This is a genomic window from Roseobacter sp. YIN89 (genome assembly GCF_057219365.1).
Genome location: NZ_JBXVVD010000003.1, coordinates 1 through 115,343, shown reverse-complemented (window position 1 = coordinate 115,343; position 115,343 = coordinate 1). Strand labels below are relative to the sequence as shown.

97 protein-coding genes (1 of these 97 running past the window's edge) are annotated in these 115,343 nt (G+C 57.3%); 46 read left to right on the top strand and 51 right to left on the bottom strand.

Going from position 1 to position 115,343, the window contains the following annotated elements; all coding sequences use genetic code 11:
* The 9 genes from AC2D8V_RS13005 to glpD form a co-directional block, all read right to left on the bottom strand.
* Positions 1 to 162 carry the 5' end (the start) of an iron-containing alcohol dehydrogenase gene (locus AC2D8V_RS13005; protein WP_484734003.1) on the bottom strand. 984 nt of this gene lie to the left of the window's left edge, so 162 of the gene's 1,146 nt are visible here — the first part of the coding sequence; it begins with the start codon at positions 160 to 162; its stop codon lies beyond the left edge, outside the window.
* A gap of 16 nt (positions 163 to 178) precedes the next feature.
* Positions 179 to 1,666, bottom strand: a complete 1,488-nt coding sequence (glpK, locus tag AC2D8V_RS13000; RefSeq protein ID WP_484734002.1) for a glycerol kinase GlpK — start codon at positions 1,664 to 1,666, stop codon at positions 179 to 181.
* A 99-nt stretch (positions 1,667 to 1,765) separates the two neighbouring features.
* Positions 1,766 to 3,493: an ABC transporter substrate-binding protein gene (locus AC2D8V_RS12995; protein ID WP_484734001.1), complete on the bottom strand. Its 1,728-nt coding sequence runs from the start codon at positions 3,491 to 3,493 to the stop codon at positions 1,766 to 1,768.
* A 76-nt stretch (positions 3,494 to 3,569) separates the two neighbouring features.
* Positions 3,570 to 3,842: a DUF2160 domain-containing protein gene (locus AC2D8V_RS12990; RefSeq protein ID WP_484734000.1), complete on the bottom strand. Its 273-nt coding sequence runs from the start codon at positions 3,840 to 3,842 to the stop codon at positions 3,570 to 3,572.
* A gap of 13 nt (positions 3,843 to 3,855) precedes the next feature.
* The gene (locus tag AC2D8V_RS12985; RefSeq protein WP_484733999.1) at positions 3,856 to 4,749 is read right to left on the bottom strand and encodes a carbohydrate ABC transporter permease; all 894 of its coding nucleotides are present in this window, start codon (positions 4,747 to 4,749) and stop codon (positions 3,856 to 3,858) included.
* A complete protein-coding gene (locus AC2D8V_RS12980) occupies positions 4,750 to 5,622 on the bottom strand; it encodes a carbohydrate ABC transporter permease (RefSeq protein WP_484733998.1) in 873 nt (290 codons plus the stop codon).
* Positions 5,622 to 6,707, bottom strand: coding sequence for an ABC transporter ATP-binding protein (locus AC2D8V_RS12975; protein WP_484733997.1), 1,086 nt, complete (start codon positions 6,705 to 6,707; stop codon positions 5,622 to 5,624). The genes AC2D8V_RS12980 and AC2D8V_RS12975 overlap by 1 nt, the downstream gene beginning before the upstream one ends.
* Complete coding sequence (locus AC2D8V_RS12970) at positions 6,707 to 7,795, bottom strand: ABC transporter ATP-binding protein (protein ID WP_484733996.1); 1,089 nt, start codon at positions 7,793 to 7,795, stop codon at positions 6,707 to 6,709. The genes AC2D8V_RS12975 and AC2D8V_RS12970 overlap by 1 nt, the downstream gene beginning before the upstream one ends.
* Positions 7,796 to 7,816: 21 nt before the next feature.
* Positions 7,817 to 9,415, bottom strand: a complete 1,599-nt coding sequence (gene glpD / locus AC2D8V_RS12965) for a glycerol-3-phosphate dehydrogenase (protein ID WP_484733995.1) — start codon at positions 9,413 to 9,415, stop codon at positions 7,817 to 7,819.
* Positions 9,416 to 9,682: 267 nt separating this feature from the next.
* Between glpD and AC2D8V_RS12960 the strand changes: the two genes are divergently transcribed.
* Complete coding sequence (locus tag AC2D8V_RS12960; protein ID WP_484733994.1) at positions 9,683 to 10,447, top strand: DeoR/GlpR family DNA-binding transcription regulator; 765 nt, start codon at positions 9,683 to 9,685, stop codon at positions 10,445 to 10,447.
* Positions 10,448 to 10,465: 18 nt separating this feature from the next.
* Here AC2D8V_RS12960 and AC2D8V_RS12955 read toward each other — a convergent pair whose 3' ends face one another.
* The 12 genes from AC2D8V_RS12955 to bhcA all read right to left on the bottom strand — a co-directional run bounded on the left by AC2D8V_RS12955 (position 10,466) and on the right by bhcA (position 24,449).
* Complete coding sequence (locus AC2D8V_RS12955; RefSeq protein ID WP_484733993.1) at positions 10,466 to 11,242, bottom strand: hypothetical protein; 777 nt, start codon at positions 11,240 to 11,242, stop codon at positions 10,466 to 10,468.
* A 2-nt stretch (positions 11,243 to 11,244) separates the two neighbouring features.
* The gene (locus AC2D8V_RS12950) at positions 11,245 to 11,631 is read right to left on the bottom strand and encodes a hypothetical protein (RefSeq protein WP_484733992.1); all 387 of its coding nucleotides are present in this window, start codon (positions 11,629 to 11,631) and stop codon (positions 11,245 to 11,247) included.
* An 88-nt stretch (positions 11,632 to 11,719) separates the two neighbouring features.
* Positions 11,720 to 12,637, bottom strand: a complete 918-nt coding sequence (locus AC2D8V_RS12945; protein ID WP_484733991.1) for a dynamin family protein — start codon at positions 12,635 to 12,637, stop codon at positions 11,720 to 11,722.
* Positions 12,634 to 14,700: a dynamin family protein gene (locus AC2D8V_RS12940; RefSeq protein WP_484733990.1), complete on the bottom strand. Its 2,067-nt coding sequence runs from the start codon at positions 14,698 to 14,700 to the stop codon at positions 12,634 to 12,636. Before AC2D8V_RS12940 ends, AC2D8V_RS12945 begins: the two co-directional genes overlap by 4 nt.
* A 143-nt stretch (positions 14,701 to 14,843) precedes the next feature.
* Entirely contained in the window at positions 14,844 to 15,992 is a 1,149-nt protein-coding gene (locus AC2D8V_RS12935; protein WP_484733989.1) for a GTPase family protein, read from the bottom strand.
* The gene (locus AC2D8V_RS12930; RefSeq protein WP_484733988.1) at positions 15,982 to 16,824 is read right to left on the bottom strand and encodes a PP2C family protein-serine/threonine phosphatase; all 843 of its coding nucleotides are present in this window, start codon (positions 16,822 to 16,824) and stop codon (positions 15,982 to 15,984) included. Before AC2D8V_RS12930 ends, AC2D8V_RS12935 begins: the two co-directional genes overlap by 11 nt.
* On the bottom strand, positions 16,808 to 18,241 hold the full coding sequence (locus tag AC2D8V_RS12925) for an FHA domain-containing protein (protein ID WP_484733987.1): 1,434 nt from the start codon (positions 18,239 to 18,241) through the stop codon (positions 16,808 to 16,810). Before AC2D8V_RS12925 ends, AC2D8V_RS12930 begins: the two co-directional genes overlap by 17 nt.
* A gap of 51 nt (positions 18,242 to 18,292) precedes the next feature.
* Complete coding sequence (locus tag AC2D8V_RS12920) at positions 18,293 to 19,786, bottom strand: serine/threonine-protein kinase (RefSeq protein ID WP_484733986.1); 1,494 nt, start codon at positions 19,784 to 19,786, stop codon at positions 18,293 to 18,295.
* A gap of 243 nt (positions 19,787 to 20,029) precedes the next feature.
* The gene (gene bhcD / locus AC2D8V_RS12915; RefSeq protein WP_484734555.1) at positions 20,030 to 20,995 is read right to left on the bottom strand and encodes an iminosuccinate reductase BhcD; all 966 of its coding nucleotides are present in this window, start codon (positions 20,993 to 20,995) and stop codon (positions 20,030 to 20,032) included.
* 101 nt (positions 20,996 to 21,096) lie between these two features.
* Entirely contained in the window at positions 21,097 to 22,260 is a 1,164-nt protein-coding gene (gene bhcC, locus AC2D8V_RS12910; protein WP_484733985.1) for a 3-hydroxy-D-aspartate aldolase BhcC, read from the bottom strand.
* A 12-nt stretch (positions 22,261 to 22,272) separates the two neighbouring features.
* On the bottom strand, positions 22,273 to 23,244 hold the full coding sequence (gene bhcB / locus AC2D8V_RS12905; protein ID WP_484733984.1) for a beta-hydroxyaspartate dehydratase BhcB: 972 nt from the start codon (positions 23,242 to 23,244) through the stop codon (positions 22,273 to 22,275).
* An 11-nt stretch (positions 23,245 to 23,255) separates the two neighbouring features.
* A complete protein-coding gene (gene bhcA / locus AC2D8V_RS12900; RefSeq protein ID WP_484733983.1) occupies positions 23,256 to 24,449 on the bottom strand; it encodes an L-aspartate--glyoxylate aminotransferase BhcA in 1,194 nt (397 codons plus the stop codon).
* A gap of 192 nt (positions 24,450 to 24,641) precedes the next feature.
* On the opposite strand from bhcA, the gene bhcR reads away from it, so the two are divergent.
* Positions 24,642 to 25,472 (top strand): HTH-type transcriptional regulator BhcR, encoded by an 831-nt coding sequence (bhcR, locus tag AC2D8V_RS12895; RefSeq protein ID WP_484733982.1) that lies wholly within the window; start codon positions 24,642 to 24,644, stop codon positions 25,470 to 25,472.
* Between the two features lie 85 nt (positions 25,473 to 25,557).
* Entirely contained in the window at positions 25,558 to 26,241 is a 684-nt protein-coding gene (locus AC2D8V_RS12890) for a GntR family transcriptional regulator (RefSeq protein WP_484733981.1), read from the top strand.
* Here AC2D8V_RS12890 and AC2D8V_RS12885 read toward each other — a convergent pair.
* The 8 genes from AC2D8V_RS12885 to AC2D8V_RS12850 all read right to left on the bottom strand — a co-directional run bounded on the left by AC2D8V_RS12885 (position 26,238) and on the right by AC2D8V_RS12850 (position 33,255).
* The gene (locus AC2D8V_RS12885; protein WP_484733980.1) at positions 26,238 to 26,366 is read right to left on the bottom strand and encodes a hypothetical protein; all 129 of its coding nucleotides are present in this window, start codon (positions 26,364 to 26,366) and stop codon (positions 26,238 to 26,240) included. The genes AC2D8V_RS12890 and AC2D8V_RS12885 overlap by 4 nt on opposite strands.
* Entirely contained in the window at positions 26,363 to 27,556 is a 1,194-nt protein-coding gene (locus AC2D8V_RS12880) for a formate dehydrogenase subunit gamma (protein WP_484733979.1), read from the bottom strand. Before AC2D8V_RS12880 ends, AC2D8V_RS12885 begins: the two co-directional genes overlap by 4 nt.
* An 81-nt stretch (positions 27,557 to 27,637) precedes the next feature.
* A complete protein-coding gene (gene fdh3B, locus AC2D8V_RS12875; RefSeq protein WP_484733978.1) occupies positions 27,638 to 28,234 on the bottom strand; it encodes a formate dehydrogenase FDH3 subunit beta in 597 nt (198 codons plus the stop codon).
* 14 nt (positions 28,235 to 28,248) lie between these two features.
* Positions 28,249 to 31,137, bottom strand: a complete 2,889-nt coding sequence (locus tag AC2D8V_RS12870) for a formate dehydrogenase subunit alpha (protein WP_484733977.1) — start codon at positions 31,135 to 31,137, stop codon at positions 28,249 to 28,251.
* An 80-nt stretch (positions 31,138 to 31,217) separates the two neighbouring features.
* Positions 31,218 to 31,409, bottom strand: a complete 192-nt coding sequence (locus tag AC2D8V_RS12865) for a twin-arginine translocation signal domain-containing protein (RefSeq protein WP_484733976.1) — start codon at positions 31,407 to 31,409, stop codon at positions 31,218 to 31,220.
* A gap of 51 nt (positions 31,410 to 31,460) precedes the next feature.
* On the bottom strand, positions 31,461 to 32,072 hold the full coding sequence (locus AC2D8V_RS12860; protein ID WP_484733975.1) for a TorD/DmsD family molecular chaperone: 612 nt from the start codon (positions 32,070 to 32,072) through the stop codon (positions 31,461 to 31,463).
* Positions 32,069 to 32,671: a DUF3306 domain-containing protein gene (locus AC2D8V_RS12855; protein WP_484733974.1), complete on the bottom strand. Its 603-nt coding sequence runs from the start codon at positions 32,669 to 32,671 to the stop codon at positions 32,069 to 32,071. The genes AC2D8V_RS12860 and AC2D8V_RS12855 overlap by 4 nt, the downstream gene beginning before the upstream one ends.
* On the bottom strand, positions 32,668 to 33,255 hold the full coding sequence (locus tag AC2D8V_RS12850) for a DUF3305 domain-containing protein (RefSeq protein WP_484733973.1): 588 nt from the start codon (positions 33,253 to 33,255) through the stop codon (positions 32,668 to 32,670). Before AC2D8V_RS12850 ends, AC2D8V_RS12855 begins: the two co-directional genes overlap by 4 nt.
* 296 nt (positions 33,256 to 33,551) lie before the next feature.
* Between AC2D8V_RS12850 and AC2D8V_RS12845 the strand changes: the two genes are divergently transcribed.
* Entirely contained in the window at positions 33,552 to 35,507 is a 1,956-nt protein-coding gene (locus tag AC2D8V_RS12845; RefSeq protein WP_484733972.1) for a 4Fe-4S binding protein, read from the top strand.
* On the opposite strand, the gene AC2D8V_RS12840 is transcribed toward AC2D8V_RS12845, so the two are convergent.
* Entirely contained in the window at positions 35,501 to 36,241 is a 741-nt protein-coding gene (locus tag AC2D8V_RS12840; protein WP_484733971.1) for a hypothetical protein, read from the bottom strand. The two genes, AC2D8V_RS12845 and AC2D8V_RS12840, sit on opposite strands and share 7 nt — an antisense overlap.
* An 89-nt stretch (positions 36,242 to 36,330) precedes the next feature.
* On the opposite strand from AC2D8V_RS12840, the gene AC2D8V_RS12835 reads away from it, so the two are divergent.
* Genes AC2D8V_RS12835 through AC2D8V_RS12820 form a run of 4 tightly spaced genes read left to right on the top strand, consistent with a single transcriptional unit; the run spans position 36,331 to position 38,787 of the window.
* A complete protein-coding gene (locus AC2D8V_RS12835) occupies positions 36,331 to 36,531 on the top strand; it encodes a DUF6494 family protein (protein ID WP_484733970.1) in 201 nt (66 codons plus the stop codon).
* Positions 36,528 to 37,595, top strand: a complete 1,068-nt coding sequence (locus AC2D8V_RS12830; protein ID WP_484733969.1) for an Mrp/NBP35 family ATP-binding protein — start codon at positions 36,528 to 36,530, stop codon at positions 37,593 to 37,595. The genes AC2D8V_RS12835 and AC2D8V_RS12830 overlap by 4 nt, the downstream gene beginning before the upstream one ends.
* Complete coding sequence (locus AC2D8V_RS12825) at positions 37,592 to 38,296, top strand: biotin/lipoate--protein ligase family protein (protein ID WP_484733968.1); 705 nt, start codon at positions 37,592 to 37,594, stop codon at positions 38,294 to 38,296. Before AC2D8V_RS12830 ends, AC2D8V_RS12825 begins: the two co-directional genes overlap by 4 nt.
* The gene (locus AC2D8V_RS12820) at positions 38,293 to 38,787 is read left to right on the top strand and encodes a DUF6505 family protein (protein ID WP_484733967.1); all 495 of its coding nucleotides are present in this window, start codon (positions 38,293 to 38,295) and stop codon (positions 38,785 to 38,787) included. Before AC2D8V_RS12825 ends, AC2D8V_RS12820 begins: the two co-directional genes overlap by 4 nt.
* Positions 38,788 to 38,790: 3 nt before the next feature.
* On the opposite strand, the gene AC2D8V_RS12815 is transcribed toward AC2D8V_RS12820, so the two are convergent.
* From AC2D8V_RS12815 to AC2D8V_RS12805, 3 genes are read right to left on the bottom strand one after another with little or no spacing between them, the layout of a single operon-like run.
* The gene (locus AC2D8V_RS12815; RefSeq protein ID WP_484733966.1) at positions 38,791 to 39,597 is read right to left on the bottom strand and encodes an ABC transporter substrate-binding protein; all 807 of its coding nucleotides are present in this window, start codon (positions 39,595 to 39,597) and stop codon (positions 38,791 to 38,793) included.
* Complete coding sequence (locus AC2D8V_RS12810) at positions 39,594 to 40,310, bottom strand: ATP-binding cassette domain-containing protein (protein WP_484733965.1); 717 nt, start codon at positions 40,308 to 40,310, stop codon at positions 39,594 to 39,596. The genes AC2D8V_RS12815 and AC2D8V_RS12810 overlap by 4 nt, the downstream gene beginning before the upstream one ends.
* Positions 40,304 to 41,008: an ABC transporter permease gene (locus tag AC2D8V_RS12805; RefSeq protein WP_484733964.1), complete on the bottom strand. Its 705-nt coding sequence runs from the start codon at positions 41,006 to 41,008 to the stop codon at positions 40,304 to 40,306. Before AC2D8V_RS12805 ends, AC2D8V_RS12810 begins: the two co-directional genes overlap by 7 nt.
* Before the next feature lie 239 nt (positions 41,009 to 41,247).
* Between AC2D8V_RS12805 and modA the strand changes: the two genes are divergently transcribed.
* Genes modA through modC form a run of 3 tightly spaced genes read left to right on the top strand, consistent with a single transcriptional unit; the run spans position 41,248 to position 43,808 of the window.
* On the top strand, positions 41,248 to 42,012 hold the full coding sequence (gene modA / locus AC2D8V_RS12800; protein ID WP_484733963.1) for a molybdate ABC transporter substrate-binding protein: 765 nt from the start codon (positions 41,248 to 41,250) through the stop codon (positions 42,010 to 42,012).
* 12 nt (positions 42,013 to 42,024) lie between these two features.
* Positions 42,025 to 42,717 carry a molybdate ABC transporter permease subunit gene (gene modB, locus AC2D8V_RS12795; protein ID WP_484733962.1) on the top strand — a complete coding sequence of 231 codons (693 nt, stop codon included), beginning with the start codon at positions 42,025 to 42,027 and terminating at the stop codon, positions 42,715 to 42,717.
* Positions 42,714 to 43,808, top strand: coding sequence for a molybdenum ABC transporter ATP-binding protein (gene modC / locus AC2D8V_RS12790; protein ID WP_484733961.1), 1,095 nt, complete (start codon positions 42,714 to 42,716; stop codon positions 43,806 to 43,808). The genes modB and modC overlap by 4 nt, the downstream gene beginning before the upstream one ends.
* Positions 43,809 to 43,827: 19 nt before the next feature.
* Here modC and AC2D8V_RS12785 read toward each other — a convergent pair whose 3' ends face one another.
* Positions 43,828 to 44,859 (bottom strand): ACP S-malonyltransferase, encoded by a 1,032-nt coding sequence (locus AC2D8V_RS12785; protein ID WP_484733960.1) that lies wholly within the window; start codon positions 44,857 to 44,859, stop codon positions 43,828 to 43,830.
* Positions 44,852 to 47,041, bottom strand: coding sequence for a thiamine pyrophosphate-dependent enzyme (locus AC2D8V_RS12780; protein WP_484733959.1), 2,190 nt, complete (start codon positions 47,039 to 47,041; stop codon positions 44,852 to 44,854). Before AC2D8V_RS12780 ends, AC2D8V_RS12785 begins: the two co-directional genes overlap by 8 nt.
* A gap of 129 nt (positions 47,042 to 47,170) precedes the next feature.
* On the opposite strand from AC2D8V_RS12780, the gene AC2D8V_RS12775 reads away from it, so the two are divergent.
* The 4 genes from AC2D8V_RS12775 to AC2D8V_RS12760 all read left to right on the top strand — a co-directional run bounded on the left by AC2D8V_RS12775 (position 47,171) and on the right by AC2D8V_RS12760 (position 50,475).
* The gene (locus tag AC2D8V_RS12775; RefSeq protein ID WP_484733958.1) at positions 47,171 to 47,335 is read left to right on the top strand and encodes a hypothetical protein; all 165 of its coding nucleotides are present in this window, start codon (positions 47,171 to 47,173) and stop codon (positions 47,333 to 47,335) included.
* 16 nt (positions 47,336 to 47,351) lie between these two features.
* Complete coding sequence (locus AC2D8V_RS12770) at positions 47,352 to 48,320, top strand: glycine betaine ABC transporter substrate-binding protein (RefSeq protein WP_484733957.1); 969 nt, start codon at positions 47,352 to 47,354, stop codon at positions 48,318 to 48,320.
* Positions 48,321 to 48,390: 70 nt separating this feature from the next.
* Positions 48,391 to 49,425, top strand: coding sequence for an ABC transporter permease (locus AC2D8V_RS12765; RefSeq protein ID WP_484733956.1), 1,035 nt, complete (start codon positions 48,391 to 48,393; stop codon positions 49,423 to 49,425).
* Between the two features lie 9 nt (positions 49,426 to 49,434).
* On the top strand, positions 49,435 to 50,475 hold the full coding sequence (locus AC2D8V_RS12760) for a quaternary amine ABC transporter ATP-binding protein (protein ID WP_484733955.1): 1,041 nt from the start codon (positions 49,435 to 49,437) through the stop codon (positions 50,473 to 50,475).
* On the opposite strand, the gene AC2D8V_RS12755 is transcribed toward AC2D8V_RS12760, so the two are convergent.
* From AC2D8V_RS12755 to AC2D8V_RS12715, 9 genes are all read right to left on the bottom strand, one after another.
* On the bottom strand, positions 50,476 to 51,918 hold the full coding sequence (locus AC2D8V_RS12755) for a mannitol dehydrogenase family protein (RefSeq protein WP_484733954.1): 1,443 nt from the start codon (positions 51,916 to 51,918) through the stop codon (positions 50,476 to 50,478). It abuts the gene before it with no gap.
* On the bottom strand, positions 51,915 to 53,321 hold the full coding sequence (gene uxaC, locus AC2D8V_RS12750; protein WP_484733953.1) for a glucuronate isomerase: 1,407 nt from the start codon (positions 53,319 to 53,321) through the stop codon (positions 51,915 to 51,917). The genes AC2D8V_RS12755 and uxaC overlap by 4 nt, the downstream gene beginning before the upstream one ends.
* Positions 53,322 to 53,380: 59 nt before the next feature.
* Complete coding sequence (locus tag AC2D8V_RS12745; protein ID WP_484733952.1) at positions 53,381 to 53,590, bottom strand: hypothetical protein; 210 nt, start codon at positions 53,588 to 53,590, stop codon at positions 53,381 to 53,383.
* On the bottom strand, positions 53,587 to 54,222 hold the full coding sequence (locus AC2D8V_RS12740) for an ABC transporter permease (protein WP_484733951.1): 636 nt from the start codon (positions 54,220 to 54,222) through the stop codon (positions 53,587 to 53,589). Before AC2D8V_RS12740 ends, AC2D8V_RS12745 begins: the two co-directional genes overlap by 4 nt.
* A gap of 7 nt (positions 54,223 to 54,229) precedes the next feature.
* Entirely contained in the window at positions 54,230 to 55,306 is a 1,077-nt protein-coding gene (gene ugpC / locus AC2D8V_RS12735; protein WP_484733950.1) for a sn-glycerol-3-phosphate ABC transporter ATP-binding protein UgpC, read from the bottom strand.
* Positions 55,306 to 56,151, bottom strand: a complete 846-nt coding sequence (locus AC2D8V_RS12730) for an ABC transporter permease subunit (protein WP_484733949.1) — start codon at positions 56,149 to 56,151, stop codon at positions 55,306 to 55,308. The genes ugpC and AC2D8V_RS12730 overlap by 1 nt, the downstream gene beginning before the upstream one ends.
* Entirely contained in the window at positions 56,151 to 57,029 is an 879-nt protein-coding gene (locus AC2D8V_RS12725) for an ABC transporter permease subunit (RefSeq protein WP_484733948.1), read from the bottom strand. Before AC2D8V_RS12725 ends, AC2D8V_RS12730 begins: the two co-directional genes overlap by 1 nt.
* 82 nt (positions 57,030 to 57,111) lie before the next feature.
* On the bottom strand, positions 57,112 to 58,407 hold the full coding sequence (locus tag AC2D8V_RS12720) for an extracellular solute-binding protein (protein WP_484733947.1): 1,296 nt from the start codon (positions 58,405 to 58,407) through the stop codon (positions 57,112 to 57,114).
* A 141-nt stretch (positions 58,408 to 58,548) separates the two neighbouring features.
* Positions 58,549 to 59,037: a 2'-5' RNA ligase family protein gene (locus tag AC2D8V_RS12715; RefSeq protein ID WP_484733946.1), complete on the bottom strand. Its 489-nt coding sequence runs from the start codon at positions 59,035 to 59,037 to the stop codon at positions 58,549 to 58,551.
* A gap of 242 nt (positions 59,038 to 59,279) precedes the next feature.
* On the opposite strand from AC2D8V_RS12715, the gene cysK reads away from it, so the two are divergent.
* Entirely contained in the window at positions 59,280 to 60,359 is a 1,080-nt protein-coding gene (gene cysK, locus AC2D8V_RS12710) for a cysteine synthase A (protein WP_484733945.1), read from the top strand.
* Between the two features lie 14 nt (positions 60,360 to 60,373).
* Here cysK and AC2D8V_RS12705 read toward each other — a convergent pair whose 3' ends face one another.
* The 3 genes from AC2D8V_RS12705 to AC2D8V_RS12695 form a co-directional block, all read right to left on the bottom strand.
* Positions 60,374 to 60,754, bottom strand: coding sequence for a VOC family protein (locus AC2D8V_RS12705; protein WP_484733944.1), 381 nt, complete (start codon positions 60,752 to 60,754; stop codon positions 60,374 to 60,376).
* Positions 60,755 to 60,759: 5 nt separating this feature from the next.
* Positions 60,760 to 61,416: a glutathione S-transferase family protein gene (locus AC2D8V_RS12700; RefSeq protein ID WP_484733943.1), complete on the bottom strand. Its 657-nt coding sequence runs from the start codon at positions 61,414 to 61,416 to the stop codon at positions 60,760 to 60,762.
* A 73-nt stretch (positions 61,417 to 61,489) separates the two neighbouring features.
* Positions 61,490 to 62,269: a transporter substrate-binding domain-containing protein gene (locus AC2D8V_RS12695; RefSeq protein ID WP_484733942.1), complete on the bottom strand. Its 780-nt coding sequence runs from the start codon at positions 62,267 to 62,269 to the stop codon at positions 61,490 to 61,492.
* Positions 62,270 to 62,390: 121 nt separating this feature from the next.
* Here AC2D8V_RS12695 and AC2D8V_RS12690 point away from each other — a divergent pair, with 121 nt between their 5' ends.
* The 3 genes from AC2D8V_RS12690 to AC2D8V_RS12680 are packed head-to-tail and all read left to right on the top strand — an operon-like array spanning position 62,391 to position 65,275.
* On the top strand, positions 62,391 to 63,137 hold the full coding sequence (locus AC2D8V_RS12690; RefSeq protein ID WP_484733941.1) for an amino acid ABC transporter ATP-binding protein: 747 nt from the start codon (positions 62,391 to 62,393) through the stop codon (positions 63,135 to 63,137).
* Positions 63,138 to 63,146: 9 nt separating this feature from the next.
* Positions 63,147 to 63,884 carry an amino acid ABC transporter permease gene (locus AC2D8V_RS12685; RefSeq protein WP_484733940.1) on the top strand — a complete coding sequence of 246 codons (738 nt, stop codon included), beginning with the start codon at positions 63,147 to 63,149 and terminating at the stop codon, positions 63,882 to 63,884.
* Positions 63,881 to 65,275, top strand: a complete 1,395-nt coding sequence (locus AC2D8V_RS12680) for an MATE family efflux transporter (protein WP_484733939.1) — start codon at positions 63,881 to 63,883, stop codon at positions 65,273 to 65,275. The genes AC2D8V_RS12685 and AC2D8V_RS12680 overlap by 4 nt, the downstream gene beginning before the upstream one ends.
* 9 nt (positions 65,276 to 65,284) lie before the next feature.
* Here AC2D8V_RS12680 and AC2D8V_RS12675 read toward each other — a convergent pair whose 3' ends face one another.
* The 4 genes from AC2D8V_RS12675 to AC2D8V_RS12660 all read right to left on the bottom strand — a co-directional run bounded on the left by AC2D8V_RS12675 (position 65,285) and on the right by AC2D8V_RS12660 (position 86,010).
* Positions 65,285 to 80,860: an Ig-like domain-containing protein gene (locus AC2D8V_RS12675; protein ID WP_484733938.1), complete on the bottom strand. Its 15,576-nt coding sequence runs from the start codon at positions 80,858 to 80,860 to the stop codon at positions 65,285 to 65,287.
* A gap of 329 nt (positions 80,861 to 81,189) precedes the next feature.
* Positions 81,190 to 82,506, bottom strand: a complete 1,317-nt coding sequence (locus AC2D8V_RS12670) for an HlyD family type I secretion periplasmic adaptor subunit (protein ID WP_484733937.1) — start codon at positions 82,504 to 82,506, stop codon at positions 81,190 to 81,192.
* Positions 82,506 to 84,659 carry a type I secretion system permease/ATPase gene (locus AC2D8V_RS12665; protein WP_484733936.1) on the bottom strand — a complete coding sequence of 718 codons (2,154 nt, stop codon included), beginning with the start codon at positions 84,657 to 84,659 and terminating at the stop codon, positions 82,506 to 82,508. The genes AC2D8V_RS12670 and AC2D8V_RS12665 overlap by 1 nt, the downstream gene beginning before the upstream one ends.
* Before the next feature lie 4 nt (positions 84,660 to 84,663).
* Positions 84,664 to 86,010 carry a TolC family protein gene (locus AC2D8V_RS12660; protein WP_484733935.1) on the bottom strand — a complete coding sequence of 449 codons (1,347 nt, stop codon included), beginning with the start codon at positions 86,008 to 86,010 and terminating at the stop codon, positions 84,664 to 84,666.
* Positions 86,011 to 86,300: 290 nt separating this feature from the next.
* Here AC2D8V_RS12660 and AC2D8V_RS12655 point away from each other — a divergent pair, with 290 nt between their 5' ends.
* The 27 genes from AC2D8V_RS12655 (at position 86,301) to AC2D8V_RS12525 (ending at position 115,262) form a co-directional block, all read left to right on the top strand.
* A complete protein-coding gene (locus tag AC2D8V_RS12655) occupies positions 86,301 to 86,984 on the top strand; it encodes a fumarylacetoacetate hydrolase family protein (protein WP_484733934.1) in 684 nt (227 codons plus the stop codon).
* A 32-nt stretch (positions 86,985 to 87,016) separates the two neighbouring features.
* Positions 87,017 to 88,612: a gamma-glutamyltransferase family protein gene (locus tag AC2D8V_RS12650; protein WP_484733933.1), complete on the top strand. Its 1,596-nt coding sequence runs from the start codon at positions 87,017 to 87,019 to the stop codon at positions 88,610 to 88,612.
* A gap of 140 nt (positions 88,613 to 88,752) precedes the next feature.
* Positions 88,753 to 91,290 carry a CARDB domain-containing protein gene (locus AC2D8V_RS12645; protein WP_484733932.1) on the top strand — a complete coding sequence of 846 codons (2,538 nt, stop codon included), beginning with the start codon at positions 88,753 to 88,755 and terminating at the stop codon, positions 91,288 to 91,290.
* 517 nt (positions 91,291 to 91,807) lie between these two features.
* Entirely contained in the window at positions 91,808 to 92,035 is a 228-nt protein-coding gene (locus tag AC2D8V_RS12640; protein ID WP_484733931.1) for a Flp family type IVb pilin, read from the top strand.
* A 63-nt stretch (positions 92,036 to 92,098) separates the two neighbouring features.
* Positions 92,099 to 92,281: a Flp family type IVb pilin gene (locus tag AC2D8V_RS12635; RefSeq protein ID WP_484733930.1), complete on the top strand. Its 183-nt coding sequence runs from the start codon at positions 92,099 to 92,101 to the stop codon at positions 92,279 to 92,281.
* Positions 92,282 to 92,295: 14 nt separating this feature from the next.
* The gene (gene cpaB / locus AC2D8V_RS12630) at positions 92,296 to 93,099 is read left to right on the top strand and encodes a Flp pilus assembly protein CpaB (RefSeq protein ID WP_484733929.1); all 804 of its coding nucleotides are present in this window, start codon (positions 92,296 to 92,298) and stop codon (positions 93,097 to 93,099) included.
* Between the two features lie 11 nt (positions 93,100 to 93,110).
* Positions 93,111 to 94,643: a pilus assembly protein TadG-related protein gene (locus AC2D8V_RS12625; protein WP_484733928.1), complete on the top strand. Its 1,533-nt coding sequence runs from the start codon at positions 93,111 to 93,113 to the stop codon at positions 94,641 to 94,643.
* Entirely contained in the window at positions 94,640 to 95,164 is a 525-nt protein-coding gene (locus AC2D8V_RS12620) for a TadE/TadG family type IV pilus assembly protein (RefSeq protein WP_484733927.1), read from the top strand. Before AC2D8V_RS12625 ends, AC2D8V_RS12620 begins: the two co-directional genes overlap by 4 nt.
* Complete coding sequence (locus AC2D8V_RS12615; RefSeq protein ID WP_484733926.1) at positions 95,161 to 95,829, top strand: TadE/TadG family type IV pilus assembly protein; 669 nt, start codon at positions 95,161 to 95,163, stop codon at positions 95,827 to 95,829. The genes AC2D8V_RS12620 and AC2D8V_RS12615 overlap by 4 nt, the downstream gene beginning before the upstream one ends.
* A gap of 16 nt (positions 95,830 to 95,845) precedes the next feature.
* Entirely contained in the window at positions 95,846 to 97,066 is a 1,221-nt protein-coding gene (locus tag AC2D8V_RS12610) for a CpaE/TadZ family protein (RefSeq protein WP_484733925.1), read from the top strand.
* A 39-nt stretch (positions 97,067 to 97,105) separates the two neighbouring features.
* Positions 97,106 to 98,512: a TadA family conjugal transfer-associated ATPase gene (locus AC2D8V_RS12605; protein WP_484733924.1), complete on the top strand. Its 1,407-nt coding sequence runs from the start codon at positions 97,106 to 97,108 to the stop codon at positions 98,510 to 98,512.
* On the top strand, positions 98,512 to 99,543 hold the full coding sequence (locus AC2D8V_RS12600) for a type II secretion system F family protein (RefSeq protein ID WP_484733923.1): 1,032 nt from the start codon (positions 98,512 to 98,514) through the stop codon (positions 99,541 to 99,543). The genes AC2D8V_RS12605 and AC2D8V_RS12600 overlap by 1 nt, the downstream gene beginning before the upstream one ends.
* 12 nt (positions 99,544 to 99,555) lie before the next feature.
* Complete coding sequence (locus AC2D8V_RS12595; RefSeq protein ID WP_484733922.1) at positions 99,556 to 100,548, top strand: type II secretion system F family protein; 993 nt, start codon at positions 99,556 to 99,558, stop codon at positions 100,546 to 100,548.
* A gap of 162 nt (positions 100,549 to 100,710) precedes the next feature.
* The gene (locus AC2D8V_RS12590) at positions 100,711 to 101,571 is read left to right on the top strand and encodes a helix-turn-helix transcriptional regulator (protein WP_484733921.1); all 861 of its coding nucleotides are present in this window, start codon (positions 100,711 to 100,713) and stop codon (positions 101,569 to 101,571) included.
* Positions 101,568 to 102,059 (top strand): prepilin peptidase, encoded by a 492-nt coding sequence (locus AC2D8V_RS12585; protein WP_484733920.1) that lies wholly within the window; start codon positions 101,568 to 101,570, stop codon positions 102,057 to 102,059. Before AC2D8V_RS12590 ends, AC2D8V_RS12585 begins: the two co-directional genes overlap by 4 nt.
* 77 nt (positions 102,060 to 102,136) lie before the next feature.
* Entirely contained in the window at positions 102,137 to 103,261 is a 1,125-nt protein-coding gene (locus AC2D8V_RS12580) for an MlaE family lipid ABC transporter permease subunit (protein ID WP_484733919.1), read from the top strand.
* Positions 103,258 to 104,076 (top strand): ABC transporter ATP-binding protein, encoded by an 819-nt coding sequence (locus AC2D8V_RS12575; RefSeq protein ID WP_484733918.1) that lies wholly within the window; start codon positions 103,258 to 103,260, stop codon positions 104,074 to 104,076. Before AC2D8V_RS12580 ends, AC2D8V_RS12575 begins: the two co-directional genes overlap by 4 nt.
* Before the next feature lie 14 nt (positions 104,077 to 104,090).
* On the top strand, positions 104,091 to 105,419 hold the full coding sequence (locus tag AC2D8V_RS12570; RefSeq protein ID WP_484733917.1) for an MlaD family protein: 1,329 nt from the start codon (positions 104,091 to 104,093) through the stop codon (positions 105,417 to 105,419).
* Positions 105,416 to 106,075 (top strand): ABC-type transport auxiliary lipoprotein family protein, encoded by a 660-nt coding sequence (locus AC2D8V_RS12565; protein WP_484733916.1) that lies wholly within the window; start codon positions 105,416 to 105,418, stop codon positions 106,073 to 106,075. The genes AC2D8V_RS12570 and AC2D8V_RS12565 overlap by 4 nt, the downstream gene beginning before the upstream one ends.
* A 351-nt stretch (positions 106,076 to 106,426) precedes the next feature.
* Complete coding sequence (locus tag AC2D8V_RS12560) at positions 106,427 to 107,728, top strand: serine/threonine protein kinase (protein WP_484733915.1); 1,302 nt, start codon at positions 106,427 to 106,429, stop codon at positions 107,726 to 107,728.
* A 21-nt stretch (positions 107,729 to 107,749) separates the two neighbouring features.
* Positions 107,750 to 108,952 (top strand): FHA domain-containing protein, encoded by a 1,203-nt coding sequence (locus AC2D8V_RS12555; protein ID WP_484733914.1) that lies wholly within the window; start codon positions 107,750 to 107,752, stop codon positions 108,950 to 108,952.
* Positions 108,945 to 109,865 (top strand): PP2C family protein-serine/threonine phosphatase, encoded by a 921-nt coding sequence (locus AC2D8V_RS12550; protein WP_484733913.1) that lies wholly within the window; start codon positions 108,945 to 108,947, stop codon positions 109,863 to 109,865. Before AC2D8V_RS12555 ends, AC2D8V_RS12550 begins: the two co-directional genes overlap by 8 nt.
* 2 nt (positions 109,866 to 109,867) lie before the next feature.
* Positions 109,868 to 111,061, top strand: coding sequence for a hypothetical protein (locus AC2D8V_RS12545; RefSeq protein WP_484733912.1), 1,194 nt, complete (start codon positions 109,868 to 109,870; stop codon positions 111,059 to 111,061).
* Between the two features lie 54 nt (positions 111,062 to 111,115).
* Entirely contained in the window at positions 111,116 to 113,200 is a 2,085-nt protein-coding gene (locus AC2D8V_RS12540; RefSeq protein WP_484733911.1) for a dynamin family protein, read from the top strand.
* A gap of 2 nt (positions 113,201 to 113,202) precedes the next feature.
* Entirely contained in the window at positions 113,203 to 114,081 is an 879-nt protein-coding gene (locus AC2D8V_RS12535; protein ID WP_484733910.1) for a dynamin family protein, read from the top strand.
* Between the two features lie 30 nt (positions 114,082 to 114,111).
* Positions 114,112 to 114,477 carry a hypothetical protein gene (locus AC2D8V_RS12530; protein WP_484733909.1) on the top strand — a complete coding sequence of 122 codons (366 nt, stop codon included), beginning with the start codon at positions 114,112 to 114,114 and terminating at the stop codon, positions 114,475 to 114,477.
* The gene (locus AC2D8V_RS12525; protein WP_484733908.1) at positions 114,474 to 115,262 is read left to right on the top strand and encodes a hypothetical protein; all 789 of its coding nucleotides are present in this window, start codon (positions 114,474 to 114,476) and stop codon (positions 115,260 to 115,262) included. The genes AC2D8V_RS12530 and AC2D8V_RS12525 overlap by 4 nt, the downstream gene beginning before the upstream one ends.
* Positions 115,263 to 115,343 lie beyond the last annotated feature (81 nt).

The following is a 115,343-nucleotide window of genomic DNA, read 5'->3' as shown; positions in this document are numbered from 1 at the left end:
CGCGGCGCCCAGTTCGTTGGCAAAACGGCTGGCCCAGCCAACCGAGCGGCCACGCACCAAAAGCACGCGACGCCCCAACTGTGCCACCGCTGCCACTGCAGCGTCCGCCTGCCCGCGACCAAAGCGGATGTGGCCCGCTGTGAGAAAATCAAATTTTGTCATGGCCTGTGCCCGACTGTCAAAAACTCAGGGTCGCGCTAACGGCACGTTTCCACGCCGCATATTTTGCGTCTCGCGCATCCTCGCCCATCTGCGGATCAAACGTCTTTTCCAGCGCCCAGCTCTGAGAAAAACCAGCCTGATCGGGGTAGATGCCCGCGCGCTGGCCCGCCAGCCACGCCACACCCAAGGCGGTGGTTTCCAGAACTTCGGGACGGTCTACCGACGCGCCGATGATGTCTGACAGAAACTGCATCGCCCAGTCCGACGCAGACATGCCGCCGTCGACCCGCAGCGTGGCGCTGCCCGCGTCGCTCTGCCAGTCCGCCTGCATCGCTTCCAAAAGGTCACGTGTCTGATAGCCTACGCTTTCCAGTGCGGCCTTGGCGAACTCCTCGGGTCCGGAATTGCGCGTCAACCCGAAAACAGCGCCTCGGCACTCGGCATTCCAATATGGCGCCCCAAGACCGACAAATGCCGGCACCAGAACCACATTCTGGTTCGGGTCAGCTTTTTCAGCCATAGGCTGCGTCTCTGAGGCCTGACGGATGATTTTCAGCCCGTCGCGCAGCCACTGCACGACCGCGCCCGCAATAAAAATCGACCCTTCCAGCGCGTAGGTGGGCTTGCCGTCAAATTGATAGGCAATCGTTGTGAGCAAACGGTTTTGCGAAGACACGGCCGCGTCGCCAGTGTTTAAGAGCGCAAAACATCCCGTCCCATAGGTCGATTTCAGCATGCCGGGTTCAAAACAGGCCTGACCGATTGTGGCGGCTTGCTGATCGCCCGCGACACCAAGGATCGGTATGGGGCGACCAAACAGATCAGGTCGTGTCACGCCAAAGTCGGCGGCACAATCCTTGACCTCTGGGAGCATCTCGATGGGGATGTCGAACAATGCACAGATCGTTGTGCTCCACCGTCCTTTGTGAATGTCATACAGCGAAGTTCTTGCCGCATTCGTCGCATCCGTGACATGTTCCGCGCCGCCCGTCAGTTTCCAGATCAGGAAACAGTCTACGGTTCCAAAGAGCAATTCGCCTTTGGCCGCACGGTCGCGCGCACCGTCCACGTGGTCCAGAATCCATTTCAGCTTTGTCGCAGAAAAATACGGATCCGCCAGCAGCCCGGTCCGGGCCGTGATCATCTTGTCGTGGCCCGCGTCGCGCAGTTCGCGGCAGAAATCGGCGGTGCGTCGGTCTTGCCAGACAATCGCCTTATACACCGGCTGGCCGGTTTTCTTGTCCCAGACCACCACGGTTTCACGTTGGTTGGTAATGCCGATAGCGGCGATATCGTCCGGGCCCAGACCTGCTTTTTCAATCGCTGCGCGGCACGTGCCGGCTGTGGTCGACCACAGATCACCCGGATCATGCTCAACCCAGCCGCTGTCAGGAAAATGCTGCGGAAACTCTTCCTGTGCTGTCGCTTTGATCTTCATGTCAGCGTCAAAAACAATGGCGCGCGATGATGTGGTGCCCTGATCGATGGCGAGAATATGGGTCATGGTGCCCTCGCGGTTTAGTCTTGAATTTCGTGCGGCTTTCCAGACCGCAAAAGATCGGGGCGCTTTCGCTGCGCCCCGACCATTCTTGTCATCTAAGGATCAGTTTTCCCAGGATTTGATCAGCTCGTCATAGCTGACTGTCTTGGGCTCTTCGTCCTCGTTGTCCAGCTTGGCATAGGGCGCACCGGGCTGGTCGAACCAGTACTGCGCATCCTGCTCGTCGTTCATGACAGGGCCGAGATCGCCTTGGACACCGGCACGTTCCAGACGCTCAAGCACGCGTTCTTGGTCTGCGCAAAGCGCATCAAGTGCTTCCTGAGGTGTCTTCGCACCGGACATGGCGTCACCGATGTTCTGCCACCACAGCTGCGCGAGCTTTGGATAGTCAGGCACGTTCGTGCCAGTTGGCGACCAAGCCACACGCGCAGGCGAGCGGTAGAATTCGACCAGACCACCCAGCTTGTCTGCACGATCCGTGAAGTGCTGACTGTCAATGGTGGACTCGCGGATGAACGTCAGACCAACGTCAGACTTTTTCAGGTCGACCGTCTTGGACACGACGAACTGCGCATAAAGCCACGCCGCTTTCGCACGATCCACAGGCGTGGACTGCATCAGCGTCCACGAACCGGCGTCCTGATAGCCGATCTTCTGGCCTTCTTTCCAGTACACACCGTGCGGGGATGGTGCCATCCGCCATTTCGGTGTGCCGTCCTCGTTCATCACCGGCAGGTCAGGCTCGACCGTGGCGGCTGTAAACGCGGTGTACCAGAACATCTGCTGCGCCACGTTGCCCTGCGCCGGGATGGGACCCGCTTCAGAGAACGTCATACCGGCCGCCGCAGGGGGCGAGTACTTTTGCAGCCATTCAATCGCCTTGGTCACGGCATATACAGCCGCAGGCGAGTTGGTCGCACCACCGCGCGCCACGCAGGAACCGGTTGGTTGCGAGTTTTCGTTTACACGAATGCCCCACTCATCGACCGGCAGACCGTTTGGCTCGCCAACGTCGCCCATACCTGCCATGGACATCCACGCGTCAGTGTAGCGCCAGCCAAGCGACGGGTCTTTCTTGCCGTAATCCATGTTGCCAAAGATTTCGCCATCGACACCCATGTGGCTCAGATCGCGGCCTGTGAAGAACTCGGCGATGTCCTCATATGCCGTCCAGTTCACCGGAACGCCAAGGTCATAACCATAAGCCGCTTTGAAGTCGGCCTTGTTCTTTTCATCGTTGAACCAGTCATAACGGAACCAGTAAAGGTTCGCGAACTGCTGGCTTGGCAGCTGGTAGAGCTTGCCATCAGGACCCGTGGTGAAGGATGTCCCGATGAAGTCTTCCACGTCGAGCGTAGGCAACGTCACGTCAGAGCCCTCGCCCGCCATCCAATCGGTCAGGTTGCGCACCTGCTGGTAGCGCCAGTGCGTGCCGATAAGATCAGAGTCGTTGATGTAGGCGTCATAGATGTTTTCGCCCGACTGCATTTGCGTCTGCAGCTTCTCAACAACATCACCCTCACCGATCAGGTCATGCGTCACCTTAATGCCGGTGATCGCAGTAAACGCTGGTGCAAGTACCTGGCTTTCGTACTCGTGCGTCGTGATCGTTTCCGAGACAACCTTGATCTCCATGCCTTCAAAAGGCTGGGCCGCGTCAACGAAGAATTGCATCTCCGCTTCCTGCTCATCTCGGCTCAGAACGCTCAGGCCGTTGATCTCATTGTCAAGAAACTCCATCGCGGCGTCCATGTCCGCCCAGGCCGGCACCGCCAGAAGCGATGCGACCAAGGCGCCCATCGCCGTGGTTGATTTCAGTGAATAGTTCATTGATGTCCTCCCAGACTTTTATACGAACTGTTTGTTGCGGCCGCCCGAGTGATCCCGGGCGCACCCTTCTCTTCGCTCACACCCAGCGAAACACTGCTGCTGCGTAAACCAGACACGCAAGCAGCGCATAAGGCTGTGGTGCGACCTCCAGACCCAGCCAGATCAGGTTGATAAAGGCCGAGCCCAACAGCGTGATGAACAGACGGTCCCCACGCGTTGTTTCAATCCGCAAGATGCCGACGCGCGGCGTCTCGGGAAATTTTATTGCAAGAATTGTAAATGTGATCAGCAGCGCCGCGATGACCCCGAAAAAGGCAGCAGTCGGCCACGTCCATGCCATCCAAGCCATTGGAAATCCTCCCTTATACCCGCCCGAGGGCAAAGCCCTTGGCGATGTAGTTGCGCACGAAATAGATGACCAAGGCTCCTGGTACGATTGTCAGGACACCTGCCGCGGCCAAAACACCCCAGTCGATGCCCGCCGCGCCTTGGGTCCGCGTCATGATCGCCGCGATTGGCTTTGCATCCACCGTTGTGAGTGTACGGCTCAACAACAATTCAACCCATGAGAACATAAAGCAGAAGAAAGCCGCAACCCCAATTCCCGAGGCAATCAGCGGCGTAAAGATCTGCACAAAGAAACGAGGGAAGGAATACCCGTCGAGGTAAGCCGTCTCATCTATTTCCTTGGGCACGCCCCGCATGAAGCCTTCGAGGATCCAGACCGCCAGTGGCACGTTGAAAAGGCAATGCGCCAACGCCACGGCGATGTGTGTGTCAAACAAACCCACCGACGAATAAAGTTGGAAAAACGGCAGCGCAAATACCGCCGGCGGCGCCATCCGGTTGGTCAGCAGCCAGAAGAAAAGGTGCTTGTCGCCCATAAAGCTGTAGCGCGAAAACGCATAAGCGGCCGGCAACGCAACGGCGAGGCTGATAACCGTATTCATCACGACGTAGATCAGCGAGTTGACGTAACCGATGTACCAACTCTCGTCCGTCAGGATCTTGATATAATTCGCAAAAGTCAGATCCCGCGGAAACAGAGAGAACTCCCCCAGAATTTCCGTGTTCGTCTTGAGGCTCATGTTGACCAGCCAGTAGATGGGCAACAGCAGGAAAAGCAGGTAAAGCCCCATCACAATAGCCGAGCGGTTGATGCGCGGCTCCTTGCGGCGCGCAGCCTTCGGTGCGCTCTCAGTGATCTTGCCGGGAATACTGCCCGCGCCCGGCGCCTGAATGGTTGTGTCGCTCATTTATACACCATCCCTTTTGTCGAGATTTGTCATCACTGTGTAGAACACCCAAGAGATCAGCAGGATGACGAGGAAGTACATGATCGAGAAGGCCGCGGCCGGTCCCAGATCAAACTGCCCAAGCGCCATCTTCACAAGGTCAATGGACAGGAAGGTCGTGGCATTGCCCGGACCGCCGCCAGTGACCACAAACGGCTCGGTATAGATCATAAAGCTGTCCATGAACCGCAACAGGATCGCGATCATCAAAACACCGGCCATCTTGGGCAGTTCGATGTAACGGAACACGGCCCAGCGGCTGGCCTGATCGATCTTTGCGGCTTGGTAGTACGCATTCGGAATAGACTGCAGACCGGCGTAGGCCAGTAGCGCGACCAGAGAGGTCCAATGCCAGACATCCATGACGATAACCGTCACCCATGCGGCAAAGACATCCTGCGTGTAGTTGTAGGAAACCCCTATTTTATCAAGCGTATAGCCCAAAAGCCCGATGTCGACGCGGCCAAAAATCTGCCAGATCGTGCCAACCACGTTCCAAGGGATCAACAACGGCAATGACATCAGCACGAGGCAGAAAGACGCCCAGAAGCCTTTCTTTGGCATGTTCAGCGCCACGAAAATTCCCAAAGGGATTTCAATGGCAAGAATGATGGCCGAAAAGGTCATCTGCCGCCAAAGTGCGTCCCACATGCGGTCGTCCTGCAGCATCTCGCGGAACCATTCCAGACCTGCCCAGAAGAACTGGTTATTTCCGAACGTGTCCTGCACAGAATAGTTCACCACCGTCATCAGCGGGATCACAGCGGAAAACGCCACCAGCACAAGAACGGGCAAAACAAGGAACCACGCCTTTTGGTTGACTGTCTTGTTCATCAGGCGGCCTCCCCTGCCGGTGCGATACGCCAATCGTCGGCATACACATTGATGCCTTTGGGATCGAAAGTGATGCGCTGTGCGCCTTCGGATATCGTTGTCGTCTCGTCCGCGATCGCGTTGATCTGCCGACCTTCCACATCCAGCCGCACGATCTTGTGCCGCCCCACATCCTCGACCCGCGTGATCCGGGCCGGAACGCCGTTTTCGGATTGGCCAAGCTTGATGAATTCCGGGCGGATGCCGACCTGCAGTTTGCCGCCTGTCGGCGCATATCCCGCCCCAAGTGGCACCTTGGTGCCCGCGATCTGCGCGACAGCGCCATCGATTTTTGCATCAAAGAGGTTCATGCCGGGCGAGCCGATGAAATAACCGACAAATGTGTGCGCAGGCCGCTCAAAGAGTTCTTGCGGCGTGCCGATCTGCACCACGCGACCATCGTACATCACCACGACCTTATCCGCGAAGGTCAGCGCCTCGGTCTGGTCATGGGTCACGTAAATCATCGTGTGACCAAACTCGTGGTGCAAGGATTTCAACTGCGTGCGCAACTCCCATTTCATATGCGGGTCGATCACGGTTAACGGTTCGTCAAACAACAGTGCGTTGACATCCTCGCGCACCATACCACGGCCAAGCGAAATCTTCTGCTTGGCATCTGCCGTGAGACCCCGCGCCTTGCGGTCCAGTTCAGCCTCCATGCCGATCATCTTGCCAATTTGTTGAACGCGTTCAGCGATATAGGCCGTATCTGCGCCTCTGTTGCGCAGCGGGAAGGCAAGGTTGTCGCGCACTGTCATCGTGTCGTAGACCACTGGAAACTGGAACACCTGCGCGATGTTGCGGTCCGCAGTCGGGGCGTTTGTTACGTCCTCGTCGTCAAACAGGATGCGCCCCTGGCTCGGGTGCAACAGCCCCGAGATGATATTGAGCAACGTCGATTTTCCGCAGCCGGATGCGCCAAGCAAGGCATAGGCCTCGCCGTCGACCCAATCGTGGTTCAATTCCTTGAGCGCATAGTCATCCTCTGACGCGGGAGACGGCAGATAAGAATGCGCAAGGTTATCAAGCGTGATTTTAGCCATTATGCCGCCTCCGCATAGGGTGCTGCGGCCACAAGCTGACCGTCTTTTGCGAACAGGTAGACATGCGCCGGATCAAGATGGACGGTCAGAGATTGCCCCGGTGTCAGGTTTTGGACACCATGCACAAGACCGACCCACCGCTCGCCATGATGCTCAAGGTGGATAAAGGTCTCGGACCCGGTGATTTCAGTCACCGCCAGCGTGGTATTGAAACTCATGGTTCCCGCGACATGCGGCGTCAACTCAAGGTGGTTGGGCCTGAAGCCCGCGGTATATGCCCCGTCACTCAGCCCTTCTGTCCCCGCGGGGACAGGCGCACGCTGCCCGTCACCGAAGGAAAGCTCGTTTCCGCTCTTGGTGACTTGCAGGAAGTTCATCGGCGGATCAGAGAAAACGCGCGCCGTCGTTGCATTCACGGGCTTTCGATAGACTGAAGGGGTGCGGTCAAACTGGGTGACCCTGCCTTCCCACAGTGTCGCGGTGTTCCCTCCGAGCAGCAGCGCCTCTTCCGGCTCGGTCGTGGCGTAAACAAAGATCGACCCGGATGCTTCGAAGATCTTGGGGATTTCCGCGCGCAACTCCTCACGCAACTTGTAATCAAGGTTGGCGAGCGGCTCGTCAAGCAGCACAAGACCCGCATTTTTAACAAGCGCACGCGCAAGTGCGCAGCGCTGCTGCTGACCGCCCGACAACTCGAGCGGTTTGCGGTCCAGCATCGGCGACAACTGCATCAACTCGGCGGTTTCGCGCACGGCCTTGTCAATTTCGGCCCGCGATTTGCCCACAAGCTTCATAGGCGAGGCGATGTTGTCGTAAACGGTCATCGACGGGTAATTGATGAATTGCTGATACACCATTGCCACCTTGCGGTCCTGCACCCGCATACCGGTGACATCTTCCCCGTTCCAAATGACCCGCCCCTGTACTGGCACATCCAAGCCGGCCATCAGCCGCATCAAAGATGTCTTGCCCGACAACGTCGGACCAAGCAGTACGTTCATCGACCCCTTTTGTAGCTCAAGATCCGTCGGATAAATGTGGGTTTCCCCACCAACGGTTTTTGACACACCTTCCAGAACCAAGGTCATGCCACCCCCCCTTTTGTTTTTCTATTCCGCTGCGCGCGCCCTGCGCTCCGACATTCTGTCGGACATGTACGTTTGCAGCGCTGCGATCTCACTTTCAGTGAGCCGCAAGCCAAGTTTGTTTCTGCGCCAGACGACGTCTTCGGCTGTTTGCGCGTATTCTTTAGACATTAGCCAATCGATCTCGCGCGCGGTAAGTGTCGCGCCGAAATCCTGTCCCAGAGCGGCCACATCGGTAACCCCGGCGAGAATCTTCCAACTGTCCGTACCATAGGCACGCACCAGACGATGCGCCCAAAAGGGGGACAGAAAACTGTAGTCATCTTGCAAGCGGTTAACCAACGTCTCGAAAGCGTTGACGGCAAAGTCCCCGCCGGGAAGGGCAACACCTGCCGTCCAATGCCCTGATGTGCCGGGAAAAAACGGGACAATCTTGTCCATCGCGTCCTCGGCCAGTTTGCGATAGGTCGTGATCTTGCCGCCGAAGACATTCAGGATCGGCGCGCCGCCTGTGCTTTCAACTTTCAGCGTGTAGTCACGGGTGGCGGCTGTCGCACTGCTCTGACCGTCATCGTACAACGGGCGCACACCGGAATAGGACCAGACAACGTCTTTTGAAGTGATGTCTGCCTTGAGATATTGATTAATGAAATCAACAAGGTAATCGCGCTCTTCATCTGTACAGGTCGGCTTAACATCCGGATCGGAATGCTCGGCATCCGTTGTGCCGATCAGCGTAAAATCCGTCTCATAAGGAATGGCAAAAATGATACGCCCGTCGGTACCTTGGAAAAAGTAGCACTTGTCGTGATCGTAAAGCTTGCGCGTGACAATATGGCTGCCACGAACAAGACGCACCCCTTCCGTCGAGTTGATGCGTACCTTTTGCTGGATGATGTCGCCAACCCAAGGGCCGCCAGCGTTGACCAGCATGCGTGCGCGCACCGCATGCTTTTCGCCCGTGGCAGTGTTCTCCAAAGAAATGTCCCAATGGTCGCCGTCGCGCGCCGCAGAAACGACCTTGGTGCGCACCATGATGTCGGCACCCCGCATGTCAGCGTCGCGTGCGTTCAACACGACCAGCCGCGAATCCTCTATCCAGCAATCGGAATACTCGAACGCTTTCTCAAAACGATCCTCAAGGGGCTCGCCTTCTGGCGTATCCTGCAGAGAAAGGGTTTTGGTGGCAGGCAGGATCTTTCGACCGCCGAGGTTATCGTAGAGCATCAACCCAAACCGGATCAGCCACGCTGGGCGCCGCCCCTTCATCCAAGGCATCACTGTATTGAGGATGCGCGATGTGGGCGTCGCCCCCTCAAAGCGCATGTCAGGATGGTATGGCAGCACAAATCGCATGGGCCAGCTGATGTGTGGCATCGCGGTCAGCAGCGTCTCGCGTTCGGCCAGCGCGTGACGCACTAGATTGACCTCGAAATACTCCAGATAGCGAAGCCCGCCATGAAAAAGCTTGGTCGAAGCTGAGGAAGTCGCCGAGGCCAGATCGTTCATCTCTGCCAGACCGACGGACAGCCCTCGCCCGGCTGCGTCGCGCGCGATGCCACATCCATTGATGCCGCCACCTACGATAAAAATGTCGTACGTATCCGCGCGCTGCTCTGTCACATCCCCTCCTCGAACTGACAGGCAAGTGGTAGCTTAGCACCATGGCGCGTACAAGCGATTTTTTTCGTTAATGTTCGTTTTTACTTGGCAAACGAAAAGCCGAACGCCAGATTAAATGAAACTAACGCATGGAAAACCGGAGAAATTCTTGGGTTTGGAAACACTAACCACACGTCCGGCGCACGCATACAAGGGCTGCCCCATGCCCGGAGCCACGCGCGGCGAAATAATTGCAAATCACTGAAAATATTAAAATTTTGATACCTCATGTCTCAAACCTTTCGCCATCCTGATATTCTTGAAATCGCCAAACGCGAAGGCAAGGTAACCGTCGAACAACTGGCGGAACATTTCGGTGTGACCTTGCAAACGATTCGCCGCGACCTCACCGAACTGGCCGAAGCGAACAAACTGGAACGCGTACACGGCGGCGCCATTTTGCCTTCTGGCACAACCAACATCGAGTATGAGGAACGGCGCAACCTCAATGAAGCGGCCAAGCTTGCCATTGCGCGTGCTTGTGCAGAGCAGATACCGGATGGCAGTTCTGTTTTCCTCAACATCGGGACAAGCACAGAAGCGGTTGCGCGGCAATTACTGCACCACCGTGATCTGATGGTCGTCACCAACAATATGAATGTTGCCAGTATTCTTGCCGAAAACACTGAATGCGAAACCATTCTGACGGGTGGCAAGTTGCGTCGGGCCGATAACGGTCTGGTCGGCCACGTCGCGGTCGAGGCGATCCGGCAGTTCAAGTTCGACATCGCGGTAATCGGATGTTCGGCGCTAGATCAGGACGGCGACATGATGGACTTCGACATAGAAGAGGTCGGGGTAAGTCAGACCATCTTGGCGCGCGCGCGCAAGCCCTTTCTGGTGGCGGATGTGTCGAAATTCAACCGTTCTGCGCCAGCGCGCATCGCCTCGTTGCAGGTGCTTGATACGGTTTTTACCGATCAACCCTTTTCAAAAGACCTGTCCGCGAGATGCGCGGATTGGGACACGCGCGTGGTGGTCGTCGGGCGCTGAATTTCATCGGAGCGCGGATCAGTCGAGCAGTGCTGCTTTCCAGGCTTGGAATACATCCTCAAGCTGATCTGCCTGCCCCTTAACCCAGACATACATCGACGCCTTTTGCCCCATAATGATTGCGGCGTCACCAAGGTACCAAAGCCGAAGGGAATGCTCTTGCGCGGCGACAGTAGCAACGGACTGAATGCGCGTTAACGCTTGGCAAGCGGCCTCTTCACCCCAGCGGATGGCGACCTGACCACCGTTGGTCACGACAAGCGCCCGCGCATGTTTCTTGGAAGCCTCAATTGCCGAGATGATCCGTGGTTCGATCTTTGTTGCGGGCTGCGGATCTTGCACAAATTGCAACAAATCGTGGCATGACACACCGTCAAGCGCGCCGTCATGTGGATCATCCGGCAGGTGCGACACAACACGGATCTGCCGCGCCTTGTCACTGAACGCCTGTAGCAATGACATCACGGCTGGCGCGTCGTCAGATGTCAGCGTGCGATGGGTGATCGGTTCCCCCTCTGGCTGGGCGCATGCCCCATCGGGCAAAGTCAGGATCTGAATGATCCGCCGTTCTGCAACCTCTAGTGCCAGACTTTGGCCGTTGTCATCTTGGAAAACCAAGGTACGGCGCAACACAGTTTCGGTGATTTCAATGAGAATGAGATCCAAAACTGTCTGGCTGTTTGCCACCTCGGGCTTTAACAACCGCCCGCTGGCATCGATGTCTTCGGAAATGGAAGACAGCGCGCCGATCACCCGCATCAACCTTGTCGTATCGCTCAGGACGTCGCCGGCCATGTTCAGGTATCTGCCATGATCTGATCGAGCAGGCTGGCCCCGGCATCTATCACGCCCGCCAGATCGAACGGCGCGTCAAAGACAAGGCAGAGTGCCTCTTGCGCCGGTGCGGGCGCGCGAATGAAACATTGGGTCGCCTCTCTATGCGCGACCACACTCGTGTTCAGGCTCAATTGCCCATCTTGCGAGAATTCCTGCAAGATCGCGGTTGGCACACGGCCCGTTAGCCCCTGGAAAGCCGCCTCACACAGCGCATCGAGTTTTTCCTGGGTGACTTTAGAACGGGTTTCAGAGGCCAGAACCATACCGGTGGACAAATCGGCAAACGCCACGATGCCGCACGCCGGAAAGCGTTTTCGGAAGTCTGCAAGTTCTTTGCCTACGGACACTCGACCACCGTTCAGAAAGGTGCCGCGGGCCTGCACCCCGCAGCATTATCCAATTTTACCGTGACTTCATTTGGTTTTGGTTAACGTCTCACGAAAACTTTGGCGTGAATTTGGAAAGGTCTGGTGGGCTATTCTGATCGTCATTCGCAGCCTTGCGCTGCGATGTTTTTGCGACCGGGCGCCGCGGGACCACCTTGCTTTCGCCGGCGGCCTCGTCATCGGGTGATACAGCCCCCTTATCTGCGGCCGGCGCAAGGGGCGAATGAAAAGCATGATCCGCGCCATTGATCGCTTTCTGTAACCGGTCAAGCAGGTCCAAAAAGGTTTGTACAAACTCATCCGCACCGCTGCGATGGAGCACTTCCGCGTCGTCTTGAGCATCACGCGCCTGCAGCAGGGAGATCAATTGCACGTGCGAAAACAATCCCTCTGTTTCATTTCGAACCCGTTTGAGAACCTTTGCTTTGTCACGCTCCGTCAAGAGCATGTCTGAGCGGGTCAAAAGCAGCATGGAGTTGCCGTGTACGCGTGCGTCCATACCCTCCCAGACTGCAGCTTCGCTTTGCCGCCATGCCTGTGTTGACGGGCTGCACCAGATTACGGCATCGGCCGCCGGCATGATACGCTCCCAAACATCTGGCGACATATTGGGGTCAGAGATTCCGGGCATATCGATAATGTCGCACATCTGCAGAATTTCTTCGTCGCATTGGAACCGGATATACGCCACATCGTCTGGAACGAGATTTCGCACGGATTTCAGATCGCAGGGGGTTTCATTGCCCTCAAGATCGACAATGACGGTCTCTCCCTGCCCATGGCTGATCCAGACCGGCGGCAACTGCGTCGCCACGACCTGCATCGGCAGCGGATCGGTACCGATCATCAGGTTGGCCAGCGTGCTTTTCCCTGCGCTGAATTCGCCCATCAACGCGACGCGGGGGCGTCTGGGGGCCTCATCCGGCGGCAGGTATGCCGGGCGTTGGATTTCAGGTTCAAAACTCATGTCTGTTGAAAACCGCTGATGATCTTGCGAGCCTCGCGGATTTGTTCAAGGCGGTCATGGGAAGTCTTTGCGGCGACCTGTCTGAGCATCTCATCGGCACCGGCGCTTTTCGACTGCTCAAGCGTTTCAAAGACGGAAAACTGTTCGCTCAGGAACGCATCGAACACAGCGCAGGCTTCATCGCGCACACTGTTTGCCACATCATCACGCAGTTCGGAAATTACGGGGCTGGTTTCAGATTTGATGAGGTCATAGAAACTTGCCGCATAGGCCTCGTACCCGCGCCGTTGCAGCCACCATCTTTTCCACCAACTGCCATTGAGATCCAATGCGATGGTACGACCCAGCGTAACCGGTGCGGGTGTTTGCGGGGCGCGCGGCGGCGTGATGTCAATCTCCCGAGCACCAAGACCGAAGGCGCCGCAATAAATCGCGGCAATTTCTTCGCGTGCCGACAGGGTTGCTGCGTTAAAGGCCTGTCCGCTTTTTCGGGCCAGCACCTTGTGGGAGGCGCTGAGCAGAACCCGCAGACCTGCTGGATCGTAAGTCCAGGGTGTCAGTTCACCATTTTTCTCAAGATGCACAACAAGCGAAGCCGTCGCGCGGTCAAGAAAGCTGTCTTGAACCCGTTCCATCCTTGACGAAAACTCTGCAAGGATGTCATCAAACGTGGCCCGCAAAGCCGTTTTCTGTGTCACGACGAGGCGTTCCATCGCTTTTCGTGCCTCTTGTGCGTTCATGATCGGCCGCTGGTTTTCATCGCTGGCACTTGCACTGATGCGATCGGCAGCGGCCAAGCCATCCAAAAGGTTGCTCGCACTTTGCGCGACGCGCTCCAGAAACGCAGCACCAATCCCTTCCGCAACCCGTTTGCCAATCGCAGCCTGTAGTTTCGGCAAACCGGAGAGTGCCCATACTTCGGCGTGGCCTAAATGCGCTGGTGCCTCCCCTGACGCGTCAACCGCCCATTTTTCCAAGGAAGCACGGCTCGGAGCAGGCAAATCCTCTGTCCGCATTTGCAAGGCGAATGACGCCCAAAGCGCCGAGCCGAACAGGATTTCTGCGTTTTCAGGCCCCTTATGGACAAGCAGTGTTTCTTCAATGCTTTCGCGGATTTGCTCCACCTGTGTTGCGGGATCCGACAATTCGTCAATGCGGTTGACAAAGATGATCACGTCACGGGATTTGACGTGCGTAATCAAGCGAATGAGCGCCATATCGGTCGAAGTCAGCGCCTGATGCGCCGAGAGGACAACGACGCAAATGCGGCTGTCGCGAATGGCGCGGATCGTGATCTGTTCGCGCATCATGAATGTGTCATTTACGCCGGGCGTGTCGCGTATACACAACCTGATTGGCAGGGCTGGCCGCTCCATGTTGAGGTCTGCGGATTTTGTGATGTCGGCAAACCGGCCTTGCGCATCGGGCATCGGGGCGTCCTGCGCGTCCGGCTCTTCGCCAAGGCAAACGTAGCGTTCAATCAAAGCTTTATCGAAATAACCGTAGTCGCGTTTTTGCCCCAGCAGCATTTCAAATTTACGGCCCAAGCGCGCGCGGGATTTCTCACGCATGCGCGCCACTTGCTGCTTGATTTTTTCCAACTCGTCGTCGGCGCCGGCGCGGCTGGCGAGTTCACCGATACGTCCGCCGCCGGAAACGAGTTTGTCCCACTCATCCCGATCAAAGAAAGAAAACGAAGCGCTGTTTTCAAACCCTTCTTGTTCGGGGTGTAAGTGCAGTGAGGTAACCACAGACGTCCACGGGTTTACATCCGCAGGAAGCAAATCCGGCGTACCGACCAACATATTGACCAACGAGGTCTTGCCCGACTTGATCTGACCGATCATCGTCACCGACGGCTCAAAAACCTCAAATTGCCACCGCATCTTTTCAGCACGTCGGTCCATGTTTTCGTCGCCCAGAGATGTCATCATGTCGAGGGCCGAACGCAAGCGGGCCGCTTGCGTCGCGAAATGGCGCAAATCCTCCAATCCCTCACCCAGCATCTTTTCTTGTGTGGCAGCGAGGAACGAGCTGTCATCGGATGAATTCAGGACGTTCATGCCTCTGGTCTAACGGCAATTCGTTAACATTCTGCGCAACGCAGCCAGATATCTATCCCTATGGGAAATTGTTGAAAATCGCGGTTCGTTGGTGCCAACCGCGCTGGCCCCGAGAGCCCGCGACGCGCGGAAAAGAGCGAATCTCATGCCGCCTGCGTGGCAAGGAAATCAAGATCGCGCCGGAGTTGCAGCAGGATTGATACCGCGTCCGCCGCCGAACGCTGATCGTTTTCCATCGACATCAGAACAACTTTGTCAGAAGCCTCTTCAAAGGCTGATTGCCATTTCTGCTCTTCCCGCCCGTTGTGGGCCGTATCGGCAACGATTTCGACCAGTTCCTCGGAGATCGTGCCGCACAATTCCAACACGTCGGACAAATCAGACTGATCGGCGTCAAAGGTCAGTTCGGCCAGATCGAGCGCGCGCTCGGTGAGATGGGCGCGCGCGCATCCCAGAACAACCGGGAGGACAGATTTGTCCGTATTCTGCGCCGCGGATACCACTTGCTGATCTGATGCACCGACCATTGACGCGGAGAGGCCGTAACGCTCAATGAATAACAACGCGCTGTCGAGATCGGCGCGTTGTCCGGACGCCGCAATGGACATCACCGCCTCCGCCAGTGCCTTGACGCCGCTTGCGGCAAACTGCGCTTCGGAGACACTACCCGCTTGCGCCCGCGCCGCGCTGAGTTGCGCCGTGGACGTCGGAAAAAAGCCGTGGAATTCGTCTGACGCAATATCCTGAAGAGCAGCCATGCGGCTCGCCAATGTCCCACGTGCCGCCAGCTCATCGGCCTTGGTCAGAACAAGAAAGCTATGGTCTTTTAGGGCGTCGGGAACCGCCGCCCAGATGCCTGCTTCCTGTTGCGTGAACTCTTCCGTACACCACAGGACGATGTCGATATGTGCGAGCACCTGTTGCGTATGCTGCGGCCAATGCTCAGCGGGCGTTGAGGTGTCCAACAACTGGGCATGACCGAGACGATCCGACCGCATAACGTCAAAAGCAAATTGGTCAGGCAAAGCGTTCTGCGCAACCGGGGTAATGTCGCAGGCGTCGGGAACAAAGCATCGCGCTTTACCCGTCTGTTGCGCATCCACCCCCATGAGCGCATTGCACAACTGGGATTTGCCGACACCGGACGGCCCGAGCAGCGCAATGCGCACGCCGCCCGCCAGACGTTCAGCCAGCGTCCGGGCCTGCTTTTGCAGCGCATGCGGCACCGTATCGGCCGACATTGCGCGGCGCAATAGAGCAAGCGTGTCCACTGCCGAAGGGCTATCCAACACAGCGAATATCCTGCTTGGCTGGCGTGTCGCCCAGTCGCGCTCCCGTCTCGGTGCCACCCATCTTGATGATCGAAAATGACACGTTGTCGAGATCAGGGTCTCCCAGCGCGGATAACTCGGCGAGCAAAAGGTCGGCAATCTGGCCACTGGACCGATGCCGGTTTTGCAACAGCACGGCGGCGATCTGTTCATCGCTGAGAAATTGCAGCCCGTCGCTGGCAACGATCAGGATATCACCGTCGGCCAACTGAACCGGCTCAACCGGGCAGTCTATTTTAGGGATGGTTTCGCCGAACAGGACCGAGGTCAAAGTGTTTCGGTCAGGGTGCCGCGCGCCCTCTTCCTGATCCATCAGTCCGGATTTGACCATGAAATCAATCTGGGGTGCCATTGAGTGATCTTCGTTCAGTTGTGTGAGCACACCCTTGCGAAACAGGAACAAGGGTGAATCGCCAATTGAAATCCAGTAGAGATTGCGCCCGATAATGATCGGCGCGACGAGGGTGGCGCCCATCCCACGTGTATCGGGAAATGCATCGACGTGTTCACGAAGACAGGCGTTTGCCGATTTGGCTGCGTTGGTCAGGATCGCTGCGATGTTCTTTTCGAACTGTGCCGGATCGCCGCGCTGAAACACCAGTTCGCTAAAGACTTCCGTGACCACAATCTTGCTGGCCACGTCACCGGCTGCATGCCCGCCCATACCGTCAGCCAGTACCGCCAGCCCCGTTTCCGAGCCCCGCGCGAAATCCGCAATAATTGCGTCTTCCTGGTAACTGCGTTGTCCTTTGCTCAGGGCGCAGGACACGTCAAAGTCAAACCCCGGTTGCATCGCTGCCTCCGGTCCGGTTCCATTGGAAATCAGAGCCGCACAGCGCGACAAAGCGCAAAGTGGTCTCTCCGATCCGCAACAGGTCCGCATGGTGGAGTTCTTCCGTGCTCAGCACCGGACGGGCGTTTCGGCGAATGATGTTGGATTTGCCACCATGCCCCACGTAGAACTTGTTGGCCTCTTCGTCATAGGCAATGGCGGCGTGGTTATGGCGTGAAATACTGTTGTCGCCAAAATCGAGCCGGATCACCTGATCTTCGCCGCGGCCAATCATCGACGCGCCGGTGAAGATGCTGAACGCGTGGCCAACGCCCGGACCTTCGACGACGACCAGCCAACCAACCGGGAATTTTTCGCGCTGGGGGATCGCGGTGCTCTCGGCGACCTGCCCCAAGGGATCGGTTGCTTCTTCTTCGCGGTTAAAGCCAAGCAGCCGTGTCTTGACCCTTCCGGCGCGGCGCCCGGCGCGCCCGGCAGACGGTACCGGCGCAAGACCACCGGACAGGTCCAGTTCCGGCGCGGCGGCGCCCTCGTCGGAGGATGGCACCGCGTCGTCGTCGTGGGCATCAGGTGTATCTTCTGCGACCGGCGCGTCTGCGACATTGGTGGCCTGTGACGGCTGTGTCTCGGCAATGCCGACCATCTGTTGTCGTGCAAAACTGCTCACATCGGTCTCTGCCGCGGCGGCGACCGCCGGTTTCAGCGCTGCCTCCCGCAGCATGTCGCCAGAAAGGTCCGGTTCATCCGCAGTATCTTGCTGCGTGCCGGTAGCGTCTGATGGGGCGCCCGCGTGACGATCCACTGCTGGGTTGGACGGATGGGGGTCATTTGACAGCGCCGCATCAAGATCATCCAGAATGTCCTCTGCGGCATTATCGTGCCGGACGTCAGCCTGGTCGCTTTCTGTGGAGCCGCCCGCGGTACTGGGGAGCGAAAACTCCAGTTCGTCCGCAAGCCCACCATCCATCACAGCGTCAGAATCTTCATCAGTGGAGGCAGTTTCTGCCGCAATGGTACGATCCTTAAAGGCGGCAATTTCTTGGTCAGTCTGCGGCACGTTCGAGATGGGCGCGCTGGCCTGTGATGTGACCTCTCCTGCGACCTCGTCTGGCGGATTAAGAGTTTCCAAGAGCCCGGCCACTTCAGGTTTTTCGGGGTCTGTGGCGGTATCGTCGAGTTGCGCGTCTTCAAAATCGTCTGAACCGTCATCCGGCGCACCTGAGCCGTCGGATGGCCGGGTCAATTCCGCAGCATCTGTATTCCGTTCGGGGACTGCATGGGCGTCCTGTTCGAGAACGAACGGATCAGCCCCTTGCCGGACCGCATCAAAGGCTGACGCCATCGCGTCCTCGTCAATCGCTTTGGATTTGTCGATCGGGCGCGCCTGGTTCTGAAAAACTTTCCTGAAGAGCGTCATTGTTCTGCCTTTCCTCGTTATAGAGCTGCGGTTTATCGGACCGCTGCGGTATCAATTAATCAGACTTTTTACTGTTACTTTGCCGCCGTTCGCATCAGACCACCCCGCCAGCCCTTCGGTAAAAGCGCGCAAAGGCTCGACCGTGGCGGCCTGCACCTGATCAAATTGCAACGCTGTATGCGCGTAAAAGAAATACGCGCAGAACACGACAGGTACGGTGGCGAACCGGCTCATTCGGCGTGTGGTAGGGATACGAAGCCTGCGCCTGCTTTGCTCTTGCAGCTTTTTCTGCCGCTCAATGGCCTTGGACTTGACCCGTATATAAGGTGTCTCGGCAATCTGTTCGGCATCACCCGTTGCGTCAGATACGGCGCTCTCTTCATTATGCACGAAACTTTCGATCAAAATCGAATCGAGGTCTTCCAAGGTATCCTCGGTTGGTGCCGGTTTTTGCGGTTTGGCAATCTCAGTCGCAGGGGCGGCGACACTCGGGCCTGCCTTGTCCTGCTGTTGTTCGTCCTTGGGTAAGGCTGGTCCTTGCTGCTGCGCGGATTTGACAAGGTTCATCACCGTTTGGTCGATGGTCCGGTCTTTCTGCGCCTTGGCGCGCGCAATTTCCACCCGTTTGGTGTGGTCTATCATCAAGACCCATTCCTCAGCCGATTGCAGGCGGTCCGAGGGCACAATGTTCATCGCCTTGTCGATTGCTTCGAGAAATGCGGTGTCATACTCGGGATACCGCCCGACAAGCGGCACGTAGAGGTCAGGCTGGTTGCTGGCCAGCGCCGCCAGTCGTGCCTGACTGTTAGGGGGCGCTTTGCCGGTAATGAGATGCGACAGCGAGGCCGCCAAGGCATACAAGTCACTGCACGGCAGTTGCTGGCTGCCTGCAACGTAGAATTCCTGAGGCGAGTAGCCGTCCTTGACCACCAGAACTGCGGAAAGCACTCGGCTTTTGCGGCTGGCTTCTTCCCGCGCCGCGCCAAAGTCGATCAGAACAGGCCGGCCGGCGTGATCGACCAAGATATTGTCGGGTGAGATATCCCGGTGCAACAAATCCTGCGCATGCACGTGGCTGATCGCGTCCAGCAAATCCAGTGTCAGCTTGCGCACCTGATGCGGGGCCAGTTTTGGCTCTCCACTTTCAATGACATCGAGCAGGTCTTTGCCATCCACAAGGTCAAGCGCCATATAGGCCGTTTCGTTGTCTTCAAAGACCTGATGGACACCAACGACACTGGAGTGGCTGAGCCGAGAAAGCGCGTGCGCTTCGCGGATGAACAATTGCACGATTGACCTGAAATCATCGACGTAGTTCTGGGTGCGCGCACGCACCGTTTTGTTGACCCGGGCACAAAAGGCTTCTGGAAAACACTCCTTGATGACCACGGTGCGATTAAGGCTGTCGCGCGCCAGATAAGTGATGCCGAAACCACCGCTGCTGAGATACCGCAAAATCTCGTACTGGCCGCTCAGCAACTTGCTGCCCGGCGCCAACGCCTCGTTTGGCGCTGCCTGTTGGAGTTCTGCCGATTGGTTGCTCATCGATTCCTTGGCCATATGAGTTGCACACCACAACACGCGCCGGACTTTCCGGCCCGCCGCCACAACGCGGTACTACTGGATGACAAAGGCTAAAATGCTGTGACGAAAACATGGCCGGAGCGGGGAAGACCCGTGCCTTGATCGTCTGATTTATTTCAATTTTTCAGTAACTTGGCTTGAGCACACAAAAAACCCTCGCGCAGCTTTTGGCTACACGAGGGCAAAATCCCGTGATCTCGAAGATCAAAGCGAGACGCGCTGGACCCTACCTTCTGCTTCTGCCAGACGTGCTGCCACCGAAGCGACGGCCAAATCCTGTAGCCCTACACCAGTACCGTCAAAAAGCGTGATTTCGTCGTCTGAACGGCGGCCCGGGTGGTCGGCGTTGATGACATCACCGATTGGGGTGATGTCCGCTTCTGCAATCAGACCGGAGGCCACGGCATGTTGTGCCTCTCCAATGGTGATGGATTGCGCCACCTCGTCGGTAAACACCGATGCCTTGCCGACAAGGTCCGCGTCCACTTCCTGCTTGCCTTTTGTATCCGTACCCATGCAAGCGATGTGCGTGCCGGGCCGAACCCAAGAGGCCAGCAAAAGCGGCTCAAACGCGGACGTGATGGTGATGATGACATCCGCCTGTGCACAAAGCTCTTCTGCGCTGACAGCTTCGAAGGCCAGACCGAGATCTTCGGCCACAGCCGCCAGACGCGGCAACATCTCTGGGTGCGGGTTCCAGGCCACCACTTTTTCAAAGTCACGCTGTTCGGCGGCGGCCCTCAGTTGGAAAGTGGACTGGTGCCCTGCTCCGACCATACCCAACACTTTGGCGTCCTGTCGTGCCAGATGCGCGATGGATACCGAAGACGATGCGGCAGTGCGCACGGCGGTCAGGTAATTACCGCCCACCAAGGCATCGAGCATGCCAGTATCCGGATCAAACAAGAAAATGGTCGACTGGTGATTGGTCAGCCCTTTGTCGGCATTGCCCGGCCAGTAACCGCCGGATTTTACCCCGAGGCTTTTGCCGGAGCGGTCGAAACCTGATTTAAACCCGTAGAGCGCATCGGCATAACCGATTGCCTCGCGTACCACCGGAAAGTTATACGCATCACCGCGCGCCATTGCGCCAAACACCTGTTCAACGGCGCTGAATGCCTCTTTTCGCCCGACCAGATCAGCGCAGAGTTCTTCTCCGACGATCAACAGGCCTTTTGCCTCGGTGGCTGCATCCAACATGGTATGCTCCTTCATTGATGTAATGGGATTACCCCGCGCGCATCACAGCACAGCGCGCGAGGAGATCGGGATCAGTAAGCTTTGCCGCGCGCAGACACCGGCCACAGCGTTTCGACCTTGCCGTTGCGGACACCAACATACCAGTCGTGTACGTTGCACGTCGGATCACAGTGACCGGGCACCAGCTTGAGCTTGTCATTGACCTTCAGCTTGCCCTGCGGGTCTGCAACAACACCATGCTCGTCCGAGCATTTGACATACTCCACGTCATCGCGGCCAAAGATCGTCGGCAAGCCGCTGTCTACAGATTGCGCCTTGAGACCGGCATCCACGATGGCCTTTTCCGGCTTTGCGTGGCTCATGACGGAAGTCAGGATGAACAGGGCGTTTTCCCATTCGCCGTCATCGATACGGTTACCGTCCTTGTCCAGAATGCGCCCGTAGTCCGCGTCCATGAACGCGTAAGACCCGCACTGAAGTTCATTGTAAACGCCAGACGTGCCCTCGAAATAATAAGAGCCCGTGCCACCGCCACCAACGATATCACACTCCAGCCCTTCAGCTTTCAGACCGTCAACCGCATCGCGCACCTGCGCCACCGCTACTTCAATCTTGGCTTTGCGGTCGTCGTAGCTGTCCATGTGCTGCATCGCACCCTGATAGGCCTGAATCCCGGCAAACTTGAGCCCTGATGCAGCGTCGATCGCCTTGGCGATTTCGACGACTGCTTCGGTAGTTGTCACACCGCACCGCCCCGCACCGCAGTCGATCTCGACCAGACACTCGACCTGAGTGCCGTGGCGGGTCGCCGCTTCGGAAAGATCGGCCACGTTTTCCAGATCATCTACGCAGCAAATTGTCCGCGCGCCGAGCTTTGGCATCCGCGCCAACCGGTCAATCTTGGAAGGTTGGCGCACTTGATTGGACACCAGCACGTCCTTGATACCACCGCGGGCGAAGACCTCTGCCTCGGACACCTTCTGGCAGCACACACCACAAGACCCGCCGAGACTTTCCTGCAGCAAAGCCACATCAATCGACTTGTGCATCTTGCCGTGGACGCGGTGACGCATGCCGTTCGCTTTCGCCCAATCGCCCATCTTTTTGATGTTGCGTTCCAGTGCATCCAGATCGAGCACAAGGCAGGGCGTTTCAATTTCGCTTTCGTCCATGCCAATCGCAGCAGGGATGTCGTACCCTACTTCCAACGCGTCGAAGTTCACCTGTTTGTTCATCTTGCTTACTCCTTAACCCTGCATCCAGGGCAGTTTGTCCATGTCTACATTGCCGCCTGTGATCACCACACCTACACGCTTGCCCCGAAACACCTCGGGGTTGCGCAGGATGGTCGCCAGCGGGACGGCACAGCTTGGTTCCATGACGATTTTCATCCGCTGCCACGTGAGTTTCATCGCGTCGATGATCTCTTGTTCAGATGCGGTCAGAACGTCGGTGACGAAGTTCGATACGAAATGCCACGTGTTCTCTTTCAACGGCACCTTCAGACCATCCGCGATGGTGTTTGGCGCGTCATCGGCGATGATATGCCCTGCCCGAAATGACCGCGCGGCGTCATCTGCCTGATCAGGCTCGGCCGCGTATATCTTGAGTTGCGGCGCGAGATTGGAAAGCGTCAGGCATGTGCCCGAAATCATGCCACCGCCGCCGATGGGTGCAATGACCGCATCCATATCCTCAACCTGGCTCAGCATTTCCAGCGAACAGGTCGCCTGACCACAGATAACCCGCGGGTCGTTGTAGGGATGGACAAATTCCGCGCCTGTCTGTGCCTGTACATCGGCAAAGACCGCCTCGCGGCTGGTTGTGGACGGCTCACACTCTGTGATGATGCCGCCATAGCCACGAACAGCTGCTTTTTTCGCCTCTGGCGCCGTGCGCGGCATCACCACGTGGCACGGAATGCCACGTCTGCCTGCCGCATAGGACAACGACAGCGCGTGATTGCCCGACGAATGCGTTGCAACCCCCTGACGGGCCATCTCGTCATCAAGCCCGAACACGGCATTTGAGGCACCGCGCACCTTGAACGCGCCGGCCTTTTGAAAGTTTTCGCATTTGAAGAACAATTCTGCGCCGGTCAGTTCGTTCAAGAACCGCGAGGTCAGGATCGGCGTTTCATGGATGTACGGCTTTATCCGCGCGTGGGCCGCGCGAACATCGTCAATCGTCAGACCGGTAACCTGATTTCCATCGAGCATTTTGTGCCTCCTTATTCTGCCGCTGCCTGTAACGTCGCGTTTTCACCCGCGCGGTAGTGTTCTTGCGCGGCCGCAACGCCGCTGCCAAGCGTGATCGGGTAGCCCAAATCGACCATTGCCATTTCGATCGTTGCCAGACCGGACAAGACCATGACTTCGGTCAAGCTCCCCAGATGCCCAATGCGGAAAGCCTTGCCGTCAAGTGCGCCCAATCCGACGCCAAACGACACGCCATAGCGGTCGAACGCGTGGTTCGTCAGCGCGTTGCTGTCAAATCCCTGAGGCACGTAGATCGCGCTGACGGTATCCGAGTAGAGCTCAGGCCGCTCTGCAACGAGGTCAAACCCCCACGCGCCCGCTGCCTTGCGCACCCCTTCGGCGAGTCTAGTGTGTCGGGCATAAACGTTTTCCAAACCTTCCTCGAACAGCATGTTGAGGCTTTCGCGCATCCCGAAGATCAGTTGCAGCGGAGGTGTGTAGGGAAATCCGCCTGTTGCATTGGCGTTCATCATATCCCGGAAATCGAAAAATGTGCGTGGGAGCTTTGCTGTTTCCATGGCTGCAATCGCCTTTGGGCTGACCCCAAGGATTGCCATTCCCGTTGTCAGCATAAAGCCTTTCTGAGAGCCGGACACAGCGATGTCGACGCCCCATGCATCCATCTCGAACGGCATGGAGGCCAAAGAACTTACCGCATCGACAAACAGCAACGCGGGGTGGTCCGCTGCATCCATGGCAGCGCGCACCGCGGCCACGTCCGATTTAACCCCTGTCGCGGTCTCATTGTGCGTCACCAGAACGGCCTTGATCTGATGCTGGGAATCCTGAGACAAAATCTCTTCAAATTGGTCAGCAGGTGCGCCTGTTCCCCAAACGCAATCCACCACATGCACGTCCAGCCCGTGACGCTCGCAAAGATCAATCCACTTGTGGCTGAAAACGCCATAACGCGCGATCAGAACCTTGTCGCCGGGGCTGAGCGTGTTGCACACCGCAGCTTCCCAGCCACCGGTGCCGCTGGCTGGAAAGGTGATGATCGTGCCCTCGGATGTCCCGAAGACTTTTTTGGTGTCTTCAAGAACCGGCGCAAAGGTTTCCACAAAGTCGGGTGCGCGGTGATCGCGGGTCTGCACTTGCATCGCGCGGCGCAGCCTGTCGGGAATATTTGTCGGCCCGGGAATAAAGATTGGATTTTGATCTGACATGCGGAAACCTCCTCGATTTCCACATTTATATCGGCAGAGTTTCTATTTTTCAATTTTCTCGAAAACATTTTTCATTTTTATATTTTAATACCTATACTTCTGTAAAATATAGGTTTATCATTTTTCACAATGGAAATGAGTGTTTGTTTGAAAAACTTTTTTACAAACAACTATGAATGAGATTCTGTCATCATGACACCGCAGAAACGCCCAAGAGGTCGCCCAAAGTCGCAATTCAAGGAAAGCTCGGCTGGAACGCTGCAATCCCTTGATCGGGCTTTGAGCGTGCTAAAATCCGTATCCCGTAGCGGCCGTGCCACACTGACAGACCTGTCTTTGTCCATCGGTGTGCCAACGGCCACGACCCATCGCATCCTGACAACATTGCAAAAACACGGCTTCGTCGCCTTCAACGAAGACCGTCAGGACTGGAGCATCGGCATAGAAGCCTATCGCACCGGCGCTGCCTTTATGAACCGCACGAACCTAACCGAAGTCAGCAGACCGGTCATGCGCGCCCTGATGGAAAAAACCGGTGAAACAGCCAATCTGGCCATTCCGGATGGCCCCGAGGTCGTCTTTGTCGGACAGGTCGAAACCCGCCACCCGATCCGCGCTTTCTTTGCTCGCGGCACCCGAACATCAATGCATGCCTCGGGCACCGGTAAGGCGATCCTGTCGCGCTATAACGAAGAACATCTTCGAAAACTGCTGCTTTCCTCAGGATTGACCGCCTTTACAGACAATACGCTAACCTCGCCCAAAGCCTTGTTCGATGATCTGGAACAGACGCGTGCGCGCGGATATTCTTTCGACCGCGAGGAACGGTTCAGCGGTATGTCGTGTATTGGCAGCGTCATTTTTGACGAGCATGGCGAGCCCTGCGCGGGTGTGTCAATCTCTGGACCCAGTACGCGGTTTGATCCACGCCGTGTGCCAGAGCTTGGCGCAACGGTAATGGAAGCCGCGCGGGAGATCACCGCGCTCATCGGCGGCAAGCAGCCCGATCAGGCACAAGGCTGACCGGGTTTGGGTCACCGTCTTGCCTGCAACGCCCACGACCCTAATTCCTGACACACAACAATATCGTAGAAAAAAACAAACGCTTATGGATATCAGGCAAGCAGACCGAATTGCGGATTCATTGGAAGAGATGGTTTTCACGGGCCACTTCGAGCAGGGGCAGCGCCTAGATGAAACCAGCTTGGCGCAGTTGTTCGGAGTATCCCGCACCCCGGTGCGAGAGGCGTTGCAGCGGCTTGTTGGTGTCGACCTGGCAGAGCAGCGACCACGGCGCGGCGTCTTTGTAAAGCAACCCTTGTCGAGGCGCATTGAGGAAATGTTCGAAGCAATGGCAGAAATCGAAGCCGTGTGCGGCAGGCTTGCCGCCGAGCGCATGACCAAATCCGATCTGCGCGTGCTTTCCGACATTAACGAGGAGTGCAAAGCTGCCATCGATTCCGACGACCCTGATGCCTACTCACGCCACAACGAAGCATTTCACCTCGCCATTTATGCCATGGCGGGCAACGCTTTTCTGGCCGAAGAGGCAGGACGGCTCTACCGGAGGCTAAAACCGTTCCGGCGTGTTAAGTTCAGACTGACCGAGCGTATGCGCCAATCCGTGCGCGAACATGATGCCTTTCTAAACGCCATATCCAGCCGTGACCCAGAGACAGCCGCTTACGAATTGCGGCGCCATATCAGCACACAAGGGCCGCGATTTCCGCAGCAGATGGAGAAGCTGCGCGAAACAGCCGCAAAACCAAACGTCGAAAACAACGGCTTTTAGTCGCCCAGACGCACTGCGTCTCCTGCCGTGCGATCCGCGGCGGAAAAGCCAGCTTCGTTCAGCGCGAAATAAGATCCGACCGCAATAACAGCGATGGCGGCGAAGGCGAGCATCATGGCTTTCATGTCGCACCCCCTTTGGCTTGCGCCTCTTTGGCTTTGACCTCTTCAACCCAAAGGCTGTGGTGTTCGCGCGCCCACTGCTCTTCGACTTCGCCGTCGCCCATGGCAGCATAGGCGCCTTCCATACCAACCGATCCGATGTAGATGTGCGCGATGATAATCGCCATCAACACAAAGCTTACAATCGCGTGCCAAAGCTGTGCGTATTGCATTTCCTCGTGCGGAGCGAGATCGGTCGGCAGCGTACCGAGCCCGAACAATTCAGAGATACCAAAGGCATTCAGCTTTTCGAAGGTCGCGGCAAACATTGGCAGTTCAAACGGAAAGAGCAGCGACAGGCCAGAGGCAGAGATCGAACCGCCAAGGATTATCACCGACCAAAAGATCAGTTTCTGGCCTGCGTTAAACTTGCGCGCCGGCGGGTGACCACCGCCAAAGATGCCACCACCCTTCAGAATCCAGTTAATGTCCGTCCTGTGTGGCAGGTTGTGGACGACCCACAATACAAAGACAAAGACGAGCGCCAGCATAAACGCCCAAGAGACGTTGTTGTGTATCCACTTTGACCCAATCGCAATCGTCGAGAAAGCGTCGTGGCCAAATGCCGGGATCAGGTATTTGCGGCCGATCAGCGTGATGATTCCGGTAAGCCCCAGCAAGATGAAAGACCCCGCGAGAAGCCAATGGGAAAACCGTTCGAATGCTTTGAAACGCGTAATCGTGCGGCCGGTTTTTTCCCCGTCGATGCGAATGCGGCCACGGACCACATAAAACAGCACGAGCAATCCGATTGTGACGAGCAACAAGCCGGGCCCATAGGTCAACAACGGACCTTCGCGGAATTGCAGCCACCACATACCACGATCCTGTATCAGCACATTTGAAGCCGGACCGCGGGCCTGCGTGGTAATGTCCGCGCTGTCAAAGCGCAGCCCGCGCCACAGATCAGGGTCCGACGCGCCACCACGGGTGCCAAGCTGATCGCTGATCGCGGGAGCTCCCTCGGGGTTCCCGGTTACCGAACTGCGGAAGGAGTTATCAACATCGAGCCCTTCCTGCCGGCGCATGATGTCTTCCAGTGTTTGCGCACCACCCGTTGCCGAGCGGTCCGTTTGCGGAGCATCGGCCTCCTGCGCGGAGACAGGCAATGCACAACAGAAAACGAGCAGAAGTGTGTGTAGCAGACGCAGCATGAATTTGGCCTCAGTCTTGTAAATAAGGGGCGGCTCTTTGTCAGAGCCGCCCCGAAGTGCTTTTTAGTTCACCTTGGGGCGTTAGCCGCCCTTTTGGTCGTAGGCTGTGCCCCATCCCCATGCACCGGAACCGAAGCCACGTGCAACCACGCGTTCGCGGTAGATGCCCGAGACGACGTCCCCGTCACCAGCCAGCAGCGCCTTGGTTGCGCACATCTCGGCGCAGATTGGCAGCTTGCCTTCGGCGATACGGTTCCTGCCGTATTTGGCGAACTCGGCTGTGGAGTTGTTCTCTTCAGGACCACCGGCACAGAAGGTACATTTGTCCATCTTGCCGCGGCTGCCAAAGTTGCCGGCTTGCGGGAACTGTGGCGCACCGAACGGACACGCGTAGAAGCAGTATCCGCAACCGATGCACAAGTCCTTGGAGTGCAGGACCACGCCTTCTTCGTTCTGGTAGAAACAATCCACCGGACAGACGGCCATGCAGGGCGCGTCTGAACAGTGCATGCATGCCACCGAAATGGACCGTTCGCCGGGTTGGCCGTCATTCAGCGTGACGACCTTGCGGCGGTTGATGCCCCACGGCACTTCGTGCTCGTTCTTACAGGCTGTGACACAGGCGTTGCATTCAATGCAGCGTTCAGCGTCGACGAGAAATTTTGCTCTTGCGGCCATTGTTATAACCTCCCTTACGCTGACCAGATTTTGCAAAGAGTCGCTTTGGTCTCTTGCATCTGGGTTACGCTGTCATAGCCATATGTCTGAGCGGTGTTTGTGGATTCGCCAAGCACGTAAGGGTCAGCGCCCTCAGGATACTTGTGGCGCAAATCCTCGCCCTCGAGGTGCCCGCCAAAGTGGAAGGGCATAAAGGCAACGCCGCTGGCGACCCGTTCGGTGACCATGGCCATCACTTTGACCTTGCCGCCTTCTGGGCCTTCGACCCACACCTGCGCGCCATCCCGGATACCGAGGTTGTTGGCGTCGCGTGTGTTGATCTCGACGAACATGTCCTGCTGAAGTTCAGCCAGCCATGGGTTCGACCGTGTCTCGTCCCCACCGCCTTCATATTCGACCAAGCGACCAGAGGTCAGGATGATCGGATAATCGGCTGAGAAGTCGTTTTCCTGAATCGACTTGTACATTGTCGGCAGGCGCCAGAACTTCTTGTCCTCGTAAGTCGGATAGTCGGCCACGAGGTCGCGACGGTTGGTGTAGAGAGGCTCGCGGTGCAGCGGTACCGGATCCGGGAAGGTCCAGACGACTGCGCGTGCCTTGGCGTTGCCGAACGGTGCGCAGCCATGCTTGATCGCGACGCGTTGGATGCCGCCGGAAAGGTCGGTTTTCCAATTCGTCTTTGGACCCGCCACTGCATCGATTGCAGCGCGTTCTTCGCCGGTCAGGTCACCGTCCCAGCCAAGGTCCATGAGCATCTGCATGGTAAATTCAGGATATCCGTCCTGAATTTCCGCACCCGGGTTTGACACGCCTTCAGCGAGCAGGTTGTCGCCATCCCGCTCGACGCCAAAGCGCGCACGGAATGCCAATCCACCTTCTGCCACCGGCAGCGACATATCATAAAGATTTGCCGTACCCGGGTGGTTCATGTCGGCAGTACCCCAGCATGGCCACGGCATACCGTAGTAGTCGCCATCCGCCGGGCCACCAACCGCACGCAAGGTTGTCTTGTCGAACGTGTGCTGGTTGGCCATGTGCGTCTTGATGCGTTCAGGGCTTTGACCGGTGTAGCCGACCGTCCACATACCGCGGTTGAACTCGCGGGTGATGTCTTCGATCACCGGTGTCACGCCGTCCTCTTCCATCGCGATATTGCGGAAGATTTGTTCGTGGAAACCGAACTTCTGCGCCAGCAGGCCGATGATCGCATGATCCGGCTTGCTCTCGAACAGTGGATCGACCACCTGATCACGCCATTGCAGAGAGCGGTTCGATGCCGTGACCGACCCGCGTGTTTCGAACTGTGTCGAACACGGCAGCAGGTACACGCCGTCGGTGCGGTCATGCAGCACGGCAGAGACGGTTGGGAACGGATCGACAACGACGAGCATGTCGAGCTTTTCCATTGCCGTTTTCATCTCTTTCTGACGGGTTTGCGAGTTTGGCGCATGCCCCCACAGAACCATGGCGCGGGTGTTATCCGGCTGGTCCATGTTGGCGGGGTCTTCGAGAACCCCGTCGATCCAGCGGCTGACCGGAATACCGGTCTGGTTCATCATCTTCTTGCCGTCGAATTCGGCGTCAGAGAACCGTCCCTTGAGCCAGTCGAGGTCTTCTTCCCAGACCCGCGCCCAGTGTGCCCACGACCCGTCGGACAAGCCGTAGTATCCGGGCAATGTATTGGCCAGAACACCAAGGTCGGTCGCGCCTTGTACGTTGTCGTGACCGCGGAAGATGTTCGTACCGCCGCCGGCTGTACCCATGTTGCCCAAGGCCAACTGCAAAATGCAGTAAGCGCGGGTATTGTTGTTACCGTTGGTGTGCTGCGTTCCGCCCATGCACCAGATCACAGTGCCCGGACGGTTGTTCGCCAGTGTACGCGCTACACGCTTGAGCTGACTGCCGGGTGTGCCGGTGACACGCTCGACTTCTTCGGGGTTCCACTTTTTCACTTCTTCTTTGATCTGATCCATGCCCCAGACACGGGTGCGGATGAACTCTTTGTCCTCCCAACCGTTTTCGAAGATGTGATAGAGAATGCCCCAGACCAGCGCCACGTCCGTACCCGGACGGAAGCGCACGTACTCGTCGGCATGCGCGGCCGTGCGCGTGAAACGCGGGTCGCAGACGATGAAAGGCGCGTTGTTCTGTTCCTTGGCTCTCAGCATATGCAGCAGCGACACAGGGTGCGCTTCGGCAGGGTTGCCGCCGATGAGGAACATGGCTTTGGAGTTGTGGATGTCGTTGTAGCTGTTGGTCATGGCGCCGTAGCCCCATGTGTTGGCCACACCCGCAACCGTTGTTGAGTGACAAATCCGCGCCTGGTGGTCGACGTTGTTCGTACCCCAGTAGGCCGCAAACTTGCGGTAGAGATAGGCCTGTTCGTTGTTGGACTTGGCCGATCCCAGCCAATACACCGAATCCGGGCCGCTCTCTTCGCGGATTTTCATCATGCCGTCGCCGATCTCGTTGATCGCCTGCTCCCAGCTGATGCGCTTCCACTCGCCGCCTTCCTTTTTCATCGGATACTTCAGGCGGCGCTCGCCGTGGGCGTGCTCGCGTACGGCTGCCCCTTTTGCGCAATGAGCACCAAGGTTGAACGGGCTGTCCCAGCCGGGCTCTTGCCCCGTCCAGACACCGTTGGAGACTTCGGCAATCACCGTGCACCCGACCGAGCAGTGTGTGCAAACGGTTTTAACCGTGTCGACAGCGCCGCTGACCGCTGCTGCTGCAGAGGCTTTGGTGACCGTACCCCCGGTGGCAGCAATCGCCGTCAGCCCACCAATGGCAAGACCCGAACCGCGCAAGAATGCGCGCCGGTCTACGGATTTGTTCGCAACGTCCGCCAGGATGCCGGAGCGTCCTGCGCGTTGTGCGACCCTGTTGGTCTTTTTCCTTAACATGTGTTCCTCCTTTTGTGCGGTCGAGGGTCCCCTCCCGGACCTGCCGCAGGATTGTTTTGCCCGCGCGGGGCGGGTTCAGATCAGAAGCGAGTGCTATCCAGATACGCGCGTGTGTGCGCGGTATCCTGCATCTTATCGGACGAAAGGTCTGGCTCTGCAGCCTCGGCGACCCCGCCCGTCGCCGCAACAGCGGCCACCGCAGCGGGCGCGGCTGTCCCGGCCAATTTCAGAAAATTCCGGCGACTGGTGTCGCTTTCGGTTTTCTTTGTCATGTTTCTCTCCCTTTCGACTGTCAGAGGCGGCGTCCCGCCCGATTTTGCAGGCTACCCTGCGGTCATGCGAAATGCTTCGCGTTCTATATTCATGAATTCGCGCCCTACAGTGCCAACTGACGCGTAGAGGACAGATGACTTCGCCGCTTCGAGGTCACTGAAAAAATGCGACGCCCAAGGTGCTATGTGGTTGTTGAAAAACGTGCGCTGCTTTTCGAGACCGACCGGCTCTCCAAAGCGTCCGACGATCAGCGCCCCCATGGTTTCCATCAATGACGCGATGCTGTCCTCCGGCTCGAACACGTCGTCCGCACGTGCGACTTGCAGCGCAGACATATCCTGACGCAAGCGCGCAAGCGGCTTTTCATTTAGAAAGCCAGTCAGATAATAGCTGGCATATGGCAACAATTCGCCGCGCCCAAGGCCAATGAAAAGTGCGTTAAACTCGCGCTCTACTGCTTTGACTTTGCTCGCCTTTGCCACGCGAGCCAGCCCTGAGATGGCCTGCCCGATGTCACTGTCGTCGCCGCTCAGGCCCGCTGTCTGGTCAAGCAGCATTTGATCAGCAGGTCGTGCAAGGATCAGGCCTAGGAAATTGTACAAATCCGCGCGCAAGCGGTCTTCTGGAGAAATATCGGTCATCAGGTCCGTCTGCGCGCTCATGCTGTTGTTTCCTCAAATCGAAATCGCATCCGGCGGGGCATGACATCGTCGGGTTGCGCCCCCTCCACTTCTGTTTCGCTGTCCGGCGTGATCGAAGCGACCTCTTGGGGCTCGAAGGCCTGAGAAGGTGCCTCAACCTCAGCGGTTTGCATATCCTCCGCTTCGGCCTCGGGCGCCGTGTCTTCTTGTCGTTCGCGCGCCTCGGCTTGCCGCGCCATTTCGTCAATATGGGCCTTCATGCCCTTGCCAACCTGATATGCGGTTTTGATTGGCTTCTGCAGCAACATGGCAGCGCGGTAGTCATCGTCGTATTCGTTCAGCCCATCAACATTCGCCAGCACCGGATTGCTGCGCCACAAGCTGCGCAAAGCACGTTTGCGCAAATGCTCTGGCACGTCGCGGGACATGAACGCAGCAAAATCGTCGCCCTGCTGCATCTCATCCGGATCCTTCAACCCCATCTCCGCAAGCACTTCATGATCTTCTTTGCCTGCAATCTCTTCTGTGCGCTTTTCGGTGTCGACCGCGCATTTCTCGGCTTCGGCCTCAGCAGCCACGGCAGCCTTGCGGCGCTCCCAGAATGAGCCAGCTTGCCTCACTCTGCGGCCTCCTGACTACGTTTGCGCGGCGCACGATAAACGTCAGTTGCCTGCGCGATGCGCGCATCGCCCACACCGTCCTCGCGCCGATCCGTACGCGCCTTGTCGCGGCGGCGCTTAACGAACGGCTCCTCCACATGAAACTGCGCGACAAAATCTTCGACCCAAGCCAGAACAGCTGGCGGCATGGCCACCTTCTCAACGATTTCCTCGCCACTGTCGGCATAGTCCTGCGCCTCGTAGGGCGACGCGGTGACATGCACCACTTCAAGCGGATGCTCGGAAGCCTCAGGGCTTTCCCGTAAAACAACATAGACTGAAGGCTGCTGCGTACCCAACTCGTGGACGTACGCTTCGGTATCCGAGACGTAGAGCGTCACATCGCGCGTTGCCGCGTGAAATTCGGCTGCGCCGTCTTCTTCACGCATCAGTTTCCAGTCCGCATCGGAAGCGCCGGGCAATACGGCGACCGCATGCCACGTCCACGCTGCCCACCGGGTACTACCAGGAGAGCGGCGCATGACGACGCCTACGCGAAGCGTCTGCGAATTCCGATACAATACAGTCAATGAAAGTCCTCGCACTGAACCTTTCGACACCAGACTATCAAATAGCGACCGATATCCTAGGAAAAATTGCATATCTCCGTATACAAACTGCGAGGTCACCCGGCGCCGCATCGCATTGTTTTGAGCAAATATCTGAAATCGCTTAATATTTCAGCTATTGCACTATTAAATTCTTGTTATGAAAGGCAAAAGAAGCGCGTTGCGATATCGTGCATCCTCTAAAAACTCGTACGAATCCGGTTTACCTGCCGCCAAAATACTGAATAGCTATGCATCCGCGCGCAGCAGGAATTGCGCCCAAGGGGGATGACATGACCAAAAAGCTTTTGCTTTGCGACTGCCTTGGCTCTCAAACGATTGAGCCCGGGGCCCTGACCGAAGCGACTGGCACCACGAGTGGCCGCGTTCTGACAGAAGCCTGCGGCGCCCAAGTTGAACAGGCAGCGCAAGCCATACGCGAAGGTGATGTACTTATCGCATGCCAGCAACAAGCAAATTTTTTCAGAGAGTTGTCTGAAGAGCTTGATGTCAGCGTTGCAGGGTTTGTCGATATTCGCGACCGTGCAGGGTGGAGTGATGACACACACTCGAAGACACCCAAACAAGCAGCGCTGATCGCCGAGGCACTGCTGCCTGAACCGACTGAAAAATCCGTGGATATCGTGTCGCACGGAAGCTGCCTCATCCTTGGCGATACCCCTGCGGCAGAAGAGGCCGCCAGCGCACTGAGTGGCGCATTGGCTGTCACGCGTTTGATCAGCGCGCCTGCGCCGGTTGACCATCCCGCCAAGCATGAGGTCATCGCGGGCGTCCTGAACAGAGCCAAAGGTACCTTGGGCCAGTTCGAAATACGCGTTGATAATTTTCAGCAGGTGATCGCAGGCGGGCGTGGCGACGCGACCTGGACCCCACCCCGGGACGGCGCGCTTAGCGAATGCGATATCATCCTCGATCTGACCGGCGCACAAAGCCTGTTTCCAGCGCCAGAGAAAAGAGACGGGTATCTGCGCGCCGATCCCGGTAGCCAGCCGGCAGTTGCACAGGCTGTGCTGGAAGCGTCGCAACTGGTAGGGACGTTTGAAAAACCGCTGTATGTCCGACTGGAAGAGCCACTTTGCGCGCATTCGCGTGCCGAAAAGCCTGCATGTTCAAAATGTCTCGATATTTGCCCAACGGGCGCGATTACTTCTGCCGGAGAGCATGTCGCCATCGACCCCATGATCTGCGCCGGATGCGGTGCTTGCTCGGCTTTGTGCCCGTCGGGTGCTATCAGTTACGACGCGCCGCCGGTCGCAACGGTTTTTTCCCGTCTCCATACGCTGGCGTCAACTTTCCGAAAAACAGGTGGCAGCGCGCCGCGCCTCTTGGTGCATGACGACAGCTTTGGCGCGGAAATGATCTCGCTAGCCGCGCGTCACGGCCGCGGCCTCCCTGCCGATGTGATCCCCTTGAGCGTCGCCGCGCTGGCCGGATTTGGTCATGCGGAGATGCTGGCCGCGCTGGCGGCAGGCTTCGCGTCTGTCGACATTCTTTTGTCGCCCAAAACCGAACGTGCGGTTCTGGAAAACGAATGTGCGCTCGTCTCAGCGCTTTCCGGCCAGAAGCCGTTGCGTCTGTTGGATGTGCAGGATCCCGACGCGCTTTCGGACAGCTTTGGCACTTCTGGCAACCACGCAGCACTTGCCGACCCGATACTGCCAATTGGCACCCGCCGTCAGGTCACCCGAGTGGCAGCCAAGGCCCTGATGCCTGAAGCTGAAGTCATTTCCCTGCCGCAAGGCGCTCCTTACGGCGCTGTCTTGGTCGATCAGGATGCGTGCACGCTGTGCCTGTCTTGTGTGTCGCTCTGCCCGTCCGGTGCGCTGGTCGATAATCCGGACAATCCACAGCTCAGGTTTCAGGAAGATGCCTGCCTCCAGTGTGGTCTGTGCGCGAATATCTGTCCGGAGAAGGCAATCACTCTGGAACCACAACTCAACCTGACGGATGCAGCCCTGAGCCAAAAGGTGCTGCATGAGGAAGAGCCGTTTGCCTGCATTGAATGCGGCGTGCTGTTTGGCGTGAAGTCGACGGTGGAACGGATAACCGAAAAGCTGGCAAACAACCACGCCATGTTCTCAAAGCCTGAGACCATACGTATGATTCAGATGTGTGATAACTGCCGTATTCAGGCCCAGTACCACTCGGCTGACAACCCGTTTGCAGCGGGGGAACGCCCACGTGTACGCACCACTGACGACTATCTCAGCAAACGCCGGGATCACTGAAATTGGATTGGTGCGCCCAAATCAGCTGCCTCGATTTTCGAGACGAAGGCCAGTATCGCCTCAAGGTCATCCAGCGTCATTTCCAACGGCACGATGGGTGGAGGCAGCGTCGGGTCAAACGGCTCTGTGACGTCCGCAATCTGGGTAAAGCTGGGATGTGGATTCAGCAGGTGGAATGTGGCAAAGCGTGTGTCCCAGTTGGGCAATCCGCGCAGCACGGCAAAAGACGGCGTCGAGCCAACGCCGTTCATTCGATTTTTCTTGTTGATCACATGGCATCGGCCACACATCGAAAGCGAGACCTCCTCGCCTCTTGCGGCATCACCTTCATAAACCGGTGTATCGCTTTGTTTTACAAACGCAAATTCCGAACTGAAAGTGTCTCCGTCCGCGCTGGAAAAGCTTTCGATGGTACGTTTGCCAACATCGGACCGCAACCAGTCAAGAAATCGGACAGCACGGGGATCCCCGTTGTGGTCAAAGCCCCATTGGGTATCCAGCCCAACGAATACAACGTCACCGCCGCCGGGGACAAATTGCATTTGGGCTTCGGCATCGGGACCAACACGTTCAATGCGAACGGACGTCTTAAGCGAGAAGCGCGGCACCAGAAATTGCGCAAAGCCAGAGGTTTCCAGCACTTCGGGCACGGCCAGTTTCAGAGGGTCGTCCTGAGCGTGCGCGGCCTCTGCAAACAACATGCCAATCACGATAAACCGCCAAAGCTTCTTCATATCGCCTCGCCTTTCGTGCTGCTGTTTCAGCAGCCTAGGAGCGGGAGCAAGCAACCGTCAAGACCGAGCCAGATTAAGGGAGATACCGGATGAGCGATGATTTCAACATGTCGATGCGCAAATTCCTCAAGCAAGTAGGCGTCACTTCACAGCAGGCCATAGAAGAGGCCATGCGCAACGCGCCCGAGGCCGCGGGCAAATCCTTTGAAGCACGCGTCGTGCTAACAGTCGACGGGTTGGACCTGATACATGAGGTCACCGGCACCATTACAGGTGCATCTGACGAATGAGCATGACGCGCGATGCGGCCCTTGCCGCGCTTAAGAGTATATCTGACCCGGTGAGCGGCAGTGATCTGGTGTCTGCCGGACTGGTCAAGGCTTTGACCGTTGCCGAAGACGGTGCCGTACGGTTTGTGATGGAGATCGCTCCTGCACAGGCCGAGCTTTATGCGCCGGTCAAAGAGGCGGCAGAAGCGGCGATTTCCGGCGCTGGGGCGCCGAGTGTTCTGGTGGTCATGACCGCGCACAGCACGCCAGCGCCGCCACCTGACCTCAAACCACAACGCGCCTCGACGCCCAGCGGCCCGCAAAAGGTACCCGGCGTCGATCGTATTCTTGCCATTGCATCGGGCAAGGGCGGCGTGGGCAAGTCGACGATCTCGTCCAACATAGCCTGTGCGCTTGCCGCAGAGGGCCGACGTGTCGGCCTGTTGGATGCGGATGTTTACGGCCCGTCACAACCGCGCATGCTTGGCGTGTCAGGGCGGCCTGCGTCCCCTGATGGCAAGACAATTCTACCCATGCGCAATTTTGGTGTCACGATGATGTCGATCGGTCTGATGACCAACGATGATCAGGCCACGGTGTGGCGTGGCCCGATGCTGATGGGGGCGTTGCAACAAATGATGACGCAGGTTCAGTGGGGCGCGTTGGACGTGCTGATTGTGGATCTGCCGCCCGGCACCGGCGACGTGCAGATGACACTGACCCAGAAGTTTCATGTTGATGGGGCTGTGGTGGTCTCAACCCCGCAGGACGTGGCCCTTCTTGATGCGCGCAAGGGCATCGATATGTTCAATCAACTGGGCACGCCCATTCTAGGAATGATCGAAAACATGTCGACGCATATCTGCTCCAACTGCGGGCACGAAGAACATGTCTTTGGTCATGGCGGCGTTGCAGCCGAAGCGGAAAAGCTTGGCGTGCCGCTTTTGGCGGAAATTCCACTGCATCTGGATATCCGGATGGCTGCCGATGGCGGTGCGCCCATCGTGGTGTCCAAGCCCGACAGTCCGCAAGCTGATGCGTTCCGGGCCGTGGCGCGGCGTCTGATTTCAGACGGAAAAGCATGAGCGCGCTGCAGTTTCCACCGCTTTTCAGCGCCATGGCGACTGCGGGCGTGGATCCTTTTATTGCGGCATGTGAACAGGCGAAAACCGGTTGCGATGCTGGTCTTGTCACATATGACATACAGCCAGATACATTGCGGGCAGCGATCGTTTTTGCCCCAGAAGTCGCACTGAGCGAAGCTGTGATCATGCTGCCGCTCTGCGGGGTGGGATTTCAAAATGCTTTTGGTGCCATAGCCCCACCAGAGGTGAGCGTGCATCTCGACTGGAATGGCGCGATCCGCGTCAATGGCGCCGTGTGCGGCACCCTGACCATGGCTGCGGCGCCGCACGACCCGGAAGAAATACCTGACTGGTTGGTCGTCGGCCTGAACCTGTCGCTATGGACAGATGCTGAAGACACCGGCCTGACGCCTGATGTCACCTCGCTGTTTGCGGAAGGGTGTTCAGAAATCGACCCCGCGCATTTGCTGGAAGCCTGGGTGCGTCATACGCTCGTCTGGATAAATCGCTGGAATGACGACGGGGTGCGCCCCTTGCACAACGAGTGGACCCCTTTGGCACACGGTTTGAAAGACACTTGCACCGCAGGCAGTACCCAAGGCCTCTTTTTGGGTGTCGATGAAAACTTCGGAATGATCTTGAAGTCCGGCGACGAGACAAGGATCATCCCGCTTACACAGACCTTGTTGGAAACACCATGAAACTAGCACGTGCCATTCATTTCGACGAAAGCGACATGCGCGTCTTTCACAGCCCTGCGCGCACTGGAGAGTGGTGTATCTCTGGCGGATTTGAGTTTTCGAACTGGACCGAAGGCGATCTGGTGGGAAAGGCAAAGCAGGCTTTTTCCACGGGCTGGCTGGGCCTTGAAACCTTTGGCCGTTCCAGCCTTGTGGCGGTCGCACAAATTGAACCGTTTGAACGCGAGGCCCTGGCGCGGTCTCTCGCCCAGCATTTCGTCGACATTTATGGTGCGCCGTCTGTCGAGGCCGCCATGGGTACGGCGCTGCAGGAAATCGACAGCATGATTGATCTGTGCGAGGAACAGCCACCTAACACGCTGCTTACCGTTGCCAGAGAACTGACCGACGCTGGCGTCAAGGAAAGCTACGGCATGATCGAGCCTCAGGATGCCGGCCTTGACCAGTTCGCGATTCACGGCTCACTCGACGACGAACCGCATCAGCACTGAGCACTATTTTTCTGTGGCGTTGAAGGTGAACAGGGTTTCACCGTCAATGGTGTAGCCGTTGATCAATTCACCAGCGCGTGCGCTGGTCAGCCATGTTTCCAATGCCAGTGCGCTTTCGTATTTGACGTGGTCGTGCCTGTCTGGGTTTACCGGCAAGTAGGCGTATTGGTTAAACAGGGCGGGATCACCGGCGTACAATAGCGCAAGCGCTGATTTGTTACCGAAATTCAGCCAGCTTGCCCGGTCTGCAAGGATGTACGCATTCAGACCAGCGGCTGTGTTGAGGCTGGCCCCCATTCCTGCTCCGACTGCGCGGTACCATGGACCAAAGTCGCTTGGGGACAACCCCGCCGATTGCCAGAGGGAAAACTCTTTCTTGTGTGTCCCGCTGTCGTCCCCTCTGCTGACGAAAGCAGGTTCGGCGCTGGCGATGCGGGCCAACGCATCTGCAGCGCTGTCTGAAGGTGCAATAGCAGCCGGATCTTCAACTGGCCCGATCAGCACAAAATCGTTGTACATGATCTCGCGTCGGTGGGTGCCATATCCACCCGCAACAAATTCTTCTTCTGCTGCTTTGGAATGGACGAGGATCGCGTCCACATCACCCGCCTGCCCAAGCCTCAGCGCCTGACCGGTGCCAACGACCAAAAGCTGTACGTCCAGACCAATATCCTTCTTGATTGCGGGCAAGAGAACCGCGCTCAACCCTGAATTCTCGAACGATGTAGTGACAGCCAGCCGCAAGGTTTCCGCCGTCACCGATGTCGCCAGAAACAATGCCGTTACGGCTGTCAGAACGCCTCGCATCATGTGATGATGTCTCCTCGGTAAAATGCTTGTAATTCGGTCGTTTGCGGTGCGTCGAAAACTGTCGTTGCGAGCCCGCTTTCGTGTATTTTGCCATGCAGCATGAAAATGACATCGGTGGCAAGTCGCCGCGCCTGCCCGATATCGTGCGTTGTCATAATCAGGCGTGTGCCTTCGGCGCGCGCATCGGCCAGCAAGGTTTCGATATCGCGCGTCGATGCACCGTCCAGATTGGCGCAGGGCTCATCAAGGAACAGCACCTGTGGCTTGCGGATGAGCGCCCGTGCCAGCGCAAGCTTTTGCTTCTCTCCCCCGGACAGACGTGTTGCCGAAAGGCCGGCGGCATCTTGCAACCCGATCCGGGCACACCACTCTCTGACCCGCGCACTAGTTTCGCCACGCTCCAGCCCGATCAACTGCAACGGATAGGCAAGGTTCTCCGTCACTGTGCGCCGCAGCATGATCGGCGTCTGGAACACATAAGCCTGATGATGCTGCGCTTCGCTGTCTTCAACGGCCCAGCGCACGATGCCCTCGCTTATCCGCTCCACGCCGTGCATGACGCGCAACAGCGTGGTCTTGCCGCTCCCATTGGGCCCCAGAATGATGGTTGTCCCTTCTGAGCTCAGATCAAGGCTAACAGGCCCGATCAGACGTTTACCGCGCCGGTGGACGCTTACATTCTCCACGGTCAGGGGAAGGATTGTGCTCACCAACGACCCTCCCGCTCCGTGCGCGACAACGAGTGAATAGCAATGTTGATCCCGATTGCCATGGCGATCAACACGAACCCAAGCGCCAGTGCCAGCGCGAAATCGCCCTTGCCGGTTTCAAGCGCAATGGCAGTGGTCAGAACGCGGGTCGCGTTGTCGATGTTGCCGCCAACAATCATGATGGCGCCGACTTCTCCGATTCCGCGCCCGAACCCGGCCAGCGCTGCTGTCAGAAGGTTTCGCCGCCCGTCCCAGATAAGCGTTTTGATGCGCTGCCGCTGCGACGTGTTCAGCGAAATCAGAAGATCATGATACTCCGCCCAGAGTTCACGCATGGCCTGATGGGTGATGGATGCGATCAGCGGCGTGATGATTACGACCTGCGCGATGACCATGGCGGTCGGGGTAAACAACAGCCCAAGAACGCCAAAGGGGCCGGACCGCGACAGTAGAATGTAGACGATCAGCCCAACCACCACCGGCGGCAAGCCCATCAATGCATTCAAAATCGAAATCGTCAGACGCCGGTAGCGAAATCGCCGGATCGCGAGAAAAGTGCCCAATGGCAGGGCAATTGCACAGGCCACGAGCAAAGCGGTCAGGCTGACCTGCAGCGACCGCAGAGATATTTCAATAAGATCGGGATCGAGTGTGGCCACCAGCCAAAATGCTGCGATCAACCCGTCAACAATGTCATTCATGCCAGCTGGCTACCTGCTCCCCCACCTTGCGGAAAACACTAGATTAACGCCGCTACGGGCGCAATCAGATCGCCGCGCAAATTTGCCGCGCGGGCAAATCTCCGTTGCAAAGACACCGTGATTGACCACGCTATGGAATGGCCGGAGGCCTGTGTGCGCCAAAGAGCTTCTTGACCCCTAAAGCCAAATCAAACGCTGACTGCTTGCGCCCGGTTGGTCACTGCGCCCATAGTCCGTTCATGTTTCGTAACCCTCTCTTCTGTGCGGCCATCGTGGCCCAAATGACGGCTAACGTGGTTGTCGCGTCGCCGCAGACGATTGATGTCTTTGCGGCGGCAAGTCTGAAAGAGGCTCTAGATGATGCGGCAGCAGCCTTCTCAACCTCGACCGGGTCAGAGGTTGTGGTTTCCTATGCCGGGACGTCGGCGCTCTCCCGGCAGATCGCCGCAGGCGCACCGGTCGATGTTTTTATTTCGGCAAGCGTGGACTGGATGGACACCTTGGAAGGCAGTGGAAACATCAACCCAGCAACACGCGTCGATCTGATCGGAAACAGCCTCGTTATGATCGGGGGGCCGACAACACGAGGTGATTTTGATCTTACCGACCCTGTGCCCATTCTCAGGGAGTTGCAGCGCGGACCGCTGGCGATGGCCTTGGTCGATGCCGTGCCTGCCGGTATTTATGGCCGTCAGGCGTTGGAAACAGCCGGATTGTGGGAGGCGGTCGTGCCTCATGTGGCGCAAACTGATAACGTCAGGGCCGCACTGACGCTCGTGAGCATCGGCGCTGCACCATTGGGAATTGTCTATGCTTCAGATGCACAGGCCGATCCGCGCGTGTCAATCAAGGTTACTTTCCCTGCGGATAGCCATAGCGAGATCGTCTACCCCGGCGCCATCACACATCAGAGCGACACTCCGGACGCGAAGGCTTTTCTTGACTATCTGCAAAGTGACGCGGCACATAAGATATTCAGCAAGCATGGTTTTTCCATCCCGTAGGAAGCACGCAAGATGACTTGGCTCAGTCCAGAGGAATGGAGCGCGGTGGCGCTTTCTTTGCGTGTCGCGTTTTGGGCCACGCTGGTCAGCCTGCCATTTGCTCTCGCTACTGCGCATCTGCTGGCACGCAAAACCTTTTTCGGCAAACAACTTTTCAACGGATTGGTGCATCTGCCTCTGATCCTGCCACCGGTCGTTACCGGCTACCTATTGCTGCTCACCTTCGGCATTCAGGCTCCTTTGGGGCGTGCTTTGGCCGAGATTGGCATCATTTTCGCATTTCGATGGACAGGTGCGGCTCTGGCAGCGGGCATCATGGCCTTTCCTTTGATGGTACGGGCGATCCGTCTGTCCATCGAAGCGATTGATCCAAAGCTGGAGGAAGCAGCTTCCACGCTGGGTGCCCCGCGGTACTGGGTGTACCTGACCATCACCCTTCCTCTCGCGCTACCCGGAGTTTTGGCGGGCAGTATACTGGCTTTTGCAAAAGCGATGGGAGAGTTCGGCGCGACAATTACTTTTGTGTCGAACATCCCCGGCCAAACGCAGACCCTTCCTTCGGCGGTCTATGCCTTTTTGCAGGTGCCCGGTGCTGAAGGGTCCGCCATTCGGCTGGTCATCATATCTGTCGTGATCGCAATGGCGGCTCTGCTTGGATCAGAGGTCTTGTCGCGGCGTATGGCGCGCCGACTGGAGGCCGCATGAGCCTCAGCGTCGACATCGAATACACCCAAGGCAGCTTTGCGCTGAAAGCCGCCTTTGAGGCGCCGCACGGAATCACGGTGCTCTTTGGGCGATCAGGCTCTGGCAAGACCACCATCGTGAATGCTGTTGCGGGCCTGCTTCGCCCAAACCGCGGCCGGATCGCGTTGGATGGGCAAGTCGTTTTCGACAGCGCAAAAGGCATCAACGCGCCGCCGGCCACGCGGCGCATCGGGTATATTTTTCAGGATAGCCGCCTGTTCCCGCATATGTCGGTTCAGCAAAACCTGAAATACGGCAGCCGCTTTGCAAGACAAAAGCCGTCGGCACGGGAAACTGACAGAGTTGTAGAACTCTTGGGAATAAACCATCTGCTGGCACGCCGACCCGCTGGCCTGTCTGGCGGCGAACGACAGCGCGTAGCCATCGGGCGCGCCTTGCTGTCTGGGCCCCGGTTACTTTTGGCTGATGAGCCGCTCGCCAATCTGGACTCGCAGAGAAAACAAGAAATATTACCATATTTCGAACTCTTGCGCGACGAAGTTGATGTTCCAATCCTCTATGTCAGCCACGCACCAGAAGAGGTGGCGCGGCTGGCCAATACGGTGGTTAGTCTGCAAGACGGCGCTGTGCAAAAGATCGGCTCGGCCAGCGACATGCTGAGTGATCCCGCCGTCACTCCCTTGGGAGCGCAAGCGGCAGGCGCGCTACTGGAGGGTGTGGTTCGCGCGCATCATGATGATGGCATCAGCGCCGTGTCGGCAGGCGGCATCGAATTATTGCTGCCAAAGGTTCCCCATCCTGTCGGTACCGCATTACGCCTGCGGATCAATGCGCAGGATGTCATGCTTGCCACATCCCGCCCCGAAGGCATATCGGCCCTTAACGTCGTGCCCTCAACCATTACGGAAATTCGGCACGGCGACGGGCCTGGCGTACTTGTGCAGCTTCAAGCTGGAGACGCGTTGTTTCTGGCGCGGCTCACCCGCCGGTCAGCCCAGACTTTGTCACTGCAAAAAGGGCTCTCCGTCTATGCTGTTTTGAAGGCCGTCTCTTTTGCACGTGTTGGCCTTGCAGACGCAGGCCGATCGTGACGCCGGAGTAGCCTGCGCATCAAAGGCGTGTGCGATCTTCCGCGCGCCCCATGGACAGAATGACAGGGTCGCTTTTCTGGCGTTCCTGAAAGGCAGCTTTGCTGTCCAACCCGCGCCACCCGGCGGATATCAGGCTTTGTGCAACCGCGCCGCCCAGTGTTGTCCCAGGACCGGCCAGGACAAAGACATCCGGTGCAAAACTGCGGGCCACAACGGTCACCGCCTTGGTAAAATCATAGGCTGTCACGACCTGTGTCCCCAGCGTGTAATCACGCAAAGCTTCCGCAGTGCAGCTTTTTGGATACCAAACCGCACCCTGCCCATCCACCAGAGGAATTTCAGGCGGTTCAAAGAGATCCGTTGCCAATAGAGCGCGGCCCTGCTGTGCAACCGGCTTTTGAAGCGGAGTGTGGAAAGCTGCATGATTGGGAAGGCGCATCGGGTATCGCCCCTGAACAGGCGGCAAATCCGCCTCAAAGGCGTCCAGCCCCCGCGTATTCCCCGCAACGACCAACATACCGCCAAGCTTGATCGAAACGTGCAAATCATGGCCGTCTCGTGCATTGATCAGCGTGACCAATTCCAGCAGCTTTGCGCGCAACCCGGGTATTTCGATCCATGCCTCGTCGACGACGGGGTAAAGTGTTTGCCCACCGATCAGACTTTGCTGCATCAGTGTTCCCATTGTGTTGACGATGGTGAAGGCGTGCTCGGGGCTTGCGGCACCTGCGACAGCCAGTGCCGTGTACCAGCCCATAGAGTTGCCCGTGACAGCAACCACGTCAAAACGATCCATCAGACTGCGTGCATCGAACAGCGACGCCGCGTAGATCAGGGGTGACGCGTTCTCACCGGTTGTATGGACGCTTGGGGAAAACCGTTGCGCACCATCCAAAGCCGAAATTGATGTCTGATCCGCCTTGCCACGCGCAAGATCGAAGACGTCGAGCAAAGCACGCTCAGAAGCGTGATGCGCCGCGATATAACCAAGCTCGGTCCTGTTGTATGTGCCACGCCCGGGACAGATGATAACGGCAGTTTTTTTAACCATCTTGCTCCACCAGCTTGCGCGCAGCTTTTACGATCCCTTCGGCAGATGGCAAGGTTGCCGCATAGGCCGGCCCAGTTGCGATAAAGCAGTCTTCGGCGGTGACACGCGCCAGCTTTTTGCGCCCCGCTTCACAAAAAAGCGCCATCAAAGCTTCGGACTGACTTCCCGTGCGACGGCACTCATCCACAATGAGCACCGCATCGCAGGCAGTCGTCGCCTCAAGCAAAGCTTCGTCCGGCTGCGGGTTTAACCAGCGCATATCAATGACGCGCGCCTCAATTCCGTGCGAAGCCAGCGCATTCGCTGCCTGACGGGAAAGGAAATGACCGTTACCGTAGGTAACAATGGAAATATCCTTTCCGTCCCCGTAAACACCAACCTTGCCGAAAGTCAGCTTTTCTCCCGGATCCGGGTACCGGCACATCCACGCAGCATCCCCCGGCTCTAACAAGTCGCGCATGGGATAAAGTGCGATAGGCTCTACGATGACGACCACCCGTTGCTCTTCGCGCGCCAGCCGGACGGCCTCGCGCAGCATCATCGCCGCGTCCGCCCCGGTAGACGGACACCCCAAAATAATCCCGGGAATATCCCGCAGCACGGCGAGGCTGTTGTCGTTGTGAAAATGCCCACCAAACCCGCGTTGATACCCAAGCCCCGCAATCCGAAGAACCATAGGGTTTGTGAACTGCCCGTCTGAGAAAAAGCTGAGGGTTGCGGCCTCGCCACGCAGCTGGTCTTCGGCGTTGTGAAGATAGGCAAGAAACTGAATTTCCGGCATCGGCAGCAGGTCGTTGTGCGCCAATCCGATACCAAGCCCAAGAATGGACTGTTCATCGAGAAGCGTGTCGATGACCCGGTCCGGGCCGAAACGTGCCTGCAGTTTTTGGGTTGCACCATAGACACCTCCCTTACGCCCGACGTCCTCGCCCGCGAGGACAATTTCGCGATGTTCCAGCATCAGATCCGTCAGGGCCCATGATATCAGACGGCTCATGGGCTGCGGCTCCGACATACCACGCAGGTCGCTCCCGAAAGCATTGGCGCGCGCCTCAGCGGACGGACCATTGGTGGCAGCCCGATCCCGAGGTGGCGGGACGAGACTTGCCGCGACCTGCCGCGCTGTGCTTAGGCGCGGGCGGGTTACCGTCTCGGTCGCGATCCGGGTGCATTCAGCACCAGTCGTCTCGTAAATCTGCAGTACCTCCTGCGGCGAAAGCACATTGCGTGTGACCAGAAGGGAAGCGGTGTGCAACAGCGGATCGTCCCCCTCATCGCGGTCAATCGCCGCCTGCGCGCGGTATGACGCCTCGACATCAGAACCTGCATGCCCATAAAGCCGCACACAGGTCAGGTGAAGAAATGCGGGTTTGCGGTGTTGCCGGACATACCGCGCGGCAGCCGTAGCAACCTTCAGGGTTTCCGCCACATCCAAGCCATCACAGTGAAAGTATTTCAACCCGGGACGATTGGAAAAACTGGCTGCGACCCAACCCTGCGGCGTTGGTGTCGAAATCCCGATACCGTTGTCTTCGCACACGAATAGCAAAGGCATCGGCGCGGACTGAAAACTACTCCAGCAGGCGGCATTGATGGCCCCCTGTGCCGTCGAGTGATTGGCCGAGGCATCCCCGAAAGAGCACATTACAATTGCGTCCTTGGGGTGCGCCTGCCCATCTGGAAGGAGGCGGTGCGCAAGGCCAATGCCATAAGCTGCACCCACTGCTTTGGGCAAGTGGCTGGCAATCGTCGATGTTTGCGGGGGGATGTTTAGCGCTTTGGAGCCGAGCACCTTGTGCCGCCCGCCCGAAATCGGGTCCTCGCTGCTGGCCGCAAAGCTGAGCAAGATGTCCCACGCAGGGGTCTGACCCGGCACCTGCCCGGCGCGATGGATTTGAAATGCGGCATCCCGATAATGCAGAAAAGCCATATCCGTCGGCAACAGGCTTTCAGCGACGGCAGCCATACCCTCGTGCCCGCTTGAGCCTATGGTGTAGTACCCCTGCCCGGCTTTCTGCATCGCCCTGCTTGTACGATCAAGTTGGCGCGACAGGCACTGAGAACGGAACAAGCGGACCAGCAACGGATCAGGCAGCGCAGGCGACGGCTGACATTTCTGCGGGAAATCTCGCGCAGCGACCCGATTGAGAAATTTCTCATGGACGATGGCGGCTCGATCCATGTCGTAGTCCTTCTTTCTTTGCCTTGTTGCCCGGCGTTAAGCGCACCGGCGCGACGTTGATTGGATTCGCGGAAAAAGTCCATGAACTGCGGCAAACCAAAGCAGCAATGCCTTCAAGGCCGGATGCTTATGCGCTTGACCGCACTGGGTTGGCTCCATAACCATTTACGGGAAAGGTCGGGCTTGATTGCCGCGTCTGGTGTGACGGGTGCGGGGCGCTTTGGCAAAAAACATGTCAGTTCTGCCGTCACCGATCCGGAAAGACTGGCGACCCGGCCTGACTTTGTGAAATAAAAACAGGGAGTAAATCATGAAAATCAAAATCTTGACGGCGGGCCTGTGCCTTGCATCGGGTATGACAGCGTCTGCGGCCTATGCTGATTGCGGCGAAGTCTCAATCACTGAAATGGACTGGGCGTCTTCGGCGGTCGTGACTTCTGTTGCGAAGTTCCTCATGACGCAAGGCTACGGCTGCGAGGTCGCAGTTGTACCGACCACGACTGTGCCGGCTATGACATCGGTGGCGGAAACGGGGCAACCGGACATTCTGACCGAATTGTGGACAAGCTATACAGAGGTCTACGACGACCTTGTGGCAGAGGGAAAACTGGTAGAGTTGTCAAAAGTGCTTTCGGACGGTGGCGTCGAAGCGTGGTGGATTCCGCAGTATCTGGCAGATGAGCATCCGGAACTGACAACCCTCGAAGGCATCAAGGCAAACCCCGAGCTTGTCGGTGGCCTGTTCCACGATTGCCCATCGGGTTGGGGATGCGATGTCACCAACTTCAACAACTTCAAGGCCGCCGAACTTGCCGAAGCTGGTGTAGAGCGTTTCCAACACGGATCCGGCGAGACACTCGCAACGGCCATCGCCGCCGCCTACGAGGCCAAAGAGCCGTGGTTTGGCTACTATTGGGCGCCGACGTCTGTGCTGGGCAAGTATCCGATGGCACAAGTCCAGATGCCCGCCTACGATGAGGCGACGCACACATGCAACGGGCTTGAAGACTGCGCCACTCCGGGTTTGTCCGCCTACCCCACATCAAATGTCGTCACTGCCGCGACAACCACTTTCTCCGAGCGCGAGCCAGAAGTGGCCGAGATGCTAGGCAAGATGAGCTTTACAAACGCTCAGATGGGCGAAGTGCTTGCATGGCAGGAAGGCAATAATGCCTCTTACGAAGAAGCAGCCGTCTATTTCCTGACCAACTTTAAGGACACATGGTCGGCCTGGCTGAATGACGCGGCGAAGGAAAACCTCAGCGCTTTGCTGAAGTAACCGACAGATCACGAAAGCCGAGCGCCGCCCATCGAGAATGGGCGGCGCTTTACGACGCGGGGGTGGGACAATGGCATATTACGACGGTGTTTTCGATGCGCTGGGGTTGCGCGACTGGTGCGATCAAAATGTCGAAGACGCGCCAACCTCGATGGCCGCCCTTTTGGGACAGCTCAGCGGTGACGGAGAAGAAAACACCGAGGGCACGTTACCCTTTCCTTCATTGGATGCTCTGCATGAATCCTGCGCGCAAATCCCGCAGACGCGGGATATGACAGCAGGTGTGGAAAATGCCTTTCTTGCGGCCCGCGAGAGTTTGAAACTGGTTCTTGATCCCATCACACAACCGCTGTCATGGATGCTGGACGGGGCGCTGTGGCTGTTTACGACCACGCCTTGGTTTATCATTGTCCCACTACTGATCGCACTGACATGGCTGGTTTCGCGATCCAAGGGCGTCACTGTGTTTGTGGCGGGATCATTTTTGTTTCTCGGCGTCATTGACCATCTCGACGTGGCTTTGCAAACCTTGTCGATCATTTTTGTTTGTACAGGCTTGTCCGTGGCACTGGGCGTTCCGATCGGTATCGCAATGTCACGATCCAACGCATTGCAGCGTATGATTGTGCCGGTGCTCGATCTGCTGCAGACGTTGCCGACGTTTGTGTATCTGATCCCGCTGATCTTTCTGTTTTCCGTCACCGAGTCCAAGTTGTATGGCATCGCGATCATCTTGTACGCAATCGTGCCAGTTATTCGTCTGACGGACCTCGGCATCCGCTTGGTAGACCGGGACGTGATCGAAGCGGCGGATGCTTTCGGGATGACAAAACGGCAAAAGCTCTGGGGGGTTCAGCTTCCACTGGCGCTGCCGAACATCATGGCAGGCGTCAACCAGACGATCATGATGAGCCTTGCAATGGTCGTCATCGCCAGCCTCGTTTCGGCACCCGGTCTGGGCGTTCTGGTACTGCGTGGCATTCGAAATCTTGAATTGGGCGTGGGCATTGTGGCGGGGGTCGGCATCGTGCTGTTGGCGGTGATCCTCGACCGGGCGTCCAAGGCCGCGCTGGGGCGTATCGACAAGAACACCAAGGCGCATTGAGGAATTCGAATGAACGATATGCCCAAAGTTCGACTGCGCGGCGTCTACAAGATATTTGGCCCGCGCGACAAGCAAATGATGCAGCATGTCAATGCAGGCATGGGCAAGGATCAACTGCTCGCGGATCACAGCCATGTACTTGGCCTGCAAGACATCAATGTGGATATGCAGGCCGGCGAAATCACCGTCGTCATGGGGCTGTCAGGGTCTGGCAAGTCGACGCTGATCCGACATCTCAACCGGCTAATTGAACCTACCGCAGGCGAAATCCTCCTTGATGGTGAAGATGTCACTGCGCTGTCAGAAGATGCATTGCGGCGTATGCGGCAGACAAAGATGGCAATGGTGTTTCAGAAGTTCGCTCTGTTGCCCCACCGTACTGTGTTACAGAACGCGGCAACCGCGCTCGCCGTTCAGGGGGCGGACAGGGCCACTCAGGATGCTGAAGCGCGCAGGTGGCTGGAGCGGGTCGGGCTTAAGGGATACGAAGACCGTTATCCCGCACAACTTTCGGGTGGCATGCAACAGCGCGTTGGCATCGCGCGCGCGCTAACCGCCGGCACCGACATCATGCTGATGGACGAAGCATTTTCGGCGCTCGATCCCCTGATCCGGACAGATATGCAGGATTTGCTGCTTGAACTGCAGGTCGAGTTGCAAAAAACAATTATCTTTATCACCCACGACCTCGACGAAGCGTTGAAACTGGCGGACCACCTCGTGATCCTGAAAGACGGGGCGGTGATACAGCAAGGCGAGCCGCAAGGCATTTTGCTCAATCCCGCAGATCCTTACATCGAAGACTTTGTCAGCGACATCAATCGCGCCCGCGTGCTGAGAGTGAGGTCTGTCATGCGTCCTTTGTCTGACGTCGAAACCGAGGGCAGCGTAGAAGCAAACGACACCTTAGAGCGTTTGATTGCAATCTCGGGCGGGGATACCAACCATTGTTACCGCGTTCTGGACCAAGGAACGCCGGTTGGCATCCTGCAGATGACCGATCTGGTCAAAGCGTTGGTTCCGCGTGTGTCCAGCACAGTGGTCAAATAGCTAGCGCGCGACTGCGCGCGTCACAGTCTCCAGCGCCCCATATGCTTCAAGTTCGAGATAGGCGTCTGTCACTGCGGCACGGAAGGTCGTGTTCTGCGCAAGCTCGGTGGGAAAGATGTCGGAGAAGCCAAGCAACGTGGCAACTGCAGCTTCGGAAGTTGCCGCGCCCTCGTGCGCGTGTCGCAACTGATCAGCCATCGGGTCTCGTACATCGATCGGCGAGCCCTTCTCGTCCTGCCCGCTGACATAGCGCATCCATCCCGCCACTGCGAGGCACAGCAAACCGGGCACACGGCCCTGCGACAGGTTATCCGAAATCGTCCCAAGCAGCCTTTGCGGAAGCTTTTGTGAGCCATCCATCGCGATCTGCCACGTCCTGTGCCGTATGGCCGGGTTCTGATAGCGGGCCAGCAAAGCTGCAACATATGCCTTGAGATTCTCACCTTCGGGTTGCTCAATTGTGGGCAGTATTTCTTGGTGCCACATCCGGCGGCACAGTTCCGCAAACGCAGGTTTCGAAACCGCGTCCGCGATGGTTTCGAAACCCGCGAGAAACCCGAGGTATGCAAGCGTTGAATGGGTTCCGTTCAGACAGCGCAGCTTCATCGCTTCATGGGCCTCTACCGAACGCACAAATTGCGCGCCAGCACATGACCAGTCCGGCCGCTGGCCATCGACAAAATCATCTTCGATCACCCACTGACGAAACGGTTCGTGCTGGACACACCCCATATCTGTGTAACCTTCGGTCTGCCTGAGCTTGTCGATCAGGTCCTCCGTTGTGGCCGGTGTAATCCGATCCACCATGCTGGACGGGAAACGGCACGCATGCGCAATCCATTCCGCCAAGTCCGGCGACCTTGCCCGTGCGAAATCGAGGATCACCCGACGGGTGGTGTCACCATTGGACGGCAGGTTATCGCAACTCAAAACCGTGAATGGCCGAAGGCCCGCCGCCTGCCTTTGTGCCAGCGCTTCGACAATCAACCCCGGCATCGTTTTTGGGCACGCAGGGTTGGCCAGATCGCCTTGAATTTCAGGCGCGTCCAGCCGTAGTGCGCCAGTCGCAGGAGAGTGGCAGTATCCTTTTTCAGTAACAGTCATCGTGACAACCCTGATCTGTGGGCTGGCCATCACTTGCACCACCGCTTTGGGGTCGTCGGGTAGCACCATGACATCTGTTATTGCTTCGACCACCCGTTTGATGTCGCGGCCCGGTTCGAGACTGACCGAGGTGTAAGCCCCCTCCTGATCACCAAGCTCCCGACGCGCACGATCGCTTTGCATGCTGACCGCAATGATGCCCCAGTCGCCGCCTTGGTTCAGAATGACGTCATCGGTATAAATCGCGTTAAAGGCACGAAAGAATGCCCCCGGCCCCAGATGCACGATGCCCGCCGTTGTTCGTTCCTTGCGGCGTTTCAGGCGCGGCGCGTCGGTCATAACTTGTACGCCTCTTTCGCCAACCGATACGCCAAGTCATAAGCCAGCTCGAAGGCTTCGGTTTCACCAAGCCTCCCCGTCGCCACGAGTTCAGCCAAATAAGCGCAATCACTGCGGCGCGCTACGTCATGACGTGCAGGTATCGAGCAGAATGCGCGCGTATCGTCGTTAAATCCGACCGTATTGTAAAAGCCGCAAGTTTCTGTGGTCGTCTCACGAAAGCGCTTGATGCCTTCATAGCTGTCAAAGAACCACCATGGCGGTCCCAGTCGCAGTGCTGGATAAGCCCCTGCTAACGGCGCCAATTCACGCCCATAGGTCGTCTCATCGAGCGTAAAAAGAATAATCGTCAGCCCCGGTGTCAGACCGACTTCGTCCAGCAAGGGTTTCAAAGCTGCAACGAAATCTGTGCGCCCGGGGATGTCAAAGCCCTTGTCTCGCCCGTGGCTGGCAAACATCCGGGCAGAATGGTTGCGCCTTGATCCAGCGTGGATTTGCATGACCATGCCATCGTCCACGCTCATCCGCGCCATCTCGGTCAACATTTGGCCGCGGAACATCTCTTGTTCAGCTTCGGATGCCGATCCAGCCAGAACTTTGGCGAACAATGCAGCGGCCGCTTCCGGTTTCAGGTTTGCCGTATGGGCGCTTGGGTGTCCGTGATCACTTGCAGTAGCGCCCAACTCGCGGAAAAACGCGCGCCTGCTGCGGTGCGCCGCGAGGTATCCCTCCCAGCTTTGGGTATCCTCACCGGTGATCTCGCCAAGACGGGCAACATTATCGATAAACCCCTCAAAGACCGGGTCGACGACAGCATCAGGCCGGTAGGTCGTGACAACCCGGCCGTCCCAGCCACTATCCGCGATAGCCTGATGGGCCGTCAGTTCGTCCAACGCGCTTTCTGTCGTGGCCAAAGCTTCGATGCCAAACCGGTCGAACAGAGCACGCGGGCGGTATTCCGGCTGGGCAAGTCTCGATTCAATGCGGTCGAAATAAAACGCTGCGGTGTCAGGCCCGAACGCCACGTCGAGATCAAACACATGCTCAAACGCGTGGTTGAGCCACATGGCCGAGGGGGTACCACGAAAGAGGTGGAAATTCTCTGCGAAGATTTGCCAGATCTTTGCCGGATCCTGCTCGACCTTGCCACTGTCTACGCGCGGAATACCCAAAGCGTCTGGATCTACACCCTGACTGATCAACATGCGGAACACGTAGTGGTCCGGTGTCACGAAAAGGGCAGCGGGGTTGTCGAACCGGTCATTCTTGGCAAACCAATTCGGATCGCAGTGACCATGCGGGCTGATGATGGGCAGGTCAGCAACCGTCTGGTACAAAGCGCGGGCGATGTCTCGGGTTCGTGGATCGGCCGGGAAAAGGCGGTCCGGATCGTTCAACGGCATTGTGTTCCTCACAGTTAGTCAGGTGACACGATAGGTGAGTTGGTACAGCAGGCAAAGCCTCACTGACCATCACGTTGCGTGACGAGTTCCTGAAAGAAATAGCGCTGAAAGATCACAACAAGCAGCAAAGGTGGCAGCAGGGTCAAAACCGCCAGCGCCATGCCCGGACCACTTTGCAGACCAATAAGTTCGAGACCGCGCAAAACCGTGTAGTGCGTTTCGTCCGTGCTAAGCATCAGCGGCCAGAGGTATTGATGCCACCCGATCATGAATGCCACCACAAAAATCGCCCCGGCACGACGCCATGAGAGTGGCAGAATAAAATCGACAAAAACCGCCAAGGCCCGGCGCCATCAAGCTTTGCTGCTTCAAGGTACTGATCGGGAAACGTCAAAAAGAGCTGGCGAAAAAAAAGAGTTCCCAGCGCAATGGCCAGCGCGGGAAGGATCATACCGCCATAGGTGTTTACCAAACCGAGGGTGGCAGCGACCTCGAATGTCGTGACAAACCGGCCTTCGAGCGGCAGCAAAAGCGTCATCATCGACAACCAGAAAAGAAAACCAGCCAGCGGCAGCCGAAAATAGACGATTGCGTAAGCAGCAGCCAGAGATACGCTGGTCGACAACACGGCAATACCGGTGGCAAGGATCATCGAATTCTTCAGCATCTGAAGCGCCGTGATCGATCCGGTAAAACCTGCCTCCAGATCACCGACGGCACGATAGTTCTGCACCGCCGCCTGAGGGCTTAAGGCCCAACCATTTCCGATAGACGGAATAGCCCCCGAAGCATGCATCGACGCAAGCAGCAGCAGTACCAGTGGCGCGGCAACAAATGTCGTCCCGACGCATAGGATGGCATGGTTGATCAGCGTCCGAACAACCGCGCGAAACCGCTTCACGGACACATCACTTCAACCGCTCTCCAGTTTTTTGGTTGAATACGAAAGCATCGTTCGGCTCGAAGCTGAGCGTCAGCGTGTCGTCTATCGCGGGCAACAGCGACTGCGGTGCCTTGAGACACAATTCCTGCGCCTCTCCGTCGTCACCGAGGGTGCCACTGACCGAACCGTAGATCAGGTTTTCTCCGCCGTGTTGCTCGACCAGATCGACGGTCATCGTGAACTGGCCTGCCGGGTCTACACGCAACACATCCGGGCGGATGCCCAGCATCAGATCAGTATCCCGCGGCAGATCGGAAAACCCCTGCAACTTAACATCACCGTTGACCAACACGGTTCCATCAAAGCGCACCTGCATCAGGTTGATCTGCGGCGCACCAATAAACGACGCGACAAACAGCGTTGCAGGATTGGAATAAAGCTCCATCGGTGCGCCCATCTGTTCGACCTGCCCGTCGTTAATTACGGCAAGCCTGTCCGCCAGCGTCATTGCTTCCGTCTGGTCGTGGGTCACGTAAATGGAGGTTACATTCATGCGGCGCTGCAGCTTCTTGATCTCGATCCGCATCTGCACACGCAGTTTGGCGTCGAGGTTCGACAGAGGTTCGTCGAAAAGAAAGACCTGCGGTTCACGCACGATCGCCCGGCCCATCGCCACGCGCTGTCGTTGACCACCGGAAAGCTGGTTCGGCTGGCGATCAAGGAACTGGTCTATCTTGAGCATCCGCGCCGCATCAGTGATGCGTTTTTCAATCTCATCGGCTGGCATTTTACGGTTCTTCAGACCGTAGGACAGGTTACCGCGGACAGTCATATGCGGGTAAAGCGCATAGTTCTGAAATACCATCGCCACATCGCGCTGCGACGGTGAAACATCGTTAATGACATTTCCACCGATCAGGATTTCACCTGACGTAACAGACTCCAACCCTGCCACCATCCGAAGCAGCGTGGACTTGCCACACCCCGATGGACCGACAAAGACGATCATCTCGCCATCCTGAATATCCATATCCACGCCAAAGATCGCCTCGGCCCCGTTCGGATAGGTTTTGCGGACTTGTTTGAGCTCAACGCGCGCCATTATTTCTCACTTTCGACGAGGCCCTTGACGAACCATTTTTGGAAGATCAACACGACAAGTACCGGCGGCAGTGTTGCCAGAATGGTCAATGCAAAGGCCTTTTGGAACTGCGGTAACTCACCGCCTTCGTTCAGCACCTGATAGATTTGCTTGATGCCAATGACGAGGGTGTAGTTTTCCTCTTTCGTTGTCATGATCAGAGGCCACAGATACTGGTTCCAGCCCACAACGAACATGATAATCAGGATGGCCGCAATCATCGTCTTGCTTAGCGGCACCAGAATATCAACGAAAAAACCCCAAGCATTTGCGCCGTCAAGTTTCGCCGCTTCCAGCAATTCATCCGGAACGGATTTAAAGAATTGCCGGAAGAAAAACGTCCCCGTAGCCGACGCGATCAAGGGTATGATCAGCCCCGCCCGCGTGTCGAGCATCCCCAAGTTCGCAACCACCTCGTATGAGGGTATGATCCGCACTTCCAAAGGCAGCAACAGCGTCATGAAGATGATCCAGAAGAGCGGCACGCCAAGACGGAAACGGAAATAAACAATCGCATAGGCAGCCAGCATGGAGATGATCACCTTGCCAACAGCAAACCCGATACCAAGGATCATTGAGTTTTTGAGCATCGTGGTGGCGGTGACCTTCTTCATCACGCCGCCTTCAACGAACAGCACCTCGTTGTAGGTCTCCAAAAGATGCGGCCCCGGCCAAAACTGCAAACCCTCGCGCAAGATCGTCTCTGGCGCGTGGGTCGACGTGGCAAATGCGATCCAGACTGGCAACGTCATGAACAACGCACCGAGGATCAGGATGACATGGGTCGAGATCGGGTGCTTTTCCATCAGTAATGCACCTTTTTCTCAATGAACCGGAATTGGATCACCGTCAGCGCAAGAACCATGATCATCAGCACAACGGACTGGGCCGATGACCCACCGATATCCGCGCCTCGGAAACCGTCTTGAAAGACTTTGAAGACCAGCGTCGTCGTTGCCCCACCCGGCGCGCCTTGCGTGGTCGTGTCAATAATGCCGAAGGTTTCAAAGAAGGCGTAGGTAATGTTGATGACCATCAAAAAGAAAGTCGTGGGGGCCAGCAGAGGAAATGTAATCGTCCAGAACCGCCGAGTCGACGAGTTGCAGTCCATCGTTGCGGCTTCCTGCACCGATTTGGGAATACCCTGCAGCCCGGACAGGAAAAAGATGAAATTCACGCTCACCTGCTTCCAGACGGAAATCAGGACAACAACGAAACCGGCATCAACCGCGTCGAGCTTGTGGTCAAAGTCAAAGCCGATCGCATTCATCAGCTTGTAAAGGTCACCGATCAGCGGGTTGAACATGAGGTTACCCATCAGCCCGGCGACCGGCGGTGCAATGGCGTAAGCCCACATCAGCAGCGTTTTGTACGTGCTCGCGCCGCGGATTACCTCATTGGCCTTCACCGCCAGCAGCAGGGCAATCGCTAGCGACAAAAAGGTCACCAGCGTCGAGAAAAGGATCGTAAAGCCAGCTGCTTGCAGCCACGCGTCACTAAAAATCGTGTCTTCGTAGTTGCGGAACCACACAAACTGAGACGACAGACCAAACGCGTCCTCCAGCAGAAACGACTGGTAAATCGCTTGCGCAGCGGGCCAGAGAAAGAAGATCACGATGATGATGATCTGAGGCGCGATGAACATGTATGGGATGGCGCTGTGTTCGAATTGAACGCGCTTCATGCAGCTTGTCCCCTTGGTCTTTTGTTCTTGTTTTTGATCTGACCGGCAGCACAAAAATGCTGCCGGTCCAGGCTCAATCGCCTTAGTTGAACGTTGCGTCGAAACGCTCAAGCAGTTCGTTGCTTTCTTTTTCGATCGCAGCAAATGCCTCATCTACAGATGCGCTGCCCGAGAAGATGTCGTCGTAGTGCTTGTACATCACTTCGCGGATCTGAACATAGTAGCCAAGACGGTAGCCCTTGGTCCACTCACCTGCCGGCTGTGTCAGCTGCAGAATACCGATCTCTGCGTCTGGCGTGGATTCGTAGTAACCGTCGTCTTTTGCCACGTCATAGGCTGCATTGGTGATCGGCACATAGCCGGTTTCCTTGTGCCAGAAATACTGGATGTCAGGGCTGGACAGGAACTCAAGGAAGTCCGCAGTCGCAGCATTTTCCTCGTCGCTTTTGCCGGACATGGCAAACAGCGCCGCGCCACCGATAAACGTGCTCTTTGGCTCGGACGTGATGCTCTCCCAATACGGCAGATACGTTGTGCCGAAATCAAAGTCGGTGGAGGCTTTCAGACCACCAAAGGAACCGGAGGAGCCCAGCCACATCGCTGTTTTCTTCTGAACAAAGGCATCCTGATTGTCGCCCCAGCCACGGCCGTAAAAGCCGTAGTAGCCCGCATCCAGCCATTCCTTGACCTTCGACCAGTGCATCTTCATGTGGTCGTTGTTGTACAGAATTTCCACGTCGGTGCTGTCATAGCCGTTGTTGCCGGTTGCCAGCTGAATGTTGTGGCGGCTGTGGAAGTTTTCCGAGAAAATCCATGGGCTATGGCTTTGTGCCAACGCCTGATAACCGGCCTCCTTGATCTTCGGGGCCATGGCTTCGAACTCCTCCCATGTGGAGGGTGGTGCGTCGATGCCTGCTTCTGCAAGGATGTCCTTGTTGTAATACAACAGAGGCGTGGAAGAGTTGAACGGCATGCCGATCATCTTGCCGTCACTATCGGCATAGAAATACCGAACACCTTCGATAAAGCCGTCACCGTCAAATCCGCCTTTGACTTCGGTCATCAGGTCCTCGACCGGGATGGTCGCGCCGGGGGCGTTGATGATTGTCGCGGCGCCCGCGTCAAAAATCTGGATCAGGTTCGGCTGCTGACCAGCACGGAACGCAGCGATGCCCGCAGTCATCGTGTCTTCGTAGCCACCCTTGTAAGTCGGAACCAGAACGTATTCCTCTTGGCTAGCATTGTACTTTTCGGCAATCTCTTCGACCACCTCACCCAAGCGGCCGCCCATCGCATGCCAGAACTGAATCTCAGTTTGCGCGAATGATGCGGATGCAAAAGTAGTGATACCTGCCGTGAGCAGAACCAGGCTTCTCATTGAGTTGTCTCCCATATGTAAGAACTGTGAATGTTCACAGTTCCGGCTTTTAGGATTGCTGCATGACGTTCCCGTGACAGGCTCAGCAGATTATCGCAATCCATACCAGTACGAGCAGAATTCACAGAAGTGCCAACGCTGTCAACCTAAGCGCGCGCGCGCCACGGAAAGGTCAACCAAGCTGCACCATTCTGCAATTGGAATGGACCGAGAGGAAGAAACAATGGACAAAGCCGCAATCGGCGCGCGGAGATTTTCAAATTGGCTCCGCAAGGCTGCTTCTACCTCCTGCGTCAATGATCCGGAATCCTCGCCGTAGGCCAAACTGACATGCGGATCGAACCGAGGCGGGCGCACTTGCAAGCCCGCACTTATGTCACGCCGCAACTTCACCACGAGCGCAGGCAGTGAAACTGCAAAATAGAGAGACATGAAAAAAGCATCGCCACGCTCTAGCGCGGTGAACGTTGCTGTGACGGGCGCTAACGTCGCAATCACACGTTGGCACTGGTCCAGAGTTGCTGCTGGGGGCCCTTTCAGATCACCCAACAAGGTAATGTGTGGCACGAATGCCGGGCTTTGGCGCGCTGAGGCCAATTCCTTCACATAGTTGCCGAGACTGCTTTCCACTGGCCTCGCGAAGCGAAGCCAAACAGAATGGTCTTGTGGGCAGTCAAGATCGTGCATCGCTTTTCCCTACACACCTATTGCTGCAGCTGATCTCCGCTCTGGCCCAATGTTGCAAAAAGCACAGAATATGCCAAGCTGCCGCCATTGATCCGGCACATGCGAATTTATGAGGGCCAGCCGGTATACCCTGCCTTCCCGCCAGAAAGCAGGGCAAAGCAGGCCCCCGACTAGGGAGTTTTCAAATGGCATCTGACAGTATCCGAACCACTTCCGGCCGTGGTCGCCTCTACGACAGCATTTTGGACACCATCGGCAACACACCGGCGATCCGGATCAACAACCTCGCGCCGGATGGGGTCACCATTTACGTCAAGGCGGAATTCTTCAATCCGGCCGCATCGGTAAAGGATCGGCTGGCCGTAAACATTATCGAAGCCGCCGAACGTGACGGCACGCTCAAACCCGGCCAAACGGTTGTAGAAGCGACCAGCGGCAACACGGGTATCGGGCTGGCCATGGTGTGTGCTCAAAAGGGATACCCCTTGGTCATTACGATGGCGGACAGTTTTTCGATTGAACGCCGACGCCTGATGCGAATGCTCGGCGCCAAGGTCGTGCTGACGCCACGCGCCGAAAAGGGCATCGGCATGTATCGCAAGGCCGCAGAGCTGGCCGAGAAACACGGCTGGTTTCTTGCACGTCAATTCGAAACCGAAGCGAATGCCGACATTCACGAAACGACGACCGCACGCGAGATCCTTGCGGATTTTGACGGGCAACAGTTGGACTATGTCGTCACTGGCTACGGCACCGGCGGCACTGTCACCGGCCTGGGGCGTGTGCTGCGGCGGGACAGACCCGACATCAAGATCATCATGACCGAGCCTGCAAACGCGCAGCTTGTCGGCAGCGGCACCGCGCAAGAACGGGAAGCTTCCGGTGCCCCGGCACAAAGTCACCCGTCATGGGAGCCCCACCCTATTCAGGGCTGGACGCCCGACTTCATTCCAAATGTGCTGCAGGAAACGCTCGATAAGAAGTTTTACGACGAACTGATACCGGTCGCGGGCCCCGACGGCATCAAGTGCGCGCAGATGCTCGCGCAAAAGGAAGGGATCTTTACCGGCGTTTCCGGCGGATCGACCTTTTCCGTCTCGTTGGAAGTGGCCAAATCAGCGCCAAAAGGGTCGGTCATTCTCTGCATGCTTCCCGATACCGGAGAGCGTTACCTCAGCACACCTTTGTTTGAGGCAATCGAAGAGGAAATGAACGACGAAGAGCTGGAAATTTCTCGCTCGACGCCGGGCTGTCAGATGCCGTAGCGGGCGCGCGCGTTTTAGCCTTTGGTGTCGAAATCCACGTGGATGTGATTACCGTCCGGATCCCAAATATTGTAGGCAACCGTTCCAGCCGACGGGACCTCATTTTTGCGGTAATCGACACCAAGGCGCTGCAACGTAGCCTCAAAATTTGGGGCGTCTGTGGCGGTGAAGGCAAAATGCTCAAGTTTCAGGGCCGCCTCTGACCCGACAGCTGGCGCGCTATCAATTTCAACCAGGTGGATCACCGCATGCTCGCCTGCATAAAGCCACGCGCCCGGAAAGCCGAAATCCGGACGCCACCCTTCATGCAAACCCAGAACATCGCGGTACCAAGCAACCAGTTCCGACAACTGCGTCGTGCGCAGATTTACATGATCAAGGCGATTGATGGGCATGGCGTTTACTCCTGCGTGTCTGGGTAGGCCTTTTTAAGGTAGTCCGTCATTGCCGGACGATAGGCGTCAATTTCCTTTGCCACGGCGGCAAAACGCCCAAGTGATGCGCGGTAGGACAACACGTTTTCCGGCCAGACGACCTCTAACCCCATTGCCGTCTCAAATGCTTCAATCCATTCGAAAGTTACTGCAAATCCGCAATCGCACAACCACAGCTTTTCACCATCCAGCGGGTCGTTCAGCAGCAACAGGGACAAGGCCGCAAGATGCTTGCTGATCGCATCGCCACCCAGCCGGACAGCGCCCTGATCCCGTGATTGGTGGGCCACTTGCGGATAAAGCGCGCGCACAGCCGGCTCAAGACGCGTGTCGTGCAGGCGGCTCTTTTCGCGCGCCTTGGCGCGCAACTGCACTGTGTCCGGCAGCATTGGTACTTTTGGGAAGGCCTCGTCGAGGTATTCCGCAATTGCTTCTGAATCTGCCAGCATAAACCCGTCATGGATCATCGCAGGCAGGTTACCGGAAGGCACGATTGCCTTGTATTCCGCTGATCCATAGCCACCCGGGGGTGGCAATTCCTGCCAGGAAATACCCTTGTGTCGCATCAGAATCCGCAATTTCGCGCAATAAAGGGCAACTGGCACAGTGTAAATTGTCAGCATCGCACCGCTTTCGTCATAAAAAAGGCCGACCGGGGGGCACCGGCCGGCCTACTATCATCTTACCAGCCGTCGCTTATTCAGCCAGCAACTGCCACTTTTTGCCAAGCTCGTCGAAAAAGCCCTGTTCCTGCTTCAAGGTGATCCAGGTGTTGACGTAGTTGATCCAGACTTGATCCGCTTGCGGGAGCAGCATGGCAATCGGCGTTGGCGCGCGGCCCGCTGCCACCGGAACGATCATCAACTGGTCGTATTGTGCCACGAGCTTGTTGGCCTCGACGTTCGAAGTGATATTGGCGTCCGCACGGCCTGCAAGAACTTCTTGAAAATCACGTGCAGGTGCTTCGACGATGCGGTGCTCTGCGTCGGGAAAGAACTGCTTGACCTGCTGTTCTTGGGTTGTACCCAGTGTGGCTGCGACAGAGACGTCGCCCTTGTTCAGATCATCCCAGCTGCTGAAGCGCCCTTCGTTCTTCTTGAGCGTCAGCGGCACGGTCACCAATGAAAAGTAGCTGTCGGAATATCCGGCGGCTTTTGCGCGGCTGGGCGATACCGACGCAGACCCTGTGATGTGATACTGGCCCGAAGTCACACCGCTGACCAGCGTCTTCCAGTCAGTTGGTACAAATTCGACTTCTACACCGAGATCCGCCGCAAGCGCGGTCATAACGTCAATGTCGTAGCCCGTGTAGCTGTTGGTGGCGACGTCGCGCATGGTCATCGGGTTCCAGTCGCCAGTTGTGCCAACTTTCAACACACCTTCGGACAGGATTTCGTTCAATGCAGACTGCGCGGAAGCTTGTGTTCCAGCCAAGGCGATCACTGCCACGGCTGCCAAAGATTTAAGAAATTTCATGAGTTTCCCTTTTCGTGTGTACTTGAAACATAGTTTGACAGACCGCCCAGTGAATGCAAAGCAGGTCGTGCCGGTTTTCCCGGTTTCGGGGTAATGTCTCCGTGATTTGAGGATTTCACCCATGACACCTGCCGACACATTGATCAGCATGACAAATGTGTCGAAGTATTTCGGGGATTTTCAGGCTCTCAAAGACGTTTCTCTCAGCGTTTCACTCGGCGAACGGGTTGTCGTATGTGGCCCGTCCGGTTCAGGTAAATCCACGCTTATCCGCTGTATCAACCGACTTGAAGCACATGAAAGTGGCGACATTCGTGTGGACGGCACGCTATTAACCGGGGACGCCAGGACACTTGAACAGATCCGCGGAAAAGTCGGAATGGTGTTTCAGCAGTTTAACCTGTTTCCTCACCTGACCGTTCTCGAAAACCTCACGCTGGGTCCACAGCGGGTTTTGGGTTTGTCAGCGCGCGACGCAGAGGCCCGGGCAATGAAATACCTTGAGCGCGTCCGCATCCCCGATCAAGCCGCAAAGCTGCCACGCCAACTCTCAGGCGGACAACAACAGCGCGTCGCCATTGCACGTTCGCTGTGCATGGAGCCCAGTATCATGCTCTTCGACGAACCGACCTCGGCGCTGGACCCCGAGATGATTGCCGAAGTGCTGGACGTGATGGCCGAACTTGCCCAGAGCGGTATGACCATGGTTGTCGTGACCCACGAGATGGGCTTTGCCCGGCGCGTAGCAGACCGCATGGTTTTCATGGATCAAGGCGAGATCGTTGAAGTCGGTCGGACAGAAGACGTGTTCACCTCGCCCAAGTCCGAACGGTTCGCCACGTTCATCAAGCAAATTCTGAACCACTGAGGCACTGCAATGAGACCCATCCTCTTGTTGGTAACATCGCTTCTGTTTTTGACCGGTTGTTCCGGCAACTGGGGATGGTACGTCGTCGACCCGACCACAACGGGCGGCATGAACAACCTGCGTTTCATGGCAACCGGTGCCTACTATACGATCCTGCTATCGGTTACAGCGATTTCAATTTCGGTCATCGTCGGTTTGCTTGTCGCCCTGCCCGGTTTGTCGCGCAAGAAGGGATGGCGCACCTTCAACCGCACCTATGTCGAAGTTGTTCGCGCGGTACCCATTCTGGTACTGATCCTCTGGGTCTACTATGGCCTGCCAACACTGACCGGTCTGACCTTAAGCGTGTTCTGGGCCGGGGTGCTGGCACTGGCCTTGTCCGACAGCGCTTTTCAGGCTGAGATTTTCCGCGCGGGCATTCAATCGATTGCCAAGGGACAGTACGAGGCGGCGCAGTCAATCTCGCTCAATTACCGGGATACGATGCGCTTTATTATCCTGCCACAAGCCATTCGTCGCATTCTTCCCGCCTTGGGCAACCAACTGGTTTATATGTTGAAAATGTCGTCCCTAGTTTCAGTGATCGGAATGCAGGAACTGACCCGCAAAGCCAATGAACTGGTGGTGTCAGAATACCGTCCGCTAGAAATCTACACTATACTCGTCCTTGAATATCTCGTCCTGATCCTGATCGTATCCGCGGGGGTCCGCTGGCTGGAACGTCGCATGCAAAGCAGCGAGATATGAAACAGACAAACGAAGACCTCACCAAAGGCCCGATGCGCCAGCATTTCATTACGCTGGCAATTCCTGCAGCCTTGGGGATGCTGTTTGCCACGCTCTACAACGTCGTGGACACGTTTTTTGCCGGTCGCATCTCGACTGAAGCACAGGCAGGGCTGGCCATTGGCTTTCAGGCGTTCTTCATTCTGATGGCTGTTGGCTTCGGCCTGCAATCCGCGCTCAGCGCGCTGGTTTCCAACGAAAAAGGCGGCGGCAACCAGCGGGCGGCCCGTGGTCTCGCGGCGCAAGGCATCAGCTACGGTGCGCTTGCAACACTGGCGCTGATGGCAGTGGGCTTTGTTGCCGGACCGATGCTCATTAATCTGGTATCCGAACCCGGCGGCTACCGAGATGCGGCGCAACGGTACTTTAAATGGCTGATCTTTGCGTTGCCCGGTTTTTTGATGGCCTACGGTGCCAACGGCATCCTACAAGCCCACGGCGACACCAGATCGATGCAGCGTGCGCTGATGGCCGCTTTCATTGCAAACGTCGGGCTCAACCCTTTGTTTATATTTGGCATTCCTGGCTATTGGAGCGGCATGGGGTTTAACGGCATTGCCCTTGCAACTATCGTCAGCCAGACCGGCGTCATGCTTTTCATTCTCTACCGCGTGTTCGCGCTGGGGACGATGGAAAACGTTCGACCGACCGAATTCTGGCCCGATACCGGGTGCTTTCAGGCCATTACCGGTCAACTTCTACCGGCAAGCGCTGCGATCATGGTCATGTTCATATCAGGGTTTGTGGTGCAGTTCGCGCTTAAGGGTTTTGGCGAACACGCGATAGCGGCCTATGGCGTCGCGCTGCGGATCGAGCAAATTCTCCTGCTGCCTGTTCTGGGGATGACGGGTGCACTTTTGCCCATCGCAGGACAGAACTATGGTGCACAAGCCTACGACCGCGTGCGTGATGCGTTATTGTTTTGTTGGAAAGTCGGCTTTGCCATGAGCATGATAGCCACCCCAGCCCTTTGGTTCTTTGGCAAATATGCAATGGCGCTCTTTACCGCTGACGATCAGGTGATCGCGGTCGGCGCCAGCTATCTGAAGGTCGATGGCTTTCTGTTTCCTGTCTACCTGATGCTGTTTTCCATCAATTCGATTTTGCAGGCACTAAAGAAGCCTGTCTGGACTCTCTGGATCAGCATCTACCGCCAAGGGTTTGGCGTCGCGTTCTTTATCTGGGTCTTTGTCGGGCTGCTTGACTTTGACGTCTGGGGCGTCTGGTTTGGGATTGGCACAGCAGTCTTTTCCGGCTGGGTCATCGCGATGGTCATCGTGCACCACGTCGCACGTCAGAATGACGTTTTCCTGTTCAGCAAAACACCACGCGCAACTCAACCGTCAAGCTAAGGCAGCCACTTACGCGACCTGATTGACGGCGACGTCTTCGTCTACGGCAATGACAGCGGCGTTGACCCCGTCAGAATAGGAATACACGTTTACATTTCGGCCCGCGTTATCCACATCCGTGCCTTCAAAACTGTAGTTGGAGCCCGAGGTCAGGTTTAGCTGGTCGCTCCCCTGTCCGGTGACCAGCAATGCATTCCCGAAGATCGTGTTCAGCAGGCTGTCGGCTGACGCCGTCAGATCAAGCAGGTTTTGCGCGGAAAGGGTGACGCTATCAAAGTCCGATCCGTTCTCGGTGCTGATTTCTTCCAGCCCTGTCACATTGCCGTTGAAGTCCACTCCCGATAGATCAAAGCTGCCTGCGTCGGCCAAGAACAGTCGGTCGAAGCCCGCCCCGCCCGACACAGTAGAAGACGCCGCGATATCCCAGTATAGCTCGTCGTCGCCAATACCACCTTGCAGATCATTCAAGCCAGAACCGCCATCAATAAAGTCACTACCGGCACCGCCAATGATCACATCATTGTCGTTACCTCCGATCAGTGTGTCGTCATTCAAACCACCATTCAGCGTGTCATCTCCACCGCGCCCATCAAGTTGACTACCTTCAACACCGCTGTTGACCGCCGTCAGGGAGTCACCGTCGTTGCGCGATCCGTCGACGCGGTCGATGTCGATGAGAGTATGTGTAAAGAACTGGCCATCCCATGTCCCCGTCGCAACGCCGGTTTCCAGATTGACATCGACCGCATCGACCCCATTGCTGTTGTAACGGACACTATCAAAACCGCCCCCGCCATTGATCGTGTCACTGCCCGCGCCGGGAATGAATTGTTCGTTGTTGATGCTGCCTGTCAGCGTGTCCGTGCCATTGTTGCTCTCGATGCTCAGCCGGAAACTGTTTGTGACATTCGAAATATTCAGGTTGAAAACCTCGCCGTTATTCGACGAAATCACATTCCCGGCGATATTTGCGTTGACACCACTGCTGTCGTTATCGATGCGCAGCCGCAGAGTTCCGTCGCCGGCGGTGAAGTTCACCTGATCTGTGCCACCATCGTGGTAAATCCCGAACCACGAAAACTGTGACGTGCCTTGTGTGATGTTGAACGTGTCGTCGCCTTGGGATCCGACAATGGCCAAGCCCTCATCGTTGAAGGCGTTATTGACGCCGACCAGCGTGTCAGTACCACCAATAGCGCCCGGCCCTTTTACGATTGTTCCGTTGGCCTGTCCCGCGTCGATTGTCACATCAATGCCGATCACACCCAACCCGCCGTAATCCAATTCAGTAAAAGTCGAGGGCGTTGCATTGGTCAGGATCAAACTATCATCGCCGAACGATCCCCAGATGCGGTCAAACCCGAAATTATTCGAACCGACATCAATCGTGTCGTTGCCCAGCGTCCCGAACCCTTCGTCGTCGCCCGACCCGCCTGTGAAGCTGGTACCTGTCGTCGAAATGCCGTTGATAATACCCGCTGCTTCGACGTTACTGACGCCAAACAGATCAAGGCCAAAGAAAGCGCCCTGACCGTCATTGAAGTCGATACGGGTTTGGGTTGTGCCGTCTACGTCAAACTCGAAAAGGTTGATCCGCCCGGTATTGGCCGCAGCCGCGCCAGCGAGTTGCAGCGTATCTTCAATTGGATCGAAATCAGGAACAAAATCATTACCAGCCGTATACACAAGCGTGTCATTGCCACCGTCCAGTCGCGCGAAGTCATTGCCGATGCCGGTGACGATGCTGTCATTTCCCCCGCGGCCTTCCAGGTCGCTGTCAAAATCGCCAGCAGTTAAGGTATCGGCAAAGTCTGACCCTCGGACGGCTTCGATACTGGTAAAGGTATGCGTGAAAGCCTGACCTTCGAATTGCCCCGTGACCACACCATCACCTAATGTCACGCTTACGCCAGTATCCATGCCATTGCGGTCATAGCGCAGCTGATCACGACCGCCTCCGCCGTTGACAGTGTCATTGCCCGCTTCAAGAATGAACTGATCGTTCAGACCACTCCCCTCAATGCTATCATTGCCATTGCGAGTGCGAATATTCAGCTCAGTCTGCGACAGATCTCCATTGAATGTGTAATCGACACGGTCACCTATGGCGGTCGTTGAAAAGGCTGTGCCGTCGACCAGAATATTTGCCAATTCAACCGAGACATCCACATCGTCGTACGTCGGGTTCAACCGGATAAGCCCATTGCCACCAGTAATCGTCGCAATATCTTGCCCACCGACAAAGCCGATGTCCAAGTAGCTGCCGTCGATGAAATTAGCCAGAACTAAGGTAAAGCTATCGTCACCTCTGGTCCCAGCCATGCCAAATTCGTCGTTCACCGCGACAATAGTGTCAGTGCCGTAGGTACTTTTCTGGATCGTGCTGTTCAATGCGTTCTGGTCGATGTTGACCACAAGTCCGATCGGGCCGAGGTTACTATAGTCCATGAACACAAAATTCGTGTCACCAAAATTCGTAAAATCATAGGTGTCACTGCCAAAAGAAGCATCAATGTCAATATCCTGAAAGCCTGTGCCATCAAACAAGACAATCGTATCATCCCCGATCGTCCCACTTACTCGTGGATCTCCGGCGGTGGCGTTAATGGTCTCACCAGTGATGCCGAACCCCGCCAAAAGCTGTAATCCGTCGTCGACCGTTAAGTCTCGGAATCTCAGTTGGAAATCGTTGCCAAATTCGTCCGTGAATTCGAAATTCAGGCGCGTTTGGTTATCGAACGAACCATCTCTTACTTGAACGGTATTGATGTTTGCCAGAGCAGCCCCAGTAAATTCTAGTGAGTCTTCTGCCATGTTGAAATCTTCAACAAAGTCAAACCCGGCATTGAAGACAAGCGTGTCTGCACCGGAGCCCAATTCGATGTAGTTGTCGCCAATACCTGACGTGAGGCTGTCATTACCCTCGTTGCCGACGAGTTCGGCGGACGCATCGCCCAAGGTCAGGACATCGTCAAAGCGAGAGCCACGCACCCCTTCGATATCGATAAGCGTATGGGAAAACGCCTGCCCGTCCCAAAAGCCGGTGACGACCGCGGTCGCGAGGCTGAGATTAACGGTAACACCTGTTTCAACACCCCTACGGTCGTACTTGATGATATCACGGTCCAGCCCATTGCCGCCGCCGTCTACGGTGTCGGAACCCGCGCGGAGGATGAACCGTTCGTCAAACACCGACCCCAGAATATCGTCATTGCCGTCACCAGTTGCCAACTCCAGGCGACCCAAGTTCCGGTCTCCGCCATTATAGTTGATCTGCCAGGTGTCACCGCTGATGGTATCGCTCACGGTACCGGCGGCAAGATCTGCCACCACGTCGCTCGCGTTAAAGCCCATATTTACCTGCAAAGTGCCTCGCCCCGAGATCAGGTTGAGCACATCGGCACCACCGAAGTTGTAAATCGCAAGGAAACCGTTATCGATCGATGACTGTGTGACGTTCCAGACATCATCACCAATGGTCCCGAATATTCCGATCCCACTGTCCGCCGCGTCCAACAGACCTGTCAAAGTGTCAGTGCCAATAAAGATCGAACGCCCTTTGGTGATCGTGCTTTGTGCCGCATCAATGTCGAGGTTCGCTTCAATACCGATGTCGCCAAGACTACGGTAATCGATCTCGTGATAATTATCGGGCACGAAGTTGACCAACCTGTATATGTCGTCGCCAACCGAGGCACGCGCAGTTTCAAAGTTGCCGGTGTTCCGCCCCTGCAGCGTAACATCATCGTCACCAGGTGAACCGTAAACAAAACCGTCACCATTGCTCAGTCCGATCGTAACGCCCGTCGTGAAGGTGTCGAATGTAGCCTGTAAGATGCCGTAGGCTTCTTGGTTTGTGACATTGTCCAGATTGATGCCAAAGAACGTCGTGTCGTCGATGTCAAATTGCAACCGCGTGGCAGTACCGCCACCCGCGATGTCCTCATCTTCGATCCGTATCTGCAGCGAGCCGATGTTCGTCAGCGCAACACCCGCGATCTCAAGACTGTCCTCCAGCGGGTTGAAGTCCAAAACGAAGTCATTGCCGTTGCTATAGATGACGCTGTCTGCGCCTTCGCCGATGCGCATGCCAGTCCTAGCTTGACCACCAATGATCGTATCGTTACCGGCGTTGCCTTCCAAACGTACTTCAAAAGTGTCGGACCCGATCAGAACATCGCCGAAGGACGACCCGCGAACCTCTTCGATGCTGGTCAGCGAGTGACTGAACGCGAGGCTATCCCACTCGCCTGAAGCAGTTCCAGCCTCAAGATTGGCCGTGACGCTGCCGGTGACCGCACTCCGGTCATATCGGAGTGTATCAAAGCCAAGTCCGCCATCCAGTGTGTCGTTCCCCGCTCCAAGAATAAAGCGGTCGTTAAACGCGGTGCCAAGAACGCTGTCGTTGCCGTTGCCGGTATTCAACTCAACCCGGTTGTTTGAGACGTCACCGTTGTAGACGATGGTGTAGGTGTCACCGTTTGCCGAAGTGACGGTACCGTTGCCCGTTCCGTCGTTGAGCGTGGCATTGATATTGGGGCCCGCGTTCGCCTCAAGGCGCAAGAAGCCGTCGCCTCCCCCATTCATCGTGACGGTGTCTTGCCCCCCGGCCCCACCGATCAGAACAAAGCTAAAGGCATTCGGATCGTAATTGACCACGAAAGTATCGTTGAACTGGGTCCCGATGACGCCAAAACCCCAGTTTGCCGAGGACTGCACGTCAACCAGCGTATCGTTTCCTGCGGCCCCCTTGTTGACCGTGCTATCAGACCCATCAAGGTTGATATTGACAACTATCGGGTCGCTATTGAGCGAATTGTAGTTGATTTCGTTGTAAATTTGAAAGGTGTTCAGGGTGAAATCAATGGTGTCATTGCCCAGTGACCCCTCGATTGAACGGAAGTTATCTGGCGGATTACCGCTTTGGATCAGGAAGTTATCATCGCCCGAGGTTCCGGATATATCATTGCTTGAATTGTCGACAATGATATCGCCGCCGCCCAGCCCAAGGTCATTCACGATCTGTTGTGCCTGAGACAAGGTCAGATCGGAAACCGTCAGGCTGAAGATGTTGGTCAGATCGTCGGTGAACTGAAAGATGACCGAGTCGACAATGGTTGGCACCGAGTTATCGATCAGTTGCAGACTGTTGATGAAGGTCAGCGCATCGCCGTCGAAATCCAATGTGTCTTCGCCAAAGACGAAGTTCTGCACAAAATCCTCACCGGCCGTATAGACCACCGTGTCATTGCCGGCACCAAGCGAAAAGTTATCATCACCCGCGCCCGACGTCAGACTGTCATTCCCTCCGACATCAATAAAGAAGATGCCGCTGTCGTTCGCCGTGAGTGTATCGTTAAACTCCGTGTCCAAGACCCCTTCAAACCCGGAAATAACATCAGTATTGCCGAAAAGGTCGGTCGCCAGACCCAGTGCAAGATTGACGACGACACCGGTGGTGTTCGTCGTGAACCGCGAGTCCCGGCTATAGTCCAGAATATCCGTGCTGAAGGCACCGCCGATAAGAGTGTCATTGCCCGCTAGACCAAGAACTATGTTCGTTTCGGCGTTGTCGTCTAACTGGACGGTGTCGGCAAAGGCGGATCCGATAATGCCGTTGATCTCTGTCAGGCTGTCGGTGGTTCCGTCGGTTTTGATGGCGGTACCCGAATTCAGATTGACGTCAACCGGACCAGAGGCCGCCTCATAGCTGACAAAATCGAATTCGCCCGTACCACCGTTGAAGCTGTTGTTGCCCTCGGCATCAAGGAAGAAGTCATCGCCCGAGCCGCCAAAGTACGTATCGTCACCCAAGCCGCCCCAGAACTCATCATCACCACCGTTCCCGAAATAGGTATCGCCAAATTGGCTGAAATTGCTGAAGTCCACTTCGTCCCGGCCTTCGGAACCGTTGAAAGTAATTGCATACTGCCCAAACAGGCCGTTGAAAGGTGCCTCGTCCAATCCCCCGGGAATGATTGTATCTGCAATGATCTGCTTAATTTCCGAAAGCGTGTTGGACAGACCTGAAACGGCGTAAAAATCGGGATCCGTTGGCGAGCCAATCTGCAGCCCTGTCACGACACCCGTTCCAACATCGTAGTTCAGACCTGTGCCCGTGAAAGCAAAGGTTCGGCCGTCATCCGCTGTCCAGCGGATTTCGGTGCCGCTGTCGATCGTAAGGGCGCGTTCGACGAAAGTATTGGCGTCAATCTCGTCAAAAACAGCGTCGTACGGCATTCCACTGATATTGAAGTCGCCCGGATTTTGAGGGAATTCAAAGTTGGATATGGGGCCCGCCACATTGATCGTCGCTGCGGAGCTGGGTTGGTCAATCGCGACAAGGCGGGAGTTAGACCCGCCCGCATTGCCTAATTCATCGGTCGCGTCCACCGTCACCAGAACAGAGGTGGCATCCGGGATAACATCGGCACTGAAGGTGGTGCTGAAATTCCCGTTGGCATCTGTTGCCACTGTCTGCTGTTCTGCACCAAAGGAGATGAGAACCGACCCGTTTACTTCAGCCGTCCCAGAAATCTGAACAGGGGTGGTTTGCTCTTGCAAATCAAGCTGGTCGTCACCTGTAACCGCGTTGATGGTCACCGGATCGTTCACCGGTGTGACAGTGATCTCGACGCTGCCCGAAACCGTGTCGGTCCCGTCCGTGAGTGTGTAAGTGAAACTGTCCGTACCGTTGAAATCAGGGTTCGGATCATAGTCAAAGCTGCCATTTGCGTTGAGCGTCAGGCTGCCATTTGACACGTCGGTCAAAAGTGACACCGTCAGCCCGTCGCCGTCAGCGTCGTCGTCATTAGTCAAAACACCGGCCCCTACAGGCACCAGCAGCAAACCGTCTTCGGCGACATTATAGGCGTCGTCTTGCGCAACCGGCGGCACGTTCACATCGCTGACGTTAATCGTCGCGACCGCTGTGATAGATCCACCGTCACCGTCGATGATCGTGTAGCTAAACGTATCGGTTGCCGCAAAATTATTGTTCGGGGTGTAGGTCAGCGTGCCGTCAAACTGAAGCTGCACCGTGCCGTTGGCAGGTTGGGTGAAACTGTCGAATGCCAGTGTCGTGCTGTCCGGGTCTGTGGCGAGATCTGCGGCTTCGATGGTCAGCGGCGTGTTTTCCGGCGTCACCAGTGGATCGCCGATCGCAACCGGATCGCTGTTCAGGCCAGAGATCAAGATGCTCACATCACCGATCGAGCTTGCACCGTTTACATCCGTGACTGTGTATTGGAAGTCTTCGGATGTCAGCGGGGTCGATGACCCGACACCACCCAGATCGTCGTAAGCGCCGGCTGTATCGAATGTGAACGCGCCGTCTGCGAAAATTGTCAGCTGGCCGCCGCCACTCAGCGCAACCTGAGTGCCGTCGAGTGCTCCGTTTTCGTCAATATCCGCCAGCAACTGTCCGTTGATGCCAGTGATCTCAAAGAAATCATCTTCGGGATCAAAGTCAGCCCCACCGGCGGTTGTCGTATCCGTTAGGACATTTCCCGAAACAGATTCGTCTTCATTGATATTGTATTGATCAAGCCCTGTAACAGGAGCGTCGTTTGATCCTGCCACCAATATCGAAATCGTGCCTGTACTGCTCAGGCCTGTGTCATCTTCGACAGTGTAGGTGAAAACTTCGGTGATGGTTTCGCCATCTCCCAGCGCTTCCAACTCTGTTACGACCCCGCCCAGACCCGCAGGATTATATTCAAAGGTGCCGTCTGGATTCATTTCAAACAGCGCACCATTGCTTAAAAACACGGTGACCCCGTCAATGCGAATGACACCCGATGATGGGCTGGTGAGAGACACAAGTGTCAGACCTGACCCTTCCGGATCGACGTCAACACCGCTGCCATTATCCGCAAAAATGTCGCCCAGTACCACATCGTCTTCTGTTGTGGTGAACGCATCATCCTGTGTAACAGGCGGAAGGTTATCAGGCCGGGACATGACGACATTGTCGAGCCGTGTAGTTTCCTCCAGCGCATTGAAATACTCGCCACGAATTTGCAGCGACGTCAGGTCGGCCAGCACCTGATCAATCTGAGCCTGTGACGCAACCGCTCCGCCCTCGGTGTCGATCCGCCAATCGGTGCGCGTATCTAGGAAAACGGAAATATTCGTGAATTCAACCTCAGATGGCCTGCCGAAGTTGGCCGCAATGGTAAGCCCGCCACCGGTCAGCAGCAGATCAGGGGCGCCGTTGTTATTTGCCTCCGTCGAGAATGCCTGAAGGTCAAAGCTCAAAGCCCCGCCGGAGAACGACGATTTGTCGCCAAGGTAGGCCGATGGCGCGACGAAATAGTAGAAATCATTTGTCGTCCCGTCGTCTGCCTCGATGAATTGGCCCGTCGCATCCCACGTCAGTTCAGACAGCGGATCCGACACGGTCCAGCCGTCGAGATTGCTGTCAAAGGTGGAAATGATATTGGCATCCAGAGCTTCAACGCGGATGGAGATCGTTCCGGTGTCGGAACCGGCTACGCCATCTGCCACCGTGTAGGTGAATGTTTCTGTCCCTGTGAATCCATTATCAGGCGTGTAGGTGATCGTCCCGTCAGCTTCGATCAACGCGGTGCCATTTGTCGGATTATCAACCAAGGTGACTGAAAGTGGATCAAGGTCGATATCGCTGTCATTCGCCAGCACGTCGATGTTCAGGCTGGTACCGGCAAGAATATAACCCGCATCATCAGTGGCCACCGGCGGCTGGTTGGGCACCGGCAGCGCCAGCACCACGTTGTCGAGGAAGCCGACATCAAAGCCGTCCTGATACTCCCCTCGGATCTCGATAGACGTCAGGTCGGCCAGAACCTGATCGATCTGCGCCTCGGTGGCAGCAGCGCCGTTTTCGCCATTGAGGCGCCAGTCACTGCGGAAATCGAGAAACGCGGTATAATCAGTGAATTCCGTATCCGACGGCCGCCCGATGTCCAAAGCGATTGTCAGACCACCACCGCGCAAGATCAGGTCAGGCTGGTTGTCGACATTGAACCCGCTGCCGTTGGCCAGCAGATCAAAGCTCAGCGTACCGCCCGAATAGGCGGATTTGTCGCCAAGATAGGCTGTGGGCGCGACCCAGTAGTATAGCGTTTGCAGTTCCTGATCATCGGCGCGCGCCGCTCCCCCCGGGTTACCACCAACCGAGCTCCATGACGCAATGCCGTCGTTGTTGACCGTCCACCCCTGCAACCCGTCAGAGAAGTCGCTGACAATGTCACCATTTGGAAACCCTACATCGACGGACACCGAGCCTGTCGAGACGCCGCCGCGACCGTCCGAAATGTCGTAGGTGAATGTGGCGGTTCCGGCAAAGCCATCGTCCGGTGTAAAGTCAATCAGACCGTTGTTCAGAGCAACGGTGCCGCCAGTTCCTGCTGTCACCCCGGTGACAGTCAGTGGATCATCATTGGTGTCTGTGTCATTGGCCAAGAGAGTGACGGGGTCTATCTGCAATGCAGACTCAAAACCGGTGGACAGACCGCTGTCATCGTTGGCGACGGGGGCAACATTTGCTGCTTCCAGAACGTTGACGGTAACAAATGCACCGGCTACCGAATTTGCTTCGTCGGCGGCCTGATAGATAAAACTTGCCAGACCGATGAAATCCGTGTCGGGCGTAAAGGTGATTGTACCGTTCTGATTGTCCGTCACTTGCCCGTTCACCGCGTTGAACACGGTGAACAGGGTAAGCGTAGTGCCGTCTACATCGGTGTCGTTTGCAAAGAGATCCGCCACATCAATCACAAGCGGCACGTTTTCGACGGTATCAACCGTGTCAGGGTTGATCACCGGTCCGTCATTCCGCCCTTCGACAATAACCCGTGCAACCGCATTTGAAGTCGCGCCGCCTTCATCGGCGATCGTGTAGTTGATGTCGAACTCGAAAGTCTCTGTGTTTTGCACCGTTGTCTGGGTTAGCGCATCGTATTGACCATCGGCATCAAAGGATACATCCCCGGTGTCCGCGATCGTCAGGAAACCACCGCTTTCCAGGGCGTTGGCCGCACCAATTGTCAGTGCCACACCCCCTATACTTGCCGCCGTCACGCTCAACGTGCCGCCTTCGGGGTCGGTATCTGAACCACCATTGCCGCCCGGGTCGATGACATTGCCGACAAGTTGGCCGCTGAATTCCTCATTCGCAGTCAACGTGTCATTTGCGGCAACCGGGTTTTGGTTGGCACCAACGTTCAATAAGACTGTGGCGCTGGCCTGACTGTTGGCCGTTCCGGTCCCGTCATCGACGGTATAACCAAACTCGGCCTGACCCGTGAAGCCTGCATCCGGTGTAAAGACGATATTGCCGCTTCCGTCGAAACCAACAGTACCGTTCAAGGCGTTTTGGACGCTGGCAATCGTCAGCGTCTCACCATCAATGTCCACATCGTTGGCGAGCAAAGCCGCCGGATTGATCGTCAACACCGTATTGAATGGCGTCGCAAACCCGGTGTCGTCCGCTGGCACGGGGAAATCGTTCTCTGCGCTGACAACTATTTCAACCTGCGCCAGATCAGTTCCACCGTTGCCGTCGGATATTTCGTAAGTGAAACCATCAGTCCCGTTGAAATCCGCATCCGGTGTATAGGTAAAGTTACCGTCCGATTGGAATTCCAACGTACCGTTCGACACCTGGTCGATCACGGTCGCTGTTAGCGGGTCATCTTCGGGGTCGCTATCATTGTTCAACACGCCGACGATATCGACGTCCGTCTGCAAAACGCCGTCTTCAGAGACGCTATAGGCATCATCCTGCGCGACAGGCGGCAGATTGATAACCGCCAGCACATCCACTGTTACTGTCGCAGTTGATGTCGCACCTTGAGCATCAACCACTGTGTAAGTGAAGAACGCCTCGCCTTCTGAAAAACCGTCTGCCGGCGTAAAGGTGATGGTGCCATCGCCGTTGTCGACGGCTGTGCCATTGGCCCCGTCTGTTACGCTTTGAATTGTCGGCGTCGGGCCATCCACGTCAGTGTCATTGCTTAGCACACTGATGATGATCGGGGTGCCTTGGTTCGTTGTCGCGCTATCGTCCACCGCGACCGGGGCATCATTGACGCCGCTGACCAAGAAACGCAGAGACTGCGAGGCGCTGGCACCATTGATATCCGTGACTGTGTATTCGACCGTCTGCAAGCGAGAAGTCAGTTGGCCGGCACCGTCCCCGAGGTCTTCGTAAGCGCCAGCCGTGTCAAAGCTGAACGTGCCATCGGCGGCGATTGTGAGCTGGCCACCAAACCCGACAGTGATCTGAGCACCCGCCGTGCCAGGGTCTTCGTCTATTTCTGCAAGTGCAACACCGTTGATCGCGGTGATCTCGAAAGGGTCGCCCTCGGGGTCAAAATCCTGCGACAGGGTGGTGGTGTCTGTGATCGCGTTTCCGCTGACAACACCGTCCTCGGTGACGTCATACTGGTCAAGGCTGGGCACTGGCGCGTCGTTCTCGCCGTTTACGGTAATCGAAACTGTCCCGGTTGCCTGTGCGCCAGCCGGATCCTCGATCACATAGGTGAACACCTCGGCGTCAACCTCGTTGTCGCCCAGCGCCTCGAACCTTGTTGTTGTGTTGAAAAACCCGCCGGGATCATAAGTGAACGTGCCGTCCGGGAAAAACCGTATGGTCGCGCCAGAGGGCAGAATGATATTGACCCCATCAATCCGGATGTTGCCGCCTTGCCCGTCTGAGGCTGACACCAATGTCAGTTCATCACCATCAGGGTCAAAATCGGCGCCCAGCGACACATCGCCGTTCACCGCAAAAACGTCCCCCTGAACCACACCGTTCTCGGTTGTTGTGAAATCATCGTTTCGCGCGACCGGCGTATCATTCTCGCCTTGTATCTCTACAAAAACAGTGCCGGTACCGATCCGGCCCTGACCATCACTGATCTCGTATCCAAAGCTGTCTGAACCAGAATAGTTCTGGTCAGGCGTGTAGGTTATCGTTCCATTGGCATTGATAACGACCGCACCGTTCTGACCTTGGGTTGCGTTGATGATTGTGAGCGGATCGCCATCGGGGTCGCTGTCGTTTTCAAGAACGTTTATGACAACTGGTATGTCTTCCAACGTTTCGGCTGTGTCTGTAGTCGCAATTGGATCATCCGGTACGCCCGACACCGTGATATTCACGGTCGCTGTGGCGGTGCCGCCCTGATCGTCAACCACATCGTAGGTAAAAGAGTCCCTGCCTGCGTAATTCAGATTGGGCGTATAGAGGATAGTACCGTCCTGCTGCACCGCAGTCGCACCGTTGCTTGCCGCGCCCACTGCCGCGACGCGCAAGCTGTCGCCATCCACATCACGATCATTGGTCAGAACATTGATCGCCGTAGGCGTGTCCTCGATCACAATATCCGTGTCATCCGTCCCTACGGGCAGGTCATTGACGGGGGTGACTGTGACAAAGACGGTAGCGGTGGCCGTTTCGCCCCGCGCGTCCTGAACCACATAGGTAAAGCTGTCGCTGCCGTTGAAATCGGCATCTGGCGTGTAAAGAACCGTACCGTCCTGCTGCAGCACGACGGTTCCGTTATCAGCCGCGCCAACGCTTTGTACGGAAAGCTCGTCGTCCTCCGGATCGCTGTCATTGGCCAATACGGCGAAAACGGTCGCGGTATCTTCTACCGCCTGCACTATGTCATCATTGCCGACCGGTGGCGTGTTAGGCTCTTCATCAACTGTGATTGTTACCGTGGCCTGAGCCGTTTCACCGCTGGTGTCTTCAATCGTGTATGTGAAACTGTCGGAACCCAAAAAGCCTGCATTCGGGGTGTAAACAACAGTGCCATCGGGTTGCTGTTCCAAATCTCCAAATTCGGGTGCCCCCAACGAAACGATGCTCAGCGTGTCGCCGTCAACATCTCTGTCGTTCCCCAGCAAATCCAGCGTAACAGGCGTATCAAGAACCGTCGAGGCGCTGTCCTGCGTCGCTATTGGCGCATCGTTTATTGGGTTGATAGTGAAGGTCACGGTTGCCTGAGCCGCCGCACCCGCGCCGTCAGATACGGTGTATGTCAGCGTGTCACTGCCATTGAAATCAGCATCCGGCGTAAAGGTGATCGTACCGTTGGGGTTGAGGATGGCCACACCGTTGGACGGCTGTGAAATTGCGGTGACGGTTGGCGTTTCGCCATCAGGGTCCAGATCATTCTGAACCGGATCAAAGGTGACGGTCCCGTCTTCGTCCACTGTTACATCGTCATCGAAGGCCAGCGGGCCGTCATTGATCGGATTGACCACAACAGTGGCGGTACCCTGCGCCGTTCCGCCGAACCCGTCAGAAATGATATAGGTAAAGCTGTCCTGCCCCGAAAAATCTGCGTCGGGCGTGTAAAGCACTGTGGCGTCCGGTTGCAGAACCGCCGTACCGTTTGCGGGTTGCGTTATGCTCTGCACCGTCAAGGTGGCGCCCTCGGGGTCGCTGTCGCCGCCCAAAATCGTGACCACCACCGCGTTGTCTTCATCTACAGACGCAGTATCATCCCCTGCAACGGGTGGCAGGTTGGTCTCATTGTACGAAACGGTAACCACCCCGACGGTCGAGGTCGCGCCAAAGGCATCCGTAACGGTGTACCCAAAAGTGTCCTCACCGAAAAAGCCCGGATCAGCCGTATATTCAAAGACACCTGTTTCTTCTTCAATACTCACGGAACCGTTGCTCGGTTCCTGTGCCAAGGCGAAAGTCAGCGGGGTGCCTTCCGGATCTACTCCCGGCAGGACACCTTCGCGCCCGGCCTGATCATCAAAGAATATGACCTGCCCCCCCGTGGCCTGAGGCGGTGCATTCTGCGGGGTGCTCGGCTCATCTGCCAATGGGTCGTTTGTAGGGCCTTCTACGGGCGGCGCTGGGTCCACCTCTGTCTCTGCCTGAAGCTCCGAGCTGACCTCCGTCAGCGCCGCAGTGCCAGAGACGTCACCCAATTCGGGGTCGCTACCGGTTGTCGTTCCGGGTTCGGCAAAGCTGCCCAAATCCCCAACGTCCGAACCGAAATCAAGCGAACTGTCAAATCCGGAGCTGAACTCTTGCGTATCTCCAAAAGCAAAGGACGGGCTGGTGTCAAAGCTGGCAGCCTGCACAGTTGCGGGTTCTGCTGATGGTTCCTGAGCAGGCGCGGCCCCCGGAACGACAGGTGCCTCTGACTGGATGGGACCTGCGGCAATGCTGCCGTCGGCATTTAACTGGATTGTCTCGACCTGTTCGGCGTCTGGTGCGTCCGGGTCTTGCGCGTCGGCAGCCTCAATGGTGCCGCTTTGATCGAGTTGGACGGTTTCGACGACACCGTCTTCTCCCGGCGCCGGTGCCTCCAGCGCGCCGCTGTCTTCGCCTTCCGGTGCTGTCGGCTCGCCGTCAGGCAAAGGTGCACCGGGAACACCTTCAGCGTCGGCGTCATCCTGCGCAGGCGCGTCACCATCCTGTTGCAACACCTCTTCATCGCCAGTGTCACCAACTGGCGCGTCTTCGGCCTCGCCCTCCTCGGCCTCGCCTTCTTCGCCGTCGTCCTCGGCGCTCCCACCGCCACCTTCTGGGTCACCTTCCGGAGAATCCTCTGGCGCGACGTCCTCTTCGGCCTCCTCTTCGGCATCATCGTCATCCGGCTGTCCGGCGTTCGTGCGCGCCTGACTGACATAGGTATCGCCGCTGTCCACTCGGGCGTTTGCCGTTCGGAATGCGGCAATCGCCTGTTGCAACAAACCGGTATCGCTTGCCTGCGAATCCGCTCTCGGTATTTCTCGGGTCTCCCCTTCAGCGGACGAGATCACCCATGTGCTTTCAGTGTCAGTGATAACAGCGATCAGATCACCGCTCAGATCTCGGATTTCGACCTGACCTATTCCACCGTCGGGGTCGACCTCCAGTTCGACCTGCACTTCAATGACACCGTTTTCGGCGCGGATTCGCACCTCGACCGTGGTACCGCGAATGCCAAGCACACCAGTGGGCGTCTCAACGCGCATATCTCCCGTCGGGGCGACCTCGCCGGCGATAAAGACAAACCCGCCTTGGACCAGATTGAAAACAGAAGAGTTGTTGCCGCCATTGGGGTCGTAAATCAACTCGTCCAGCACCATGCGCGACTCGGCGGACAACGAAAAGATCGTACCATCCACAAAGGTCAGCGATACCGAGGAATTGGCGCCGGTTGCCACAACATCGTTTTGAAAGACCAGATCGCCGTCGCTCAGTGTCACAACACTGCCGTCTGCGCGGGTGACGGTTACTGTGCCGTTAATGCTTTCCACTTGGCCGATTGCATTGGCAAGCTCTTGGGCCGCGTCATTGGCCTGCGCCAATCGGTTGTCCACGGCACCAGCCAGCCGGACGACCGTATCGCCCTGTAACTGTGCACCATTCGGAGACACAAGCGTGGGCGGAAAGCCTGTGCTGAAATAGTCGATGATACGGATCGCCGGCCCATCACCATAGGTGATCGTGAGGTCCTGCCCATCCTTGGCATAGGTCCCTCTGAACATGGTCGCAGCATCCGGCAAGGTTGCCGTGCCGTTTTCGACCACAATCGCCAATTCATTTTGCGACGCAACGGATGCGCCAATATTACCACCAATCATGCCAAGCCCCCAACCAAGGCGCGATGCCAGCTCTCGGTGCGGTTAAAATATTTCCACAGAGCCCGGCATCTGACTATTGAGACAGGCTACATCACAAAGCACATGCGCCTATGTGAAATCGGCACATTTCGGCGATTTTCCCGCTAAGACGTGGACAATAGTACAGTTTTTGCAAAATTCTCCACGTGCGCCGCGCCCAAATTCAACCAAAGGTAGAGAACCGCAGGCAGTCTGGCCACACGTGCAGCCCGCCCTGATGAGGCACAGAATCACTCACATCCGCAGCGGTGCTTGGTGGGGCTGCGAAGATCACTTGCATCGTTGGGCCGTTAGCGTTCGCGCAGAGCCTCGTGCTGCGCGCGTAGCACCGGTTGCACCAGATATTCCAGCACAGTTTTGCGCCCGCTTTGTATGTCGATGCTCGCCACCATTCCGGGCGAGATACTCAGTGCCTCCCCGCCTTCTCCGGTCAGCCCAGTTTCCTGAGTACGCAGCATGACCTGAAAATATGGAGCGCCCTCACTTGTCTGCAACGTATCCGCACCGATCCGCTCCACCTCTGCGGGCAGATCGCCGTAGCGCAGATAGTCATAGGCGGTGATCTTGACGGACGCCGGTGCCCCGACACGCACAAAGGCAACATCGCGGGGGTTCACTTCAGCTTCAATGAGCAGCGATCCATCCAGAGGAACAATCTCGGCAACCAGCGCGCCCGGCTGAACCACACTACCCACATTGGTCACGTTGATGCGGTTCACGGTCCCGCGTACCGGCGCGCGCAGTGCGGTCTGAGACACCCGGTCCCGCGCCGCGCGCAGCGTCTCTTCGACAACTGCCAACTCTCCTAGAACGACCGAAATGCGCTCCTGCGCGGCAAGACCATAGGCTGATCGGGCAGAGCTGATCTGCGTCTGTACTTCGTTGATGCTCGCCTGCGCCCGGTCTTCCGAAGCCGCAAGAACCATCAGGTCGCCGTCGATCTCGGCCAGCGACCCGCGCAGCCGCAAAATCTCGATCTCTGAAAATGTACCTTCGTCAAACAGCCCTTCGGAAATTTCCACCTCGCGCCGCAACGGCGCTGCGACCGCTTCAAGCCGCGCGCGTTTTGCGACCAGTTCCTCGCGCTCGGCCCGGCGTTGCGCGAGCCGGTCGCGCAGAACTGTAAGTTCCAGCTCTAACTGCTTGCGCCGCGTATCAAAAACCGCCTGTTGAGCCGCCACGGCGCGCGGGTTGAGACCGGCGTCTTCGGGAAAGTTCAGTCTGTCTTGACCTAAAGCCTCTGCGCGGAGCCGCACAAGTTCCGCCGACAGCGCCTGAAACCGTTGTTCTAGTTCGCCAAGGCTGGATTGCACCCGGGTATCGTCAATGCGGAACAATACCTGTCCCGGCTCCACCACGTCGCCTTCCGAGGCTTCTATGGCCACAACGACACCGCCTTCGGGAGACTGTACCGATTGCACCTGAGAGCTGGGTACCACGCGACCTGTAGCGCGGGTAACCTCTTCGATTTCAAAGATCGACGCCCAGACAACAAAGCCCCCGATCAATGACAGGATTGCCAGCAAAAGCAGCCAGAGCCCCGCGCCCGCATCGCGCCCGCCGGGGCGGTTGACGTATTCCTCATCGGCGATCCGCAGCGAAAACATCAGCCCTCTCCCCGAAGCGCGGTCGGCGCAGCGCCGGTAAGCTGGCGCATGACATGTTCGCGCGGGCCGTTCATTGCCACCTGCCCTTTTTCCAACACCACAAATCGCTCGGCTATTGCTGCCAGCGACATGCGGTGTGTCGACAGGACCATGCCAACCCCTTCGCGTTGCAGACGCTGAAGCCGCTCGATCACCACTGCTTCGGTCTGGTGGTCCATCGCGTTTGTCGGTTCGTCCAGAAACATGAATGACGGACGCCGCAGCAACAGCCGCGCCAGCGAAATCGACTGGCGCTGCCCACCGGACAGCCGTTCACCCCGCTCGCCGACGAAAAAATTCGTGCCCTCCGGCAATTGCGCCACAAAGTCACCGATACCCGCCAGATCAAGCGCACGCAGAATATCGTCTTCACTTGCGTCAGGAATGCCCATGACAAGGTTTTCCCGGATCGTCCCTGTAAACAAAACAGGATCCTGAGGCAGATAACCGATGCCCGCGCGTAACTCTGCCGGGTCGTACTGGGCAATTTCATACCCATCGACCAGCACCGTGCCCTCAGTCGCCAGATAGATACCGTTGAGCACTTTGCCCAACGTGGACTTGCCCGACCCGATCCGACCCAAGAGTGCGGTCGTCGTGCCAGGCTCAAACTCCAGCGAGATATCACGAAGCGCGTGTACCTTGGCCTCTGGGTAGGCAAAACTGATATTTTGCAGCCGCACACGCCCCTGATTGACGCGCAAGCCACTGCGCTGCGTGCTGGACTGCTCCATTTCGGTCTCGACAAAATTGTTGATGGACCGCATCGACCAAATGGCGAAATTCGCCCTGAAGATCGTTTGTGCGATCCCTGCCAGCGGGGCGAGAATACGGCCTGCCAGAATATTAGCCGCAACAAGCGCACCGAGGCTCACCGCGCCTTCGGACACAAGAAAAACACCCCAGCAAATGATACCGGCACTGACCAGTTGCTGCACCAGCGCCGTGGCCGACCCGGTAAAGGTCGACCAGTTGCGCGTCTGTGCGGTGACCCGCGAAGACGCGGCGACGGCGTTTTCCCACTCGCGTTGCACGACAGGCTCTGCGCCGATGCTTTTGATGGTTTCCAGACCGGACAACGTTTCGATCAGTACGACGTTGCGCTTGACGTTCATCTGCTGGGTCTGGCGCGCCGCACGCGAGATCGGGATCTGCGCCAATACCGCGATCACAATCATCACCGGGATAGCAGCCATGGGCACCCAGGCAAGCGGACCTACGATGACCCAAAGAACAAAAAGGAAGAGCCCGATAAAGACCAGATCAATCAGCGCCACCAGCGTTGACGAGGTAAAGAAATCGCGCACGATCTCAAAATCGCGCAGGTTGGTGATCGCGCCCGCAGCGCCACCGCTGCGCGCCAGAATACGCTGACGCAGGGCGTAACCGAACAGCTTTGAGGCGATCGACAGATCGGCACGGCGCGACACCCGCTGGATAATCGCGCTGCGCAGCATTCGAAGGAAAAGGTCCAGAACCATGGCAAGTACGACGCCAATAGCCAGCGTCATGAGCGTGACGAAAGCAAGGTTCGGGATCACCCGGTCAAAGACGTTCATTACAAAAATAGGCAGGGCCAACCCGGCGAGGTTTACACCCAGCGCCGCAAGTGCGACCTGCGCCCACGCACCCTTGTGACGGCGCAACTCGGACCACAACCAATGGCTCTGCTCGGGGTCGATGGCCACCGCATCCGGGCTTAGACGTGACGTGACCACAGCCTCTTTCGGTGCTACGAGCAGGCTTTGCTTCGTCTCGGCGCGCAATTGCGCAACGCTTAAGGTCTTGGCATCCCGGGAGACCGGATCATAGACTTCTGCGGTGTCGGCGCGGGTATCCAGCGCCAGCAAAAGACGTACCCTGCCATCTGTGTCAAAAATCAGCGCTGGCAGGCTGCCGGTGTCGATCCGCGTCACTGGTCGGTCGAGGGCGCGCGCCTTGAGCCCGGTGGCATCCAACGCGCGCACCGCTGCGTCGGGTCCGGCCATTTCGAACCCTTGCGGCAACCTGGCCTTTAACGCAGTCTCTGTGAAAGGTTGCCCATGATGGGCTGCCAACCAGCCAACTGCCGCAATCAAACTTGGGGGGGCCGTATCGGTGGTGTCGTTTTGCACGGGCCTATTCGAGCGGCGGCAGCGTTATGTCAAAGCCTTCGCGCGGCGCGGCAATGACACGCGTTTCAAAGCTCGGATCGAGCACACCACCGAAGGATGACAGGCCGAAATGACGCGCCAGCCGGCTTTGCGCCGCCAGAATGCGATACCGTTGGAAGGCAACGGACGAATTCGCATTGGCACGCCTGACCTTGAGGTTAAAGAGAGCGCGTTCCGCATCCAGCACCTGCAAGAGCGGCCGCTTGGCCGCCTCGAATTCACGTCGGAACGCATCACGGATCTTTTCGTTGTTTGCCACCGTACGATCAAGCAACTGTTTACGCTCTACTGCCGCTGCGTAAGCGTTCCAGGCTTTGCGGGCAAGGTTGCGCACCTCGTCCTCGACCTGCTTCTTGCGGTAATAGGCGCGCATTTCCAGATCGCGTGCACGCGCGATCGTCTCTTCTTTCGTTCCGCCCTTGTAGAGCGTCCAATTCAGGCGAACACCGGCTGACAGGGTAGATTCAGTGCCGGGCGAGCCTTCTACGTCCTCTTCAAACGCGCCCCGCAGAAACAGATCAAGTTGCGGCTGCCACTGCGCCAGTTCCGCGGCACTTTGATACTTCAGCGCATCGATATCTTTCTGGGCAATCTTAACCAGATTGCTGTTTTGCAAAGCGACCTGTGTTGCGTTCGACTGGCTGCCGGGCGACGGCACAGAACCGCCAAGCGACAGCGCCCCGCGTGGCTGCGAACCAATAACAAACTGGTATGTCGAGAGCGCGTCGCTCAGAGATGCCTTTGCATCTGCATGCGCCAGACGCGCTGCAAGCAGCTTGTCGCTCGCCTGAAACCGGTCCGGCTCAGACAGTTTGCCCGCATCCACTTGCGAGTCCACCTGTTCCGCGATCTTGCGGTGCACAGCGATATTTTCTCGCGAAATCTGAACAATCTGCTGACGACGGTACACGTCGACATACGCCTGCACCGCATTCAGCGCGATGGTTTCCGCAGCATCCGCCAGCCTGATGATCTCGGCATCCAAAAGCGTCGCTTCGCGGTAAAGAGTATTAAGAGAGCGCATGCCGTCCAGCAACGGGTAGCTTGCAGTGATCGAAATCTGCCGGGCAAAATCGGTGTCATCGTTATCGGGCGATCCCGACAGTGTTGAATCGTCGATATTCTCGATTGCCGCTTCGGCAGACAGGTCGACTGTCACCCCCCGCTCGCCCTGCGCGATGGCGACGCTCCGGTTTTGTGCGGAAATCGACGCGATGGCAACTTTGCGCGCGTCGCTGTTGTCAAAGGAACGCTGCACCGCATCCCTTATGTTTTCCGCGAACGCGTCCTGCGGCAATACTGCTGTCAGCACCAAAACAGAAAGAGCTGCTGCTCCTTGCAAAAAGTCTTTCTTGTTAATTGGCACGTCAAACCTCGCGTACTGTCCAGTAAATGCGGCTCGTTAAAATAGGAATGCTAGACGGTTTTCTTCACGGCGCAAAATGGTTTACGCGCTTTCACCCTTACGTTGTGGCTGGAAAAACACGAAAGCATGCACATTTCGCGCTATGGTAGTACCCGCCTTGTTGGCCAGTGACGCTGTTTGCGCCCGCCGGACGGATTGAGTAGACCGGTGGAACGCATTCAATCGAAAGACTGACCATGACAGATTACGTCATAGCTCCTCCCCGTGTTCCTGCGCTCCCCGTAGCAGGAGGCGGCTATTTTCCCGTCCGTCGCGTCTATTGTATTGGGCGCAACTACGCCGCGCATGCGATTGAAATGGGCCATGATCCGGATCGCGAGCCCCCTTTTTTCTTTCAGAAGAACCCCGACGACCTCAACACAACTGGACGGTTTCCCTATCCGGCGCAAAGCAGTGATGTGCACCACGAGGCCGAGGTGGCTGTGTGCCTGAAATCCGGCGGCAAAGATATTGCGCAAGACGATGCCTTGTCTCATGTGTTCGGCTATGCGCTGGCGCTGGACATGACGCGGCGCGACCTGCAGGCAAATGCCAAAAAAATGGGCCGCCCGTGGGAGATTGGCAAAGCTTTCGAAGCCTCGGCGCCGGTAGGCCCGGTGCATCCGGTGGTCGACGTCGGTCACCCCAACGCAGGCCCCATCACGCTGACGGTCAACGGCGAGACGCGGCAAGAAGGCGATCTGAACCAGATGATCTGGAAAGTGCCGGAGATGATCGCCTATTTGTCCTGTTACTTCACCCTTGCCGCAGGTGACGTGATCCTGTCCGGCACACCGGCGGGCGTCGGGCCTGTCAAGCGCGGCGACACTATGCAGATCAGCGCCGCAGGACTGGGCAGCATGACCGTTCGGGTTATCTGACCAGCCAACATCTGAAATCAGAAAGTAGTCACATGGACCTAAGAGCCTCGCACCATTATCCGTCCCGCCGCTCGGCGGTGGCCGCCGACAACATGGTGGCCACGTCGCACCCCCTCGCCGCGCAAGCGGGCCTGTCAATGCTGGCGCAGGGCGGCAACGCAGTGGACGCAGCACTGGCGACTGCAATTACGCTCACAGTGGTTGAACCCACCGGCAACGGGCTGGGCTCGGACGCTTTTGCAATCCTGTGGGATGGGCAGCAGTTGCACGGTCTGAACGCTTCGGGCCGCTCCCCCGCCGGATGGAGCGCGAACCGCTTTGCGGGACAGGACGAAATGCCGTTTCGGGGCTGGGAAAGCGTGACCGTACCGGGCGCTGTCTCTTCGTGGGTAGCACTGTCAGAAAAATTCGGGAAACTGCCGTTTGCAAGGCTCTTTGAGCCCGCTGTGAAATACGCCGAGACTGGATTTCCTGTCTCGCCCATCATAGCGAGCCTGTGGCACATTGCAGGTCAGCAACTCGGCGCTCAGCCCGGGTTCGCCGACACGTTTCTGCCCGACGGACGTGCGCCCGTCGCGGGCGAATATTTCACAAGCCCCGGCCATGCGCGCACGCTTAAATTGATTGCCGAGACAAAAGGCAAGGCGTTTTACGAAGGTGAAATAGCCGAGGAAATCGCTGCCTTTGCCGCACGACACAACGCGGCATTGACAGTCGATGATATGGCCGCGCACACCTTTGACTGGTGCGGCACCATCAGCCGCAGCTTTGATACCGTTACACTACACGAAATCCCGCCGAACGGTCAGGGTATCGCGGCGCTGATGGTGCTGGGCATCCTGTCCCATACCGCGATACGAGATCTTGATGCCGACGACCCGCAAGCGTTGCACCTGCAAATCGAGGCGATGAAGCTGGCGCTGCGCGATGCAGAAACCTACGTCGCCGATCCTCGGGCGATGAGCGATACGACCATCGATGCAATGCTGGATGACGGTTATCTGGCGGCTCGCGCCCGCCAGATCGACCCGGACCGCGCCACCGACACGCAGGCCGGCGCGCCAAAACATGGCGGCACCGTCTATCTCAGCGCCGCCGATGCCTCGGGCATGATGGTGTCGTTCATCCAATCAAACTATGCGGGCTTCGGCTCAGGCGTTGTTGTGCCGGGAACCGGGGTCGCTTTACAAAACCGCGGCGCGGGCTTCTCGCTCGATCCCGCCAGCCAGAACCATGTCGGCCCCGGCAAGCGCCCGTTCCACACCATCATCCCCGGCTTCCTCATAAAAGACGATGCTCCGCTGATGAGTTTTGGCGTGATGGGCGGGTCGATGCAGGCGCAGGGCCATGTGCAAATGACCCTGCGCACCGAGCTTTTCGGACAGGACCCGCAGATGGCAGTCGATGCGCCGCGCTGGCGCATCACGCAGGGCCTTGGCGTTTCCTGCGAAAGCTCGATGCCCGAGGCGACAACCGACCGGCTGCGCGCCATGGGGCATGCGGTCAGCCTTGATGCATTTGACGACGCGTTCGGGTTTGGCGGCGCACAACTGATCCGCCGCCTGCCCGATCGTGGCTACGTCGCCGGGTCCGATCCGCGCAAAGATGGCGCTGCAATGGGCTTTTGACCACGTCAGGTTGACAATAGCTGCCCGAAATCGCCTCTGCCACAATTTTGCCTTATTTGGGCCGCTCTCTCACGCTCGGGGAATTTAAACGAGTAAAGCAGCGCCGGCATACGCGCGGCTAATGGTTAGAGGTTATTTGAATGGCGAACATCAATGGCAACAAGCGTGACAACACGCTTACCGGCACCCAAAACGCAGACATGATGAAAGGCCGCAACGGCAACGACACCCTTTTCGGGCTTGGCGGCGACGACACGTTGCAGGGCGGTCGCGGTAACGACACACTTGATGGCGGTGCCGGAGACGATGTCATCAAGGGCGGCAGCGGGACAGACACGGTTGTCTACGCGGGCAACCGCCGCGACTACGACATTACCGAGATCAGCGCCGGTGTCTTTTCGATCAGCGGTCCTGATGGCACCGACACCGTCTCTGGCGTCGAAGTCTTTCAATTCGCCGATTTGACTCTTTCGGCTGCCGAAGTAGCGATACCGCTTCAGGCCAATCTTGCTGCGGGCGCGCTCAGCGTGGCGGATACGTCTCTCGCCCCCGGCGAAGGCACGGCTGTCAGCTTTACCCTGTCCTCGGACGGCGCGGCGGATGCAGACACCTCAAGCTACGAACTGCTGATTGCCACTGCACCTGACGCCGGCGCGGTACTTAGCATTGCCGATACGCAAACCGCTGCTGCCTTGCAGTCCGGCGACAGCGCAGTGCTCACCGCCAATATTTCAGCAGATACACTTGCACCCGGCACCTACTGGGTCGCGGTGCGGGTCGACGCGGGCAACGCAATCGACGAAGAGAACGAAGCGGACAACCTGACAGACTGGATCCAGATCACGGTGGATGCACCGTTGACCGATCTGCGCCTGAATGCTGCCTCAGTCCGCAGTGACAGCGACTTCGAACTTGGTGGGGGCGCTACGATCTCTGTCGACTATACCATTGAAAATACAAGCAATACGGCAGGGTCCGACTACCGCGTTGTGGCGTTTTTGTCGCGTGACGGCACGATCTCGGCCGATGACGCGCAAATCGCCGAGGAGATCGGAGAGACCGCGCCCGGTGTTAGCACCAGTGGCACACTGACCGGCACACTCGCCGAAGCTACAGATGACGGCGACTGGCAAGTGCTTACCCGCGTTGAATGGACAGGCAGTGAAACAGACGCCACACCCGAAAACAACACTGCGTCAGAGGCGATCACGCTGAATGCGCCGCGCGCTGATCTGGCACTGAACGCCGCAACGCTGGCGGCCCGCACTGATCTTGATCTCAATGGCGGTGGCGAAATCCAGATGACCTACGACTATGCGAACGTCGGCACATCGACGCCCTCGTATTTCAAGATACGATCTTATCTTTCCACTGATAATCAAGTGTCTGCCGACGATCAGTCGATCCTCGGTATCACCGGCGGCACCTTTACCGGCCAAATCGGTTCGGTGACCACCTCTTACTATTTTCAAGCCGATTTCACGCCCGGCACATACTATGTCATCAGCGAGATATCCTGGGGCGACGGCAGCACCGACGCGGATACGTCCAACAACGTGATTACTCAGCAAGTCACGTTCACAGGCCCAACCCGCGATCTGGCCATTGATGCGGTCACACTTGATCCGGGGTCGGACCTGCTCATCGACGAGGATGGGGTCACCCTGCAATATACGGTGGATGTGACTAATGTCGGCGGTATCGAGAGCACCAGCACGGTTACCGCATGGCTCTCGACCGACACGAGCATCAGCGGTGATGACATTCAAGTCAATCTCGGCTCGATCACGGTATCGGCCGGCGGCAGTGTCAGCCTGCCAGTTAGCTCCACCTTTATGGAGCAGATCGCTGCGGGCGATTATACGCTGATCGTCGCGCTCACCTCGCCCGATGACAACGCCAGCAACAGCATATTCTACGTTGATCTTGCGCTGGAAGCACCAGAAGGCCCGCCTGTCATTACCGGTACCGAAGGTGACGATCTGCTGGCCGGCACAGTCGAGGCCGACGTTATCTTGGGTCTGGGCGGCGATGACACCGTGACTGGTAGCGCAGGCTTTGACGACGTCGACGGCGGCGCCGGAATGGACACCGCAGATTTTTCTGCTTTTGATCAGGGCATCGCGCTCTTTGCCGACTTTGGTCAAGGGCCGGATGTTCTGGCACTCACGGATCCTTTGACCTACGGAACCGAGGCGTACTATCGCAACTTTGAAGGGGTTGTTGCGACCGACTTCGACGATCTGGTCAGCCTTTACGACACGCAGGTGCAACGGTTGGAGTTGGGCGCGGGAAATGACGTGGCCGAAGGCAGCGATTTTGACGACATTATCAACGGCGGTGCGGGGAACGACAGCATCGCAGGCTATGAAGGTGATGACATCATAACACTAGGCGAAGGTGCGGACTACGTCGGTGTAACGCGGTACGATGACAGCCCTTTCCCATCAGGGCACGGTAACGACACGATAACCGACTTCGATGTTACCGAAGACCTGATCGTCTTTCAGATCGAATATGGCGCGACCTATGATCCCTTTGCGGATATGACACAGACTGCCGCGGGCACGTTGATCTCTTATATCGATGGCTCGAGCATCCTGCTCGAAGGCGTCGACAGCTCCGATCTAAGCGCTGACAACTTCTCTTACGACGACTCCATCTACGTGTTTGCCTGATCCACACGACGCATCGGCGCTCCGAGCGTCGCCGCACAGTCAGTAATTGGCCCCGGTGTATAGCAGCACCGGGGCTTTTTGCTGCCAGCACCGAGCTCACAGCCTGTTTGTGCCTGTGCAGCGCGAAAAAAAAAGACGCTTGCCCACAATCGTCCGTTTGTTGCCACATTCTGACCGTATTTGCGCGACATCTTATGCATGTACCGGGCGCACCGGGTCGGAAAAGGGGTCTCCTAGCCTTGCCCGACCCGCGCCGCAGGTCAAAACAGAATCAGGCAGCTTGTCCGAATCGCGCCACATTTTCGCCACGAAAACCGCGCAACGGCGCCCGAATTGCTACCCTTACGTGTATAATTCCGCCACCAAACCCCTTTGGGGTGCAAAGTCACCCGTTTGGGGAGACGCTTAACCTCCTGCATTTAGTTAAAAAAGTGTTGTCAGGATCGTGTTGGTTCTGGCTGGCGCCGCATTTCAGCGCGGTTCCAACAACGCGTAATGTAACTAGGAGAATTTTCACATGCGCTCTACTTTCAAAGCTCTCACAGCCCGTTTTTCCCGTGACGAAAAGGGTGCGACACTCGTTGAATACGGTATCGCAGTTGTTCTGGCAGTTGTTGTCGGCACAGGCGGCCTGATCACCATGGCAAACCAGGTGGACAACAACATGGGTTCCGCACAAGGCGCCATGGTTCCTGCTGGCAACGGCAACTTCACCGACGCTGCCGGCGGCGCCGGCACCGACTAATACAGTCGCGGTTTCCCCTTCCCGACACCCTCGGGAAGGGGTCATCCCTCAAGGAGTTCAGAGATGATTTCAACATTGATTTCAAAACTCAGCACTGACGAGCGCGGCGCCACGATGGTCGAATATGGCATCGCCGTTGTCGTTGCTGTTCTGGTTGGGACCGCCGGCCTTATCACCATGGCCAACCAGATCGATAACAACATGAATGCAGCCGCCACTCAGATGGCTGACACAGATTCAGATTAATAGAGGATAGCCCCATGCGCCTAGGATCACTTCTTATGACCGTTGTCGGGCTCGGTGTTGCAGGGGGCGCAGTATTTTACGCCCAACAGCAACTGAATGCCGTGCCAGAACCGGTTCAAACCACCCAAGCACAGGTTGTAAGCGTTATTGCAACCGCGCAAGACATCGAGTTCGGACAAGCGATCGAAAGCCACATGCTGCGCACGATCGAATGGCCGGTTGGTTCCGTCCCTCCGGGCGCACTGACCAACATGGACGAGTTGATCCCGCAAACTGGCGGTCAACCGCGTCGCGCCAAGCGCCCATTGGCGCAAGGTGAACTGGTGCTGGCGTCCAAAGTGTCGGATTGGGGCGAGAAAGTCACAATCGTTCAGACCATTGGCGAGGGCAACCGCGCCATGTCGATCAAAGTGAATGCCCAGACGGGTGTTGGCGGCTTTGTGACACCCGGCGACGAGGTTGACATCGTGCTGACACGCGGCGCGAAAAACGACCTTCGTGCCCTGACCATTCTGCAAAAAATCCGCGTGATTGGTGTTGACCAACGCTCGGACGAGCAGAACGAGCAGGCCGCCGTTGCCCGCACCGTGACTGTCGAAGTCACACCTGAGCAAAGCCAGAAACTGGCTCTCGCACAACGCGCTGGCATTCTGAGCCTGTCGTTGCGGTCGCTCAACACAGTTGACGATGGGCCACTCGAGGCGGTTCGCCTGAGCGACCTGCTGCTTGACAAATCGCCTGTGCCAGACGGAGCACCCAAGCCGGTTATCCGCGTGCGCCGTGGCGCCAATGAAATCTCCGAACAAGTTGTAAACTAAGGAGTAGTAAAGTGTTGAAAGTAATGAGTAACTGGAAAAAGAGCGAAGACGGCGCGACGCTGGTATTCGTAGGTGTGTGCCTCGCCGTTCTCTTGGGACTTGCTGCTTTGACCTTTGATCTGGGTCGCGTTGCAGCGACCCAGAGTGATTTGCAGGCCTATGCCGACAACGTTGCACTGGCTGCCGCCGGTGAGTTGGACGGCCAGGCCGACTCGATCACCCGAGCGCTCGAAGCAGCGGCCAAGGTGATCGAAGACCGGCAGACCTTTGCGGATGGCGAGAACCAGTTGTTGGGTGCCGATGATTATTCGATCCGCTTTCTCAGCGGGCTTCCAAACTTGGACCGCGAGTATTTCGACCCTGATGACGACCTCACCGGCTTCGAAACCAACAGCGCGTTCGATGCAACGCTTGTCGAAGTGACTACGCAACAACGCTCTGTTTTCCTTCCGTTTTTCCGGGCCTTCGCTGTTCTGAACGGCTCAACTCCGACTGATGGTCTGGTGAGCGCACGTGCTGTCGCCGGGTTCACTCAATATGCGTGCGACATCGCAACCCTGATGTTCTGCCTGCCCGATGATTTTGACGTGGATGCTGAAGTTGGCGCGTCCTTGCAATTGCGCACCGGCGGCCAGAACGCGGCCTGGGGTCCAGGTGACTTTGGTTTCCTCGATCCTTCGCAAAACGCAGTCGATCCGAACGGTGATTGCGCCAGCCTAACTGGTGTACAGCAGGACGCGTGCCTGATCGCGTCAAGCGGCAATCGCACCCGCTGCTTTGCCCAGCGCGGTGTTGACCTCGAGCCGGGCCAGAAGGTGGGCATCGAAAACGCCGTCTTTAACACGCGCTTTGATATGTACAACGGCACCATGAGCAACAACAAAAACTCCACTGTTTTTGCCCCGTCGTTGCACAGCGTTACCGGCCTGCAAAGTGCAAGCGGCAACAGCAACGGCAACGGCAACGCCTGCCTTGGTAACAACACCGAGCTGACCGAAGCACCTGATCCAATGGCGTTCCCACCGGATGACTGCCATAGCGCAGGCACCTGCGGCCGCTTTGGCGACAAAGACTGGGATGTCGAGCAATATATGCTGCGCAACCACGGCTACGCTACTCTTACAGATGCTCAGGCTGGCACCTTTTCGGGTATGACATTGTCAGAAGCATCCCGTTTCGATGTCTATAACCGTGAAATCGAAAACGCCGTGGGTCCGGGTGGCAATGGCAAGATCCTGCCCTCGTCAAACCCGAACCAGACCTGCACCACTGTGACACCCGACCCCAACCCGAACCGTCGCGTGTTCATCGCAGCCGGCATCAATTGCGAAGAGCAAGGCATCAATGGCTCTGCTTCCGGCGTCGCGGTTGAAGAATACTACGAAGTGTTCCTGCTGCGTCCTGTCGGCGACGGTAGCGGCTCGAACGGCAATACCAACAACTTCGACCTGTGGGTTGAGTTTCTGGGCAGTGCCGGTGGCGACGGTTCCGGCAATGCAGATGACGGCGGTATCTTCCGCGACGTAGTGGAGTTGTACAGATGATCCATTCCCTGCTGACCAAATCCCGCGCGTTCAAGAAGGAGCAATCCGGCGCTGCGATGGTTGAATTCGCGATTGCCATACCTTGCTTGCTTCTGGTTCTGGCCATCATTATCGAAGGCACACGCTTTTCCTTCGCGCATCAGACAGCGGCATCAGGCCTGCGCGACGCAACGCGCTACGTTGCTCGGGTTGCCCCCGAAAATCCATGCAACACTGCGGATCAAAATGCCGCGAATACACAACTGCGCACGGATTTTGATGCTCGCGTCGACGAGATCGTACAATTCCGCATGGGGACACAGAATGAATCTGTTCTGCCTGGCGGTGTTACGGTCACCGACGTAACCCCCACCCTGCGCTGCAAGACTGTGGACTACAGCACCACGGGCATTTCAGTGGTCGAGGTGACTGCAACGCTCCAATACCAATTCATTTTCGGCGGCGCCTTTGGCTTCTTTAACGATCGCCGCGATGGTTTCGCCTTTTCCATTTCAGATCAAAGTCGGATTTTTGGACTATGAAACAAACATTTGAACATAAGCTGACGTCGCTGGCCCACGATGAAGACGGGGCCACGCTGACCGAACTGGCAATTGTTGTGTCATCCTTGCTGCTGATGGTGATGGGTGCAGTGGAATTCGGCCGCTTTGGATACAACGAGGTCTTGGCACAAAAGGCTACCGATCTGGCAGCGCGTACCGCTGCTGTCCGGCCTGCCGTCTGCGCGGGAGTTCCTGCTACATTCGCACCCGGAACTGGAGCCGCGCCTAGGTTTGGCACACTGTGCCGGGTTGGCGCTGCGGGCGAGACCTGCGCTGCCATTCCACAGTCGGACATGCCGACCTGCACACTTGCGTCACCAGCCGCGGGCGACGCCGCAGCAGCCGCGGCCGCAGACGAGATCTGGGAAACGATCTCGCCGCTTCTGCCCCGTCTGGCGGAGCGCAGCAACGTTGAAATTACCTACACGCATGACCCGAATATCGGATTTCTGGGGGGGCCCTATACACCGATTGTCACTGTCGAACTGACTGACATTCCATATGTAACTATAACCCCATTGGGCGAGCTTGCTCGTATTGCCACCGCGAACAGCACCGGCGGTGAAGCGCCCGATACATTTACCTTTCCGAACATGAGTGCCTCGATCCCGGGTGAAGACCTCGGGCAAGGTATCGGAAGCTGACCTAGGAGTAATGATTATGACTGATACACAGACACCACTTCTTTTGATTTCTTCTGATGCCGAGTTGCACAACACCATCCAGGCATCGCTGGCAGGCAAGGATTACCGCGTAACGGCCAAAGAGAATACGCTGACGTCTATGAACGGCACAGCACATCCTCTGGCTGCTTCGCACGATGTCGTCGTTTTCGATACCGACGTGGCCGATGAAAACGCCTTGGCTGCGGCCCGCGAGCTTTGCAGCCACCGTGCGCCGGGTGCGATCTTTATCGCGCTGGCGAGCGACGACCTGCCGCTGTCCAAGCAGCGCGAGTTGAAAAAGATCGGCGCGGACGAAGTTCTGCCTCGCGAAACCTGCGACAGCGAACTGGTAACCCAGCTGGAGGCGTGGAAATCGCGTCGCAGCCTGCAGATGCCAGCGATCTGGACCGGTCAGGCCACCGAGGGCAAGATCATCTCGATCGCTCAGGCCCGTGGCGGCGTTGGCGCCTCCACCCTCGCCGTCAATCTTGCGGATAGCCTGATCGGCAAGTCCGGCCTGCTGAAAAAGCGCTTAAAAAGCGAAGTTGTGATCGTCGACATGGATTTCCAGTTCGGCAGCATCGCAGCACAGCTTGACGTTGCTGAATCAGATGCGCTGTGGCGCATGGCAATGGACGGCACCGTGCCTGATGCCGCCTTTGTCGAGCAGGCGATTGCCAAAACGCCAAGCGGTCTGTCCGTTCTGACAGCGCCTTCGCGCTATGGCCCTCTGGGTGCCATCAAGCCGGAACAGATTGCCGCGCTGCTTGATGCGCTGCGCAAGACCCATGACTACATCATCGTCGATCTGCCGCATGCGCTGGTGGATTGGCTGGACCCAATTCTGTCCCGGTCGGATCGACTGCTACTGGCGACAGATGTCACTGTGCCTTCGGTTCGCGCAACCCGCAAACTGATGGACTTCTTCTTGGCCGAGCATCCGGATCTAGCGATCCAGCTGATCGCCACCCAGGAGAAAAAGCCGCTTGTTCTTGGTTCGCATCACCGTGCGGCGATGGAACTGCTGGAGCGCAAATTCGATCACTGGTTGCCTCGTGACATGAAGGCTGCCCGTGACGCGCTCGACCGCGGCAAACCCCTCAGCGAAGTATCTCCGCGTTCCTCGCTGGCTAAGGCCGTCACCAAGATCGCACAAGGTACGAAAGAGGCGCTGCCTCCCCGTGCTGGCACGCATCCTGTGGCCTACGCATCGTAAGTAACCAGTATTTCAGTATAAAAGACGAGGAACGTTCCAATGTTTCGTGAATTCATCCATTCCGGTGCAACGCCAGCAAAAGACAGCGCAAAGGTTGTCGCGCTCAACAAGAAAGAGGCTGCGGCCGCGGAAGACAGTGCTCAGCAGAAGGTAGAGCAACGCGCTCTTGAAGCCGCAGCAAATGACCGCCTCGAGCTCAAAGCGCGGTTGCACAACCGCCTGCTCGACACACTGAACCTTTCTGTCCTCGACAAGATCGAAAACGACGTGCTGCGCCGCGAAGTTGGCAATCTTGTCACTGAAGGCCTGCGCGAAGAGGGCCGTGCCCTGCGCGGCGACGGCCTGAAAGAGCTGGTGGACGAGTTGATGCATGAGGTCAAAGGCCTCGGTCCACTCGAGCCGCTGCTGTCAGACCCCACGATCAACGATATTCTCGTGAACGGTCATGATCAGGTTTACATCGAACGCGCAGGTGTTCTGGAGCGGTCAACCTGCCGTTTCCGCGATGAAAAGCACCTGCTGCGCATCATCGACAAAATCGTATCCCGCGTTGGCCGCCGCATCGACGAAAGCCAGCCTTGGGTGGATGCCCGTCTTGAAGACGGCAGCCGTGTCAACGCCATCATCCGCCCTTGTGCGGTAGACGGTCCTTCGGTTTCCATCCGGAAGTTTGCCAAGGTACCGCTGACCATGACCAAGCTGACAGAAGGTGGCGCGCTGAACGAAAGCGCCGCGGCCCTGCTGCAAGGTCTGGTGGATGCGCGCATGAACATCCTGATCTCGGGTGGTACCGGTTCTGGTAAAACGACAATGCTCAACGCGCTGTCATCTTACATCAGCGAAGCGGAGCGGATCGTTACCATCGAAGACGCGGCCGAACTTCAGTTGCAACAAGAGCACGTTCTGCGTCTGGAAACCCGCCCTGCCGGCCCGGATGGTACAGGTGCGATCCTGCAGCGCGATCTGGTAAAGAACGCCCTGCGGATGCGTCCAGACCGCATCATCGTTGGTGAGGTTCGTGGCTCGGAAGCGTTTGACATGCTTCAGGCGATGAACACCGGCCACGACGGATCGATGACCACTGTTCACGCCAACACGCCGCGCGACGCGCTGAGCCGTGTGGAGCAAATGGTTCAGATGGGCGGCATGGAGCTTCCACACTCGGCCATCCGCGCCACCATCGCTTCCGCTCTGCACTTTGTCGTACAACTTAACCGCCTGTCGGACGGTTCCCGTAAAGTGATGTCGATCTCCGAGATCACCGGGATGGAAGGCGACACGATCACCATGCAGGAAATCTTCGTCTTCGAACGTCAGGGCAAGGACGAAAATGGCCGCATTCTTGGTCAGTTCCGCTCCACCGGTATCCGTCCTCGCGCCTACGAGCAGCTGATCGCTGCCGGTGTCGATATGACGAACATCAGCTTTACACGGGGGGCCGCGTAATGCTTGCCGAATATTTCATCGCCACATGGCAGGAGTTCACTTCTGACGAGTTCCTCGCCTTCGACTTTCAGTACTTTGAATTCGATTTCCGCTATGCGGTCTACGCGCTGGTCTTTCTGGGCATCCTCATGGCCTACGAAGGACTGCGGCAGGTCCTGCAACGCGGTGAGAACCAGAACGAGGCGCGCAACCGTCGCATGAAGATGGTTGCCGCGGGCAAGACCGAGGCCGAAGTGCTCGACCTCTTCAAACCCAAAGTAAAGAAGGGGTTGCTGAGCAACCTGCCCTTCGTGGGCGACCTGCATCAGTCGCTGCGTGCCGCGGGCATGACCGTCTCCGCCGAAGCCTATGCAGGCGGGTGTGCCGCAGGTTTTGTCATCTCTGTGGCGGCAGCTTCGCAGATCACCAACCCGTTCCTGGCCTTTGGCTTGTCGGCGATCATGTTTCTGGTGCTGCCCCTGCTCATTATCGCGAACGCGCGTCAAAAGCGTGTTGAGCGGATGATCAGCCAGTTGCCCGACGCGTTGGATCTGATGGCACGCGGTCTCAAGGTCGGTCACCCGATCAACGCGACCCTTCAAAGTGTTGCCGAAGAGATGCCAGACCCGGTCGGTACCGAGTTCGGTATCGTGGTTGACCAGATCGCCTATGGTGACGATCTGACCGAGGCAATGCGCGATCTGGCCACACGGTTTCCAGAAGAAGACATCCAGTATCTCGCAGTTGCCGTGGGAATTCAGCACGGTACAGGTGGTGATCTGGGCCGTATCCTGTCCACACTTGCTCGCGTGATCCGGGGTCGCATGACCATGCGTCGCCGTATCAGGGCCATTTCGTCGGAGGGCCGCTTGTCTGCGATCTTCCTGTCACTGCTACCGGTTTTCATCGGCACGTTCACCTCGATCACGGCACCAAGCTACTACGGTGACGTGGCAGATCACTCGTTGTTCCTGCCAATCGCCTGCGTGGTCGTCTTCTTCGTCGTGTTGAACGCCATCGTTCTTCGCAAACTTGTGAACTTCCGGTTCTAAGAGGTATCTGTCATGGATTTTTCTGTATTTGCTTCCTACCTGACTACTCAAACGCTCTTGCTGGCTGCTGTCGGTGCGGGCACCATGTTGGGCGTCTTTGGCATAGGCCGGGCGATCAACGACAAAGGCGCTGCAGCTGAACGCATGTCGCCCAAGAACCGGGTAAGCGCGACTTCTGTATCCAGCGGTCTGCTTGCGGATGACGGAGAGCAGACCGGTTTGGCTAAATCCTTCGCTCCGAAATCCGACGAAGAACGTTTTGCCGTGCAACTTGCATTGGCAAAAGCGGGGTATCGCGGAACAGGCGCGGTTGCCGGTTTCTACCTGACGCGTTTGATCCTTGGTCTAGGCCTGCCGGTTGCGGTGTTGCTTCTGATCACCTACGCACGCATGCCCGCCGCTCCTGTCTGGCTGGCCGGCCCGGTTGCGGGTTTGTCCACGATGGGCATCGCACAGATCGTCTGCATACTTTGCGCGATCGGCTTCTTTGGCCCCAGCATGTGGCTGAAAGGCAAGATTGCCGAGCGCAAGCAAGCCATCGAAGAAGCCTTTCCGAATGCGCTGGACCTCATCCAGATCGCTGTCGAGGCGGGTTTGGGCTTTGACCAAGCCCTGATGAAAGTCTCTAGTGAGATCCGCCCCGTAGCCCCTGATCTGGCCGATGAAATCATCGCCGCTGAGAATGAGATTCAGGCGGGTCGTGATCGTCAGCGCGCGCTGATGAAGATGGCGCGGCGCACTGGCGTCGACGAGGTTGCTTCGTTTGTCAACGTGGTGCTGCAGTCGTCACGCTTCGGCACACCCATGTCAGAGGCACTGAGCACATACGCTGAAGAGATGCGCACCACGCGCGAACTGAAAGCGCAGGAAAAGGCTAACAAACTGCCCGTGCAGATGTCTGCCGTGATGGCTGCACTGATGCTGCCAGCGATCCTGATGCTTACACTCGGCCCGGTTGTGATTCGCTACATCGAGTACTTTGCGAATAACCCGGTAAACGGGTAATTCGCCATAATCGAGCGGACAGTAACCATAATCGGAGAAGGATAATTGCACACCAAGAGACAGTCGGCCCAGAAATTTGACTGACTCTCAACCAAAGGTAAAGATCGAAAGGTATTTACAAATACGCGTCATGTGGGGTGGCGCTTTGGTGAGAGTAAAAGTATGCCCCGCGCAAATATTTCTGGCGCACAGAGTGCGAGCCGCCCTGTCCCACGCAATTTCCTCGATACACTGCTCGTTTTCGTAAAGTGGAGTCAGGGTCGCGTTGACCTCGACTCCACTTTGCACCATCTCGCTGAGTTCATCGGTGCCGACGCGGTCGCGCTCGCCCGATGGGACAAATCCAAGGAAACAGCCCGGCTAGCCGGCGTGCATGACATGGTAAACGCGCCCATGGCGCCGCGTCTGTCGCAATCTTTCGCCGCAGCCGCACTTGGGTCTTATATCGACAGTATGAAACCCGGCACGTCCCTCACGCTGTCTGAAACGCACGACTACAAGTGCGTTGCAGACCCGGATCTAGAACGCTGGATGTTCAAACGGGGCGTGATTGAAGTGGCCTGTATCTGCCTGAATTCCGACAACGGCGTGCGCGACATTCTCGAAATTCACTTTGCTCGGTCCGTGCCAAAGCTGTGGGATGCGGAGCAAGAGAACATGAGCAAGATGCTGCATGACGTCTTTCAGGGACGCCAACGCGGGCTGATGATGAAAAGCCTGCTGCGCACCAACGCCACTGTGCGGCGCACTCTCGATACGGTCGAGGACCAGCCGCTGCTGGCCGCCGATAACCCAGCAGGCCTGACCCGTTCAGAGTGGCGCGTGTGCGCGCTGATCGCAAACGGGCTATCGCGGGACGGTGTCGCCGAAGAACTGGCGGTCAAACCAGGCACACTGCGGACGCATCTGCGCAATATCTACGCCAAAACAGGCTATGAACGGTTCCACGAACTGGCGCTGCGGCTGGTTACCACCAAAGAGCGGGCGAGCCTTGGCCTAATGGATCAGGAGAAAGCTGCGTGATCCAGCCAATTTCCGAGACCAGCCTCTATGTTGCGCTCGCCTTTTTGCCCATTCTGCTGACCACGGCGATATTCGATCTGCGCGAAATGCGTATTCCCAACTGGCTCTCATGGGCAGGGTTGGCCATATTTGCTGCAACCCTTCCGGTTTTGGGCCTCGAGGCGTGGTTCTTGCGCGTCGTGGTCGGAGCGGCCGCATTCGCGGTCTGCTTTGGGCTCTTTGCCATCGGCTGGCTGGGCGGTGGTGACGCAAAAATTCTCCCTGTCACGTTGCTGTTTGTTCCGCTGAACATCCTGTCTCTCTACATGTTCGCCTTTTCTGCAGCGATGCTGCTGGGCATGGTTGCGATCTGGCTTGCACGGCAGCGGTTTTCTCATGAAGATGCGATTTGGGTCTCGATGAAACCGGGTGCGGCTTTTCCGATGGGCATCTCGATTGCCGCCTCACTGCCTCTGGCTTTGGCTGTGTGTTTCATCATCACGGTGTAAATCGGCCCCTCTTCCGCGCGCGACCTATCTGAAAAAATCATTGCGCTCTGCGGCGTTGCGCGCAAGATGGGGTCGCAATGACCAGTCCTGCCTACACTGTCGATCATACCGACGGCGCCACGATCGTGCGTCTGTCCGGACGGCTGGTCACAGATGCGCTGCAACAGGTGGAACGCGGCCTCACCCAATTGACCACTGGCACATCTGCGGTTGCGATTGACCTCTCAGCGCTCGAAGCCTTTGATACAGGGGGCGCTTTCCTGATCGTTTCCTTGCGCCAGACACTCGCCCGGCAGGGGATCACAGTGGATATTCGCGGGGCGACGGCAGATCAGGCGCGCCTGCTGCAAACCGTTGAAAGCGCAGGCTTTGACACCAAAGACGATGGCCCCAAGCGGCGGCGTATAGCAGACCGGATCGAAGGCGTTGGACGCTCTGTTGTAACCGGGCTGCGCGACGGTGCGGCGCTTTTGTCGTTTCTTGGTCTCGTCATTGCGCGCCTGCTGCGTGCCCTCGTCCAGCCCTCCCGGTTCCGGCTGACTGCAACCTTTGCACAGGCGCAACAAACCGGGCTGAACGCGGTACCGATCATTGCGCTGATGGGGTTTCTTATCGGGGTCGTTCTGGCCTTTCAGGGGGCGGCACAGTTACGCCAGTTCGGGGCAGAGGTTTTTGTTGTTGATCTTATCGCCGTATCGGTGCTGCGCGAATTGGGCATCCTGCTGACCGCCGTCATCATTGCGGGCCGTTCGGGTTCGGCCTTTGCGGCGGCTATTGGTTCCATGAAGGTCAACGAGGAGATCGACGCGATGCAAACGCTCGGGCTGGATCCGATCGAGGTGTTGGTTTTGCCTCGTATTATTGCCCTGACGCTGATGCTGCCAGTTCTGGGGTTTGTCGCCAACCTGTGCGCCCTGACGGGCGGTGCACTGATGAGCTGGATCGAATTGGGCATAAGCCCCGGCATGTTTCTGACCCGGTTCTACGAGAGCACCGATGTCTGGCACCTGATCGTCGGTATGGTCAAGGCACCCTTTTTTGCGGTCATTATTGGTGTGATTGCCTGCTGGCAGGGGCTACAGGTTGGCGGATCGGCAGAGAGCGTCGGTCAACGCACCACCGCTTCTGTCGTGCAGGCCATTTTCATGGTGATCGTCGTGGACGCCATCTTTTCCGTCTTTTTTGCCGAGTTGGGCGTATGAGCGGTGCCGTTTTGCCTGCCGGAAACGCTGTGCCTTCTCCCTCGGCGGCACCGCGGGACGCCGTGATCACGGTCCGCGGGCTGGAAAACTGCTTTGGCAGCCATGTCGTACATCAGAATCTTGATCTGGATGTCTGGCGCGGCGAAGTGTTGGGCATCGTGGGCGGCTCGGGCACGGGCAAGTCTGTTTTGTTGCGTAGCATCGTGGGGCTGCAAAAACCTTCGGCGGGTTCAATCCATGTGCTTGGCACCGATGTGGTCAACGGACCCGAAGAAGCCCGCCGCGAGGTCGAAAAACGCTGGGGTGTGGCGTTTCAGGACGGCGCGCTTTTCTCGTCTCTCAGCGTGGTAGAGAACGTGATGGCACCGATGCGCGAGCATCTCGACCTGACCCCCGGTTTCATGCGCAAGCTGGCCGAGATGAAAATATCTCTTGTGGGCCTGCCGCAGGTGGCCTGTGACAAACTACCCTCTGAATTGTCGGGAGGCATGCGCAAACGCGCAGCACTGGCCAGAGCGCTGGCACTGGATCCCGAGATCGTTTTCCTCGATGAACCAACCGCGGGCCTAGACCCGATCGGAGCAGCCGCCTACGACACCCTTATTGGAGAATTGCAACAGACACTTGGGCTTACGGTGTTCATGGTCACACATGACCTCGACAGCTTGTACGCAATCTGCGACCGTATCGCCGTGCTGTCTGACAAGCGCGTGTTGGTTGAGGGGCCAATAGAAATCATGACCGGCGTCGATGACCCATGGGTACAAGACTATTTTACCGGGCCGCGTGCGCGCGCTGCGCGTGAAACTGGGTAGCGGGCGGTAACTGCATGGAAACCAAGGCAAATTACCTTGTCATCGGCATTTTCGCGCTGGTCGGACTGTTGGGCAGTCTGGTGTTCCTTTTGTGGCTGGCCAAAGTCGAAGTAGACAAGCAGTTTGCCTATTACGACGTGCTTTTCGACAACGTGTCGGGCCTGTCGGATGCCGGAGATGTGCGCTTTAACGGGCTGCCGGTGGGTCAGGTGATCAATCTCGCACTTGATCAGGATGACCCTTCCAAGGTGAGGGTGCGCATCGAGATTGCTGCGGATACTCCGGTCAAGACCGACACCGTGGCGATCCTGCAAGGGCTTGGGGTGACCGGTGTCAGCTTTGTATCGTTGACTGGCGGCTCGCCTGATGCCGCCCCCCTGCCCCAAAACGCGGTGATTAGCGCCGAGCCAAGTGCCTGGCAGTCGGTGCTTGAAGGAGCACCGGCTCTTTTGCAAAAAGCGGTGTCGTTGCTGGACGATATCAATGAGGTCGTCAACGACGAGAACAAGGCAGCGATCAGCGAGGTGCTGAGTAACCTTGCAAGTGCTTCAGGACGTCTGGACCGGACACTTGCGGATTTCGAACAGCTGTCGGGTGATCTCGGCAGTGCTGCCCGCGAGGTTGCGGGCTTCACCGACCGTCTCGAGGCGCTGGCAGACACCGCGGATGTCACGCTGCGCACCTCTACGGAAACCCTGACGATAGCGCAGGAGGCGATCCGGGAAGGGCAGCGTACATTGGAGAGCGCTGGCGCAACGCTGTCGCGTGTTGACGGCACGCTGGACAGCTTCGATCGCACCCTTGCCACAATAGACGGCGTCGCAGGCGCAGCGCGCACACTTCTCGATACAGATGTCACTGCCCTTGTCCGGCAAGGGACGCAGACCGCAAAAACCATCGATGACAGCATCATCACCTTCCTGCCCGAAGCGCGCACCACACTTGGCACCACGCAGGAAACTCTTTCGGTCATCAGCGATACCTTCTCTTCCGCCAACAGGATTCTGGACGAAGACGTGGGAGCAATCGTGACTGACCTGCGCGGCGCGGTGGGCGCATTCACCGTTACAATGGAAAATGCATCAGCCAATATCGATGTGGTTTCGGACGAAGTTCTGAGCGCGTCCAAGGCAATCGCTGCCTTTGCGTCGTCATTGGAAAGCATCGTTGTCAGCAATGAGCGACAGTTGACCAATTTCGTTCGTCTGGGGTTGCCAGAGTTCGTCCGGCTGACCGAAGATGCCCGCCAGTTGGTGAGCAATCTAGACCGTTTCGTAGACCGGGTAGAGCGTGATCCGGCCCGCTTCTTTCTTGGTACGCAAGGCTCGGAGTTCCGTCGATGAAACACCTTTTGATGCCCCTGACAGGTCTGTGCGCAGCTCTCGCCTTGGCGGGTTGCGCGGGGTTGACCAGCCTGAGCAACGCCGCCGAGCCGACCGATCTATACCTGCTTAGCCCAAAGAGCACGTTTGACCCCAGTTTGCCCAGGGTCCGCCAGCAGATCGTGGTATCGGAGCCGACCGCAACCGCGGTGGTCAGCAACGACCGCATTGCGGTTCAGCCGACCCCGTTGGAAGTCCGGTTTTTGCCCGGTGCGCGCTGGGTTGATCGCGCGCCAATTATCATCCAGTCCCTGCTGATCGAGAGCTATGAGAATTCCGGCAAGGTCGATGCGGTCGGTCGCTCGGCCATCGGGTTACGCGCGGACTATCTCATCGTGACAGACGTGCGGGAATTTCAAGCACAACTCCCGGTGGACAGCGCCCCTGATGCGCCGCTGGAGGTACACGTCCGGCTGAACATCAAGATCGTGGATGCCTTTACCGACAAGATCATTGCCTCCCGGTCCTTTACAGAAGTCTTTGCCGCCACAAGCGACGCGCCGCCGGACATCGTTCTGGCCTTTGATGAGGCCTTGGGTGACGCATTGAGGGATGCGGTTGAATGGAGCATCCGCCGCATGCACAGTGACAGCCTTCAGCCCGATCAGGGTTCTTAGCATTAACGAAATCCGGAACCCGCGACGCGTGGCTTGTCGGCACCAGTGGAGACCGCTGCACTGAGCTCAGATGCCGGATATCTGCCCAAAACCGTATTTGACCGCCTCTGCGGATACTTTTTCTTAACTTTATTTTTGGCGCAACAATCGCGTAAATTGCTGCATATTCCCTTCATTTGTTGAACAAATCGGCGCTTGTGCGGGAACGCTGCCCAAGTGGCTCCGGCACAGACACAGGCTTGCCAAAAGCCTGCCATGTTCTGCTCACAATCCAGCGAGATAACTAGAATTGTATCCTTCGGCTTTGGTCGAGGTGCGTTTTCGACAAGGGTTTTATCAGGGTAGCTCGCAGTGAGTCAGACGTTTGCAGATCAGGGATTTGAAGCCACCGACGGTATGTTGGTCGGCTCACAGTTGCTGCATGGACAGTTTCTGATACAGGCCTGTCTGCAGCAGGGTGGTTTTGGCATCGCCTATGTGGCTCGCGACAGTCTGGACCGTCAGGTCGTGGTCAAGGAATGCTTCCCCGCGCATATGTGCCGCCGTGTAAACGGACAGGTCGTGCCCCAGACAAAAGAACTGACCGCCCAGTTTTCTGCCATCAAAAAACAATTCGTTCGTGAAGCGCGGCAGATGGCACGGCTGACCCATCCGAATGTTCTGGGCGTGCATCAGGTCTTTGAGGAAAACAACACCGCTTACATGGCGCTGGATCATGTGGTCGGGGTCGATCTGATCAGCGTCTCGGAAGATCAGCCAGAGCGCCTGACCAACAGCTTCCTGTTGTCCGTGCTCGAACAGATGCTGGAAGCGATCACCTTTATTCACAAACACGGGGTGCTGCACCGCGATATCTCGCCGGACAACATCCTTGTTGATGACAATGACCATGTAACACTGATCGACTTTGGCGCCGCGCAAGAGCACACGCTGAACGGCGGTTCGAACTTTCCAACCATCATGGCGGTCAAGGACGGGTATTCGCCCCATGAATTCTATACCGCGCATGTCCCGCATGACTTTTCCAGCGACCTCTATTCAATGGGAGCAACGCTCTATCATCTGATAACCGGATACCCGCCGGTGTCGGGGCAAGATCGCTTGACCGCTGTATCGGACGGTGCGCCGGACCCCTATGTGCCGCTGGTGCGCGAGGACTGGGGATATGACTACAACATTCTGGCGACAGTCGATTCCGCGCTCGCCTTGTTGCAGGAGAACCGGTTCCAGTCAGCAGCGGCCTGGTTGCAGGCACTGCAACAGACACCTAAGGCGCGCCCAAGGAAAACGGCGAAGCCGACGTTTGACCCAAATCTGGACGAAAAGATCGCGCAGATCGTCGCGTTGACCAACACCGACCTGACACCGGCGACCCCGCTCAGCCTGTCGTCAGTGAAACGACGCAGTGCGCCGAGCACGCAGCCCGCCGAAGAGCAAAGCAAGGGTGTCGTCGACATCTTTGGCAATCCGATCGAAGACGTGGCCGCATGGCAAGCAGAACAGGAAGCCGAGATCGCAGCCTGGAATGCACAGCGCCAAGCCGAAGAGGAAGCGGCACGCATGCCGCCGCCGTCCGAACCTGAAAAAAAATCGAAATTCGCCCGCCTGATTTCACGCTGCTTGCCGGGACGAAGCAACAGGCCATCGTCCTGACAACGCCTAAGGAGACTTCTGATGAGACTTATTCGCGATATCCTGAACGAGAAACGAGCCGCTGCCGAACGGCCGCAAACGACGCCAGTCGACAGCGGCATCCAGTTGAGCAAGGCCAGCCCATACGTGTTGCGCACTCCGGCCGAGCCGGAAACCACGCCGCATATGGAGCATTCTACCCCTGCCCCACAGGCCGACGTGAATGATGCGGCGACACTGCAGGAAGATGATCCGCTGTTTGATGAGGCAAGCTCGGAGGAATTCTTTCGCAAGGTCTCCGAAGAGATGCAAAACCCAGACGTTTCAACCTACGAAGAAGAAACCATGGGTGCCGACACAACGGCGCATGGTCTTATGGACAACTTCGAGGACGACGACGACGAGGATTACGAGGACGATGATCCGGACTTTGACGCTGACGCCATGGAAGCCGAGTTTGATCTGGACGATTTCGCGCCAAGCGCAGTTGCACAAGAAGCTGCAGCCGCACTGAACGCGCCCGATCCGTTTGACCGTCTGGACAGCACAGCGCCTGCAGCGGCCGCCACCACGCCAAGCCCGCTGAAGTCTGCGATGTCACACCCACAGACCCGGCTACAAACACCAGCCACCGAAGAGTTTGCCAAAGTGCCCCCCGCCGCGCAGCAACCGATGCCGTCAGCACCGCAGGCGCCGGTGGATACCCTGTCACCGGTTGGCGCGGCCTCCGAGAACGCCCCCGTGGACATGCCCGCTCCTGCGGCTGGCCGCGGATCCAACCGGTCGGGCCGTGTCAAAACGCGCCTGTTGGGCTTTTCTGCAGAAGCTCTGCAAGAAGAAGACCCCTTCCAAAAAGCCGAGAGCAAAGCCGACGGCATGTTCCCCGTTGGATGGCTCGTCGTTGTGTCCGAGATGGGCCGAGGATCGTCCTATGCGCTTTATGACGGCGTATCGAAAGTAGGACGTGGTGAGGATCAGTCAGTGTCGCTGAACTTTGGCGATAATTCCATCTCACGCGAAAACCACATCTCGATCGCCTATGACGCCGAGCAGAACAAGTTCTTTGTCGGACACAGCGGCAAGACCAACCTTGTACGGATTAACAACACGCCCTTGCTGAGCACGCAGGAGCTCTTTTCCAAAGACCTGATCCGTCTGGGCGAAACGACACTGCGATTTGTCGCGCTTTGCCAGTCCGACTTTAGCTGGAATGCGCCTGAGGAGAAGGTCGCCCGCCATGCCTAAGCTTGCCCAATTCGTCTATGACGCGGCCCCCGCGATCAGCCAGGGTCAGCGCGATCAGCAGGAAGACACGATTGCCGTGGATTTCGCTGATGGTGCAGATCTGGGGTTCATCGTGCTGGCCGACGGCATGGGCGGTCATTTGGCAGGCGACATCGCCAGCAAGATCGTGGTCACCGAGATCTTTACCGAGTTGAAGATGTTTGCCGATGACCCCGAGCAACTGGAAGAGAACGTCGAGACGATTTTGCGCTCGGCACTGTCCTATGCCAACGACTGTGTCGGCCGTGCCGCGCGCGGCCGCCCGCACATGCAAGGCATGGGCTCCACCCTCGTGGCGCCGGTGGTCATCAGCAACCGTCTGTACTGGATCTCTGTCGGGGACAGCCCGCTCTATCTGTTCCGAGGCAGCCATCTGTTCCGCTTGAACGAGGAACACTCGCTTGCGCGGCGCATGCAGCGGCTGGTTGAAGCTGGAGAAATGGACGCGCAAGCGGCGAAGGATCATCCGGATCGTCATTGCCTGACGTCAGTTCTGATCGGGCAAACCATTCCCGAGATTGATTGCCGGACCGTACCGGTAGAATTGCGCGACAACGATATCCTGATCGTCGCCAGCGACGGTTTGCAATTCATCAGCGAACAGGAAATTGCACGCGTCATTTTTGACAATCGCTCGTTGCCCAGCGGTGAGATCGGCGCGCGTCTGCTCGACGCGATCAGCGCCTTGGATGACCCGGATCAGGACAATGTGTCGATGTGCATCATGAAGCTGCGCGACCGTAATGAAATGGCCAAGGGCGGGGATGATCCTGCGCCGGGCAAGACAGAAAAGATCAGTGATCTGGCCATGTCCGAGGAGCTTGATGCCGAAACCGGATGGAAGCGCCATCCTTTTAGACGGCAGGAAATCTGATCATGGCCTCTGATCTGCATACGCGCGCAACGCAACTGGAACGCGCCCTTGATGAAGGGTTGTTGCCGACCGAGATGATCTCGCTCGGCACTCGGCTTTTAACGGGCCTGCAACGCCCGACGCAGATCACCGCATTCGGCATGGCCGGATCGGGGAAGACAAGCATTCTCAATATGATAATCGGCCAGAATGCGATGCCGGACCTGTCAGATGTGTCTGCGGTCGAGGTGACATGGGGCGACTCCGAAGGGGGGTATTGCGAAAGCCGGACCGGGACAGAAACCGCCTTTGACGGGATTGCGCGCCAGGGCACAATACCCCCCGATACATTGCGGGTTGTCCAGCGGTTACCATTGGACGTTCTTAAGGACAAACGACTGGTCGAGATCAACTTTACTTCTCTGCTTGGGGCCGGATCGGAAATTATCGATTGGGCCACACAGGATGCAGATATCGCGATCTGGTGCTCGCAAGGGTTTGACGACCGCGAATGCGCGCTCTGGGCGCAGGTGCCGGACCGGCTGAAGGACAACGGTTTTCTCGCTCTCACTCATGCCGACCGTCTGCAGATGCAGGGCATATTGCGCAAACATGTTGATGCGTTTGCTGAAAGCTACGCAGACGAATTCAACGGCCTGTTCCCGGTTGCTACTCTGCAGGCCATGGCTGCACGCGCCGACGGCGAAGTGGTCGAACCAAAATTATGGAAGGCCAGCGGCTGCAAAGCGCTCAGCGAAGCGATCAACCGGGTTATTGATCAGGCAAAGCGTGCGGATGCGGATCATGCCGAGGTGCTGCTGGCACGCGCCAATGTGGATTTTTCTCCAGCGCAGTCAGAGCCAACTGGTCAAAGCGACATTCCTGACAACGCACACGCGCCGATGGGGCAGTGCGAAGCCGTGGAAACCGGTCTATCCATCTTGCAGCAAAGCGCAGATGAGCTTGCTGCGAAAAACGCGGAAACACTGTCACCGCAGGCGATCTTGGATCACTGCGCTCAGACGGCGCAGGCTCTCGCCGCGATGTTCATGGATACAGAATCCGATGATGCAGCGGTATGTGCCCTACGCGACGATGCGATCAATGCCGAACAGATGATCCAACTCTTTCAACTCGAGCGTAGCGACAAGGCAGCAGATGACGCGGTTGCCGTGCTGCTCCAACTAAAAAAAGAAATGGCGGAGGCAACCCAATGATCCTCGCTACCCCCTTTATAGATAATGAGCATATGCAGATTTGGCAGGCGAATAATGAATATTGAAAATCAAGAGCTTACTGAACCATCCGAAGTCGCACAGACGCCGGAATTCATGCATGCGGGCCTTGAGCCACTGGCCGATTTCGCAGCCCGTGTCGACGGGGTCGAACTGGCACTGGAGTCGTTGGAACAGATCACCGGCACATCGACCCAGCGGTCGGTCAAGAAACTGCGGCGCGATCTTGAAAACTTCGAACCTGCAGTGACATTCCTAGGGCAGGTCAAATCCGGAAAAACTTCGTTGGTCAATGCCATGGCGGGCTGGGCTGATCTTTTGCCGTCAGACGTAAACCCGTGGACGTCGGTCGTCACCTCTTTGCACCTCAAACCTGGGGCTGCTCGCCAAGAAATCGGCGCCAAATTCCAGTTGATGGAACAAAACGAGTGGGACAGGCTGGTGCACAAGGGCGGCCGGCTGGGAGAACTGGCCGGACGTGCCGGGTCTGAGAGTGAATTGGAAAATATCCGCGCCCAGATCGAAATGCTGCGCGAAAAATCAAAGCGCCGTCTGGGCCGGAAATTCGAGCTGCTGCTTGGGCAGGAGCACGAATACGGATATTTCGACAAAAACCTGCTGGAACGCTACATCTGCATCGGCGATGACTTCTACGAGGATGATGACGCAGAACCAGATGCCGAAAACCAGGGCCGTTTTGCAGACATCACCCGCACGGCTGACCTGTTTCTGACAACCAACAGCAAACCGTTTCGCATGTGTCTTCGCGACACGCCGGGGGTCAACGACACCTTCATGATGCGCGAGCAGGTGACCATCAATGCCGTACGCTCCAGCCGCATCTGCGTTGTCGTATTGTCTGCGCATCAGGCACTGACCTCGGTGGACATGGCGCTGATCCGCATGATCTCGAGCCTTGAATCGCGAGATGTGATGATTTTCGTCAACCGCATTGACGAACTGAGCGCTCCGGCAGAGCAGATCCCAGAGATCGAGACGAGCATTCGCAAGGTACTGGCGGATCATGAGGGCCCAGAGGATGCGCAGATTGTTTTTGGCAGCGCGTTTTGGGCCAATGCGGTGCTGGCGGACGACAAGGAAGTGCTGGACGGCATCGATATGGACGCGATGGCGGCGCTGGCCGAGCAGCAGATGGAAGGCGCGCCCCCCGCCCCGACCGTTGCTGAAACGGTCTGGCACATGTCTGGTCTGCCGATCCTGCACCGGGTTATGTCACAGCGCGTGGTCGCAAAGGTCGGCGATCCTATGCTGGAAAAGATCACCTCTGCTGCGATCACTATCGCCAGTGGTCAGCAAGCCGCAAACAAGATCCGGGTAGAGAAGCTGGACGATCAGCGCACCATGAGCATGAACGACGTACGCAACGAGGTGCGTGCTCTGGCGGATCGCCACGAAACCATGTTGGAAGGCAAAGTCGACGAGATCATCGCCGCCTACCAGACACGCGCGGACCGTGCGCATGTCAACTTTGTCGAACGTGCCACGCAATCGCTGATTTCGCATCTTGAAGACAATGGCGACGATCGGGTCTGGTCGTACAGCCCGACCGGATTGCGGATGTTGCTGAAGTCGGCGTATTCCGTCTTTGCCGTACGTGCGCAAAAAACAGCACATGCTCAGTATGAAATGGCCGTGGTCGACATTGCAGAGCTTTACTTTAACGCGTTTGGCAACGCTGTCGAAGGGATCGAACTGACCGTACCGGCGGTTGATGAGTTCCCCGCTCCGGTGTCTCTTGCGCAGACCATCGCGCTTGACTTCAACGACAGCTGGTGGGTCTCCTGGTGGCGACGCACACGCGGCTACAAGGCATTCGCAAAGCAGTTCAACAAGCTAGTGTCTGCCGAAACCGCAGACTTTATGGAGCAGTTGAAAGTAGATCAGACCGCGTTGATCCGCGCGCAGATCATGCAGACGCTCAGCAGCTTTTTCGAGCAGAACCGCGACATCATGATCGAGATCGGCAGCGGGTTTGAAAGTACCGAAAGCATCCAGCGCATTTGCATGGGCGACAGCGAATACGAGCTGCAGAACCAGATCGATTACATCATCGAAGATTTGAAGTACTGCGCCGCACCTGCATCAACAAAAGGAGTGTAACCATGACGGATCACGACTTTGACGTCGACATGACCGGTCAGAAACCGCGCCTCGTGCTTATGGGCGAATTCAGCGCGGGAAAAAGCACCTTGTCGAATATGTTGCTTGGAAGCCGCCCTTTGCCCATGCGGGTGACGGCGACACGGCTGCCGCCAGTCGAAATTACCTACGGGCCGCAAAATGCCTGTGCGGTTGGCATCGACGGAGAGCGGACACCGATCAATCTGGAAAAACTTGAGGACGTGTGCCTTGAAGAAACCCGATCAATCGAGTTGCAAATGGAGGCGGAGTTGCTGGAGCATTGTGCTTTGATCGACATGCCGGGCGTGTCTGATCCCAGCATGCAGCAGCAATACTGGCAGGATGTTGTACGCTCGGACGACCACGTGATCTGGTGCACCCATGCAACGCAGGCCTGGCGGCAGTCCGAAGCCGCTATCTGGAATGTGCTGCGCCCGTCGGCGCGCGGGACAAGCCTGTTGCTGATTACCCAATTCGACAAGCTGCGCAACGAACGCGATCAAAAACGCGTGGTGAAAAGGATTGAGCGCGAGACAGAAGGTCTTTTCGATGCGATTTATCCAGTATCATTGCTGGCCGCTTTGGAAGCAGGCGAGGATGAGGCTGCGTGGGAGGCCAGCGGTGCTGCGGCTCTGTCAGCCCATATCGCCCGCATTGTTGCGGCTGGGCCAACGTCGACCGATGCCGAAGAGATGGACGATGCCACAACCCCGCTCATGCTGACAGACCCTCTGAATGCGCCGGCTGATTTCGCCCCGCGCGGTAACGGTTCGGTGGTCCCGAGGCGCATCCGGATGAAATCAGGTTCCAGCGGACGCGATGGTGCCTTGGCGGGCTTGTCGCCCGGGCTGGGCCGTTAGACTGTTTCGCGCTTGCAGGAGGGCAATGAGATGACCATACAGGACGATCTCGATCAGTTACGGGCGCAAACGCCCGGATGTGAACTGAGCGCATTCGGCGACCTGTCGTCGTCGTTGATCCTGCGGTTCAGTGCAGAGAGCCGAATGCCCCGCGAGAAGCTTGATCAACTGTGCACCCGTGCCGAGCGCGGTTTTGGCGTTCTCGAGTTAGCAAAAGAGTTTCACACCGAACGCGTGATCAGCTTTTCGGAAAGCCACACTGAGGTCTTTGCACGTGCAATGGCATCGCCCGATGACATCGTCTGCATGGCGATGGAAGCTGGGCACGATATCGAAACCGCAGCGCAGGCTGCTCAAAAGCTGGTGCAACGCTACGCAGAGGGTGACGGGTCATGACCGCTGTTTTTCCCCGCGCGGTGTCAGGTCGACCCGGCTCGCCCGGTGACGTAACGCTGCTCAGCCGCTTTATGCAGTCGGCAGAGGCGCTGGCGACAGAGCGCAACATCGCGGTATCTGCCCCATCGGCGCGCCTTGGGAATATGCTGCGCGAAATTGACGAAACCGTTTTACCGCGAACGCTGGTTGTCGAAATAGACGGAGTGCCTCATGCTGCCATCCGGGTTTCTGGACGTCGGTTACGTCAGGTGACAGCTTTGGCGGTTTCAGTCGGTAAAGATGCCAGCGACATCGAAAGCGTTGCACGGTGCCTTTTGGACTTGGCGCTCATACCGGGTGCGATGACACTGCGCGGCACGCGCCATGCAGGATCAGATACATCTGACGACGCGAAGTATTCGGCTCAATCTTTGCGGAATGCCATAAAAGGGCGCGACCCTGTCGATCGCCTTTTGAGCATGCTTGCCAACCCGGCCATGAGCGCTTTGACCTGGCACGGCACCGTTGATGGCGCGCAAAAGGTCGGAGACCCCGCTTACCACGCGCTGCTCAGGGCCTGTGCCGACGGCTGCATGGCCTCTCCGTCTGAGACATTGCCGCAGACGGCACCGCTCGGCATGGCTTTCGAGCTAGACGGAAATCGTCTGGTCGTCATCTCCGGCACGCAGGCGCGCGGCGTTGCGATGGTTGCCGCGCGTGCCGACGGATTGCGCGCAATTGCACGCTGGCAGCTTGCCCACGGGTGCTGTCAGACCAATTCGAACTCGTCTCTGCAAGGACAGTAAGGCTGATCCTTATGCCGCGCCGAGTTGGCGCCATTCGGCAAGAGCGACGGCGCGGTTGAGTTTGAAATTTGTTCGAGTTGA

Coding starts and splice junctions, on each gene's coding strand:
- glpK (WP_484734002.1), bottom strand. CDS start 1,666: ATGACCCATATTCTCGCCATCGATCAGGGCACCACATCATCGCGCGCC.
- AC2D8V_RS12995 (WP_484734001.1), bottom strand. CDS start 3,493: ATGAACTATTCACTGAAATCAACCACGGCGATGGGCGCCTTGGTCGCA.
- AC2D8V_RS12990 (WP_484734000.1), bottom strand. CDS start 3,842: ATGGCTTGGATGGCATGGACGTGGCCGACTGCTGCCTTTTTCGGGGTC.
- AC2D8V_RS12985 (WP_484733999.1), bottom strand. CDS start 4,749: ATGAGCGACACAACCATTCAGGCGCCGGGCGCGGGCAGTATTCCCGGC.
- AC2D8V_RS12980 (WP_484733998.1), bottom strand. CDS start 5,622: ATGAACAAGACAGTCAACCAAAAGGCGTGGTTCCTTGTTTTGCCCGTT.
- AC2D8V_RS12975 (WP_484733997.1), bottom strand. CDS start 6,707: ATGGCTAAAATCACGCTTGATAACCTTGCGCATTCTTATCTGCCGTCT.
- AC2D8V_RS12970 (WP_484733996.1), bottom strand. CDS start 7,795: ATGACCTTGGTTCTGGAAGGTGTGTCAAAAACCGTTGGTGGGGAAACC.
- AC2D8V_RS12960 (WP_484733994.1), top strand. CDS start 9,683: ATGTCTCAAACCTTTCGCCATCCTGATATTCTTGAAATCGCCAAACGC.
- AC2D8V_RS12955 (WP_484733993.1), bottom strand. CDS start 11,242: ATGGCCGGCGACGTCCTGAGCGATACGACAAGGTTGATGCGGGTGATC.
- AC2D8V_RS12945 (WP_484733991.1), bottom strand. CDS start 12,637: ATGAGTTTTGAACCTGAAATCCAACGCCCGGCATACCTGCCGCCGGAT.
- AC2D8V_RS12940 (WP_484733990.1), bottom strand. CDS start 14,700: ATGAACGTCCTGAATTCATCCGATGACAGCTCGTTCCTCGCTGCCACA.
- AC2D8V_RS12930 (WP_484733988.1), bottom strand. CDS start 16,824: ATGCAACCGGGGTTTGACTTTGACGTGTCCTGCGCCCTGAGCAAAGGA.
- AC2D8V_RS12925 (WP_484733987.1), bottom strand. CDS start 18,241: ATGACGCTCTTCAGGAAAGTTTTTCAGAACCAGGCGCGCCCGATCGAC.
- AC2D8V_RS12920 (WP_484733986.1), bottom strand. CDS start 19,786: ATGAGCAACCAATCGGCAGAACTCCAACAGGCAGCGCCAAACGAGGCG.
- bhcC (WP_484733985.1), bottom strand. CDS start 22,260: ATGAACAAACAGGTGAACTTCGACGCGTTGGAAGTAGGGTACGACATC.
- bhcB (WP_484733984.1), bottom strand. CDS start 23,244: ATGCTCGATGGAAATCAGGTTACCGGTCTGACGATTGACGATGTTCGC.
- bhcA (WP_484733983.1), bottom strand. CDS start 24,449: ATGTCAGATCAAAATCCAATCTTTATTCCCGGGCCGACAAATATTCCC.
- bhcR (WP_484733982.1), top strand. CDS start 24,642: ATGACACCGCAGAAACGCCCAAGAGGTCGCCCAAAGTCGCAATTCAAG.
- AC2D8V_RS12890 (WP_484733981.1), top strand. CDS start 25,558: ATGGATATCAGGCAAGCAGACCGAATTGCGGATTCATTGGAAGAGATG.
- AC2D8V_RS12885 (WP_484733980.1), bottom strand. CDS start 26,366: ATGAAAGCCATGATGCTCGCCTTCGCCGCCATCGCTGTTATTGCGGTC.
- AC2D8V_RS12880 (WP_484733979.1), bottom strand. CDS start 27,556: ATGCTGCGTCTGCTACACACACTTCTGCTCGTTTTCTGTTGTGCATTG.
- fdh3B (WP_484733978.1), bottom strand. CDS start 28,234: ATGGCCGCAAGAGCAAAATTTCTCGTCGACGCTGAACGCTGCATTGAA.
- AC2D8V_RS12870 (WP_484733977.1), bottom strand. CDS start 31,137: ATGTTAAGGAAAAAGACCAACAGGGTCGCACAACGCGCAGGACGCTCC.
- AC2D8V_RS12865 (WP_484733976.1), bottom strand. CDS start 31,409: ATGACAAAGAAAACCGAAAGCGACACCAGTCGCCGGAATTTTCTGAAA.
- AC2D8V_RS12860 (WP_484733975.1), bottom strand. CDS start 32,072: ATGAGCGCGCAGACGGACCTGATGACCGATATTTCTCCAGAAGACCGC.
- AC2D8V_RS12845 (WP_484733972.1), top strand. CDS start 33,552: ATGACCAAAAAGCTTTTGCTTTGCGACTGCCTTGGCTCTCAAACGATT.
- AC2D8V_RS12840 (WP_484733971.1), bottom strand. CDS start 36,241: ATGAAGAAGCTTTGGCGGTTTATCGTGATTGGCATGTTGTTTGCAGAG.
- AC2D8V_RS12835 (WP_484733970.1), top strand. CDS start 36,331: ATGAGCGATGATTTCAACATGTCGATGCGCAAATTCCTCAAGCAAGTA.
- AC2D8V_RS12830 (WP_484733969.1), top strand. CDS start 36,528: ATGAGCATGACGCGCGATGCGGCCCTTGCCGCGCTTAAGAGTATATCT.
- AC2D8V_RS12825 (WP_484733968.1), top strand. CDS start 37,592: ATGAGCGCGCTGCAGTTTCCACCGCTTTTCAGCGCCATGGCGACTGCG.
- AC2D8V_RS12820 (WP_484733967.1), top strand. CDS start 38,293: ATGAAACTAGCACGTGCCATTCATTTCGACGAAAGCGACATGCGCGTC.
- AC2D8V_RS12815 (WP_484733966.1), bottom strand. CDS start 39,597: ATGATGCGAGGCGTTCTGACAGCCGTAACGGCATTGTTTCTGGCGACA.
- AC2D8V_RS12805 (WP_484733964.1), bottom strand. CDS start 41,008: ATGAATGACATTGTTGACGGGTTGATCGCAGCATTTTGGCTGGTGGCC.
- modA (WP_484733963.1), top strand. CDS start 41,248: ATGTTTCGTAACCCTCTCTTCTGTGCGGCCATCGTGGCCCAAATGACG.
- modB (WP_484733962.1), top strand. CDS start 42,025: ATGACTTGGCTCAGTCCAGAGGAATGGAGCGCGGTGGCGCTTTCTTTG.
- modC (WP_484733961.1), top strand. CDS start 42,714: ATGAGCCTCAGCGTCGACATCGAATACACCCAAGGCAGCTTTGCGCTG.
- AC2D8V_RS12785 (WP_484733960.1), bottom strand. CDS start 44,859: ATGGTTAAAAAAACTGCCGTTATCATCTGTCCCGGGCGTGGCACATAC.
- AC2D8V_RS12780 (WP_484733959.1), bottom strand. CDS start 47,041: ATGGATCGAGCCGCCATCGTCCATGAGAAATTTCTCAATCGGGTCGCT.
- AC2D8V_RS12775 (WP_484733958.1), top strand. CDS start 47,171: ATGCGCTTGACCGCACTGGGTTGGCTCCATAACCATTTACGGGAAAGG.
- AC2D8V_RS12770 (WP_484733957.1), top strand. CDS start 47,352: ATGAAAATCAAAATCTTGACGGCGGGCCTGTGCCTTGCATCGGGTATG.
- AC2D8V_RS12765 (WP_484733956.1), top strand. CDS start 48,391: ATGGCATATTACGACGGTGTTTTCGATGCGCTGGGGTTGCGCGACTGG.
- AC2D8V_RS12760 (WP_484733955.1), top strand. CDS start 49,435: ATGAACGATATGCCCAAAGTTCGACTGCGCGGCGTCTACAAGATATTT.
- AC2D8V_RS12755 (WP_484733954.1), bottom strand. CDS start 51,918: ATGACCGACGCGCCGCGCCTGAAACGCCGCAAGGAACGAACAACGGCG.
- uxaC (WP_484733953.1), bottom strand. CDS start 53,321: ATGCCGTTGAACGATCCGGACCGCCTTTTCCCGGCCGATCCACGAACC.
- AC2D8V_RS12745 (WP_484733952.1), bottom strand. CDS start 53,590: ATGATCGGGTGGCATCAATACCTCTGGCCGCTGATGCTTAGCACGGAC.
- ugpC (WP_484733950.1), bottom strand. CDS start 55,306: ATGGCGCGCGTTGAGCTCAAACAAGTCCGCAAAACCTATCCGAACGGG.
- AC2D8V_RS12730 (WP_484733949.1), bottom strand. CDS start 56,151: ATGGAAAAGCACCCGATCTCGACCCATGTCATCCTGATCCTCGGTGCG.
- AC2D8V_RS12725 (WP_484733948.1), bottom strand. CDS start 57,029: ATGAAGCGCGTTCAATTCGAACACAGCGCCATCCCATACATGTTCATC.
- AC2D8V_RS12720 (WP_484733947.1), bottom strand. CDS start 58,407: ATGAGAAGCCTGGTTCTGCTCACGGCAGGTATCACTACTTTTGCATCC.
- cysK (WP_484733945.1), top strand. CDS start 59,280: ATGGCATCTGACAGTATCCGAACCACTTCCGGCCGTGGTCGCCTCTAC.
- AC2D8V_RS12705 (WP_484733944.1), bottom strand. CDS start 60,754: ATGCCCATCAATCGCCTTGATCATGTAAATCTGCGCACGACGCAGTTG.
- AC2D8V_RS12700 (WP_484733943.1), bottom strand. CDS start 61,416: ATGCTGACAATTTACACTGTGCCAGTTGCCCTTTATTGCGCGAAATTG.
- AC2D8V_RS12695 (WP_484733942.1), bottom strand. CDS start 62,269: ATGAAATTTCTTAAATCTTTGGCAGCCGTGGCAGTGATCGCCTTGGCT.
- AC2D8V_RS12690 (WP_484733941.1), top strand. CDS start 62,391: ATGACACCTGCCGACACATTGATCAGCATGACAAATGTGTCGAAGTAT.
- AC2D8V_RS12685 (WP_484733940.1), top strand. CDS start 63,147: ATGAGACCCATCCTCTTGTTGGTAACATCGCTTCTGTTTTTGACCGGT.
- AC2D8V_RS12680 (WP_484733939.1), top strand. CDS start 63,881: ATGAAACAGACAAACGAAGACCTCACCAAAGGCCCGATGCGCCAGCAT.
- AC2D8V_RS12675 (WP_484733938.1), bottom strand. CDS start 80,860: ATGATTGGTGGTAATATTGGCGCATCCGTTGCGTCGCAAAATGAATTG.
- AC2D8V_RS12670 (WP_484733937.1), bottom strand. CDS start 82,506: ATGTTTTCGCTGCGGATCGCCGATGAGGAATACGTCAACCGCCCCGGC.
- AC2D8V_RS12655 (WP_484733934.1), top strand. CDS start 86,301: ATGACAGATTACGTCATAGCTCCTCCCCGTGTTCCTGCGCTCCCCGTA.
- AC2D8V_RS12650 (WP_484733933.1), top strand. CDS start 87,017: ATGGACCTAAGAGCCTCGCACCATTATCCGTCCCGCCGCTCGGCGGTG.
- AC2D8V_RS12645 (WP_484733932.1), top strand. CDS start 88,753: ATGGCGAACATCAATGGCAACAAGCGTGACAACACGCTTACCGGCACC.
- AC2D8V_RS12640 (WP_484733931.1), top strand. CDS start 91,808: ATGCGCTCTACTTTCAAAGCTCTCACAGCCCGTTTTTCCCGTGACGAA.
- AC2D8V_RS12635 (WP_484733930.1), top strand. CDS start 92,099: ATGATTTCAACATTGATTTCAAAACTCAGCACTGACGAGCGCGGCGCC.
- cpaB (WP_484733929.1), top strand. CDS start 92,296: ATGCGCCTAGGATCACTTCTTATGACCGTTGTCGGGCTCGGTGTTGCA.
- AC2D8V_RS12620 (WP_484733927.1), top strand. CDS start 94,640: ATGATCCATTCCCTGCTGACCAAATCCCGCGCGTTCAAGAAGGAGCAA.
- AC2D8V_RS12615 (WP_484733926.1), top strand. CDS start 95,161: ATGAAACAAACATTTGAACATAAGCTGACGTCGCTGGCCCACGATGAA.
- AC2D8V_RS12610 (WP_484733925.1), top strand. CDS start 95,846: ATGACTGATACACAGACACCACTTCTTTTGATTTCTTCTGATGCCGAG.
- AC2D8V_RS12605 (WP_484733924.1), top strand. CDS start 97,106: ATGTTTCGTGAATTCATCCATTCCGGTGCAACGCCAGCAAAAGACAGC.
- AC2D8V_RS12600 (WP_484733923.1), top strand. CDS start 98,512: ATGCTTGCCGAATATTTCATCGCCACATGGCAGGAGTTCACTTCTGAC.
- AC2D8V_RS12595 (WP_484733922.1), top strand. CDS start 99,556: ATGGATTTTTCTGTATTTGCTTCCTACCTGACTACTCAAACGCTCTTG.
- AC2D8V_RS12590 (WP_484733921.1), top strand. CDS start 100,711: ATGCCCCGCGCAAATATTTCTGGCGCACAGAGTGCGAGCCGCCCTGTC.
- AC2D8V_RS12580 (WP_484733919.1), top strand. CDS start 102,137: ATGACCAGTCCTGCCTACACTGTCGATCATACCGACGGCGCCACGATC.
- AC2D8V_RS12575 (WP_484733918.1), top strand. CDS start 103,258: ATGAGCGGTGCCGTTTTGCCTGCCGGAAACGCTGTGCCTTCTCCCTCG.
- AC2D8V_RS12570 (WP_484733917.1), top strand. CDS start 104,091: ATGGAAACCAAGGCAAATTACCTTGTCATCGGCATTTTCGCGCTGGTC.
- AC2D8V_RS12565 (WP_484733916.1), top strand. CDS start 105,416: ATGAAACACCTTTTGATGCCCCTGACAGGTCTGTGCGCAGCTCTCGCC.
- AC2D8V_RS12555 (WP_484733914.1), top strand. CDS start 107,750: ATGAGACTTATTCGCGATATCCTGAACGAGAAACGAGCCGCTGCCGAA.
- AC2D8V_RS12550 (WP_484733913.1), top strand. CDS start 108,945: ATGCCTAAGCTTGCCCAATTCGTCTATGACGCGGCCCCCGCGATCAGC.
- AC2D8V_RS12545 (WP_484733912.1), top strand. CDS start 109,868: ATGGCCTCTGATCTGCATACGCGCGCAACGCAACTGGAACGCGCCCTT.
- AC2D8V_RS12540 (WP_484733911.1), top strand. CDS start 111,116: ATGAATATTGAAAATCAAGAGCTTACTGAACCATCCGAAGTCGCACAG.
- AC2D8V_RS12535 (WP_484733910.1), top strand. CDS start 113,203: ATGACGGATCACGACTTTGACGTCGACATGACCGGTCAGAAACCGCGC.
- AC2D8V_RS12530 (WP_484733909.1), top strand. CDS start 114,112: ATGACCATACAGGACGATCTCGATCAGTTACGGGCGCAAACGCCCGGA.
- AC2D8V_RS12525 (WP_484733908.1), top strand. CDS start 114,474: ATGACCGCTGTTTTTCCCCGCGCGGTGTCAGGTCGACCCGGCTCGCCC.